The organism is Capnocytophaga canis, from assembly GCF_043187445.1.
Classification (GTDB): Bacteria; Bacteroidota; Bacteroidia; order Flavobacteriales; family Flavobacteriaceae; genus Capnocytophaga; species Capnocytophaga canis.
Genome location: NZ_CP171121.1, coordinates 344,147 through 459,489 on the forward strand (window position 1 = coordinate 344,147; position 115,343 = coordinate 459,489).

The 115,343-nt window shown below is 34.8% G+C and carries 105 protein-coding genes, 6 tRNA genes and 1 other RNA gene (2 of these 112 running past the window's edge); 47 read left to right on the plus strand and 65 right to left on the minus strand.

The genetic code is table 11. The features are described 5' to 3' along the window. The 11 genes from ACF3OB_RS01615 to ACF3OB_RS01665 all read right to left on the minus strand — a co-directional run. Positions 1 to 20: the 5' portion of a hydroxymethylglutaryl-CoA lyase gene (locus ACF3OB_RS01615; RefSeq protein WP_095912586.1), read on the minus strand. The gene continues 850 nt to the left of window position 1, outside the view; 20 of the gene's 870 nt are visible here — the first part of the coding sequence; the start codon lies at positions 18 to 20; its stop codon lies off the left edge, out of view. A 106-nt stretch (positions 21 to 126) separates the two neighbouring features. Beyond that, on the minus strand, positions 127 to 2,166 hold the full coding sequence (locus ACF3OB_RS01620; protein ID WP_392448081.1) for a ComEC/Rec2 family competence protein: 2,040 nt from the start codon (positions 2,164 to 2,166) through the stop codon (positions 127 to 129). Further along, positions 2,163 to 2,792: a C40 family peptidase gene (locus ACF3OB_RS01625; RefSeq protein WP_042005640.1), complete on the minus strand. Its 630-nt coding sequence runs from the start codon at positions 2,790 to 2,792 to the stop codon at positions 2,163 to 2,165. The genes ACF3OB_RS01620 and ACF3OB_RS01625 overlap by 4 nt, the downstream gene beginning before the upstream one ends. A gap of 185 nt (positions 2,793 to 2,977) precedes the next feature. Further along, positions 2,978 to 5,488 carry an ATP-dependent Clp protease ATP-binding subunit gene (locus tag ACF3OB_RS01630; RefSeq protein ID WP_042344391.1) on the minus strand — a complete coding sequence of 837 codons (2,511 nt, stop codon included), beginning with the start codon at positions 5,486 to 5,488 and terminating at the stop codon, positions 2,978 to 2,980. A gap of 105 nt (positions 5,489 to 5,593) precedes the next feature. Beyond that, positions 5,594 to 6,925, minus strand: coding sequence for a signal recognition particle protein (gene ffh, locus ACF3OB_RS01635; RefSeq protein ID WP_042005644.1), 1,332 nt, complete (start codon positions 6,923 to 6,925; stop codon positions 5,594 to 5,596). Between the two features lie 304 nt (positions 6,926 to 7,229). Continuing rightward, the gene (locus ACF3OB_RS01640) at positions 7,230 to 8,642 is read right to left on the minus strand and encodes a CCA tRNA nucleotidyltransferase (RefSeq protein WP_042344393.1); all 1,413 of its coding nucleotides are present in this window, start codon (positions 8,640 to 8,642) and stop codon (positions 7,230 to 7,232) included. Between the two features lie 113 nt (positions 8,643 to 8,755). Beyond that, a complete protein-coding gene (gene kdsA, locus ACF3OB_RS01645; protein WP_042346131.1) occupies positions 8,756 to 9,562 on the minus strand; it encodes a 3-deoxy-8-phosphooctulonate synthase in 807 nt (268 codons plus the stop codon). Between the two features lie 4 nt (positions 9,563 to 9,566). Then, entirely contained in the window at positions 9,567 to 9,752 is a 186-nt protein-coding gene (locus ACF3OB_RS01650; RefSeq protein WP_042005653.1) for a hypothetical protein, read from the minus strand. An 11-nt stretch (positions 9,753 to 9,763) separates the two neighbouring features. Then, positions 9,764 to 10,363, minus strand: coding sequence for a MarC family protein (locus ACF3OB_RS01655; protein ID WP_042005655.1), 600 nt, complete (start codon positions 10,361 to 10,363; stop codon positions 9,764 to 9,766). A 787-nt stretch (positions 10,364 to 11,150) separates the two neighbouring features. Then, positions 11,151 to 11,309, minus strand: a complete 159-nt coding sequence (locus tag ACF3OB_RS01660; protein WP_172914084.1) for a hypothetical protein — start codon at positions 11,307 to 11,309, stop codon at positions 11,151 to 11,153. An 11-nt stretch (positions 11,310 to 11,320) separates the two neighbouring features. After that, positions 11,321 to 12,001, minus strand: coding sequence for an ABC transporter ATP-binding protein (locus tag ACF3OB_RS01665; protein ID WP_392448085.1), 681 nt, complete (start codon positions 11,999 to 12,001; stop codon positions 11,321 to 11,323). Between the two features lie 64 nt (positions 12,002 to 12,065). Between ACF3OB_RS01665 and ACF3OB_RS01670 the strand changes: the two genes are divergently transcribed. Next, complete coding sequence (locus ACF3OB_RS01670; RefSeq protein WP_392448086.1) at positions 12,066 to 12,194, plus strand: hypothetical protein; 129 nt, start codon at positions 12,066 to 12,068, stop codon at positions 12,192 to 12,194. On the opposite strand, the gene ACF3OB_RS01675 is transcribed toward ACF3OB_RS01670, so the two are convergent. The 4 genes from ACF3OB_RS01675 to ACF3OB_RS01690 form a co-directional block, all read right to left on the minus strand. Beyond that, positions 12,189 to 13,025 (minus strand): outer membrane beta-barrel protein, encoded by an 837-nt coding sequence (locus tag ACF3OB_RS01675; protein WP_095894336.1) that lies wholly within the window; start codon positions 13,023 to 13,025, stop codon positions 12,189 to 12,191. The genes ACF3OB_RS01670 and ACF3OB_RS01675 overlap by 6 nt on opposite strands. Positions 13,026 to 13,119: 94 nt before the next feature. Beyond that, positions 13,120 to 13,941, minus strand: a complete 822-nt coding sequence (locus ACF3OB_RS01680; protein ID WP_042005661.1) for a Cof-type HAD-IIB family hydrolase — start codon at positions 13,939 to 13,941, stop codon at positions 13,120 to 13,122. A gap of 158 nt (positions 13,942 to 14,099) precedes the next feature. Beyond that, entirely contained in the window at positions 14,100 to 14,798 is a 699-nt protein-coding gene (gene dapB / locus ACF3OB_RS01685) for a 4-hydroxy-tetrahydrodipicolinate reductase (RefSeq protein WP_095894335.1), read from the minus strand. 84 nt (positions 14,799 to 14,882) lie between these two features. Further along, positions 14,883 to 17,606 (minus strand): WD40/YVTN/BNR-like repeat-containing protein, encoded by a 2,724-nt coding sequence (locus ACF3OB_RS01690; protein ID WP_392448088.1) that lies wholly within the window; start codon positions 17,604 to 17,606, stop codon positions 14,883 to 14,885. Between the two features lie 275 nt (positions 17,607 to 17,881). Here ACF3OB_RS01690 and ACF3OB_RS01695 point away from each other — a divergent pair, with 275 nt between their 5' ends. Together ACF3OB_RS01695 and ACF3OB_RS01700 are read left to right on the plus strand one after the other, a co-directional pair. Next, positions 17,882 to 18,265 (plus strand): START-like domain-containing protein, encoded by a 384-nt coding sequence (locus ACF3OB_RS01695; RefSeq protein WP_042005667.1) that lies wholly within the window; start codon positions 17,882 to 17,884, stop codon positions 18,263 to 18,265. Between the two features lie 16 nt (positions 18,266 to 18,281). Continuing rightward, positions 18,282 to 19,136, plus strand: a complete 855-nt coding sequence (locus tag ACF3OB_RS01700; protein ID WP_392448090.1) for an aminotransferase class IV — start codon at positions 18,282 to 18,284, stop codon at positions 19,134 to 19,136. A gap of 92 nt (positions 19,137 to 19,228) precedes the next feature. Here ACF3OB_RS01700 and ACF3OB_RS01705 read toward each other — a convergent pair whose 3' ends face one another. From ACF3OB_RS01705 to ACF3OB_RS01745, 9 genes are all read right to left on the minus strand, one after another. Next, positions 19,229 to 19,444 carry a hypothetical protein gene (locus ACF3OB_RS01705; RefSeq protein ID WP_042005672.1) on the minus strand — a complete coding sequence of 72 codons (216 nt, stop codon included), beginning with the start codon at positions 19,442 to 19,444 and terminating at the stop codon, positions 19,229 to 19,231. Positions 19,445 to 19,502: 58 nt separating this feature from the next. After that, positions 19,503 to 20,456: a transketolase family protein gene (locus ACF3OB_RS01710; protein WP_392448738.1), complete on the minus strand. Its 954-nt coding sequence runs from the start codon at positions 20,454 to 20,456 to the stop codon at positions 19,503 to 19,505. Positions 20,457 to 20,462: 6 nt separating this feature from the next. Next, on the minus strand, positions 20,463 to 20,804 hold the full coding sequence (locus tag ACF3OB_RS01715; protein WP_392448092.1) for a DUF86 domain-containing protein: 342 nt from the start codon (positions 20,802 to 20,804) through the stop codon (positions 20,463 to 20,465). Next, complete coding sequence (locus tag ACF3OB_RS01720) at positions 20,788 to 21,099, minus strand: nucleotidyltransferase family protein (protein WP_018279063.1); 312 nt, start codon at positions 21,097 to 21,099, stop codon at positions 20,788 to 20,790. Before ACF3OB_RS01720 ends, ACF3OB_RS01715 begins: the two co-directional genes overlap by 17 nt. An 82-nt stretch (positions 21,100 to 21,181) precedes the next feature. Next, on the minus strand, positions 21,182 to 21,346 hold the full coding sequence (locus ACF3OB_RS01725; RefSeq protein ID WP_172919842.1) for a hypothetical protein: 165 nt from the start codon (positions 21,344 to 21,346) through the stop codon (positions 21,182 to 21,184). Between the two features lie 212 nt (positions 21,347 to 21,558). Then, positions 21,559 to 21,948 (minus strand): HU family DNA-binding protein, encoded by a 390-nt coding sequence (locus ACF3OB_RS01730; protein ID WP_392448094.1) that lies wholly within the window; start codon positions 21,946 to 21,948, stop codon positions 21,559 to 21,561. Positions 21,949 to 22,085: 137 nt separating this feature from the next. Then, positions 22,086 to 23,339, minus strand: coding sequence for a pyridoxal phosphate-dependent aminotransferase (locus tag ACF3OB_RS01735; RefSeq protein WP_392448096.1), 1,254 nt, complete (start codon positions 23,337 to 23,339; stop codon positions 22,086 to 22,088). 78 nt (positions 23,340 to 23,417) lie between these two features. After that, a complete protein-coding gene (locus ACF3OB_RS01740) occupies positions 23,418 to 24,299 on the minus strand; it encodes a mechanosensitive ion channel family protein (RefSeq protein ID WP_119652637.1) in 882 nt (293 codons plus the stop codon). A gap of 35 nt (positions 24,300 to 24,334) precedes the next feature. Next, positions 24,335 to 25,180: a transketolase gene (locus ACF3OB_RS01745; protein WP_095894327.1), complete on the minus strand. Its 846-nt coding sequence runs from the start codon at positions 25,178 to 25,180 to the stop codon at positions 24,335 to 24,337. A gap of 428 nt (positions 25,181 to 25,608) precedes the next feature. On the opposite strand from ACF3OB_RS01745, the gene ACF3OB_RS01750 reads away from it, so the two are divergent. The 4 genes from ACF3OB_RS01750 to ACF3OB_RS01765 all read left to right on the plus strand — a co-directional run bounded on the left by ACF3OB_RS01750 (position 25,609) and on the right by ACF3OB_RS01765 (position 31,537). Next, complete coding sequence (locus tag ACF3OB_RS01750) at positions 25,609 to 27,378, plus strand: alpha-amylase family glycosyl hydrolase (protein ID WP_392448740.1); 1,770 nt, start codon at positions 25,609 to 25,611, stop codon at positions 27,376 to 27,378. Positions 27,379 to 27,496: 118 nt separating this feature from the next. Further along, positions 27,497 to 28,837, plus strand: a complete 1,341-nt coding sequence (locus tag ACF3OB_RS01755) for an MFS transporter (RefSeq protein WP_392448099.1) — start codon at positions 27,497 to 27,499, stop codon at positions 28,835 to 28,837. Positions 28,838 to 29,435: 598 nt separating this feature from the next. Further along, entirely contained in the window at positions 29,436 to 30,452 is a 1,017-nt protein-coding gene (locus ACF3OB_RS01760; RefSeq protein WP_392448101.1) for a BF3164 family lipoprotein, read from the plus strand. Between the two features lie 53 nt (positions 30,453 to 30,505). Beyond that, positions 30,506 to 31,537 carry a hypothetical protein gene (locus ACF3OB_RS01765; RefSeq protein ID WP_392448103.1) on the plus strand — a complete coding sequence of 344 codons (1,032 nt, stop codon included), beginning with the start codon at positions 30,506 to 30,508 and terminating at the stop codon, positions 31,535 to 31,537. A gap of 102 nt (positions 31,538 to 31,639) precedes the next feature. Here ACF3OB_RS01765 and ACF3OB_RS01770 read toward each other — a convergent pair. The 4 genes from ACF3OB_RS01770 to ACF3OB_RS01785 all read right to left on the minus strand — a co-directional run bounded on the left by ACF3OB_RS01770 (position 31,640) and on the right by ACF3OB_RS01785 (position 33,190). Next, positions 31,640 to 31,714: transfer RNA gene (locus ACF3OB_RS01770), tRNA-Val, on the minus strand. 29 nt (positions 31,715 to 31,743) lie between these two features. After that, positions 31,744 to 31,818: transfer RNA gene (locus ACF3OB_RS01775), tRNA-Val, on the minus strand. Positions 31,819 to 31,849: 31 nt separating this feature from the next. Beyond that, positions 31,850 to 31,924, minus strand: a tRNA-Val gene (locus ACF3OB_RS01780). Positions 31,925 to 32,002: 78 nt separating this feature from the next. Further along, entirely contained in the window at positions 32,003 to 33,190 is a 1,188-nt protein-coding gene (locus ACF3OB_RS01785; protein WP_042005698.1) for a pyridoxal phosphate-dependent aminotransferase, read from the minus strand. A gap of 111 nt (positions 33,191 to 33,301) precedes the next feature. Between ACF3OB_RS01785 and rsmG the strand changes: the two genes are divergently transcribed. The 5 genes from rsmG to cysS all read left to right on the plus strand — a co-directional run bounded on the left by rsmG (position 33,302) and on the right by cysS (position 38,282). After that, positions 33,302 to 33,922, plus strand: coding sequence for a 16S rRNA (guanine(527)-N(7))-methyltransferase RsmG (rsmG, locus tag ACF3OB_RS01790; protein ID WP_095894321.1), 621 nt, complete (start codon positions 33,302 to 33,304; stop codon positions 33,920 to 33,922). Between the two features lie 274 nt (positions 33,923 to 34,196). Beyond that, complete coding sequence (gene yiaA, locus ACF3OB_RS01795) at positions 34,197 to 34,655, plus strand: inner membrane protein YiaA (protein WP_042345092.1); 459 nt, start codon at positions 34,197 to 34,199, stop codon at positions 34,653 to 34,655. A 336-nt stretch (positions 34,656 to 34,991) separates the two neighbouring features. Further along, complete coding sequence (locus ACF3OB_RS01800) at positions 34,992 to 36,113, plus strand: ATP/GTP-binding protein (protein WP_392448105.1); 1,122 nt, start codon at positions 34,992 to 34,994, stop codon at positions 36,111 to 36,113. Beyond that, positions 36,091 to 36,813, plus strand: coding sequence for a hypothetical protein (locus ACF3OB_RS01805; protein WP_172919650.1), 723 nt, complete (start codon positions 36,091 to 36,093; stop codon positions 36,811 to 36,813). The genes ACF3OB_RS01800 and ACF3OB_RS01805 overlap by 23 nt, the downstream gene beginning before the upstream one ends. Continuing rightward, positions 36,810 to 38,282, plus strand: a complete 1,473-nt coding sequence (gene cysS, locus ACF3OB_RS01810; protein WP_095894318.1) for a cysteine--tRNA ligase — start codon at positions 36,810 to 36,812, stop codon at positions 38,280 to 38,282. Before ACF3OB_RS01805 ends, cysS begins: the two co-directional genes overlap by 4 nt. Positions 38,283 to 38,470: 188 nt before the next feature. Here cysS and ACF3OB_RS01815 read toward each other — a convergent pair whose 3' ends face one another. Next, positions 38,471 to 39,721: an IS4 family transposase gene (locus tag ACF3OB_RS01815; RefSeq protein WP_095894317.1), complete on the minus strand. Its 1,251-nt coding sequence runs from the start codon at positions 39,719 to 39,721 to the stop codon at positions 38,471 to 38,473. An 831-nt stretch (positions 39,722 to 40,552) separates the two neighbouring features. Here ACF3OB_RS01815 and ACF3OB_RS01820 point away from each other — a divergent pair. The 8 genes from ACF3OB_RS01820 (at position 40,553) to ACF3OB_RS01855 (ending at position 47,829) form a co-directional block, all read left to right on the plus strand. Next, positions 40,553 to 41,377: a purine-nucleoside phosphorylase gene (locus ACF3OB_RS01820; RefSeq protein WP_042007921.1), complete on the plus strand. Its 825-nt coding sequence runs from the start codon at positions 40,553 to 40,555 to the stop codon at positions 41,375 to 41,377. A gap of 128 nt (positions 41,378 to 41,505) precedes the next feature. Then, entirely contained in the window at positions 41,506 to 42,912 is a 1,407-nt protein-coding gene (locus ACF3OB_RS01825) for a TlpA family protein disulfide reductase (protein WP_392448106.1), read from the plus strand. Between the two features lie 63 nt (positions 42,913 to 42,975). Then, positions 42,976 to 43,404, plus strand: coding sequence for a DUF2147 domain-containing protein (locus ACF3OB_RS01830; protein ID WP_392448108.1), 429 nt, complete (start codon positions 42,976 to 42,978; stop codon positions 43,402 to 43,404). Between the two features lie 6 nt (positions 43,405 to 43,410). Then, positions 43,411 to 44,512, plus strand: a protein-coding gene (gene prfB / locus ACF3OB_RS01835) for a peptide chain release factor 2 (RefSeq protein ID WP_119652647.1) whose coding sequence is annotated in 2 segments (ribosomal slippage) — positions 43,411 to 43,473 and positions 43,475 to 44,512 — 1,101 coding nt in all. Because the reading frame shifts where the segments join, the coding sequence is not laid out codon by codon here. A 188-nt stretch (positions 44,513 to 44,700) separates the two neighbouring features. Then, positions 44,701 to 45,117 carry a DUF2750 domain-containing protein gene (locus ACF3OB_RS01840; RefSeq protein WP_042007927.1) on the plus strand — a complete coding sequence of 139 codons (417 nt, stop codon included), beginning with the start codon at positions 44,701 to 44,703 and terminating at the stop codon, positions 45,115 to 45,117. 151 nt (positions 45,118 to 45,268) lie between these two features. Then, the gene (gene folD, locus ACF3OB_RS01845; RefSeq protein ID WP_042007929.1) at positions 45,269 to 46,147 is read left to right on the plus strand and encodes a bifunctional methylenetetrahydrofolate dehydrogenase/methenyltetrahydrofolate cyclohydrolase FolD; all 879 of its coding nucleotides are present in this window, start codon (positions 45,269 to 45,271) and stop codon (positions 46,145 to 46,147) included. Positions 46,148 to 46,158: 11 nt separating this feature from the next. After that, positions 46,159 to 46,671 carry an IS1096 element passenger TnpR family protein gene (locus ACF3OB_RS01850; protein ID WP_042007930.1) on the plus strand — a complete coding sequence of 171 codons (513 nt, stop codon included), beginning with the start codon at positions 46,159 to 46,161 and terminating at the stop codon, positions 46,669 to 46,671. A 99-nt stretch (positions 46,672 to 46,770) separates the two neighbouring features. Then, positions 46,771 to 47,829, plus strand: a complete 1,059-nt coding sequence (locus tag ACF3OB_RS01855; protein WP_042007931.1) for a nucleoid-associated protein — start codon at positions 46,771 to 46,773, stop codon at positions 47,827 to 47,829. 62 nt (positions 47,830 to 47,891) lie between these two features. Here the strand turns inward: ACF3OB_RS01855 and ACF3OB_RS01860 are convergent, their stop codons facing one another. The 7 genes from ACF3OB_RS01860 to ACF3OB_RS01890 form a co-directional block, all read right to left on the minus strand. Then, positions 47,892 to 48,578, minus strand: a complete 687-nt coding sequence (locus ACF3OB_RS01860; protein WP_095912570.1) for a hypothetical protein — start codon at positions 48,576 to 48,578, stop codon at positions 47,892 to 47,894. Between the two features lie 80 nt (positions 48,579 to 48,658). Beyond that, positions 48,659 to 49,522 (minus strand): RNA polymerase sigma factor RpoD/SigA, encoded by an 864-nt coding sequence (locus ACF3OB_RS01865; RefSeq protein ID WP_042007932.1) that lies wholly within the window; start codon positions 49,520 to 49,522, stop codon positions 48,659 to 48,661. 102 nt (positions 49,523 to 49,624) lie between these two features. After that, positions 49,625 to 50,260 (minus strand): viroplasmin family protein, encoded by a 636-nt coding sequence (locus ACF3OB_RS01870; protein WP_042344712.1) that lies wholly within the window; start codon positions 50,258 to 50,260, stop codon positions 49,625 to 49,627. 31 nt (positions 50,261 to 50,291) lie between these two features. Then, a complete protein-coding gene (locus ACF3OB_RS01875) occupies positions 50,292 to 51,002 on the minus strand; it encodes a class I SAM-dependent methyltransferase (RefSeq protein ID WP_172918347.1) in 711 nt (236 codons plus the stop codon). 99 nt (positions 51,003 to 51,101) lie between these two features. After that, positions 51,102 to 51,770 carry a DUF2461 domain-containing protein gene (locus tag ACF3OB_RS01880; RefSeq protein ID WP_042346088.1) on the minus strand — a complete coding sequence of 223 codons (669 nt, stop codon included), beginning with the start codon at positions 51,768 to 51,770 and terminating at the stop codon, positions 51,102 to 51,104. 81 nt (positions 51,771 to 51,851) lie between these two features. Further along, a complete protein-coding gene (locus ACF3OB_RS01885) occupies positions 51,852 to 54,593 on the minus strand; it encodes a PD-(D/E)XK nuclease family protein (protein WP_392448110.1) in 2,742 nt (913 codons plus the stop codon). 52 nt (positions 54,594 to 54,645) lie between these two features. After that, a complete protein-coding gene (locus ACF3OB_RS01890; protein ID WP_042344724.1) occupies positions 54,646 to 55,608 on the minus strand; it encodes an SIS domain-containing protein in 963 nt (320 codons plus the stop codon). 86 nt (positions 55,609 to 55,694) lie between these two features. On the opposite strand from ACF3OB_RS01890, the gene recQ reads away from it, so the two are divergent. The 9 genes from recQ to guaB all read left to right on the plus strand — a co-directional run bounded on the left by recQ (position 55,695) and on the right by guaB (position 68,440). Further along, entirely contained in the window at positions 55,695 to 57,884 is a 2,190-nt protein-coding gene (gene recQ / locus ACF3OB_RS01895) for a DNA helicase RecQ (protein ID WP_042346086.1), read from the plus strand. A 180-nt stretch (positions 57,885 to 58,064) separates the two neighbouring features. Beyond that, the gene (locus ACF3OB_RS01900; RefSeq protein ID WP_392448112.1) at positions 58,065 to 58,814 is read left to right on the plus strand and encodes a glycosyltransferase family 2 protein; all 750 of its coding nucleotides are present in this window, start codon (positions 58,065 to 58,067) and stop codon (positions 58,812 to 58,814) included. After that, positions 58,789 to 60,189 (plus strand): O-antigen ligase family protein, encoded by a 1,401-nt coding sequence (locus tag ACF3OB_RS01905; protein WP_392448113.1) that lies wholly within the window; start codon positions 58,789 to 58,791, stop codon positions 60,187 to 60,189. The genes ACF3OB_RS01900 and ACF3OB_RS01905 overlap by 26 nt, the downstream gene beginning before the upstream one ends. Positions 60,190 to 60,195: 6 nt before the next feature. Then, positions 60,196 to 61,221, plus strand: a complete 1,026-nt coding sequence (locus ACF3OB_RS01910; RefSeq protein WP_392448115.1) for a hypothetical protein — start codon at positions 60,196 to 60,198, stop codon at positions 61,219 to 61,221. Positions 61,222 to 61,554: 333 nt separating this feature from the next. Further along, positions 61,555 to 62,553, plus strand: coding sequence for a pyruvate dehydrogenase (acetyl-transferring) E1 component subunit alpha (pdhA, locus tag ACF3OB_RS01915; RefSeq protein ID WP_042010435.1), 999 nt, complete (start codon positions 61,555 to 61,557; stop codon positions 62,551 to 62,553). 5 nt (positions 62,554 to 62,558) lie between these two features. Further along, positions 62,559 to 64,157 carry a pyruvate dehydrogenase complex dihydrolipoamide acetyltransferase gene (locus ACF3OB_RS01920; RefSeq protein ID WP_392448118.1) on the plus strand — a complete coding sequence of 533 codons (1,599 nt, stop codon included), beginning with the start codon at positions 62,559 to 62,561 and terminating at the stop codon, positions 64,155 to 64,157. A gap of 273 nt (positions 64,158 to 64,430) precedes the next feature. Beyond that, positions 64,431 to 66,035: an Ig-like domain-containing protein gene (locus ACF3OB_RS01925; RefSeq protein ID WP_119652658.1), complete on the plus strand. Its 1,605-nt coding sequence runs from the start codon at positions 64,431 to 64,433 to the stop codon at positions 66,033 to 66,035. Between the two features lie 25 nt (positions 66,036 to 66,060). Then, positions 66,061 to 66,834: a 5'/3'-nucleotidase SurE gene (surE, locus tag ACF3OB_RS01930; RefSeq protein ID WP_042010427.1), complete on the plus strand. Its 774-nt coding sequence runs from the start codon at positions 66,061 to 66,063 to the stop codon at positions 66,832 to 66,834. 136 nt (positions 66,835 to 66,970) lie between these two features. Beyond that, positions 66,971 to 68,440: an IMP dehydrogenase gene (gene guaB / locus ACF3OB_RS01935; RefSeq protein WP_095894306.1), complete on the plus strand. Its 1,470-nt coding sequence runs from the start codon at positions 66,971 to 66,973 to the stop codon at positions 68,438 to 68,440. Positions 68,441 to 68,867: 427 nt separating this feature from the next. Here the strand turns inward: guaB and ACF3OB_RS01940 are convergent, their stop codons facing one another. The 7 genes from ACF3OB_RS01940 to ACF3OB_RS01970 all read right to left on the minus strand — a co-directional run bounded on the left by ACF3OB_RS01940 (position 68,868) and on the right by ACF3OB_RS01970 (position 75,164). Further along, a complete protein-coding gene (locus ACF3OB_RS01940) occupies positions 68,868 to 69,755 on the minus strand; it encodes a DMT family transporter (RefSeq protein WP_095912561.1) in 888 nt (295 codons plus the stop codon). A gap of 102 nt (positions 69,756 to 69,857) precedes the next feature. Continuing rightward, the gene (locus tag ACF3OB_RS01945) at positions 69,858 to 70,616 is read right to left on the minus strand and encodes a response regulator transcription factor (RefSeq protein WP_231549989.1); all 759 of its coding nucleotides are present in this window, start codon (positions 70,614 to 70,616) and stop codon (positions 69,858 to 69,860) included. A 77-nt stretch (positions 70,617 to 70,693) separates the two neighbouring features. Beyond that, a complete protein-coding gene (locus tag ACF3OB_RS01950; RefSeq protein WP_042009412.1) occupies positions 70,694 to 72,274 on the minus strand; it encodes a sensor histidine kinase in 1,581 nt (526 codons plus the stop codon). Positions 72,275 to 72,342: 68 nt separating this feature from the next. Beyond that, positions 72,343 to 72,939: a dephospho-CoA kinase gene (coaE, locus tag ACF3OB_RS01955; protein WP_172914987.1), complete on the minus strand. Its 597-nt coding sequence runs from the start codon at positions 72,937 to 72,939 to the stop codon at positions 72,343 to 72,345. Further along, the gene (locus tag ACF3OB_RS01960) at positions 72,936 to 73,883 is read right to left on the minus strand and encodes a hypothetical protein (RefSeq protein ID WP_095894302.1); all 948 of its coding nucleotides are present in this window, start codon (positions 73,881 to 73,883) and stop codon (positions 72,936 to 72,938) included. The genes coaE and ACF3OB_RS01960 overlap by 4 nt, the downstream gene beginning before the upstream one ends. A gap of 272 nt (positions 73,884 to 74,155) precedes the next feature. Beyond that, positions 74,156 to 74,557, minus strand: a transfer-messenger RNA (tmRNA) gene (gene ssrA / locus ACF3OB_RS01965). 151 nt (positions 74,558 to 74,708) lie between these two features. After that, complete coding sequence (locus tag ACF3OB_RS01970; RefSeq protein WP_042343349.1) at positions 74,709 to 75,164, minus strand: type I restriction enzyme HsdR N-terminal domain-containing protein; 456 nt, start codon at positions 75,162 to 75,164, stop codon at positions 74,709 to 74,711. Positions 75,165 to 75,340: 176 nt separating this feature from the next. Here ACF3OB_RS01970 and hemL point away from each other — a divergent pair, with 176 nt between their 5' ends. The 10 genes from hemL to ACF3OB_RS02020 all read left to right on the plus strand — a co-directional run bounded on the left by hemL (position 75,341) and on the right by ACF3OB_RS02020 (position 84,618). After that, on the plus strand, positions 75,341 to 76,636 hold the full coding sequence (hemL, locus tag ACF3OB_RS01975) for a glutamate-1-semialdehyde 2,1-aminomutase (protein ID WP_392448121.1): 1,296 nt from the start codon (positions 75,341 to 75,343) through the stop codon (positions 76,634 to 76,636). 14 nt (positions 76,637 to 76,650) lie between these two features. Beyond that, a complete protein-coding gene (locus tag ACF3OB_RS01980; RefSeq protein WP_392448123.1) occupies positions 76,651 to 77,322 on the plus strand; it encodes an HAD family hydrolase in 672 nt (223 codons plus the stop codon). Between the two features lie 14 nt (positions 77,323 to 77,336). Beyond that, positions 77,337 to 78,479, plus strand: a complete 1,143-nt coding sequence (locus ACF3OB_RS01985) for an AAA family ATPase (protein ID WP_042343346.1) — start codon at positions 77,337 to 77,339, stop codon at positions 78,477 to 78,479. A gap of 60 nt (positions 78,480 to 78,539) precedes the next feature. Continuing rightward, positions 78,540 to 79,811, plus strand: coding sequence for an acetyl-CoA hydrolase/transferase family protein (locus ACF3OB_RS01990; RefSeq protein WP_172914651.1), 1,272 nt, complete (start codon positions 78,540 to 78,542; stop codon positions 79,809 to 79,811). A gap of 388 nt (positions 79,812 to 80,199) precedes the next feature. Then, entirely contained in the window at positions 80,200 to 81,780 is a 1,581-nt protein-coding gene (gene pckA, locus ACF3OB_RS01995; RefSeq protein ID WP_042343344.1) for a phosphoenolpyruvate carboxykinase (ATP), read from the plus strand. A 650-nt stretch (positions 81,781 to 82,430) separates the two neighbouring features. After that, a tRNA-Glu gene (locus tag ACF3OB_RS02000) sits at positions 82,431 to 82,502 on the plus strand. A gap of 29 nt (positions 82,503 to 82,531) precedes the next feature. After that, positions 82,532 to 82,603: transfer RNA gene (locus ACF3OB_RS02005), tRNA-Glu, on the plus strand. Positions 82,604 to 82,661: 58 nt separating this feature from the next. Continuing rightward, positions 82,662 to 82,919, plus strand: coding sequence for a 30S ribosomal protein S20 (gene rpsT, locus ACF3OB_RS02010; protein WP_042009424.1), 258 nt, complete (start codon positions 82,662 to 82,664; stop codon positions 82,917 to 82,919). An 86-nt stretch (positions 82,920 to 83,005) separates the two neighbouring features. Next, positions 83,006 to 84,217 carry a hypothetical protein gene (locus ACF3OB_RS02015; protein ID WP_392448126.1) on the plus strand — a complete coding sequence of 404 codons (1,212 nt, stop codon included), beginning with the start codon at positions 83,006 to 83,008 and terminating at the stop codon, positions 84,215 to 84,217. 128 nt (positions 84,218 to 84,345) lie between these two features. Then, positions 84,346 to 84,618 (plus strand): HU family DNA-binding protein, encoded by a 273-nt coding sequence (locus tag ACF3OB_RS02020; RefSeq protein WP_042009425.1) that lies wholly within the window; start codon positions 84,346 to 84,348, stop codon positions 84,616 to 84,618. A gap of 196 nt (positions 84,619 to 84,814) precedes the next feature. On the opposite strand, the gene ACF3OB_RS02025 is transcribed toward ACF3OB_RS02020, so the two are convergent. The 17 genes from ACF3OB_RS02025 to ACF3OB_RS02105 all read right to left on the minus strand — a co-directional run bounded on the left by ACF3OB_RS02025 (position 84,815) and on the right by ACF3OB_RS02105 (position 100,833). Then, on the minus strand, positions 84,815 to 85,555 hold the full coding sequence (locus tag ACF3OB_RS02025) for an epimerase (protein ID WP_392448129.1): 741 nt from the start codon (positions 85,553 to 85,555) through the stop codon (positions 84,815 to 84,817). 16 nt (positions 85,556 to 85,571) lie between these two features. After that, positions 85,572 to 86,966, minus strand: a complete 1,395-nt coding sequence (gene mnmE, locus ACF3OB_RS02030) for a tRNA uridine-5-carboxymethylaminomethyl(34) synthesis GTPase MnmE (RefSeq protein ID WP_392448131.1) — start codon at positions 86,964 to 86,966, stop codon at positions 85,572 to 85,574. Between the two features lie 356 nt (positions 86,967 to 87,322). Beyond that, positions 87,323 to 88,087, minus strand: a complete 765-nt coding sequence (locus ACF3OB_RS02035; RefSeq protein WP_042010454.1) for a DeoR/GlpR family DNA-binding transcription regulator — start codon at positions 88,085 to 88,087, stop codon at positions 87,323 to 87,325. A 153-nt stretch (positions 88,088 to 88,240) separates the two neighbouring features. Then, on the minus strand, positions 88,241 to 89,830 hold the full coding sequence (locus tag ACF3OB_RS02040; RefSeq protein WP_095912551.1) for a peptide chain release factor 3: 1,590 nt from the start codon (positions 89,828 to 89,830) through the stop codon (positions 88,241 to 88,243). 225 nt (positions 89,831 to 90,055) lie between these two features. Then, entirely contained in the window at positions 90,056 to 90,529 is a 474-nt protein-coding gene (locus tag ACF3OB_RS02045) for an ExbD/TolR family protein (protein WP_042006162.1), read from the minus strand. Positions 90,530 to 90,544: 15 nt separating this feature from the next. Then, entirely contained in the window at positions 90,545 to 91,159 is a 615-nt protein-coding gene (locus ACF3OB_RS02050) for an ExbD/TolR family protein (RefSeq protein WP_042345410.1), read from the minus strand. Between the two features lie 8 nt (positions 91,160 to 91,167). Then, positions 91,168 to 91,560 carry a hypothetical protein gene (locus tag ACF3OB_RS02055; RefSeq protein ID WP_042345413.1) on the minus strand — a complete coding sequence of 131 codons (393 nt, stop codon included), beginning with the start codon at positions 91,558 to 91,560 and terminating at the stop codon, positions 91,168 to 91,170. Positions 91,561 to 91,591: 31 nt separating this feature from the next. Then, a complete protein-coding gene (locus ACF3OB_RS02060; RefSeq protein ID WP_042345415.1) occupies positions 91,592 to 92,320 on the minus strand; it encodes a MotA/TolQ/ExbB proton channel family protein in 729 nt (242 codons plus the stop codon). 87 nt (positions 92,321 to 92,407) lie between these two features. After that, positions 92,408 to 92,495: transfer RNA gene (locus ACF3OB_RS02065), tRNA-Ser, on the minus strand. 59 nt (positions 92,496 to 92,554) lie between these two features. After that, positions 92,555 to 93,583, minus strand: a complete 1,029-nt coding sequence (locus ACF3OB_RS02070) for an asparaginase (RefSeq protein ID WP_042005953.1) — start codon at positions 93,581 to 93,583, stop codon at positions 92,555 to 92,557. 3 nt (positions 93,584 to 93,586) lie between these two features. Continuing rightward, the gene (locus ACF3OB_RS02075; protein ID WP_392448742.1) at positions 93,587 to 94,723 is read right to left on the minus strand and encodes a 1-acyl-sn-glycerol-3-phosphate acyltransferase; all 1,137 of its coding nucleotides are present in this window, start codon (positions 94,721 to 94,723) and stop codon (positions 93,587 to 93,589) included. A 56-nt stretch (positions 94,724 to 94,779) separates the two neighbouring features. Next, on the minus strand, positions 94,780 to 95,541 hold the full coding sequence (locus ACF3OB_RS02080) for a TatD family hydrolase (protein ID WP_212896256.1): 762 nt from the start codon (positions 95,539 to 95,541) through the stop codon (positions 94,780 to 94,782). A gap of 214 nt (positions 95,542 to 95,755) precedes the next feature. Next, a complete protein-coding gene (locus ACF3OB_RS02085; RefSeq protein ID WP_095894288.1) occupies positions 95,756 to 96,928 on the minus strand; it encodes a porin in 1,173 nt (390 codons plus the stop codon). Positions 96,929 to 97,009: 81 nt separating this feature from the next. After that, on the minus strand, positions 97,010 to 97,726 hold the full coding sequence (locus ACF3OB_RS02090) for a peptidylprolyl isomerase (RefSeq protein WP_392448134.1): 717 nt from the start codon (positions 97,724 to 97,726) through the stop codon (positions 97,010 to 97,012). Continuing rightward, positions 97,716 to 98,480, minus strand: coding sequence for an alpha/beta fold hydrolase (locus ACF3OB_RS02095; protein ID WP_042347335.1), 765 nt, complete (start codon positions 98,478 to 98,480; stop codon positions 97,716 to 97,718). The genes ACF3OB_RS02090 and ACF3OB_RS02095 overlap by 11 nt, the downstream gene beginning before the upstream one ends. A 142-nt stretch (positions 98,481 to 98,622) precedes the next feature. Continuing rightward, the gene (locus ACF3OB_RS02100; RefSeq protein ID WP_172919328.1) at positions 98,623 to 99,429 is read right to left on the minus strand and encodes an endonuclease I family protein; all 807 of its coding nucleotides are present in this window, start codon (positions 99,427 to 99,429) and stop codon (positions 98,623 to 98,625) included. Positions 99,430 to 99,675: 246 nt separating this feature from the next. After that, positions 99,676 to 100,833: an FtsX-like permease family protein gene (locus tag ACF3OB_RS02105; protein WP_042009528.1), complete on the minus strand. Its 1,158-nt coding sequence runs from the start codon at positions 100,831 to 100,833 to the stop codon at positions 99,676 to 99,678. Between ACF3OB_RS02105 and ACF3OB_RS02110 the strand changes: the two genes are divergently transcribed. From ACF3OB_RS02110 to eno, 4 genes are all read left to right on the plus strand, one after another. After that, a complete protein-coding gene (locus ACF3OB_RS02110; RefSeq protein WP_232751859.1) occupies positions 100,817 to 102,130 on the plus strand; it encodes an exo-beta-N-acetylmuramidase NamZ domain-containing protein in 1,314 nt (437 codons plus the stop codon). The two genes, ACF3OB_RS02105 and ACF3OB_RS02110, sit on opposite strands and share 17 nt — an antisense overlap. A gap of 87 nt (positions 102,131 to 102,217) precedes the next feature. Next, entirely contained in the window at positions 102,218 to 103,219 is a 1,002-nt protein-coding gene (locus ACF3OB_RS02115) for a glycosyltransferase (protein WP_392448137.1), read from the plus strand. A 280-nt stretch (positions 103,220 to 103,499) separates the two neighbouring features. Continuing rightward, the gene (gene carA / locus ACF3OB_RS02120; RefSeq protein ID WP_392448138.1) at positions 103,500 to 104,603 is read left to right on the plus strand and encodes a glutamine-hydrolyzing carbamoyl-phosphate synthase small subunit; all 1,104 of its coding nucleotides are present in this window, start codon (positions 103,500 to 103,502) and stop codon (positions 104,601 to 104,603) included. Positions 104,604 to 104,700: 97 nt separating this feature from the next. Beyond that, on the plus strand, positions 104,701 to 105,990 hold the full coding sequence (gene eno / locus ACF3OB_RS02125) for a phosphopyruvate hydratase (RefSeq protein ID WP_041994254.1): 1,290 nt from the start codon (positions 104,701 to 104,703) through the stop codon (positions 105,988 to 105,990). 619 nt (positions 105,991 to 106,609) lie between these two features. Here eno and ACF3OB_RS02130 read toward each other — a convergent pair. The 4 genes from ACF3OB_RS02130 to ACF3OB_RS02145 all read right to left on the minus strand — a co-directional run bounded on the left by ACF3OB_RS02130 (position 106,610) and on the right by ACF3OB_RS02145 (position 109,876). After that, complete coding sequence (locus ACF3OB_RS02130) at positions 106,610 to 107,359, minus strand: DUF3298 and DUF4163 domain-containing protein (protein ID WP_042343977.1); 750 nt, start codon at positions 107,357 to 107,359, stop codon at positions 106,610 to 106,612. Between the two features lie 18 nt (positions 107,360 to 107,377). After that, positions 107,378 to 108,034, minus strand: a complete 657-nt coding sequence (locus tag ACF3OB_RS02135; RefSeq protein WP_095912751.1) for a metal-dependent transcriptional regulator — start codon at positions 108,032 to 108,034, stop codon at positions 107,378 to 107,380. An 88-nt stretch (positions 108,035 to 108,122) separates the two neighbouring features. Continuing rightward, positions 108,123 to 108,647 (minus strand): acyl-CoA thioesterase, encoded by a 525-nt coding sequence (locus tag ACF3OB_RS02140; protein ID WP_042343976.1) that lies wholly within the window; start codon positions 108,645 to 108,647, stop codon positions 108,123 to 108,125. Between the two features lie 23 nt (positions 108,648 to 108,670). Next, positions 108,671 to 109,876 carry an SPOR domain-containing protein gene (locus ACF3OB_RS02145; RefSeq protein ID WP_392448140.1) on the minus strand — a complete coding sequence of 402 codons (1,206 nt, stop codon included), beginning with the start codon at positions 109,874 to 109,876 and terminating at the stop codon, positions 108,671 to 108,673. Between the two features lie 360 nt (positions 109,877 to 110,236). Between ACF3OB_RS02145 and bshC the strand changes: the two genes are divergently transcribed. Continuing rightward, entirely contained in the window at positions 110,237 to 111,835 is a 1,599-nt protein-coding gene (bshC, locus tag ACF3OB_RS02150; RefSeq protein ID WP_095894282.1) for a bacillithiol biosynthesis cysteine-adding enzyme BshC, read from the plus strand. Positions 111,836 to 111,904: 69 nt separating this feature from the next. Here bshC and ACF3OB_RS02155 read toward each other — a convergent pair whose 3' ends face one another. Continuing rightward, complete coding sequence (locus ACF3OB_RS02155) at positions 111,905 to 112,477, minus strand: DUF3109 family protein (RefSeq protein WP_042009493.1); 573 nt, start codon at positions 112,475 to 112,477, stop codon at positions 111,905 to 111,907. A gap of 153 nt (positions 112,478 to 112,630) precedes the next feature. Here ACF3OB_RS02155 and ACF3OB_RS02160 point away from each other — a divergent pair, with 153 nt between their 5' ends. From ACF3OB_RS02160 to ACF3OB_RS02170, 3 genes are all read left to right on the plus strand, one after another. Continuing rightward, positions 112,631 to 113,629 (plus strand): redoxin domain-containing protein, encoded by a 999-nt coding sequence (locus ACF3OB_RS02160; RefSeq protein WP_392448142.1) that lies wholly within the window; start codon positions 112,631 to 112,633, stop codon positions 113,627 to 113,629. 5 nt (positions 113,630 to 113,634) lie between these two features. After that, positions 113,635 to 114,342: a class I SAM-dependent methyltransferase gene (locus ACF3OB_RS02165; RefSeq protein WP_392448145.1), complete on the plus strand. Its 708-nt coding sequence runs from the start codon at positions 113,635 to 113,637 to the stop codon at positions 114,340 to 114,342. A gap of 131 nt (positions 114,343 to 114,473) precedes the next feature. After that, positions 114,474 to 115,343: the 5' portion of an ABC transporter ATP-binding protein gene (locus ACF3OB_RS02170; protein WP_042009496.1), read on the plus strand. Its footprint extends 84 nt past the window's final position; only the first 870 of its 954 coding nucleotides appear in the window; the start codon lies at positions 114,474 to 114,476; its stop codon lies off the right edge, out of view.

Consider the following 115,343-nt stretch of genomic DNA (forward strand, 5'->3'; position numbering starts at 1 on the left):
TGTTTTTTAGAATGATTCATTGAAGAAAATAACTTGTTTAGCAATGCAAATATAGTGTTTTTTTACAATCTTGAAACACTTTACTTATGTTGAAACATTTTGAAAATGCTGTTTTTTCAGTATATTCTATTTCCCATAAGAATTCAAAACAAAAGCTCCCTCTTCAGAGGTTGCATAAAATGGGATATTTTGTTTTTCACAAGTTTCCCGCCATTTCTTCAGTAAATAAGGAGGATTTGTTCCGTTAGAAATTACATTTTTAGGCTTAATTTCCAGTAACATACGCTCAAAATTCACCTTAGGAGCATCCATTAAAATCAGATTGTCTATTACCAATCCTAAGTCTTTTGGGTATATTCCTAAACTATCAACGAATAAAATATTTTTATGTTGAAAATCAGTAATAGAAGGAATTTCTTTTGTTTTCACATCGTTTATACCTTTAGCTTTTTGGTAGTTTTCAATTAAGCGGAATTTTTGAGTTGTATCAGGTTGATATACAGTAATTTTATTACCCTTTCGTTTTAAGAAAATATTTTGCTTGTATTTTTGAAAAACAATAAACTCCTCTGTAGTTTCAGATTGATATTTGCCGTAGAACAACACTCCTTGAAAAATTATTACAGAAATTAAAAACAGTATTATACGTTTGTACTGTACTTTATTTACTAAATATATTACAGTAATTAAAACTAAAACACTGGTAATTAGAATCTTATTATCAAAATAGATGTGCTTGATAACAAAATCCTCTTGATTAGCAATCAAACCTGCAAACGTATTTATACAGTTGATTAAAAACTCTGTGATTGAAACTAAAAACAGGGGTACTACGTTTAAATATCCACAAATTAAAGACAAAATCCCGAATATTAAGATTGGAGCTAACAAAGGAACAATCAGTAGATTAGATATAAAAAACAAAGTAGGGAACTGACGGAAATAGTACAGACTTATTGGTAGAACAATGATTTGTGCTGCAAATCCGATAAGCAATAATCCCCAAAAGTAACTGACGATTTTGTTTTTCGGTTGCCACCAGCGTTCCATTCGTGGGTAAAACACTAAAATAGAAAATACAGAAGCATAACTCAACTGAAATCCAACTTCATACAAAAAGTTTGGTCGAATAAGTAATAAGAACAACATAGAAAGCATGAGTGAATCAAAGCGTCCACGTCTGCGATTGAGCAACGAAGCGACTCCCATAAAGCTAAACATTGTAACAGCTCGTAATACGGATGGCGACAATCCTGCAATAAAAGCAAAACTCCATAAACTGACAAGTAATATTCCAAAACGTATTGATTTCCAATGTTTTTTGTCAGGTATTTTTTTTAGTAAGTACAACAAGATGATGGTTATAATCCCCACATGAAGCCCTGAGATAGCGAGAATATGTACAGCTCCTGCGTTGATGTAATTTTGATATACTTCTTCATCTAAATCAGATCGATTTCCTAAAAGAAGCGTTTTCAATAAGGAAGTAGTTTCTTTTGAAAAATACGTTTCCAATATAGTTTCGCTGTTACGGCGTATGTTTTCAGCTACTGAAATAATGGAAAAAGAAGATTTTTCACCAGAAATGAGTGTGTAATTTGATACGTTCGCAAGTCCGAATACATCTTGTCGTTCCATATATTGTTTGTAGTCAAACTGGTATGGGTTTTTAGGAATAGGAATGTCATTCAGTTTCGATGCAAAAATAATCACATCATTTCGTTGAAAATCAGTATTTTGAATAGCGTTTTCAGGAAAGAAGCATAAAATAGATCCGCTTGTAGGTTGATGGTCAGCTGAGAGTAAGTCTGCTTTATAGGTTGTTCCAAAATTTGATTTTGAAGTTTGTTCAATAATTTTAGCTTTTAGTAAATAAGGAGTTTGTTTTTTCAATGCATTTGTGTAATGTGTTGATTTTGTCGTAGGATCATGCAGTATACTAACAAATATTCCAACTGCGATTGAAGTTAAAAAAGTAGTGAAAACAAACCCTTTACTGAAAATTGATTTTTGAAGTGATAGAAACAGATGTACACCTAATATGAAAATTGCTATAGCTATGGATATTGAACTCGTCTGTAAAGACAATAAATCACCATTTGGAATTGCAATACCTATTACAATTCCGATAAGAATGGTTAGTATGGCTAAATTTGTAAATTTCACATAACTCGTTTTGCTTTTCTGTATGCTTTTGACCAATATCCCTCATTAAGAGATGATACGATAACTCCTCGTGATGTTGAAGAATGTATGAATTTGACTTCACTTCCCGTTTCTACTACAATGCCTACGTGCGAAATACGATTTGTTTTCCCCGTAGCAAAGAAAAGCAAATCCCCCACTCGAATATTATTAAGTTTCACACCATTTCCTTGATTTGCCATATCAGTGGAAGAACGACTAAGAGGTACGCCTACCGTTTTGTAAACCGTACAAACAAAGCCCGAACAATCCATTCCAGAACGGGTAGTTCCACCGTAGCGATACGGCGTTCCTAAATAAGAAAAAGCAGTGTCAATCACTTTTTTGGTAGTTCCTTTTGCGTTTGAGGATGCTGGAATCTCAGTGTTTGTATCTCGAATAGGATTTTCAGCTTTTGAAATATTGGTTCTCTGTTTCGTTTTTATAGGTTGTTTGGAAGTAACATATTTTGTAGTACTGTTTTTTGCTTTTTTATTTTTTTTTGTAGTTGATTTATAGGAAGTTGTAGTCCGCTTCCGTGTGCTATATCGTTCAGCACAGGAAGTTAATAACAATCCAAAAATTAGTAATAACAGTTTTATTTTCATCTTTCAAGTAGATAGAATAATCAGCAATTTCTCATCATTAAGTTTTTAACTTTTGTGCTATTTGACCTGTACGAGTTTCAATACCAATCCTTTAAGTTAATACTTACAATAGCAAAAACTTTGCCAAAGTTTTAACACCTCAGCAAAGTTAATTTGCATTTTCTGTTGAATAAATACTCTATAATTTAGTTTACAACAATTTTAAGATTTTCATTTTGCTCGTCCACATCAAAATATATCGTATTTCCTTCTTTGATATGTGAAGCTACTATTTCTTCCGCCAGTATATCTTCTACATATTTTTGAATGGCACGTTTCAGCGGTCGGGCACCATATTGTTTGTCATAGCCCTTTTCAGCAATGAACTCTTTCGCTTTTTCGCTCAATTCGATAGTGTAACCTAAATCCTTAATGCGTAAGTATAATTTTTTCAATTCAATATCAATGATTCGGAAAATATCCTCTTTACTCAACGGATTGAAGGTTATCACATCGTCAATGCGGTTTAGAAATTCAGGAGCGAATACCTTTTTCAGAGCATTTTCAACGATTGATTTTTCATGTGCATCTGATTGTGAGGTTTTTGCAGCGGTTCCGAACCCAATTCCTTGTCCAAATTCCTTGACCTGTCTTGCTCCAACATTTGAAGTCATAATGATGATACAGTTTCTGAAATCAATTTTTCGTCCAAGGCTGTCTGTCAAAAAACCGTCGTCAAGTACCTGTAATAACATATTAAACACATCAGGATGTGCTTTTTCAATTTCATCTAAAAGCACTACTGAATAAGGTTTGCGGCGTACCTTTTCCGTTAATTGTCCTCCTTCCTCATAGCCAACATAACCTGGAGGAGCTCCAATAAGTCGAGTGGTTGAGAATTTTTCCATGTACTCGCTCATATCAATGCGAATCATCGTGTCTTCTGAATCAAACAATTCCCGAGCTAACACTTTAGCTAACTGTGTTTTACCTACTCCTGTTTGCCCTAAAAATATAAACGAACCAATAGGCTTATTAGGATCCTTTAAACCTGTCCTGTTTCGTTTGATTGATTTGATAATCTTTTCAACAGCAACATCTTGCCCAATAATCTTTTCTTTGATAGTATCGGAAAGTGTTGAAAGTTTATTCATTTCTGTCTGAGCAATTCTACTTACAGGAATGCCACTCATCATAGATACCACATCGGCTATATGCTCTTCTGTTACAGTGTCGCGATTCAGTTTGGCATCTTCTTCCCACTTGCGATGTACCTCTTTTAATGTGGCTTCAATTCGTTTTTCGTCATCACGCAAACGAGCTGCTTCTTCAAATTGTTGACGAGCAACAGCATTATTTTTTGCTTTTACAACTTCTTCCAATTCTTCTTCCAATTCCAAAATCTTTTTAGGAACTTTCATTTGAGTAATGTGGATTCTTGCTCCAGCCTCATCCAAGGCATCTAAAGCCTTATCGGGTAAGAAACGATCAGTGAGGTATCTACTTGTTAGTTTAACACAGGCTTCAATAGCTTCATCTGTATAGATTACATTGTGGTGGTCTTCATATTTTTTCTTGATATTTTGTAATATCTGGATAGTTTCATCAATCGAAGTTGGCTCAACGATAACTTTTTGAAAACGTCTTTCCAATGCACCATCTTTTTCAATGGATTGTCGATATTCATCTAAGGTAGTTGCTCCAATACACTGTATTTCACCACGAGCTAATGCTGGTTTGAACATATTGGAAGCATCTAAACTTCCACCTGCTCCTCCTGCACCTACCATTGTGTGAATTTCATCGATGAATAAGATGATATCATCATTTTTTTCCAACTCATTCATGATAGCTTTCATACGTTCCTCAAACTGCCCACGATATTTTGTCCCTGCTACTAACGAAGCTATGTCAAGGGTAACGACGCGTTTGTTGTAAAGTACTCTTGAAACTTTCTTTTGTATGATTCGCAATGCAAGACCTTCGGCAATGGCACTTTTTCCAACGCCAGGCTCACCTATAAGTAAAGGATTATTTTTCTTACGTCGGCTCAGGATTTGAGAAACACGCTCAATTTCTTTGTCGCGTCCTACCACAGGATCCAATTGTCCTTGTTCAGCTAATAGAGTCAAATCTCTACCAAAGTTATCCAAAACAGTTAGCTTTTTGGCACCTCGTTGTGTTCCTGATTCTTGCTGTCCTTTTCCTTTGTCGGGGGTTGGTTTGTCACTTTTGTCAAACTCTTCAAATTCATTAGAAATATTTCCACGCAAAAAATGATCGCCTTGTGTAGGTTGGAATTTTGTTTTTACAATGTCATAACTAACTCCTAAACGATTGAAAATCTTTGTTGTAGGGTCGTTTTCGTTGCGTAATATACTCAGTAACAGATGCCCACTGTTCACAGTGTCGTCTTGTGAATTTCTGGCTTCTAAATGAGATGCATGCATAGCCCTTTCCGCCTGTTGGGTAAAATGCATGGTGTTATGACTACCAGGATTTAATCCTCGCATTGAAGTTAAACCATAAATTTGCTGACGTAGGCGTTCCAAATCAGTGTTTAAACTCAGTAGAACATCTATGGCTCTTCCTTCTCCCTCTTGTAATAAAGCTAAAATGAGGTGTTCCGTCCCGACTACGGATTGCCCTAATCGAATGGCTTCATCATTGCTATAGGCGAGAATTCTTTTTACTCTCGGCGAAAAATTATCATTCATATCAATTATAATCTATAAACTTGGTATCATATGACAAAAATCATTCCTTTCATTCAAGTACTGCCCTTTTGTCATTTATTTTGAAGGTATATACAAAAAAAGAAGTTATCTTCGCATTCCTTGCATCATTTGCATCATTTTCTTACCGCCTCCTCCTTGCATCATTTTCATCATTTTACTCATCTGGGAGAATTGTTTCATGAGTTGGTTAACCTCTTGAATGTCTCTTCCACTTCCTTTGGCAATACGACGTTTTCGATTGGTATCAATGATGGATGGGTTGCTACGTTCTTTTGGAGTCATTGAATAAATAATCGCTTCGATGTGTTTGAAGGCATCATCATTAATATCCAAATCTTTAACAGCTTTTCCAACACCAGGAAGCATCCCCAAAAGGTCTTTCATGCTTCCCATGCGTTTGATTTGTTGTATTTGTTCCAAGAAATCATCAAATCCGAATTGGTTTTTAGCGATTTTCTTTTGTAATTTTCGAGCTTGTTCTTCGTCAAATTGCTCTTGAGCTCTTTCTACCAGCGAGACCACATCACCCATTCCCAAAATACGATCGGCCATACGCTCAGGATAGAAAACATCAATAGCGTCCATTTTCTCTCCCGTACCGATAAATTTGATAGGTTTATCCACCACCGATTTGATAGAAATCGCAGCACCACCTCTTGTGTCACCATCCAATTTGGTAAGGATAACACCGTCAAAATTAAGCACATCGTTAAAAGCTTTGGCGGTGTTTACGGCATCTTGTCCTGTCATTGAATCCACAACGAAAAGAGTCTCTTGAGGATTTAATGCTTTATGGATGTTGGAGATTTCGTTCATCATTTGTTCATCCACAGCCAAGCGCCCTGCCGTATCGACGATTACAACGTTGTATCCGTTGGATTTGGCATACTGAACCCCTTTTTGAGCAATATCCACAGGATTGTTGTTTCCTCTATCCGAAAAAACTTCAACTCCCACTTGTTCTCCTACAATGTGAAGCTGGTCAATTGCCGCAGGACGATATACGTCACAGGCAACTAACAGCGGTTTTTTGTTTTTTTTCTTTTTAAGGAAGTTAGCTAATTTACCAGAGAAAGTCGTTTTTCCAGAACCTTGTAAACCTGACATCAAAATCACAGAAGGGTTACCTGATAGATTGATTCCCGTAGCGTCTCCCCCCATCAATTCGGTAAGTTCGTCCTTGACGATTTTCACCATTAGTTGACCAGGTTGTAGAGATGTTAGTACGCTTTGTCCTAATGCTTTTTCTTTTACTTTCGAAGTAAAATCTTTAGCTATTTTATAGTTGACATCGGCGTCCAATAAGGCTCTACGTACCTCTTTGAGCGTTTCAGCAACGTTGATTTCCGTTATTTTTCCGTGTCCTTTAAGATTGTGTAACGCCTTCTCTAACTTATCACTTAAATTATCAAACATAATTTCCTCATATTATATTAATATGCAAAGGTAGAAAAATAATTAGAAATGCCAAAAAATAGTTTTTGGCTCATAAAGCAACGGTAGGAGATTTCGTAATTGTTTACGAGAAAGAGTTCTATAGAGAAAACCTACCCAAATCACGAGTGAGTGAAATGGGAGAATTTACCTTTCATTATCTCTAAGGAATTGATCAACTTACAGTTTCGAGTGTAATGATATTTACGATAATGTAATTTGTAATTATACTCCTTGAATATGATTGAGTTAGAAGATGTATAAGTTTGTTGTTATACTTTATGATTTACTTTACTAAGTTCATTTTTTTTGCTTTTTCAAACATGAAATCTTTCGCCGCAGTGTAATCATTCGGGATTTTACCTTCCAAGATAGCTTCTTTGATAGCATCTTTAAGAATGCCTATTTCTCGTGAAGGTTTTAAGTTGAATACTTCCATGATTTCTTCCCCTGAAATAGGAGGTTGAAAGTTGCGAATGTGGTCTTTTTCCTCTACTTCTACCACTTTTTGGCGTACTATCTGGAAATTGTCGCGATATTTTTTGATTTTTTTAGGGTTTTTCGTGGTAATATCAGCCTCACAAAGCGTCATCAAATCTTCAAAATCATCACCTGCATCAAAAACCAAGCGACGTACTGCTGAATCTGTTACGATATCCTCTGCAATTATGATAGGTCGTGAACTCATACGGACTATTTTCTGTACGTATTTCATTTTTTCGTTCAGAGGCATCCGCAGTCGTTTGAAAATTTGGTAAACCATTTTACTACCCAAAAACTCGTGTCCGTGGAATGTCCAACCAATTTTCTTGTCGAAACGTTTTGTGGGAGCCTTCCCCACATCGTGTAGTAATGCTGACCAACGTAGCCACAAATTATCGGTATTTTCGGCAATATTGTCTACAACTTCGAGTGTATGCCAGAAATTGTCTTTATGGCGTTGCCCATCCTGTTCTTCAACCCCTTTTAAATCAATGAGTTCAGGAAGTATGTGATGTAGTAGCCCTGTTTCGTAAAGCAATTTCAGTCCTATGGAAGGTTTTGGTGAGGCTAGAATTTTGTTGAGTTCGTCTACGATACGCTCGTTGGAAATGATTCTCAAACGATCTTTGTTTCGAGCAATAGCTTGGAGAGATTCTTCTTCAATGGTGAAGCCTAATTGTGTTGCAAACCTAATAGCACGCATCATTCTGAGAGGGTCATCGGAATAGGTTATATCAGGGTCAAGTGGAGTTCGGATGATTTTATTCTCAAGATCAGAAAGACCATTGAAAGGATCAATAAGCTCACCAAAATTTGATTTTGAAAGTGATAATGCCATTGCATTAATGGTAAAGTCACGGCGATTTTGATCGTCTTTTAATGTACCACTTTCTACATAAGGTTTTCGAGAATTCGAGCTATAACTTTCTTTTCTTGCCCCTACAAATTCAATGTCTAGTCCGTCACATTTAATCATTGCTGTACCGAAATTTTTAAATATTGACACTTTTGGATTGTCAGGCAATTTTTCGGCTACTTTTTCCGCCAATGAAATCCCACTTCCAATAGAAACAATGTCAATATCTTTTGGAAGTTTGCGTTTGAGGATATAGTCCCTAACGAATCCACCAATGACATAACTTTCTAACGAAATTTCTTCAGAAATATCACTAATTAATGTAAAAATAGGATTTGAAAGAGCTTTTTCGTGATACATACTTATTCTTGTCGAGATTATCGACATATCTCATTTTATATTATTTTCTACTAAATTTTAGTTGCCAACTCAAGGACTTAATTGCAAACAGATACCAAGGCAGGTTAGTTTGACTACTCATTGAATGAATTGATTGTTTTTCGAATTGCTGTGAGCCTTGTTAAAAGTCCCTCAAGTAAGTCGAGGTGAAGCATATTTGCTCCGTCACTTTTAGCGTTGATAGGGTCGAAATGGGTTTCTATAAACAACCCATCAACGTTGTTTACAATAGCCGCACGAGCTATGGTTTCAATCATGTCAGGTCTGCCCCCAGTAACACCGCTCGTTTGATTGGGTTGTTGTAGTGAATGTGTAACATCCATAATAACAGGTGCATAGCTTCGCATAGTTGGAATGCCTCTGAAATCAACTATCAAATCTTGATAGCCAAACATGGTTCCTCGATCAGTGATTAGAGCGTTATTATTTCCGCTGTCTTTTACTTTTTGTACGGCATGTTTCATGCTTTCAGGACTCATAAACTGTCCTTTTTTCAGATTTACGACCTTACCTGTTTTAGCGGCAGCAACTACTAAATCGGTTTGTCGAACCAAAAACGCAGGTATTTGAAGCACGTCCACATATTGAGCGGCTAATTCCGCATCGCTCACTTCATGAATGTCCGTAACTGTTGGTATTCCAAAAGCTTTACCTACCTTTTCAAGGATTCTTAACGCTCTTTCATCACCAATACCCGTGAAAGAGTCAATTCTACTGCGATTAGCTTTCTTGAAACTACCTTTAAATACATATGGTATATGTAATTTTTCTGTAATAGACACTATCTTCTCGGCAATTTTCATCGCCATATCCTCTCCCTCAATAGCACAAGGTCCTGCAAAAAGGAAGAAATTATTTTCTTTACTATTTAACTGAGCCATTTTTTTATTTTCGAATACGTTTTGCTACCAAAAATATCAACAACAGCAAAAAAGCTATCAAAGCTATTCCTGCCGAAATCAATGCAATAAAACTACGCCCCTCCAACGAATTGGAAAAATCAATCAGATAAATATTAACCCCGATGCTGATCACCGAAAGGATTAGTAGTATATAAATTAATATCCTCATTTTGAATGTTTTTAAAATAATGAAGCTACTCCCTCTGTAGCAAAGAGCCCTTTTATGTTGGTTGCAAATAATTTAACAGCAATGGCTAATAATATTACACCAAATATTTTGTGAATCACGCTGATACCTTGCTTACCTAATATTTTTTCTATCTTTTTTGAAGATTTTAGAACAAAATATACGAAAATAATATTAATAAGAATTCCTGCAATTATGTTTTCCACTTGGAATTCAGCTCGTAAGGACAAAACAGTGGTGAGAGATCCAGCACCTGCAACTAAGGGAAACGCCAACGGAACGATTGAAGCTGTTTGAGGTTCCTCGTCACGGTAAAGTGTTATTCCCAAAATCATTTCCAAAGCCAGAAAGAATAAAATAAAAGCACCCGCCACGGCAAAGGACTCTACTGTTACTCCAAAAAGGTTCAGAATCTCCTTTCCTAAAAATAAAAACAAAATTAGTAACAGTCCTGCTACAATAGCTGTTTTTTCTGATTGAATATGCCCCACTTTTTGGCGTAAATTAATGATTATCGGAATACTACCAATGATGTCAATCACAGCAAAAAGTACCATTGTAGCAGATATAATTTCTTTAATATCAAAATTCATCGGTTAATTTTTTGGCAAAAGTAGTAAAAAAAACTCTGAAGTAGAAGTGTTGTTACGTAGGATTATGGGTAAAAATTAATTTAACACTTTTATTCTTAGTTTAATTTATTGATTTTCATACAAAAAATACTTTATGTAAAGTGTTTGGTAAGTTATTTATTTTTCTATTCCACGTATGGAGAAAAGTGTAGTAAATGTCATTTTGTAGTAGGAAGTTTTGTTTTTTCGTGAAAGTAACTAGTTACCTTTGCAATGTACCTGAAGTACTCGTTTATTGCAAAATAGGTTTAAGTTCATTTTCTAATTTAGTTTTTCAGTCGTTTAATTTATTTCTCATGAAAACGATAAAATACGCATATATTTTCCTGTTTTTTGTTTTTGTTTCTTGTCAGATACAAAATAGTGTAGATAAAATAGATGTTTTTTCTATTTTGTAAGAAAAAATCACGTCTATACAAGAAATAAAATCAGATTCTATTATCTTTCCTGCCGAGATTTATTCTTTCGGGTAGTGGATTGTCAGGATAAATCTTTCGAATTACTCTCAAAATATGTTTGATTTCATAAAAAATTATAAATTACAGATTATCAGTCGACACTTTCACTCAATCAAAGTCTTCTGAGATCTACTCCCATCGTAAAAAACGAAAAAACACTTTTTGACAGAGATTATTCCGCAGGATTTCAAGGATTGTCTTTTTAAATCAAATTAGTTACAAAAAGAAACATCTGAAAAGTCAAAGATTTTTGGGCGAGAATGACAAACACTATCAAAAATGAACTTTTACTAGCTCTTACTTTCTAACTTTTTCTTTTTTTGCTCGTAATTTTGTCTGAAATTCCTATTTTTTCGACTACTCAACTTTTTTCGGTTGTTTTTATTATTCCAAACAACCAATACAAAAGCGACAGCCAATCCGATGGTTACATAAATAAATAATTCCATGATTAATTACATTATTTTCTGGTGTCATTATCAATAAGTCCATCTCTCAAACGAATAATTCGATGTGCATGTTGAGCTATATCCTCTTCGTGAGTTACCAAAATGACGGTGTTTCCTTTGCTATGAATTTCGTCAAACAAGGCCATGATTTCATAGGAAGTCTTAGAATCTAAATTTCCAGTAGGCTCATCAGCTAAAATAATAGAAGGAGAATTTACCAAAGCTCTAGCTACAGCTACACGCTGTCGTTGCCCTCCGGAGAGTTCATTGGGCTTGTGCATCATGCGGTCACCAAGTCCAACAAGTTGAAGTACTTCTTTGGCTCTCTCACTACGTTTTTCTTTACCTACACCAGCATATACCATCGGTAAAGCAACATTATCCAAAGCCGTGGTTCGTGGCATTAAGTTAAATGTTTGAAATACAAAACCAATTTCTTTATTACGAATATCGGCAAGTTCCGCATCCGACATTTTACTCACATCCTTTCCATTGAGAATGTATTCTCCCGATGTAGGTGTATCCAAACAACCTAAAATATTCATCAACGTGGATTTTCCAGAACCTGAAGGCCCCATAAGAGCAACATATTCACCTTTTTCTATGATTAAATCAATCCCCTTTAGTACGTGAAGAACTTCACTACCCAATTTGAAATCACGTCTTATATCCTTTATTCTTAGTAAACTCATTAGTTAAAATTTGATATAATAAAGCTACAGGCAAATATACTACTTTTTTTAAAAACTTGCATAAATGAAAACAGCTTTAAAAATAAAAAAACTTCGGAAAGTTATCCAACTGAATGTTAGAAACTTCCCGAAATTGTTAATAGCTAAATCCTCTTCTGTATTCAAAAAATCAGCTAAAAAATATTTCTTATAACGTGTATGTCAATCCAAAATTAACTCCTATTGATGAGTAAGGCGCTGCAGGTGGATTTTTATCAGACCAATCGTATTCTTGTTCAATAAGTGGTAATAATGATTGGAAAGTAGCCCCAGCAGGAGTCTGAGCCATGGCTGTTGCCATTGTTTTAAATTGCTCATAAGAAATTGATTTGCCCGCAATAGTTGCTGAAAAATTATCCAATTTTGATGTTTTTCTACCTACATTGACCATTAGATATTCCCCTTCAACAAAAAGTGAAACATTATCACTGAGTTTAAGTCTGTATCCCAACCCTCCTATAAAACCAAAAGGAACTTTTCCGTGAAAATTAGTTTGGAAATCAACTTTTAAAGGGACCATAGGTATGAAAGAACTTGATGGAGTATGTGGTATTCCAGGAATTGTTGCATTTAAACTGGTAAAACTTTCTGTTTTTCCACCAATTTTGGTAACACCTCCTGCCCTTAGATATATATTTTCAGTCACATTAAATACTGCCGATAGCGAAGCTCCAAAAGCTCTTCCACGTGCTTTCATATCCACCAAAGGAGATTTGTTTGTTTTAACATCTTCTCCGTGTAGGTATCCTACAGATAACTCGACTCCTAAACGTTTTGTAAAAAAATAACCTCCTCGCAATTGTGTCTGAAGACCAGCTCCGTAGCTCCCTTTTAATTCGCTTACACCACTTGCCGTTACTTCACGTCCAACCACTTTTTTGTTGGCTTCAAATCCATAACCTCCGCTAACAGAAATGTACGCTTGTCCATAAACCGCTGTCATTCCGAAAAGTAAGGTTACTACTGTTAAAAAACTTTTTCTCATTTTTGTAATATATTTTTTGCAAACATATAAAAATAAATAATATCTGCAAAATTTATGTTACAACGAAACCTACTTTTTTGTGAAAAAATATCCATTAACTGTGAAAAAAAGAAGCTAAATACCGTGCAACTCCATCTTCTTTATGATGAAATGTAACTCCATAAGCTATTTTTTTCACCTCCTGACGTGCATTTCCTACGGCAATTCCATATTTTACCCCTTGAAGCATTTCCAAATCATTATAATTATCACCAAAAGCCATTGATTCATCCAACGTAAATGGATATTTATGTTCCAAAAGCACTCGAATACCTGTCAATTTTGACACTTTTAAGTCAGAAACTTCGATATACGTATCTTTAGCACGATAAATATGTAAATTTTGTCCAAATTGTGAGTTTAATATAGTGAACATCTCCTCAATCAGCATAGCATCCCCCATTAACATAATTTTATGAGCTCCTATATTTTGTTCCTTCCAATCGGTAATAACTTGAGAATTTGAACGTATTTCTGGAGTAGTTTTCGTATTGTTTTCCTCACGTTGAGCCCAAAAATCATAGTCAGGTACATACCATAAATCATTATGATACAAACTAATATGTATCTTGCCGTTAAACTGTTGTTCATTGAGTTGGACAATTTGCTCAACCAGAGTGATATCTATTTCAGTGGAATGAAGTACCTGACCATCATCGGACAATACCAAAGCTCCATTGTACGCTATCATAGGATAATCAATGGTTTTCAACAAATTTTGTAAATAACGCATCTGCCGAGGCATTCGTGAAGAAACCAATATAAAAGGTACCGTGTCTTTCAAGCGATTAACTTCATAAATAGTTGATTCAGAAATAGTTCTTTCACCATTAAGTAGCGTTCCATCAACATCTGAAAATATAATTTTGCAATCCATTTTAGTTGTTTAATTTTTTGTATATTCTTCTTTACTATGCGATTATCTACTGTGCTTATTTGTTGCACCTTTATGGTTCATCTTCTTAATTTATTCCTATATTTTTATGTATTATAGATAGATTCTATTTGAAATACACAAACCTAATTATTAACACATTACACTCCCAAAACATCACTCATAGAGAAAACTCCTTTTTTGTCTACGATCCATTCGGCAGCAAGTACGGCTCCAAGAGCAAATCCATTCCGATTATGGGCTGTGTGTTTTATTTCAATGGTATCAACTTCACTTTCATAGATTATTGTATGCGTTCCTGGTACGTTTTCAATACGTTTCGCCTTTATTGGGATCTCATTTTTTGGGGCAGCATCTAATTTCCATCCCGTTTTATCTGATTTTTCTATGATCCCTTCTGCCAGAGTAATTGCGGTACCACTGGGTGCGTCTAATTTTTGTGTATGGTGAATTTCTTCAATGGAAACAGCATACTCTTTACGTGAAGCCATCAACTTAGCCAAGGTTTTATTGAGAGCAAAGAACACGTTGACTCCCACACTAAAATTTGAAGCATATAAGAAAGTTCCTTGATTTTCAGCACACATTGCTACGGCTTTATCATAATCTTTCAACCAACCTGTGGTTCCTGCAACTACGGGAACTCGGTGCTTAATACAATTACTGATATTGTTAAATGCACTGTCAGGCGTACTAAATTCAATTGCTACATCAACAGTAGAAACATCGTAAACCGCATCCGCACTATCAATTTTCAAAACTATTTCGTGTCCTCTTTCTAAAGCTATTTTTTCAATGGTTTTTCCCATTTTACCGTATCCAAGAAGTGCTATTTTCATAATATGGTCATATTTTGGTCATTAAGATTCTGAACTACAAAAGTACACCTTTACAAATAATATCAAAAGTTTTAGAAATATATTTTAGTATATTTCCAAAATTCGCTCTTCGTCAAAGCCTCCTTCAACAGAAAAAACAATTGTATATTCTCCTTTTGGCAAATAAACCCTTCCATCAGAGGCTGTTTCTAAAGAAATACGTTTGGCAACTCGTTCAAACATCACCTTCCCTACCGATGAAATGGTCATGTCGTACGGAATGTAATTAAATCCTTTTGAGGTCTTGTAGGTAAATGATTGTAAAGTTACTTTTCCTTTCATAATTTTGATTTGCAACTTCATCTCTTTGGATGCAAAAACTTCAAAATGGGTTATTGGCAATTCAGGAGATTCCCAATCACTCCAAGTATTCCCCCAACGATTAGAATGTTCAACCCGAACTTTTTCTCGTAGCGGAAAGAAATCTTGTGCAACAATTGCAACACGAAGCGGTTGAATTACCTCAAGTGATGATTTGAATACCCCATATCCTGCCGTGGACACTAAAATCTCACTCGTACCATCGTTAATAAATATATCTAAGATACCTGTCGCTGGTAAACTTCCAAATGAGTGCCAACTCTCCCCTAAATTGAAAGAAACATATAACCCACTATCAGTCCCTAAATAAATAATTTGCTCATTTTTAGGATCTTCCTTAACGATATTAATACGTCCATCGGGCAAATTACTACGAAGTTCAGTCCACGTAACTCCCTGATCTTCACTCATAAATATCAGAGGCTCTGGATTCGTTTTGTCAGGGTGAGAAAAGGTTGCAAACACACGTTTTTGATGATGTTTAGACGCAACTAAATTATTAACTTTAAATGCATTAGAGTTAGAAGCATACATGCTCTGCCATGTAGTCCCTCCATTGCTGGTTATATGAATCGTACCGTCGTCGCTACCTACATAGAGCAATCCAACACTCAAAGGCGATTCGGCAATAGCTGAAATAGTAGCATAAATATCGTTCCCTTTTTTCGAACCAATAGTCAAATCTTCAGAAATAGTACGCCAATTTTGTCCTCTATCTGATGAAAAACGCATTTTATTACTTCCTACATATAGTACATCACTGTTGTGCTGAGAAACCAATAAAGGAGTCTGTTTACCAAAACGTAAAGGGGCTTTATTTTCTGAAGTATATAAAGACTTCAAGCGTAAAAAAGTATTCTTTTCTACATTATAACGATAAAAAATACCATTTCCACTGCCTACATATATATCGTTTTCAGAGCCAAAAAGCTGTCGCTGTGATGATATTTTTGTCCAAATATTATTTTTACTCATAAAAACACCTTGCTCACTGGCTAAAAACAGCGATTTTTGATGCTTATCATATCCTATCTTAGTGAATGAAACAGATTGAGGCACATTCCTAAAAATCCAATCTTTACCTTGAGTATATGAAATTGCTAAACCTTTTTTAGACGTCGCGTAAAGCGTATTATTTCGATAATAAATCTTTTCAAAACTATCGTCGAGAGAAACGTTATGTTTACTTTGCCACGACTTTCCCCCATCAAGAGATTCCAATAAAGGATAAGCCCCAATAAAAAGATGCTTATCATTATTAGGATCAACAGTAATAGCTCCAAACTGGTTTCCATTTTGATAAAAAACATCTTCCAAAGGTTGAGAATGTGTTTTTTGCCATGTTTTTCCACCATCGGAAGTTACATAAACCTCAGCTCCTATCACTTCCTGTTGACGAATTCCTAAAAAAATCATCAACCGAGCAGGTGAAGTTATTTCAGCCGAAATCATATCTTTCAGATTTTGAGCAGTATATTTTTTATCTTGCCCTATGGCATGTAAAAAAGCATTGAGTTTATTGTCATCTAAATTTAAAAAATCTGTTTTATTCATTGCTTCGAAATCGCGTTCCAATAAATGTATATTGGTTATTTTAGCAAGATTCCGAGTGGCTACAGACCTTGTTTTTGAACCTCTATTATCCACCACTGCATAGACCTTCTCATCACCATGAGCAGCTAATCCTATTTTACCGATAAAGTTGCCACTCAAAAATCCATCTGTAGACACCTTTGACCACGAAGTCCCAAAATCTTCACTCTTATAAACAGCACTCATACTTCCGTAAGGAATTGATTTCCAAGTGGTAGATTCGTCATGCCACACTGAAGCAAATAGTGTTTGCCCATTAGGAATGTCTATAATTTGGCTAACACCTGCTCTATTTCCAACAAACAAGCTATGTTGCCACGTTTTGCCTTCATCCGAAGTTTTGAAAACACCTCGTTTTTCATCTGCATCGAACGGATTTCCCAAAACTGCAACCACTACTTCATCCGTATTCCGAGGGTTTATGTGAACAGATTCAATGGTTTTAAATTCGGGCAATCCACCAAAAAACCACGAGTTACCTTTATCCTTTGAAGTAAAAAGTCCATAAGGAGTTGCCACCCAAATAATACCTTTACCCCAATGCACAGCAAAAGTTTTTATCTGTTGTGTAGGCTTATTTTGAAAGATATTTTCATAAGTAATCCCTGCATCTTTACTGAGCCATAATCCGCCCGAAGCAGGTGCCACCATCCATTCCAATGGATTATCCTTCCGAATATCAAAATGGTTGATTTGATTACCTATTTCAGGGGTATATATCCTTTCAAATGGGACATTTTTGACCCATGAATTCTGATCCAATTCATTTTTTTGTTGAACAGCCAAAGGAAGAGATTCTTGTGCTAAACTACACAATGAAACGCTCAGTAATCCTATTAAAAAATATTTTTTCATCCTATAAAATTAATCCAAGTTTTTGTTTGTTACTATAAAAATACGGAGTGACCTTCAACATCGGCTGAAAGTTTTATACCGCAGAATACCACTATTAGAGGTGTTGCAAAATTAAAAATTATTTTATTACGATAAAAAATAAATCGGTAAAAGATTGAAAGTGTGATTGAAATCACCGTGTCTACACAAAAATCACAAAATTAAATGTTAAAAAGTTGGTATATTAAATTAAAAGACATATATTGCCCTCATTAATATCTTATCACATAAACAACATGCAGAAAAAGGTAAAATATGAAATGGAATTTGTCATTCAGGTTTCTCCACAAATGCTGTATCAGTATATTTCCACACCTTCTGGACTTTCGGAATGGTATGCTGACGATGTAAATTCAAGAGGTGAGATTTATACTTTTATTTGGGATGACACTCAAGAAAAAGCCCGATTACTTCGCAAAAAAATGGATGAATCAATCAAATTCCGTTGGTTAGACTGCGGTGACGACTCTTATTTTGAACTAAAAATTATGGTCGATGAATTAACTCAAGATGTTTCATTAGTCGTGGTAGATTTTGCCGAACCCAATGATTTGGAAGAATCTAAAATGTTGTGGGAAAACCAAGTAACCGAACTTCGACACGCCTTAGGTACTGCTTAGAATTAATTATAACTATATGAAAATAAACTACAACGGGACATTTCTATCTTCCGAGGAACTTATTTTGTCATGTGAAAACAGAGGTTTCAAATATGGCGATGCTGTTTTCGATACTGTTAAATATACTAATCAAAAATTAGTCTTTTGGGAGGAACACTACCTACGATTAATGGCAGGTATGCGTATCCTACGAATGGAAATTCCTATGAATTTTACTTTAGAATTTCTTGAAAATGAAATTCTAAAAACATTAAATACCAATAAATTAAACAACACCCCCACACGAGTTAGGATGACCGTATCTCGAAAAAATGGCGGACTTTACACTCCCCATACAAATGATGTTGACTACCTCATCGAAGTACATCCTATCTCGTCTATTTTCTATGAATTGCATGAAACGCCCTACGAGGTAGAACTTTTTAAAGATTTTTACCTACAACCTGATTTATTAGCTAATGTAAAACACACGAATCGGATTATTAATATCATAGGAAGTGTTTTTGCTAAAGAAAACGACTATCAAAATTGCATCTTACTGAACAGTAACAAGAATGTTGCAGGAGCATTGAACGGTAACTTGTTTATGGTGGAAGGTAATAAACTCAAAACCCCTCCCCTAACCGACGGTTGCATCAATGGTATTACTCGGAAAGTACTTCTTAATTTGCTAAAAAAAATCCCTGAATTTGAAGTTATTGAAACATCAATTTCTCCTTTCGAACTACAAAAAGCGGATGAACTTTTTATCACAAATAGTATCATAGGAATTCAACCTATCACAAAATATCGAAAAAAAACATACACTAACTTAGTGGCTAAAAGCCTTATCGGAAAACTCAATACAGCCGCTCGATTTGGTGTAAGTTAATAAAATTCTTTCGCAAAATGTACCAATTTAAAATAAACGGGCTGAGGGTATTAACTCTCAGCCCGTTTATGACTTCAATAAATTAGTGATGTTTATTTTTTTCTTGATAAAAGAACTATACCTCCAACAAGAGCAGCTACACCAAGACCTAAATAAACGTACCCCATTGTTTTAGAGTCTTTGTCTTCAGCTTTAATTTCAAACCCTGCTAACTCTATTCCTTTTGAGCTATCATCAATTACTTGATAACCTTTATAACCGCCGAAAATACCGACAATCAATAATACAATTGCAAAAATCTTCTTCATAACATATTTTCTTACTTGTTCAGTCGCAAAGTTAAAAAGTATAAACTTAAAAAACAAACTATTTACGTTTTAATACTTTTTCTACAGCTTTTAGTACGCCATCTTTGTCGAGTCCGTATTTTTTCATTAGCTCGGAAGGTGTTCCTGATTCTCCGAATGTGTCATTCACCGCCACGAATTCTTGTGGAATAGGGAACCTTTGTGTAAGTACACGAGCTACGCTTTCGCCCAATCCTCCGTAGTAATTGTGTTCCTCACAAGTAACGATACAACCTGTTTTCTTTACGGAATTTAAAATAATTTCCTCGTCCAAAGGTTTGATAGTATGAATGTTAATTACTTCAGCGGAAATACCTTGCTTTTCCAATTCATCGGCAGCAAGTAAGGCTTCCCAAACCAAATGTCCTGTGGCAACAATAGTTACATCTTTCCCTTCTGTGAGAAGAATGCCTTTACCAATTTCGAATTTTTGGTCTTCCGGAGTAAAGTTTGCTACCGTCGGGCGACCGAAACGCAAGTAAACCGGACCTACATAATCGGCAATGGCAATGGTAGCCGCTTTGGTTTGATTATAGTCGCACGGATTGATAACTACCATTCCGGGGAGCATTTTCATCAGACCGATGTCTTCCAAAATTTGGTGCGTTGCTCCGTCTTCCCCTAAGGTAAGTCCTGCGTGTGAGGCACAAATCTTTACATTTTTGCCTGAATATGCAATCGACTGACGGATTTGGTCATACACCCTTCCCGTTGAAAACGCGGCAAATGTACCCGTAAACGGAATTTTTCCTCCGATGGTAAGTCCAGCCGCAATGCCCATCATATTGGCTTCGGCAATACCAATTTGGAAGAAACGCTCAGGGTTTTCTTCAATAAACTTCTCCATTTTGAGCGACCCGATAAGGTCAGCACAAAGTGCCACTACGTTAGGATTGGTACGCCCAAGCTCTGCCAATCCCGCCCCGAAACCGCTTCGAGTATCCTTCTTTCCTGTGTCTGTGTATTTCATAATTGTATTTTATTCACTTTTAATTAGTAATTCTATTTCTTGTTTCAGTAAAGGAATGTTTTTGATGACTATCCCCCAAATAATTTCGTCCTGAATATTATCGTAAGCGTGTATAATTTGGTTGCGTAATCCAACGATATTTCTTGCATTAGTAATTTCTGTATTTGGTGCTACTTTTAATATTCGGTTTACAGCTTCGCCTATAATTTCTAAGTCTCTTTCAATGGCACGTTTCAACATTCCATTACTTGAAAAGTAATCAAAATCCTTAGGATTTTCATCAAAATACGACTCAATTTCTTCTATAGCTGTAAGAATATCATAAAGCCATTTATTAACTTGCTTCGGCATAAATAAGTTGTTTTGTTTTATTTATTTCTTCTATAAAGTAAGGATTTTTCAAGGATTTTTCGGTAACTAAATCTACTTTCCGATTGAAAATACCTTGCAAAACAAACAATAAATCGAAATAATTATCGGCATAATCAAGTAAATCAATAGGCTGAAATACCACTAATAAATCAATATCACTTGACTGCTTAGAAAAATCCTCCCGAGTTACTGAACCAAAGGCATATAAAGAACTTACTTTGTATTTCTTACAAGCCGCTACAATATCCTCTTGATGTTTTTGTATTTCTTTCATTGTTATATTAAAAGACTTTATTTGTCCTTTATAATTATATATGTTATTTACAAAAAATCATTATACAAATGAGAACTAAAACTTAATATCCATTGGCAGAGTTTCTCCGTTTCCTTACTTTTGTTTTGCTCTTTTCTTTCAACCATTGTACTTGTTTCCGAGCTTCTTCTAAGGTAACAGGCGATTGTTTGGATAGATTCTCCATACTTAACCTTGCTCTTTCTTGAAAGGATATTTTGTAACTCATTTTTAATCATTTGTATTTATTATTGAACATAAAAAACAATCAAACTTACAACTTAAACATATAAGTTATATATTTTATATATAAAACTTAGTCAACTTGTATATATATTTTCAGAAACTTATATATACTTTTTTGATAAGATATATACATATAATTTTAATAATATATCTATCTGTATAACAACAAATCTATACTTCTTTCCGAAAAGAAAACTATTTTTTATATTTTTCGTACTTGATAACGCGTTGCATTTCCTTTAAATCTATTCCAGGTGTAAACTGAATTTTATTGCTTTTAATTAAAGCAGGATTGAATTTCTCTGCGGTTTCTGCTCCCTCGCTCGAAATAGTAATTCTAAAACTTCCAAAATCACCCAAACGAACAATACGTCCTTCTGAAAGATGTTTTACTAATACTTTGGTTAAATCATTGAGAACCGCCAAAACATCTGTGTCCGATACGGTTGATGAACCTGTCGCAATTTCTTTAGCAAGTGCACGGAAAGATATTTCGCCGTCTGCTTTTGCACTTGCATAAAATTTAGGTTTAGCTTCTTTGTCTAAAAGGTTTTTTCTTTCTACGATGTTGTATTTTACTGCCATAATAATAAGTTTTTTAAAGTTTATAATATATATAAGATGTGATGATTTTAGTTGAGATTTGAAACCAATAAGCGGAGCAAAGTCTGATTTTATGCTTTTTTTCGTTGAAAACTTTGCTCCGTTTGATTGTTGTTTTTCTATTTCAATTCGCTTAAGGCTTTCTCTAATCTTGGAAGAACGTCCTTAATATCTTGCAACGAACATCCGCCCGCCGAAGCTCTGAACCAAGGCATTGTTCGGCTATTTCCAAAGGCAGAAAACGGAACTAATGCCATTCCAGCTTCCTTAATCAGATAGAAAACCAAGTCGGTTGTATCGTTAAGTTTCTCGCCTTTCGGGGTGGTTTTTCCAACATAATCCAACTGAATGGTTAAGTACAAAGCTCCCATCGGACGAATGCTTTCCACAGCATATCCTTTTTGTTTCAATGCCTGAATGCCTTCGTGTAGGGTTTCCAAACTATGTTTAATCTTTCCTTTGAAATCATTTACGAACGCGTCAACCGCTTTTGTGTTGGTAAGGAACTGAGCCATCGCCTGTTGTTCGGGTTTCGGAGCCCACGCCCCAACGTGTGTAAGTAGAGCCGCCATCTTTCCGATGATTTCCGAAGGACCAAAAGCCCAGCCCACGCGAACGCCCGTAGCCGCAAAACATTTGGAAGAACCATCAATAAATATCGTATAAGGCTTCATATCAGGGACTAAACTTACCGGATTAAAGTGTTTTTCTCCGAAGGTAAGCATCGCATAAATTTGGTCATACATTAAGTAAAGAGGCTTTTCGTCGGCTCCACGTTTGCGGTTTTCTTCCACAATAAGTTCGCAAATTTCTCTGAGTTGATGCTCGGAAAACATCGTTCCTGTCGGATTAAGTGGCGAACAAAGTGCTAATAGAACGGCATCTTTCAGGTGCGGACGTAGCTCTTCCGCTGTAGGCAAAAAGTTGTTTTCGGGCTTAACTTCCAGTTCTATTTTCTGAGCAGAATTCAAATACGAATAGTGATTGTTATTCCACGAAGGTACAGGATAAATCACTTTATCGCCCTCATCTACAATAGTTTTAAAGGTTGCGTAAATCAACGGACGCGAACCTCCCGCGATAAGAATATCTTTCGCCGAGTACTCCAATGCGTAGCGTTGTTTGAGGTCTTTCGAAACATTTTCCCGAAGCGAAAGGATACCACTCGCAGGAGGATAGTTCGTAAGATTGTCGGCATACGCTTGTTGAATCCCCTCTTTAAGCTCATTGGGAATGGGATAAATATTCGAATCCAAATCCCCAATGGTTAAATTTGTGATTTTTTCGCCTTTTGCTTTGAGGTCGTTTACTTCGTTTCCAATCTTTACAATCTCAGAACCGATTAAATTTTGTGCTAATTTTGATACTTTCATAATGTTTTTACATTAAAATTTATTCAATGAAAACTAAGTTTTTTATATTTTTATGTTTCTGTTATAAACATCTAATGTTTAAAGTTGCTTTGAGTTTTCTAAGCCCGAACGGATATGAATGTCACGTTGCGGGAAAGGTATTTCGATGTCATGTTTAGCGAATTCCTCAAAAATAATGTAATACAATTCACTTTTGAGTACTACAGGTTTCTGTATGTAAGTAGATGTCCATACAACTAATTCAAAATTGAGGGAATTATCTCCATACTCTACAAACCAAAGAGCAGGAGCAGGTTCTTTAAGTACCCCATGGTGATTATTAGCTATTTTTAGAACGATATCTTTAACTTTTTGCGGATTTTCTTTATAAGAGACCCCAATCGGATAATGAAAACGAACCAATCTATCATTGTGCGACCAATTGGTTACATTGCCATTAATAAACTGAGAATTAGGCACAATTACCGAAATATTATCATTTGTGATGATTCTGGTGGAACGCATAGAAATAGCGACTACATCTCCTGAAATATCTCCCACTTGGATTCTATCACCTACCTTTATAGGTCGTTCAAACAAAATGATGATTCCTGAAATGAAATTATTAGTTATATTCTGTAAACCAAATCCCAAACCGACCCCTAAAGCTCCTAAAAGCCAACTAAATGCTCCTAATTCAAACCCTGCTGATTTAAAAATGAATAAGAATCCAAAGACTAAAATTAAGTATCTGATAATAGTAACAATAGCCGACCGATTTCCCCTCTCAGCAATACGAGTAGCAAAAAACCTGTATTCCAAAAAATGAGTCAGCCTTTTAGCCAGAAACACGAGTAGTACACTCGACACAATCAAATACACCAAAGTTAGTAACGTGAAAGTGCTACCTTTAATATCAAAGATAACAAAGTTCATTACTCCTTTCAGTTTTTCTAAAAAATCGAATGTTGTTTCTTTCATTTCAAATAGAAGTCATATAAATTATGGTGAGGTTTTTAGTAATCCCCTAATGTTTCAGGATTTTGTGCGAGAGCTTTCGCAAGTTGTTCATCATTCGGAGCTTTTCCGTGCCAAGCGTGAGTTCCCATCATAAAATCAACACCATTGCCCATTTCGGTATGTAAAAGCACACATACTGGTTTTCCCTTGCCTGTCAGGGACTTTGCTTTTTTCATTCCTTCCAAAACAGAAGTGATGTCGTTTCCTTTCTCAATATCAATTACTTGCCAACCAAAGGCTTCAAATTTAGCACGTAAATCACCTAAAGGCAGAACGTTATCCGTGCTTCCATCAATTTGCTTTTTGTTATAATCAACGGTAGCAATCAGGTTATCAACACCTTTTCCTCCAGCATACATTGCAGCTTCCCAGATTTGTCCTTCTTGCAATTCGCCATCACCATGAAGAGTGTACACCAAATGTGTATCGCCGTTGAGCTTTTTGGTCAGTGCTGCTCCAATCCCAACTGAAAGCCCTTGTCCTAAAGATCCTGAAGCAATACGAACGCCTTCCAATCCTTCGTGTGGCGTTGGGTGTCCTTGCAAACGAGAATTTAGCAAACGAAACGTGTTTAATTCGCTGATAGGAAAATAACCTCTTCGAGCTAAAACGCTGTAAAATACAGGGGAAATATGCCCGTTTGAAAGGAAAAAGAGATCTTCATTTTTGCCATCCATCTCAAAATTGGTGTTGATTTCCATCAATTCGTTATAGAGGCAAACTAAAAATTCAGTACAACCTAACGAACCGCCGGGGTGTCCTGAATTTACCTTGTGAACCATTCTTAAAATATCTCTACGCACCTGCGTAGTAAGGTCTGTTAACTGTTGAATATTTGACATTATTTATCGTTTTTGTATTTCTCGACAAATATAGTTTTTTTCATGGTTTATGCAAAAAGATTTAGAAAATATTTGACTTCAAAAATGGAGTCCAAACCACTGTATACAGGTATTATATTCGAACTTTGATACTTATCCTCTGTCAATGGATTAAATACTTTCTAATGTGTAGCGTGAGAAATTTGAGATTAAATCTCCAAGGTTTAATGATTAAAATAAAACATTGGGAGCATAGTTTAGTTGCCTCTTTAAATTTATTACAAGAAGAATCAAATCAACCTCAAAAACAAAAATTAAAATCCGTATCTTTGCCTACAAAAAATCTATTTATGAAAAAAAATACAACCGCAATTGTGTTTGCTACACTAATTTTTCTTTTTTTTGCAACCGCTTGTAAAAGCACAATAGAAGAAAAAGCAACAAAAGAGATGAAAAAAAACGAGAAAAAGGTAGTCTATCAGGTATTTACGCGTCTATTTGGAAACACTAATACCTCCAACAAACCTTGGGGAACAAAAGAAGAAAATGGAGTTGGGAAGTTTTCTGATTTTACTGACAAAGCCTTAGAGGAAATCAGGGATTTAGGAGTTACTCACATTTGGTTTACGGGCGTCCCACATCATGCCTTAGTAAATGATTACACGGCTTTTGGAATCAGCAATGACGATCCAGAAGTAGTAAAAGGACGTGCAGGTTCGCCCTATGCTGTTAAAGACTACTACAATGTAAATCCCGACTTGGCAGAAAATCCTGAAAATCGATTACAGGAATTTAAAGATTTGGTAGAACGCACCCACAAACACGGATTGAAAGTCATTATTGACATTGTTCCTAATCACGTAGCAAGAAAATATGAAAGCGTTTCAAAACCCAAAGGCGTAAAAGGATTCGGAGAAGATGATGACACTTCGGTAGCATATCACGTAAACAATAACTTTTACTACAATCCAAACGAAACTTTCGAACTTCCAAACTATGCAACTGGCTACGAGCCTCTTGGAGGAGAAAAACATCCGTTGATTGACGGAAAATTTCATGAATTTCCTGCCAAATGGACTGGCAACGGTTCTCGAAAATCAAAACCAGATTTCAACGATTGGTATGAAACAGTAAAACTCAATTTTGGAGTTAGACCTGATGGAATTAAGGATTTTCCAGAACTTTCGGACGATTTCAACGATAAAAATCACGAAGAACATTATCAATTTTGGAAAGATAAAACGGTTCCGAATACTTGGATAAAATTTAGAGACATAGCCTTATTCTGGTTAGATTTAGGAGTGGATGGGTTCCGTTTTGACATGGCTGAAATGGTTCCTGTAGAATTCTGGAGTTATCTCAATTCAAATATCAAAAATAAAAATCCGGAAGCTTTTTTATTAGCCGAAATCTACAATCCAAAAGCATATCGTGATTATATTCATAAGGGAAAAATGGACTATCTCTATGATAAAGTTCAATTGTATGACACCCTACGGGGTATCGTTTCCTATGGCCGATCCACTGATGCTATTGCTCCTATCCAACACGAATTGGCGGACATTGCTAAAAATATGCTTCACTTTTTGGAAAACCATGACGAACAACGCATCGCATCACCAGAGTTCGCAGGTTACCCTGAAAAGGCAAAACCAGCAATGACAGTTTCAACGCTCATCAGCGATGCTCCAATTATGATTTACTTCGGACAAGAAGTAGGTGAAAAAGGAGCTGAAAAAGGTGGTTTTGGCAGTCCTTCCAGAACTTCTATTTTTGACTACGTTGGCGTACCTGCTCACCAGCGATGGATGAACAACAAACAATTTGACGGAGGACAACTATCTGACAATGAAAAACATCTGCGTGATTTCTACAAACGACTATTGCACATTCCCGTTACAGGATTTTACGCCGACATTCATAAATATAACCGCGAAAACACTGAATTCTATAACGATAAGGTCTACGCCTTTGTACGTGGCGATGAAGAAAATCAATGGATTATCATCGTTAACTTCAATGAAAGCGATAGCTTTGGGTTCGATTTGCAAATTCCTCAGTTCATCATCGGAAGTTGGTTTTTAAATGACGGTAATTACTCCCTAACAGATGATTTATATCAAACAAAACAAACCACACTAAACGTGGCCAATGGCTTTGGAAAAATGCGGGTAGATATCGCTCCGCTGGAGTCACTTGTGTTTAAAGTGAAAAAATAGTGGTTAATCCTTTTGAAAATTACATACCACCACATGAAATCATTAAGAACTATCTCGACTTTTTACTGAAAAAGAACTCTTTCGAAAGTCGAGATGGTTCTTTAAATAGTAAAAAAATATGGAACAACATCCCAGAGGACACAAAAAGCTACTAAAAGCATGGATTTTTTACGATTGGGCAAACTCAGTATATAGTTTATCCATAGTATCGTCAATTTTCCCGATTTTCTACGGCTTACTATTCAAAATTGCCAATATAACTCACATTGATTTATTCGGATTTAGTGTTAAAAACACTGCAGCAATTACTTTTGTTACAGCTTTGGCTTTTTTGATAGTTGTAGTAATTTCACCCATTTTGAGTGGTATTGCCGACTACTTAGGGAAGAAAAAAACATTCATGAAATTTTTCTGCTATTTGGGGGCTATTTCTTGTATTGGTTTGTATTGGTTTTCATTAGAAAATATTTATTTTGGATTGCTATGCTATCTGTTCGGAGTCATTGGTTTCTGGGGAAGTATCGTCTTCTACAATTCCTACTTGCCAGATATTGCTTTGCCTGAACAGTACGACGAAGTCAGTGCAAAAGGCTTCATCATGGGTTATATAGGTTCGTGTATATTGCTGATATTCAACTTAGCGATGGTCATGTTTCCTTCTGTTTTTGGAATCGAAGGCTCTGAGGAAGAAGCCACCTTAACGGCAATGAAAATTTCGTTTGTAACGGTAGGCTTTTGGTGGATTATTTTCAGTCAGTATTCTTTCCGTCATTTACCTAATTTTGAAACTGACCGCAACAAATTCAGCAAACGATTTCTGTTGAATGGCTACAAAGAATTGCAAAACGTACAACAGCAACTCAAAGAAAACAAACTCCTAAAAACATTTCTTTTAGCATTTTTCGTATATAGCATGGGCGTACAAACTGTGATGCTTGTCGCTACCTACTTCGGAGAGCAAGAAATTCAATGGAAAGATACAGAAGAACGCACCATAGGATTGATAGTCAGTATTTTGATAATCCAACTAATAGCTATCGTAGGAGCTAAATTGACTGTTTGGAGTGTAAAAAAGATAGGGCAAATTCCTACACTAATAATACTGAACTGTATTTGGATTTGTATCTGTTTGATTGCATATTACATCTATTTACCTTGGCATTTTTACGCCACAGCCACCTTAGTAGGGTTGGTCATGGGAGGCATTCAAACACTTTCACGCTCCACCTATTCCACCTATTTGCCAAAAACAAAGGATACAACTTCTTTTTTCAGTTTTTACGACGTTTCAGAAAAGATTGGTATTGTTATCGGTATGGGAATTTACGGTATGATTGACCAAATGACCAACAATATGCGAAATTCGGTGGTATTTTTAGTCCTTTTCTTTGGAATTGGAGCCTTAATTTTATTCCAAATACACAAAAAGAAGTATTTTTCTAAAAAAAGCCAGTTTTAACATTTTAAATAGCATTTAAAAATTTGAATAACTAAAAAAAGAAGTAATCGAAAATCCATAGATGCAAAATTCATAACAACACTTTCGTTTGAAACACTTTTTAAACAAATATTTGTTAATTAAAAAATATTTTGTAACTTGTGAGCCATAAAATTAAAAATCAATTTCTCATAAAAAAATGTTTTGAAAAGCCTATTAGTTATTGGGATTGTAGCTACACTTGGATTTACATATTATGATTATTCTAATTGTACGATAAAAGTTTATGATGAAAAAGGTAGAGGAAGAGTTAGTAAATGTTTTTACTAACTTAGATAAGCAGGTGAATAATTAGAATTCTGTTTTTATTTTCAATTTATTTCGTCTATTTTATTTAGTTTGTAGCTTTAAACTTGAATAAAATAGACGAATTTATATGAGATAGAGTGTAAAAAAGAATGTTGTAAATTCAATAGAGTTTGTTTTTAGTTATTTTAAAATTGAAAACATCTATCAGCGTAAAAATTTTTTATGAATATTTGAGACTTTATGAGATAAAAACAGAATATAAAATTATCACAAATTGTTAAGTTTAAATACTATTTTTTTGAATTATTATATGATACTAAATAGCATAAAATACGGAGGTGTTATATCGTTACTTCTATTTCTTTCTTCGTGTAAAGAACAGACAAAAGGCAATTTGATCCGTTTAGAAGATTTTCCGAAGAGACTTTCTTTGGAAATAAACAAAATCATTGAAAATGAAACTATTGGAGTCACCGCTGTATATACAACTAATGATTATTTTTTGTTACTTAAACGTAAAAGTGATTATTTTTTCGAAGTTTATTCTAAAAAAGATACTCTGAAAAAAGTGGAATTGTGTTACAGAGGACAGGGTCCTATGGATTTTATAGCTCCACTTTATTCAGCACAATTTAAGGATAATGCTTTTTTTGTTTTCGACAGAGCGAAATCTGTTTTTTCAAAAATAAACATAGATAAAAGCATATTGGAAAACAAAATAGCAATAGACACTATGATTAACTTTTCTTCTGTATTGAATGTTCAAGCAAGAGATATGTTTGTTACAGAGGCAGGAAAATATCTATACGGTGAGGATTTTGAAGATTGTACTTACTATTTAATTGATGAAAACAAACAGAATAGAACAGAAATAGGCAATAATTATAAATTGGAATTATCAGCTGACAAACACCATCTATCACAGAAATTATCAACTTATAATAACAATAGATTTGCCTCTGTATATTTTTCTTTTCCAAAAATAGATTTTGCTTCGGTTGAATCAAAAAAAGTTTATAAGTCTGTCCATTTTCAAGATGAAATTGTAATTAAAGATGAAAAATTAGAAGAATATTTGCAAAATACATTCTTCGATGCCATTGACAGCACAGATGAGTATGTTTATTGTCTTTATAATGATTCAAGAAAAGAGCAAGATAATAGTATGATTCTCGTTTTTGATTGGGAAGCAAATCCTGTTTGCATATTTCACTTACCTAAATACTATACACACTTTTCTGTGGACAAACAAGGAAAATATATGTATTTAATAAATTGGGAAACAGAAGAAATTGCTGTATTTACCACAGATGAAGCTATTAATTGAATCCTCCTACTTTTGAAGAACTGAACTAAAAATGATTTTTTAAACTGTACACAATGAATAAATATTTTTTCTTACTCCTGTCACTGATTCTTTTTTCTTGCTCTAAAAAAGAGAGGGCTTCCGTCCTTCCTGAGGAAATTAAAGTTGAGAACGTTGAAAAAATTGAAAGAATCAAACTGAAGTCAAAAGTGTTGATTGATAGTATTTTAGGAGCTTTTAGCGTAGCTAATGACTCAAGGCATATTTTTTTGAGTACTCCTGAAAATACTGAATCCAAAAGCTTACTTCAAATTTTCAATAAAAAAGGAGTTTTAGAAGCCAGTGTATTAAACCGAGGTGGAGGCCCAAATGATGTAATCAATGCTCGAATCATTAAGCAAAGAAACGAAAAAAATAGTTTATGGATAAACGATGTAACTTCTCGAAAGTTGAAATTGTTAAATGTTTCGGAATCAATATCAAATCAATCTGCAAAGATAGATCAGGTAGTTCGTTTTAACGAGGCTTCTGCCTACGCTTTTTTTATAAAAGATTCCCTTTTCGTATTGGAAACGATGAAAAATAGTAACTATTGGCTTACGTTTTTTAACCCTATAACCCAAACTACTGTTTTTGACAAACCTATATATCCAAACTCATCGAAGCATTTTACAGTTTTATACCAAAGTATTTGGGCTGCTAAAAGTGATAAAACTTGGATAGTTGGGGCTATGGAAGCCTTAAATCAAGTAAATTTTGTTTCTTTGGTTGATGCCGAAAAATCGTTTTCAGTATCTTTGGGTTCAGCAACAGATGTTGAAAAGGCAATAGACAATGAAGGAGTAGTAAAACATGCCTATTATTGCGATGTTGCTACTACCTCCAAGTATGTATTTGCTTTGAAATTAGACCAAGTGGAGGAAGAATCTTATGAAATTGCTAAGCCTGTTACGGTCGAAGTTCTTGATTGGAACGGAAAACCACAGTATGTTTTAGAAATTGATGAATATCTTTTAGATATTTCAGTAGATGAAGAGTTTAAAAAAATATACGGACTTGGTATTGATGGTACTGTATATGAATATGAATTGAACGGTATTTTGTAACACCTAAAAAACTAAAAATCAAATAAATAGATAAAAACAACAAAATAATCTACGATTATAAACAAAAAAAATCTTCAAGCAAACTTGAAGATTTTTTTTCTGTGGGTCCTACTGGATTCGAACCAGTGACCCTCTGCTTGTAAGGCAGATGCTCTGAACCAGCTGAGCTAAGAACCCGATATAACGAACAAATTTTGAGATTTTAGTGGGTCCTACTGGATTCGAACCAGTGACCCTCTGCTTGTAAGGCAGATGCTCTGAACCAGCTGAGCTAAGAACCCTAAAATAACATTAAATAAATTTATGACTAAGTGGGTCCTACTGGATTCGAACCAGTGACCCTCTGCTTGTAAGGCAGATGCTCTGAACCAGCTGAGCTAAGAACCCTTAGTGCTTGAATGCGGATGCAAAAGTAGCACTTTTTCTCAAACTACCAAAAAATTATTCAACTTTTTTTTGAAAAAATTATTGTAATGATTCCTTAATTCGGCGAATCGCTTCCGTAAGTTCCTGTTCTGAAGCAGCATACGAAATACGAATACAACGTTCATCACCAAAGGCTTCACCCGTTACGGTGGCAACTCCTGCTTCTTCTAACAGGTATAACGAAAAATCAGATGCAGTTTTGATTTCTTTTCCTCGCAATGTCTTACCAAAGAAATACGAAATGTCCGGAAAAACATAAAACGCTCCTTCTGGAACATTCAATTTGAAACCTTCAATTTCGCCGAGCAAACGCAACACCAAATCTCTTCGATTTTTAAACTGATCAATCATATATTGAATATTGCTTACAGGAGCTTTCAATGCAGCAATTGTAGCTCGTTGAGCAATTGAGTTAGCTCCGCTGGTAATTTGTCCTTGCATTTTCGTACAGGCTTTAGTTATCCATTCTGGAGCTCCTATATATCCTATTCTCCATCCTGTCATAGCATACGCTTTTGACACTCCATTCACGGTGATAGTTCGCTCATACATACCTTCAATTTCAGCGAAACTGGTATGTTTACCAACAAAATTGATATATTCGTAAATTTCGTCGGACAAAATAAATATATTTGGATGTTTTCGCAACACCACAGCCAAAGCCTCCAACTCTTCACGGCTGTACACTGAACCACTTGGATTGCAAGGCGAGTTGAACCACACCATTTTAGTTTTTGGAGTAATCGCTGCCTCTAATTGCTCGGGAGTCATTTTGAAATCATTTTCAATCGTAGTATAAACCTCTACTGGCACTCCTTCTGCAATTTTCACGATGTCCTTGTAGCTTACCCAATAGGGAGCAGGGAAAATCACTTCGTCTCCCGAGTTAATCATAACCAAAGCTACATTGGCTAAACATTGTTTTGCACCCGTAGCTACAGAAATTTGCGAAGGCTTATAAATCAAATTATTATCACGCTTAAATTTTTGACAGATGGCTTCTTTTAAATCAGCATATCCATCTACAGGAGAGTATTTACTGTAATTTTGATGAATGGCTTCGATGGCGGCTTCCTTTATAAAATCAGGAATATTAAAATCAGGCTCTCCCAAACTGAGACCTATAATATCTTTGCCCTGTGCCTTCAGCTCACGCGTTTTAGCAGCCATTGCTAAAGTAGCTGAAGTTTCCATATTGATGATGCGTTCCGATAAAAATTGTTGCATAGAAATAAAATTGTTAATTACTGGCTACAAAAATACTAAAATATTTGGATGTATTAGATTAAAATCGGTCGTTTTTTCATACATTTGCCTCTGAATTTGTTATAAAAGTTTATGGAACATATTCTTACCTACTTTAAAGATTTAACTCTGCAACAGAAAGAACAATTTGCAGCACTAAAATCGGTTTACGGAAGCTGGAATACGAAAATTAATGTCATTTCACGCAAAGACATGGATTCTTTTTATGAACGTCACGTGCTGCATTCGTTAGCCATTGCTAAAGTTCAGGTCTTCAATCCCTCCTCTGACATAATGGATGTAGGCACAGGCGGTGGCTTCCCTGGAATTCCATTAGCTATTTTGTTTCCTGAAGTGAATTTTACGCTGGTAGACTCCATTGGAAAGAAAATAAAAGTGGTTAAAGAAGTTGCGAAAGAAATTGGATTAGAGAACGTTACTGCTATAAACTCTCGTGTAGAGCTGATTGATAAAAAATTCGACTTTATCGTAAGTCGAGCCGTGACCCAAATGCCTGAATTTGTAAAATGGATCAAGGGCAAAGTTAAAAAAGATGGCAAACATGAACTTCCAAACGGAATTTTATACCTAAAAGGAGGAGATTTGAGCGAAGAATTAGCTACATTCACAAACGTTCAACTGTACAACATATCCGACTTTTTTACCGAAGATTTTTTTGAAACTAAAAAGGTTGTATATTTGAGAATCAAATAAATCAAAAGATTTTGAGCATTTGCCAAAGTGTCATCTGATACAGTAAATCATTCCTTGTGCCATAATTTTGGAAGAGAAATGTTTTTCCTATCAAAAATCACGCTATCTAAATTCACTATCAAAACGAAAAAAAATAAAAAATAAAATATTAAATTTCAAACGGTTAATGTTTCAATTTATATTTTTAAAAAATTTCACGCCTTGCATTTTACAAAATAAGTTTGTTTAATTTGAGAAAAATTATACATTTGCCGTAATATAAAATGAATTTATTATGAATCAAAAACCTTCAAGTGCCTTCATTGGGGCATCGTGGATTGCATTAGGAATTGGTTTTTTAGGCTATATGATTGGTCTTTGGAGAGCCGAAATGCTTTTGAGTGAAAAGGGCTACTACTTTACGGTACTTATGTACGGACTATTTGCCGTAATTTCAGTACAAAAAAGTGTTCGCGACCGATTGGAAGGTATTCCTGTAACCGATATTTACTACGGAATAAGTTGGTTTTCAACCATTTTATCAATTGTTTTACTAGTTGTAGGGTTATGGAATGCCGACACATTATTGCCAAGCGAAAAAGGATTTTACGCATTTTCGTTTATATTGGCTATTTTTAGTGCAATTGCCGTTCAGAAAAACACTAGGGACAGTAAAAATTTTGACCTAGATTTCTCATCTCATTCCCCAAAGAAAGAGGATGATTTTCACATTAAAAACGAAAGTAATTCCTAACAATAAGAAAACACTTTCCCCTATTTGGAGAAAGTGTTTTTTAAACTTTATTTTCGATATGGTTAGTAGCTTTTCTATTCTGAATTTTTCGTTTTTGACAATCCGAAAAAACTGATTTTTCTTAAGGTATCGTACACTTTTGTACCAAATTTCAAAATAGATAAAAAAACGAACAAGAATTTACAAAAATGCAAAAACTTAACATATACAACTCCCTTACGGGCGAAAAATTATTCAAAGTGTGATTGAATTATCTTTTGCAATCAAAAAAATGCATTCCGTAATTTTTTTACGTTTTTTTTCCTATCTTTGTCGCTCAAACTAAAAGGAATAAAAATGTTAGCAAGGTTCAAAGTATCCAACTTTAAAAGTTTTGGAAAAAATTTTGAAATTGATTTTACTAAAGCTAAAAAATACGATTTCAATAAAGAATGTATCAACAATGAGTTAATAAATAACGCTATTATTTATGGAAAAAACGGTACAGGGAAATCCAACTTAGGCTTTGCTATTTTTGATATTGTTGGGCATCTGACAGATAAAGAGAAGTCTGAAATAGATTACAAACATTACATCAATGCAAATAGCGATAGCAGTTATGTAGAGTTCGGTTATGAATTTATATTTGATAGTAATATTGTAACTTATGAGTATAAGAAATCTGATTATGAAACTATTGAATATGAAAAATTTTCTATCAATGAAAAAGTATTAGCACTTATAGACAGAACAGAGACAAGGGAGAAGACTATATTGGCTTTCAAAGGCACTGAAAATCTGAAAACCGAGATTACTAATAAGAAATTATCTATTTTGAATTATGTAAGATATAATTCCGAATTAGAATCAAATGAAGAAAATGATATTCTTTATAGTTTTTTTGATTTTATAGAGAGAATGCTATTTTTTCGCTCTTTAGGAATGAATGAGTATATTGGTCTTGAAGTAGGAAGTACTAGTCTAGAAGAAGATATAATCAGTAAAAATCTTGTATCAGATTTTGAACGATTTCTAAATAAAGTAGGAATAGAATGTAAGTTAAAAGCCATTAGACTAGTGGGAAAAAGACAACTTTTTTTTGATTTTGGAAAAAAACAAATTCATTTTTCTGACATTGCCTCACAAGGCACCAAATCTCTTACTCTTTTTTACTTTTGGTTGCAAAAAATACGTGAAGTAAATAAAGTTTCGTTTGTCTTTATTGATGAATTTGATGCTTTTTATCATCACGAATTGTCGGAGCTTGTTGTGGAAGAATTGAAAAAAACGGGGGTTCAGTTTGTTTTAACCACGCATAACACCTCCGTTATGTCCAATGATTTGCTTCGCCCCGATTGTTATTTTATAATGAATAAAGAAAGAATTGCATCCCTACCATATCTTACGGATAAAGAATTAAGAGAGGGACATAATTTGGAAAAAATTTACAAAGCGAATGGGTTCACAATCAGAAAATAATATTTTGTTTGTTTTTGAAGGGAAGAAAACAGAACCTAATATCCACGAAAAGTTAAAGCAATATTTTTTTGATGAAAGAACAGTCATCACTTGTGTTTTCGGTACGGTTATTTATTCCATTTATAAAGATTTAGAAACCGATGGATACTTAGATACTTTTTCTCTACTTAAAAATAGAATTGAAGACTTAAAAAAATACAAGAAGAAGGATTTTTCTGAAATTTATCTGTTTTTTGATTGTGAATGTCATGCTACAAACTATAGTCCAGAGAAACTTAAGAAATTATTGAGTGTTTTTGATAATGAAACTGAAAGCGGTAAATTATACATCAGCTATCCAATGGTGGAAGCACTAAAACATTATCATTCAGATAAAGATTTTCAACAACTTACAGCTCATTGTTCGCAAGATTACAAAAGGGAAGTTAATCAATATTGTGAAGAAAAATATAAAGACTTTAATCAATACGATGAAAATATTTGGAAAGAGCTCATAAAATTTCATCTGTACAAGATGAATTATATTGTAACGAATGAATACTCTTATCCATCACAGATTTATTCTCAGATAGATATCTTTAATGAACAAAAGCAAAAATTTATCGACAAAGACGACAAAGTAAGTGTATTGAGTGCTTTCCCTATTTTTATACACGATTATTTTGGAAATGAAAAAACGAAGCAAAAAATAAAAATATGAACTATCAGCTCAAAATATACAACTCCCTTACGGGCGAAAAAGAAAACTTTGTTCCTTTGAAGGAAGGACACGTCGGGATGTACGTCTGCGGACCAACCGTTTACAGCAATGTACATTTGGGAAATTGCCGAACCTTTATGTCGTTCGACCTAATTTTCAGATACTTGAAACACATCGGATATAAGGTTCGATACGTTAGGAACATCACAGATGCTGGGCATCTTACCGACGATGGCAACGTTGAAAACGACCGCTTCGTAAAACAATCCCGATTGGAGAAGTTAGAACCAATGGAAATCGTACAAAAATATACGGTGGATTTCCATAAAGTATTGGAAATGTTCAACACATTGCCACCGACCATCGAGCCGACTGCCACGGGGCATATCCTCGAACAAATACAACTAACCGAAAAACTCATCAAGGACGGTTTCGCTTACGAAAGTAACGGTTCGGTGTATTTCGACGTGCAAGCCTACAACCAACGCGGACTAAATTACGGAGAGCTTTCACGCAGAAATATAGAGGAACTGTTCGCCAACACACGCGATTTGGACGGACAGAGTGAAAAACGCAACCCGCAGGACTTCGCCCTCTGGAAAAAAGCCTCGCCTGCTCATATTATGCGATGGGCTTCGCCTTGGGGAGATGGTTTTCCGGGCTGGCATTTGGAGTGTACCGCAATGAGCACTAAGTATTTAGGTGAGCGTTTTGACATTCACGGAGGCGGATTGGATTTGAAATTCCCACATCACGAGTGCGAAATTGCTCAGGGAAAAGCCGCCAACGGAGAAAGTCCGGTTCGTTATTGGATGCACGCCAATATGCTGACAATGAATGGGCAACGAATGAGCAAATCCACAGGAAATTACATATTGCCAATGCAGCTTGTTTCGGGAGAAAATGACTTTTTCGAAAAACCATTTAAACCATCGGTGGTGCGATTCTGCTTTATGCAAGCTCACTATCGAAGTGTTTTGGACATTTCCAACGAGGCAATGCTCGCCGCCGAAAAGGGCTTTACCCGACTTATGGAGGCGGTAAAAACACTTTCGTCCTTGCCTTCTGCTCAGAACTCTTCGTTCAATGTAAAAAGCTGGAAGAAGGAATGTTATCAAGCAATGAATGATGATTTCAATAGCCCTATTCTCATTGCACAACTTTTTGAGGGCGTTCGTGTTATTAACCTCGTAAAAGACGGGAAAGAGACGCTGACCGAAGCCGACCTTCGTGAGTTGGAAACTACTTTCAACGCCTTTGTTTTCGACGTATTAGGACTGAAAGACGAGCAACAATCCGCTGAGAATAACGATAAATTGGACGGTGTAATCCAAATGCTAATACAGATGCGTATGGAAGCTCGTGCGAATAAAGACTGGGCTTTGTCCGATAAAATCCGTGACGAACTGAAAGCCATCGGTATTCAACTCAAAGACGGAAAAGACGGAACGACGTATAGTTTGGAGTAAACAACATTGACAATAGGCTCAAAATAATCATTCCATCAGATGGTAAGTTTCAAAATGAGGCTACCTAATTACTAAAAAAGAAAACTACCTAAGGAAAAACCTTGTTCCTAGGTAGTTTTTATTTAGGAAATTACACAGCCGTCCGAAAGTTTTTTGAAAACTCATAAAATTCCTTGTCAACCCTTTATTTATAAGGGCAGACTTGTTTGTTGTGCGGAATTATCTCTGTCAAAGAGTGTGTTTTCAGGTGGTTTTTTCACTTTTTTTACGATAGGTTTCAGTTCGTTGCAAACATAATTCAGCGTCAGATAGTGCATAAGACACACCCTTATTTTCTCGCAAAAATTACTAAATGCCGTCTTTTTATCGCTATAAAATCGCTTTATCAACTCCAACAGAAGATAGCAAATCAAAGATACATAAATCTGTGATTTCACCGCATTTTCACTCGTGCCAAGAAAAGTTTTTATCTGTAAATTTTGCTTCATCGCCTTGAAAAACAACTCAATATCCCATCGTTTTTTGTACAAATCCGCAATGGTTCTCGCCGTCCAATCCATATTATTGGTGATGATTTCTATGGTTTTGTTGCCGTCTTGCTTATAAACCGTTACCAAACGTAATTTCTCTTGATCAATACCACTTTCTACCGCCTTTTTTGAGGTCAAAACGATGATTTCATCTTTGAGGATGTCGTGGTCTTTTTCATCAGGCAGGTCTCGTTCTTCAAAACTTTGGTAGAGCGTGTTGGACTTAATTCGCGTAACAAAAGTATTTTGGCAATGGATTCTGCCGAGCATCAAACTAAAATCAAAATAGCCTCTATCCTCAACAATGATGGTGTTTTTCGGATAGATATTTTGTTGTAATCCTTTGCTATCGTGTGTTTTAGCTTCGGTGATATTGACCATTTCAGGCAATCCAAGTTGATCGTCCCAAACGGTGTGAATTTTGAGTCCGCCTTTAGCTGTCCGAAATTTTGCCCAGTTGAAAAGACTTAAACACAGGCTAATGGTAGTACTGTCAATGATTTTTATTTTGTGGTTTTGGATTTCATCGATGATATGACTTTGATGTTTGGCTTTTAAAGAGTGTTTGTAATACTTTAAAAGACTAGAATACAAATCTTTAAATACTGCATAATGTCTTACTTTGTTTCCATCACTCATTGTTGATTTTGCGGGACTTTGTTTGAGTTGGAGATCGCTTAGGAAAGTGCTACTTACTGATAATCCGCAACTTATGTCGGATAGCGTATAGCATTTATTCAGCTGTCCGAAAGTTAGTGCCACCAATTGGTCGCGAGTTTTATAGGTAGACTTTCCCTTATCGGACTGATGTTTAGCGATTTCCGCTCTTAAAATATGCGCAGGAATGAGATCTAAAATTTGTCTGATTACGGGTTTATTTGTATTTTTGCTTCGCCTGAAGAGTGCCATAATTGAAAAAAAATGGGAATTTTTCAAATATACAACATTCTCAGGCAACTTTTATTTTAAAAGTTTCGGATAGTTGTGAGGAAATTACTAAAATTTTCGTGTTGGTTCTACGGAAAAGATACTGTATTTTTTGTACTCTTATCCTATTTTGAAGTATCGTAAAGAAAAACTCAAGATTTGGTATGCCTTACTAAAAATTCAATATTGTAGATTTCGCTAAAAAATAACTTTCATACAATCAAATTTGAAGAGAAACAACAAATAAAAATAGGCTGTCTTCCCGACTGCCTATTTCATTTAGAGAGATGATAAAGCCCTCATACAGAGGGATATTTTAACGGATATTTTAGGTATCGAAAAAAAACTGTAAAACTACCCTTTCTTCACCTAAACTTTATCCGGTCTATTACTATTTTGTATAACAGAATTTTCAGACTTTTTTACTGTCTATCCTCCTAACGGATAGCAAAATAAATGTTTTTTTTTGATATAAGCAAATTTTTTTCTTACTTTTATTTATTTGTTATAAAAAAAACAATTCGTGACACATAAAATATTGATTTACAAAGCATTAATTATTTTCAAAGAAAAAATACTTTCTTCACCATCTTATATTTCTAATAAAAATTTCACTCTTTTACTTTCCTGAATACTACAGCTTTATCCTTGTGGTACTTCTGTAGGAATGTGATGAAACACACAAAGAAACAAACAATATGACTGATACAATTCCTAGCGAATTTTCAAGCAAAAATTTGAGATAGTTGTATCAAATTTATTTGTTTAAATGCTTATTTTTTAGTATATTTGCCAATAAAAGATTAATTTACTATGGATATTTACGAAAAAATAAATGAAACGGCGCGTATCATTCAATCGTATATTTCGGAACATACGCCTGAGTTTGCGATTATTTTAGGATCTGGTCTGAGCCGTTTGGAAAACGAAGTGGAGGTGATTTCTGAAATCAAATATTCAAACATTCCGAATTTTCCAAAATCAACAGTAAGTGGGCATAAAGGTAAGCTCATTTACGGGAAAATAGAAGGACGCTATGTTTTGATGATGGCAGGCAGAGCTCACTACTACGAGGGCTATTCGATGCAAGAGGTAACTTTCCCTATTCGAATTTTTAAGCAGTTAGGAATTAATCGGCTTATTGTATCGAATGCATCGGGAGGGGTGAATCCTAATTTTGAGATTGGCGATGTGATGATTATTCGCGATCACATTAACATGTTCCCCGAACATCCGTTACGAGGCAAGAACTTGGATCAGTTTGGAACACGTTTCCCTGATATGAGTAAACCATACTCGTCCGCAATGATTACCGAATTAGAGAATATAGCCAAAGAAAACAACATCAAGGTTCAAAAAGGAGTGTATGTTGGTTTGCAAGGTCCTTCTTTTGAAACACCTGCTGAATACGGTATGGTACGTATCTTAGGAGGCGACGCCGTTGGAATGAGTACGGTACCTGAAGTTATTGTAGCTCGACATCAGAACATGGAAGTGTGTGCACTTTCTGTAATCACTGATTTGGGAGGGCCAGAAATAGCTCCAAACGTGTCGCATGAGGAAGTTCTAAATGCTGCAAACAAAGCAATGCCAAACGTAATTTTATTGGTGAAAAACCTTATAAAACGATACCGATAATCAGAGAACTTGCCTGAGAAAGCTGTCTGAATAATGTTTTCAGACAGCTTTTTTGTTTTAACTACTTCTTAACAGAGTTCTATTTTATTTTTCTTACCTTTGCCTCAGAGATGATGATAAATGTGGTGATGAATCGAATAATATACTTTCTTTTTTTGATACTTTTGGTATCTTGTCATAACACTGAAGAACAACAACTAACCTACATAAAAGGCTTCTTACCTAACACTAAAGAAAAGGTGGTTATTCTCTATGAAAATGACAAAGCTATTGACTCCATAACGCTTGATGAAAACAAAAAGTTTTTACTTGAAATGGATATTAAGGAAGAAACTTTGTACAATATTGAGATAGATCATCAGTATGTTTATGTCTACGTAGAGCCTAAAGATAGCTTAGTTTTTACGGGAAATATTTCTAACCTATCTGAAAGCTTATCCTTTTCAGGAAAAGGTGCTAATATCAATAATTTTATGCTTTCTCAATGGATTGAGAATGAAAAGGTAACTGCTTTTATCAAAAGAAATAATGCTCTTGAACCAATCGAATTTAAGAAAAAAATAGATTCTATCTACGAACAAAAACTGCAACATTATCAACTTTTTGTAGAAGAAAACCCTTCATTGTCTGAAAATGCAAAAAAAATTGCATTGGTAAGTGCTACTTATCCTTTATTTCGTGAGGTAGAGTCCTATCCATTTATTTATCAACGAAATAGCAATAACTCGGTAGCAAACTCATTGCCCAAAGATTTTTACAATCACCGCGATTTTATTGAGTTTGACAACAGCTCATTGGAATATTACCGTCCCTATTACAGCTACATGGTGATGTTAATCAACAATTTAACTTTTAAAAAATACAATCTAACACATAACGCTCCCGATATTAACAAAGACGAAGAGTTTCACTTGAAAAAAATACAAATCATAGACAGTCTTTTCCCTTCAGGAATGATGCGCGATAATCTGTACAGAAATGCCGCGTATGCTTATATTTTTAACATACAGAATAAACAGGATTGTCAATGCTATATGGAGGAATTTTACAAATACAATGAAAAAAACATTCATAAAGCAGAGTTAGAACAAGTGTTCATCCGAACAATTGATCTACAAAAAGGACGCACTCCACCTGAATTTGAAATCATCGACTTGGACGGAAATTACTACAAATTATCAAATATTGTTCGACCTAAAGTGACCGTCGTTTATTTCTGGTCTGTAAACCAAAGAGAAATGTCAAACCTTATTTTCAACAGAATTTTACAATTGAAGGAATTATTCCCCAATGTGGAATTTATCGGCATTGATGTTGGACAAAATGTTTCTGAATGGTGTAATACGGTATTCACATCTTCAAATCGATTAGTAGGACAGCAATTCCATTCTACAAACTTCGATGATTTATCTCGAAAATTATTAATAAACAATATTAGTAAAACACTGATAATTAGTGAGGATTACAGCATCATATCTGCTTTCGAAAACATATTCAGTCCAAACGTGGAGCGATTTTTAGTCTTAGGAGAGTAAATCTATTCCGTAAATACTATTTTTTTCATATATTTGTCCCAACAACTAAAAACACAATTGTATATGAAACGAATAGTATTTTCTTTTGTAGTTGTTTTATTAAATACGGTAATGCTTCAAGCGCAAAGCATTATGGGCAAGTGGAAAACAATTGATGATGAAACAGGAAATGAAAAGTCAATTGTTGAAATATTCGAGGAAAACGGAAAAGTTTACGGAAAAATTATTGAACTTTTCGAAGAAAAAAACAAAAATGCAATTTGTTCCAACTGTTCAGGTATCAATAAAAATAAACCTTATTTGGGATTGATTATTATCAATGACCTAAAAAAAGATGGTAATGAGTGGAATGGAGGAACTATTCTGGATCCAAAAACAGGTAAAGAATATAAATGCTTAATTGCATTAGAAAGTACTAACAAACTGAAAGTTAGGGGATATGTTGGCTTTTCCCTAATAGGAAGAACTCAATATTGGCAACGTATAAAATAAAGAATAATGACAAATACAGAACAAGTTAAGGATTTAGTGAATCGCCTGGGTGCGTTAAGGAGGTATCTTTGACGTAGATGGTAAACGCATCGAAATTGCGAATGAAGAAGAGAAAACATTCGCCCCCAATTTTTGGGACAACCCAAAGGAAGCTGAAAAAATAATCAAAGAACTTCGATCTAAAAAAAAATGGGTAGAGGATTATGAGGAGTCAGAATCATTAACCTCCGAGTTGGAGATTCTCTTAGAATTTCAAAAAGAAGGAATTGCCTCTGCTGATGAAGTAGATGAGCAGTACGCTAAAGCGCTACATCATATTGAAAATTTGGAATTCCGGAATATGCTTTCTGATGAAGGTGACTCCATGAGTGCGGTTTTGCAAATCACTGCAGGAGCTGGAGGTACAGAGAGTTGTGACTGGGCTTCAATGCTATTGCGCATGTACACAATGTGGTGTAACAATCAGAAATACAGTGTAAAAACTTTAAACTTTCAAGAAGGGGATGTCGCTGGAATTAAAACAGTTACCATTGAAATTGAGGGAGAGTATGCTTTTGGATATTTAAAAGGAGAAAATGGTGTACATCGATTGGTGCGTATTTCCCCTTTTGATAGCAATGCAAAACGACACACTTCGTTTGCTTCGGTATATGTGTATCCATTGGCAGATGATACTATCGAAATAGAAATAAACCCTTCGGATATCAGTTTTGAGACAATGCGTTCGAGTGGAGCGGGTGGACAAAATGTGAACAAAGTAGAAACCGCTGTTCGATTGCGACACCATCCCACTGGAATTATCATTGAAAATTCTGAAACGCGCAGTCAATTGGACAATAAAAACAAAGCTTTACAACTCTTAAAATCACAGCTTTACGAAATTGAATTAAAAAAACGCCAAGCAAAACGTGATGAAATCGAAGCTGGAAAAATGAAAATCGAATGGGGATCACAAATACGAAACTATGTGATGCACCCTTACAAATTGGTGAAAGACGTACGCACTGCTCACGAGTCTACGGATGTTGATAGTGTCATGAATGGAGAAATAGACGCTTTTTTAAAAGCTTATTTGATGTTGATGGGACAATCGGAGGAATCTAATTAGTTAGCGACGGAGTTAATTTGTATGTATTCTGAAAATATCAAAGAGTTTTATTAAAAGAGAACTCTTGTAAATACAAACTACAGGAGAAGAAATAGAACTGAAAATGAGGTTACATTCTGTAATTTATCTAAAAAATCAATTGTAAAAAGTTTTATAACTTGAAAGTTTTTAAAAATTAGAACGAAAGAATGTATAAAAATTTTATAGAACAAATCGTTAAAAATCAAGTCGTTTTCGCCTTAAAGAACAAAAAAGAGGTTGCTGTATGTCCCTCTGCGGAGTTTTTTGTTGAGGAAACGGGTGAGGCGATTGCTGTTTTCCCATTTTGGTCAGAAGAAACGATGGCTAAAAGTTGTCAAGAAGACGAATGGAGCGATTATCAAATAGAAAAAATTAAACTATCCGAATTCATGGAATTTTGGTGTTTGGGAATGTATGAAGATAGCGTTGCTGTAGGGATTAATTTTGACGCTAATTTGTCTGGAGCCGAAGAAACCCCAGACCAATTATTAAAGGACATTATCAAAGAGATAGAAAGAACGAATACACAAATAAAATTTCAAAATTTTGTATCGTTAAACCAATTACGAAATTTTTTCTTATAGTACAAAAAATAGCGATTTATATCAATATAAAAACAAAAAGGTTGTACGAAAAGTTGAATACTTATTAGTTTGAACCTACAAAAATCTTGAAGTAATTCATAGATTTACACATGTTCCTTTCGTACACTTACTATACCAAATATACAATGTTATGAAATTATTAGACGGAAAAAAAACATCAGAACAAATCAAGCAAGAAATTGCTGAAGAAGTAAAACAAATCAAAGCTAAAGGTGGTAAAGTTCCTCATTTAGCAGCGATTTTGGTAGGCAACGATGGTGCGAGTTTAACGTATGTTGGGAGCAAAGTTAAAGCTTGTGAGCAAGTCGGTTTTGAATCTACTCTAATAACCCTTCCTGCAGAAATCACTGAGGTGGAGTTATTACAAAAAATCAACGAATTAAACAAAAATCCTGAAATTGACGGATATATCGTTCAGTTACCATTACCGAAACACATCGACAGTCAAAAAATATTGTTAGCCGTTGACCCTGAGAAAGATGTTGATGGATTTCACCCTGCAAACTTCGGAAAAATAGCTTTAGATATGGAGGCTTTCATCCCTGCGACACCTTTTGGAATTATGGAACTACTCAAACGCTACAACGTAGAAACCAAAGGAAAGCATGTGGTAGTGGTTGGACGTTCACACATTGTTGGTCGTCCAATGAGTATTTTGCTTAGTCAAAAAGGAAATCCAGGAAATGCAACTGTTACTCTAACGCATAGTTATACTCCTAATATCAAGGAAATTACAAAACAAGCTGACATTATTGTAATGGCATTAGGCATTCCTGAATTTTTAAAAGGAGATATGGTTAAAGAGGGCGTAACTGTTATTGATGTAGGAATTACTCGCCTTGAAGATGCAAACGCTCCAAAAGGGTATCGTATTGTAGGAGATGTTGATTTTGAACAAGTTAAAGACAAGGCGGACTACATTACCCCAGTTCCAGGAGGTGTAGGCCCAATGACAATTGCTATGTTATTGAAAAACACGCTTTTAGCAAGAAAATGGAAGGATAAATAATTAATAAACGAATGATATATAAATTTAGAATTATACTTGATGTAAAAGAAGATGTTTTTCGAGACATCGCCATTGAAGGAGATGCCACACTGGAGGATCTTCACAACATTATCGTGCAGTCTTTTGGATTTGCAGGAGATGAGATGGCTTCGTTTTACTTGACTGATGAGGACTGGAATCAAGGTGAAGAAATTACTCTTTTTGACCTTTCAGAAAGCGGAGAAATTCGTCTGATGGAGGAAACCTCTATTGATTCTGTAGTGAGCGAAGAAGAACCTAAATTACTCTATGTATATGACTTTTTCTCAATGTGGACATTCTTCGTAGAACTGGTTGAAATTGCGGATGAGTATGAAAATGGAGTGTCATATCCTGCATTGCTTTTCTCGCATGGAACAATTCCTGCAGAAGCTCCTGAAAAATTATTTGAAGCTGAGAATTTTAATGAATTCGATGATGAATTCAACGATTTTGATATGGATGAGGAGGATTATGAAAACTTCAGAGAGGAAGATTATTATTGATCATTGCTTCTAAACTAAAAAATAAAGCAATATTTAGCTATTTTATAACCAAATATTAATCAAAAAATCTGTTTTGTTTCAGAAAAGTATTAAAAATTTATGCTAAATCTTTACACCACTCACATTGACAGCCTTTCTATACATCGCGTTGGAAATCAAAGCAAAAATGAACCGCTATTTTTATCGGAGCAACCTTATTCATTGAATGACGAAATCATCGGGTTATTAAAGGAATATTTTTTCAAGCCTTTCCGTGAGAAAGAGGAAAATTACTTCCGATTTTCACATGAAGCGGACGTGGAATTTAATGAATTGTTCCAACTTGTATCCAAAATTTTTGACAATGAAAATACAATACACCAAGTATCTAAAGAGATAGCTCAGCATTTATACAGACAATCAAGTCATCCGCATATTAAAAGCGGTGAGTTGTATGTATCTTTACTACATGACATCTATCTGGATAACCAAAAGGTAACCGCTGTTGGGATTTTCAAATCGGAGATGAAACATAGCTTTTTACAGTTTGAAGAAAATCAGAACCAATTGGATATTATTATCCAAGAGGGGGTAAATATCCACAAGTTGGATAAAGGTTGTATCATTTTCAACGTCAACAAAGAGGAAGGATATAAGGTACTTTCGGTGGATAGCAATCGTTATGACACCAAGTATTGGCTGGAAAATTTCTTAGGAGTAGATGCTCTTATCGATGAAAATTTTTACACCAAAAAATATTTGAAATTCAGCCAAGATTTTGCTAAAGATGTAATACTACCTGCCGAAGACAAGCAACAAGAGGTACTTTTCATGAATAGAGCCATCAACTATTTCGCAAAAAATGACGAGTTTGAAGAATCTGCTTTTATGAACGAAGTTCTTGACAATCCTGAGTTTATACCCGAATTTAAACATTATAAGGTGGAAAAAGGACCAAAATACAATATCGAAGACGTATCCAACTTTCCTATTGCGAATAAAGCCGTTACAGAAGCACGGAAAAAAATTAAAAACGTAATTGATCTGGATACCAACATTCAAATTCGTATGGATTTTGTGAATCCTGAATCGGCTGAAAGGTTTATCGAAAAGGGCTGGGACGAGGAAAAACAGATGTATTACTATTTGGTTTATTTTAATAAGGAGCAGAAAAATTAATTACAAACAAAGGTTATACGAGAATTCTGTATAACCTTTGTTTAATTTCATAAAATATTTTTTCAATCTGTTGATGAAGCAACAATGCCTATATAGATATTTTGAATTGGGTTGTAAACGGTATAAAAAAACGTTCCCCACCATTCTTTTCCTGCATCAAAAAAATTGGAAGTATCATCACTCCATTGATAAATTTCCAGTCTTTCTATATCTGTGAACAAAGTTTGACAGAAATCTAAAAAGTAACTTCCTTTCTCAAAAATATTTTTCCCTACTTGAAGAGAATGTGGCGGATTCAAAACCGCATAAGCAAAACCATCAGGTAAGTGAGTAAAAGTTTTAACGATATTTTCACTCGATTCTATAGTGTCATGAAAAAAATAATTATTTAAGAAATACTTTTGACCTCTTACAAGTAATTTTTGCGTGGTTATGTCATATTGCCATCCCATGAACTCAGCTGGAGTTATTGGGTTCCCTGAATGCTCAAGTCGTTGTAAATCAAGCGTAATTTCAAAAAAATCAGAGCGTTGCCCTCCTTTTTCTAAAGCCTTTTTTTCGTAATACACATCTGATTCTTTCTTAACTTCCAAAAGAGTATGCCGAGCTACTTCCAAATGTTTTTTGTATTTCGAATAAGTATGCATATCCACCAAAAAGATCTTGCAGATCACTACCCCAACAGTTTGTAAGTGTTTTGTTTTCTGAGTCAAAATAGAATCCGTTATAAGTTGAATATCTGCATCCATTATTTTCTTTTTTATTAATTTTGAGGAAAATAAAAAACCAAGTAGATATGTATTTCATTACTTGGCTTTCTATTGTTTTATTATCCTAAATATGTTTTTAATATTTTACTTCTTGAAGTATGTTTGAGTCGCCGTATAGCTTTTTCTTTAATTTGTCGTACACGTTCTCGGGTAAGTTCAAAGGTTTCACCAATTTCTTCCAAAGTCATTGCATGTTGGTCTCCCAAACCAAAATAAAGACGAATAACATCTGCCTCACGAGGTGTCAATGTTTCCAATGCGCGTTCAATTTCGGTACGTAAAGAATCCAAAATAAGCTCTCTATCCGGATTTGGTGACTCATTGCTTCGCAATACATCGTACAAATTTGAGTCCTCCCCTTCAACCAAAGGAGCATCCATAGAAATGTGGCGACCTGCATTTTTCATTGATTCTTTCACATCATTCACCGACATATCCAATTCTTTGGCAATTTCCTCAGCCGATGGCACTCGCTCATGAGCTTGTTCCAAATAGGCATACATCTTATTGATTTTATTTATAGACCCTATCTTGTTCAACGGTAATCGAACGATTCTGGACTGCTCTGCCAAGGCTTGTAATATAGATTGACGAATCCACCAAACGGCATAGGAAATAAATTTAAAACCACGTGTTTCATCAAAACGTTGTGCCGCTTTAATGAGTCCCAAATTTCCCTCGTTAATCAAATCGGGAAGTGTAAGCCCTTGATTTTGATATTGTTTAGCCACAGAAACAACAAAACGCAAGTTTGCTTTGGTCAGTTTCTCCAAAGCAATTGTATCGCCTGCTTTAATGCGCTGTGCCAACTCTACTTCTTCATCGGCTGTAATCAAATCTACTTTTCCAATTTCTTGAAGATATTTATCAAGAGAGGCTGTCTCTCTATTGGTTACCTGCTTGGTGATTTTTAACTGTCTCATTCTGATTAAGGTTTAAAAAACATATCCATTTACTTCGTTATACGTAACTTCTTTTCAATAAGTTACAACTTTAACTAACTTTAACTTTCGTATACTCCTACCCTAGCCTTTTCTTCCAAAATCAGCAGGAATTTCTCCCCAAAATTTAGTTTCCCATTTCAGGATAGGATTTAGATAGGTATTTTGTTCCAACCAACATTCGGCTCGATCAATAAGTTCAAAAATCTTTTCATTTTTTGGAGTTTCTTTGAGTTTTGTTTTACATTTTTTTTGGTGAATCCATTTAATTGCTATCTGACTATCAGTGTAGATAGGCATTGTTTGATTATTTTTCTTCATCAATGCCAATGCGTGAACTATAGCGAGGAATTCTCCAATATTGTTAGTTCCGTCTTCCATTGGTGGCAATCTAAAAATTTCTTCTTTTGTAGCTGTATGAACTCCTCGGTATTCCATCACTCCTGGATTGCCACTACAGGCAGCATCCACTGAAATGGAAGGAAGTTTCGGCTTTCCAACATTTGCCATCGCTACTTGGGATACAGTTGATTTTGCCAATGTACTTTTCTTATACACTTGATACCCCATAAGAAAGGCTTGTTGAGCTAACTCTTTGGTTACAAATCCTTTATATTTAGCTTTTGGATAGTTCTCTACCGCTTTTTTACATTTATCCCATGAAGAAAAAATACCCTTCTCTCTACCTTCCCAAACTACATAAAATTTATTTTTCGACATATTACTTCTCTCTTAAATCTCAGTGTATGAATCATAATTTCCTACAAATTGGTAATATTTCATCTTTCACAATGCGATATTTTTCAATTTCGGACATACTCAATCGTTGGGCGTATCTATTTTCCTCAACCTGAAAACCAATTTTTCGCAACGTATCAAAATAATCTATGCCATAGACTCGAACATGGTCATACTGCCCAAAAATACGTGTACGTTCAACAGGATCCGTAATGCTATCATCCTGAAATGTAAGAGTTCTGTTTACATCCAACGGAATCTGAAAAATTCCCATTCCCCCTTTTTTCATTATTCTAAACAATTCATTCATAGCCTTTATGTCATCAGGAATATGCTCCAAAACATGATTACACAAAACCAAATCAAACGAATTGTCTTCAAAAGGTAAATTGCATAAATCTGCTTTCACATCAGCAAGAGGCGAGTACAAATCAGTAGTTACATAATCCCAATGTGGATTTTTTTTAAATCGTCTATAAAAAGCTTGTTCAGGAGCTACATGCAAAACTCTGATTTTCTGCTCTAAAAGATTTGTTTCATTGGTCAAATAGAGCCACAACAACCGATGTCGCTCCAATGAAAGTGTTGATGGCGAGAGCACATTAGGTCGCTGAATGCCGTAACCATAAGGTAAAAATTTACGAAATCCTTTACCGTCGATAGGATCTTTGTATCGATTGCCTCGATACCATAAACTCAAAAAAGGACGTACCAAATAACTCATTTTGATGAGCCACGGACGAGGAATTGTATTTAATATCCAAGAAATCAAAATAGTAGTTTTTTAAATCTCTAACAAAATTATAAAAGACATTGGTTTTCACTATAAGATACTTTCTCCATTCAAATCAGTGGTTAACACCTCACTCATATAGTCAAACCACGGACGCATTGCCAAAAAAGTATCTATTACTTCGTTTAAAAAATATTCATTTTCAACATCTTCATCTGAAAAATTTCGTTTTACCACCCAATGTTTCATCCTAATAAGATCAATTGCTGGGAGGTCTTTCTCAAAACCTTTGGGAGCTGTTTTTAGAGTGTCAAAAGCTTGAATATTACCAAAATATTTTTGAAACTTCATGTCTGCTATTATTTCACGAATGGGTTGGTCATCCATCTCAAATTCCTTACGAATGCGAAAAGTATCTTCTTTATTCGGATTCCAAAATCCACCTCCTACAAATGAGTTATTAGGCTCTATATGAATATAATAACCACCTCTAAGTTCAGGCTTTCTTCGAGTAAATGAAGCTCCAAAATTAGTTTTATAAGGTGATTTATCTTTTGAAAAACGTACATCTTTGTAAATTCGGAAAATATGCATATCCGTAATGTCATCATGCTGTCGCAATCGTTGTAAAATCTCTTGAAAAAAGATTTTATTATCCTTAGCAATAGCATCGTATTCCGATTTATGTTCAGCAAACCACTCTCGATTGTTATTCCTTGATAAATCTTTTAAAAATTGTATTTTAACATTTTCATTCATTTAATTTTCAGTTTTTTATATTCTAATTTCATATGACCTACGATTGTATTTGCTACCAAACTGTAAAATTCAGCTTTTGCCCTACTCTTTTTCTGTAAAAGGAATTGATATATCGAAAATCTCAGCTAATAAAGCTTCTGTATATTCTTTGTAACTGTCTAATATAAAAGAGTTTATATTATAATCTTTCACATATGTTCTTCCTACTTTTTCTTTAGTATGGAACTTTATCAACCCCATATTGAGCCTCTTAAAAGAGATATTTCCTACAATCATACATTCCTGATAGCCAAAACGTTGCTGATACATGTATGCATAACTCAATAACTGAAATGCTTTGCTATACTTGAAATCAGTTACTAGCAAATTCCAATCGGCTATTCCTACAGCGTTTTCTTCTACTATACCTGTCTTATAATCAATAATATGCAACACGCCATCACGCATATCAATACGGTCAATAATTCCTTTTATATAAACAGGGAAAGGTAATTTATCACTCACAAAAGGCACTCTGATTTTTTCTTCCAAATGCAAAACAACCAATTCGGTACCTTTCTCAACTTCTTGCTGTTCAAGATCTAAAAACCGTTTCAAATAACTATGTATTACATTGAAAATCAATAAGTTTTTACCTAATTTAAAATCTTCATTTTTGTAATATTTAACGAATTTCTCTTCGATTAGAGCCTCCAATTTCGATTGCATTTCAATATAATGATGCTGTTTAAGAGGTATATTTAAAAAAGGGTTGTACAGCGTTTCTAAAACTTCGTGAACAATATCCCCAAAAGTTCGAGCTTCAATAGTTTCTTCCACATCACGCTCTTCATAAACTTGCAGTACATTTTGTTGGTAAAATACTCGTGGGTTTAATATATAATTTGTTATAGCTGAAGGAGATAACCCTTTATCAGCCATTTCCCTCAACCGCTGAAAAACAGCTTCAGTTTTCGGTATCTGTAACATAGAACCTTTTGCGGGATACACCTCAGGAGCCTTCACCTGATATTGAATCCTGTGGTTAGGATTCCTTTCTGACAACAATTGCAGGATAAATCGGCTTTTTTCTTTACTTTTCAAACTACCATTTTCAGTGTCATAAATTAAATATATGTTTTTGGCACTCTGTAACATACGATAAAAATTATAACTATAAATAGCATCCTTATCTTTGTAGGTAGGCATCTCTAAATGAAATTTTACGTCATAAGGAATTAAGGAATTCCCACTCTTTCCCATTGGCATAACCCCTTCATTTACAGATGTTATTATAATATTATCGAAATCCAAACTACGACTTTCCAATACCCCCATCACTTGTAAACCTTCCAATGGTTCTCCTTCAAAATTTAAGGAACTTTTTTGCAATATGTCTAAATAGAAATGATACAAGGTTTTTACAGAATCTATATAGCCATATTTCCCTTGTAAAGTCTGTAACTGATTGAATAACTGATAAAAACGATAAGCGTATTCCAAACCAAGTATATTCTCATTCTTATCAGATTCTACAGCGTTCTTAATTCTGTATATTATATTTAAAGCACTGTTTATCAAATCAGTAACATAATCATCGGTTTTCTCTGGAAAAAGAACTTCCATAATTTCCTTGTCTTCATCAGGAGTGATTTCCATTAATTTTGCTTTCGACAAATATGTCAGATTTTTTTCCTTGATATGTTGAATAATTTTAGAAATTCCTTTGCCTGAAAACACTTCTTGAAGAAATGGTTGTGTAAGTAGATGTAATACATCTTTGTAACGGTAACTTTTCGATAGGTGTAGCCTGAAAAAAGCGACAAACAAATCATTCAACGGTGTTTGTTGCAAGGGGTATCCCATCGTTACGTTCACTGGAATATCCGAACTAATAGACTGTAGTACAGGGATTAATAAATGTTCATCTCCAATGACTAAAGCTGTTCGTTCCATATTACTGTGAGGTATTTCTCGTAGCAATCCAGCTACCGTATGAGCCTGATTAACACTCTTAGGAACTCCTATAATTTCAATATTTTTAGACTCTTCATAACTGCTAGTGAGCCATTTAAACTCTTTCTTTCTTTGATTATAATACCTCCAGTTGTTCTTATATTTACGAATGAAATATCCTGCATCATGGTGAACATTATCCATGAAGTACTTGTCTATGTCCCAATATATCTCAGATTCGGTATCCATTAAAATGGATTGGACTACTTGCTGTTCTGCTTTTGAAAGAGCATTAAATCCAACGAAAATATGTATTTTATGGCTGTTTTCTTGTATGTATTTAGGTAATTTTTCGACTGCTTTTTTTGCAACAAAACCTGCATATCCGTGATTTCTATCGTTTAATTTTTCATTAAAAGCGAAATAATAATCGCCAAGTGTATTCCAAAAATCCAAATATTTTTGTTGCATTTCGGTTTGTTTTTCAAAACCAGACCAATGTTCTGCTTCTTTCAAAGCGTGAATATATGGGAAAATTTTCTCGGATTGTACCAAATAATGGTCAATATCACTAAAATCTTTCAATAGTGTTTGTCCCCACCCTATAAAGGTTTCAAAATCATCGGGAGTTGTTTGACAGGTATTTCGGTATGTTTCATAAAGCTCGAACAAAAGTTGCTGATTACCAACCTCTTGAACTCCTGAAATTTGCTGTAACAATTCAGCAATACTGATAAATTCTGGAGCTATTGAGACCTTTGTGGTTTGTTCAGCAAAATATTTTTTTAGAAATAATGCCGGACGCTTACCAGATGTGACGAAAATAATTCGCTCTGTCACAGTTGCATATTGCTCCAAAACATCAGTAATTACATTTTTTAAAAACATAGTTCCGTTGTAGTTAATTAAAATACATCAAAATAGTTCGAATTTATCAAACCTAAATGATTCCCTCTTGAATCAGATTATGTAAATGCACTACACCTATATATATATTACCTTCCGTAACTAACAATTGTGTGATTTTATTGGACTCCATAATCTCAAGAGCATCAATGGCTAAAGTATCAGCTTGAATTGTTTTTGGATTCAAAGTCATGACATCCTGAGCTGTAAGTCCGCTTACCGTATCAGTTTTGCTGAGCATTCGGCGTATATCCCCATCTGTAACTATTCCCATAATTCGCTCATTTTCAACAACTGCAGTCACTCCTAACATTTTTTCGGATATTTCAACAATCACTTTTTTGATGTCAGTAGTTGGTGACACCTGCGGTTTTTGATTGTTAACCACAATATCGGACACTTTCAAATAGAGTCGTTTGCCTAAAGCTCCACCAGGATGATATTTAGCAAAATCACTACTACCAAAGTTTTTCATTTTTAATAAACATACAGCCAAAGCATCTCCTAAAACCAATTGAGCAGTGGTACTAGTTGTAGGAGCCAAATTGTTCGGACACGCCTCTTTTTCAACATGAGCATACAAAATAGCATCTGCTTGTTGAGCTAAAATGGAAGTTTTATTTGAAGTAATCGCTATGAGTTTATTTTTCCCTCGCTTAAGCAAAGGTACAAGCACTTTGATTTCGGGTGTATTTCCACTTTTTGAAATACATATAACCACGTCATCCTCCTGAATGATTCCCAGGTCACCATGAATGGCATCGGCAGCATGCATGAATATGGCGGGAGTTCCTGTTGAGTTCATTGTTGCTACAATTTTACTGGCAATAATAGCACTTTTACCTATTCCTGTAACAACAACTCGTCCCTTTGATTTTAATATATAATCGACCGATTTTACAAAATTTTCATCTACAAAATCATATAATTTTAGAATAGATTTCGCTTCTTCTTCAATTGTTACTCGAGCGATTTCAATAATTTTATCTGTATCCATTAATTTTTTTCGTTTTTTTATTGTCAATTAAAAAAAAAGTTGTACTTTTATGTTTGCAAAGTTAGATAAAATATAGATACGATTAAATGGAATTAGCTAAAAATGATTTACAGAGTGCTCTAAAGCATTATTTTGGGTTTGATAGTTTTAAAGGACATCAACAAGAAATAATACAAAGTGTCATCAACAAAGAAAATACTTTCGTTATTATGCCCACCGGTGGTGGGAAATCTTTGTGTTATCAACTTCCTGCCTTGGTTTTAGAAGGTACAGCTATCGTAATTTCTCCTTTGATTGCATTGATGAAAAACCAAGTAGATGCCATTCGCGGAGTTTCGTCGACCGATAGTGTGGCTCACGTTCTAAATTCATCTTTAACAAAAGGCGAAATCCGAGAAGTTATGGACGACATCAGTAGCAAAAAAACTAAATTACTTTATGTTGCTCCAGAATCATTAATCAAAGACGAATATGCTAACTTCTTAAAAACCATACCAATATCTTTTGTTGCCGTGGACGAGGCTCATTGTATCTCAGAATGGGGACATGATTTCAGACCTGAATATAGAAACATACGAACCATCATTGACCGTTTAGGAAATGGCATCCCTGTAGTAGCTCTGACAGCCACCGCAACACCTAAAGTTCAGGAAGACATCTTGAAAAACTTGGGTATGTCCGAGGCAAATGTATTTAAATCATCGTTCAACCGACCTAATTTATATTACGAAGTACGTCCAAAAACCAAAAATGTGGACACTGACATTATCCGCTTTGTGAAACAAAACAGCAAAAAATCGGGAATTATTTACTGTTTGAGTAGAAAAAAAGTGGAAGAATTGGCTCAAATGCTACAAGTGAATGGTATCACCGCCGTTCCGTATCACGCAGGATTAGATGCCAAAACACGTGCCAAACATCAGGATATGTTTTTGATGGAAGAAGTGGAAGTGGTTGTCGCAACCATCGCTTTCGGTATGGGAATCGATAAACCTGATGTTCGTTTTGTGATTCACCATGACATTCCAAAAAGCATCGAAAGTTACTACCAAGAAACGGGACGTGCTGGACGTGATGGAGGCGAAGGACATTGCTTGGCTTTCTATTCCTATAAGGATGTTGAAAAATTAGAGAAATTCATGGTCGGCAAACCCATCGCTGAACAAGAAATTGGACAGGCTCTGCTACAAGATATTGTTGCTTACGCCGAAACATCAAGTTCAAGACGCAAATTCATACTCCACTATTTTGGGGAAGAATTCGACGAAGTAAATGGTGAAGGTGCTAATATGGATGATAACGTCCGCTATCCAAAGACTAAAATTGAGGCCAAAGATGATGTGGTTAAATTACTAAATGTTATCCTTTCTACCAAACAAAAATTCAAGGCTAAAGAATTGGTTAATGTCCTAGTTGGGAAAGTAAGCGCATTGATTAAATCTCATAAAATTGATGAACAGCCATTCTTTGGTATTGGAAAAGAAAAAGATGATCTCTACTGGATGGCTTTATTGCGACAGGTTATGGTTAATGGACTTATATACAAGGATATAGAAAGCTATGGAGTCATGTTTGTCACTGAAAAAGGAAAAGATTTTTTAAAAAACGTTCCTTCATTTATGATGACAGAAGACCATGTTTATGAGGAAGAACCTGAGGAAAATAACAATTCGAGTAGCGGAGTAGCTGACGAAGTGCTTCTGGGTATGCTCAAAGATTTGCGCAAGAAAGTAGCTAAGAAGAAAGGAGTACCTCCTTTTGTAGTATTCCAAGATCCTTCGTTAGAGGATATGGCGTTGAAATACCCTATCACAATTTCAGAACTTACTAACGTTCACGGTGTTGGAGATGGAAAAGCCAAAAAATACGGTGCTGAATTTGTAGAACTTATCGCCAGATATGTCGAAGATAACGACATCTTACGAGCTGATGACCTGATCGTTCGTACAACAGGATCCAATTCATCACTAAAACTGTATATCATCCAAAATGTTGACCGAAAACTACCATTACCCGACATTGCAAAGGCAAAGGGCTTGGAGATGGACGAATTCCTGAAAGAATTAGAACAAATCGTTTACAGTGGCACGAAACTGGACATCAACTATTGGGTTGACGAAATCTTTGATGAAGAACAACAAGAAGAGTTGCACGACTATTTCATGGAGGCGGAATCGGATAAAATTTCGATCGCATCGAAAGAATTTGACGGTGATTATGAAGATGACGAACTACGAATCTATCGAATTAAATTTATTAGTGAAGTAGCCAATTAGTTTAGGCATGTGATTAACCCTCAATGTCGAATTACAAAAGCTATCATAAAGTTTTTTTGATGTAATTTTGCTAAAAGTTCCTGAAACTCGATATTTTTAAATTCAAATACAAAATATTTCACGGAACTTTTTACTTTTTAAAAAGATTACACAAATCCAATTTATAAAACTAAAAGCTGAATGAAAATATCAGTAGTTATTAACACATACAATGCTGAAAAACACTTACAAGCAGTTCTTGAAACTGTAAAAGATTTTGATGAAATTGTAGTTTGTGATATGTATAGTACGGACAAAACTATCGATATCGCAACAAAGTATAATTGTAAAATTGTTTATCACCAAAACACAGGTTATGCTGAACCTGCTCGGAATTTTGCTATTAGTCAAGCTAAAAACGAATGGATTTTGGTAATTGATGCTGATGAAACTGTTCCTCCTAAATTAAAGGAATATTTATACAATATCATTGAAATGCCAGATTTAGGAGGGGTTTATATTCCGTTTAAAAATTATTTCATAAACAAATGGATGCGATCGGCTTATCCTGACTATAAGTTACGTTTCTTTCGCAAAGGAGGTGCTTTTTGGCCACCTGAAGTTCATTCAACCGTAAAGGTACAAGGAAAAATTATAAAAGTACCAAAAAACCAAACCAATTTAGCTTCAGAACATTTAGCAAATGATTCGATAACAACCATTTTACAAAAAAACAACACATATAGTACAGCCGAGATAGTACGCAAAAAAGATAAAAAAATAACTTGGTTTTTACTAATATGTTCTCCTTTATTTTGGTTTATTAAATTTTATTTTATTAAAAAAGGATTTTTAGACGGAAAAAGAGGATTTATATTTGCCATACTAAAATCACAATATAAATTTTCATGCTTAGCAAAAGTATATGAATATCAAAAAAATAACGAGTAAAGTAACATCAAACAACTTTGCTCTTTACACAAATGTTTTTCTGCTGTTAGGAGCTTTTATTTATTATTTTATTCCTTCAGAATTTAATTTATATGCATCAGAAAAGACGTTAAATATTTTTTTCAAAATAGCTTTGGTAGGCATTATGCTTATTACTTTTGCAGATATTTGGCTCAAAAGAAAGGTTTTATTTAAAAATATTGATAAAATAAGAGTTTTTTTCTTGCTGTTTGCTTCGACTATTGTAATGATTTACCCTTACAAACACAAAATGGTCTTAGGTTTGAGCATTGTTCTTTTCTCATTAATGTTACTATACGGACTCCACAAAAGACAATACATTGGATTTCACATTATTATGAAATCGTTGCTTATTTTTATTTTTTTTGTCTTTGCAAGTATTTTTTGGGCGACCAACACATCTGAAGCTTTTAAACACATTGATTATTTTGTGCTATTTTTAGCTGTTCCATTATTAAGTTGTTTTTACCGATGGAAAAAAGAAGAGATTTATATATTCATTTATCCTGTATTCACAGCCTTCCTAAGTCTACTTTCTTTAAATGTAATAGCTTATGTGTGTTTAGTGAAATATCACCAAAAACCTCTTTTTTCTTTTTTATCTTTTTCAAAAAGCTACTTAGCTCCTGGCACAAATCACTATGAAATTCTCAGATGGAGCGAGACCTTCCATCAAAGCATCATCGGTTGGGGGCTTTTCATTGTAGGAGTTTTAGGCTATTGGCTGTACAAAGAAAAAAAACAAAAACTCATTTCTATAGAACACATTAGCTTGTACGCTGTTTTACTCGCTTGTGTTTCTTTTATGATACAAGCACGTGTAGCAATGATTAGTATTGTCTTTTTTACAGGATTATTCATTTGGGTTGAATTAATGAAAAAAATTAATTCCCGAGGACGAATTTTTATTTACACAACCATAATCACCATTTTAGGAATATTGGGTTGTTATTGGATTTTTACTGAAACTCCTTATTTTAACGATGAGATAAGGCATACTATGAACAATGCTGCTATACAATTCTTCCCACAACATTTTTGGATAGGGGGTGGTGCTAACTATGAAATTGAAGTAATACAAAGCGTCAATTATGAATTTAATAAACTCCATAATATATTTTTGTCAGCAATGGTAAATCAAGGAATCATTGGCTTAATTTTGTTGTTATTATTTCATTTTTATGCAATATACACAGGGATTAAGTACGAGCATTTACTCGGAATATACGTCTTTCTAGCCTTTCTAATTTTTAATTTAACCGAAGACGTTTTAGGGTATCCCATCTGCGGGTTATTCTTCTTATTTACTTTAATCCCATTTGAAAAGGAACAAATAAATCAAATTCAAAAATAGATAAATATGACAAACAAAACCATCATTTTCGGAGCTCCTGCTGATTTCTTTAATCAGAAAATCATCGATAATTTTAAGTTTTTAGGTTTTGAGGTTATAGATGTATCTATTTCTCTAAACTATAAATACAGTTCATTAAAAGATAAATTAAAAAATACTTTTAGAAAGGCATTTTTTAATGACAATTCTCACAAAAAAAGAGTCCGTTTTGCTTTAGTTGAACAAGAAATAAATGAAAAAATAAACGCTTTACATAAAAAAGCCGATTATGTGCTTTTGATTCGTCCCGATATCTACCCAGAACATTTTTTGCAAAATCTGAAAACCAGATCTAAAAAAATGGTTGCTTATCAATGGGACGGATTAAATGTTTTTCCCGATGTAAGAAAAGTGGTAAAATATTTTGATCGATTTTTTGTTTTTGACCCTAAGGACGTCGCAGAATCTTTTTTACCTACAACTAATTTCTATTTTGATATTCCAGAACAATTGGAAAAAATAGAAAAAAGAAGTGTCTTTTTCGTGGGCGTTTGGAAAAGAAATCGTATAAAACCAATTGGAAAACTAATTTCCAAAATCAATGAAACAAATTACATCGCTGACATTTCATTATTTACGACTAAAAAATATATTTTAAAAAAATATGAAAAATCAGTTATAAATGTAACAAATAAGAGAATTCCACTAATGGAGAATCATCAAAAAGTTTGCCAATCAGCTGTTTTAGTTGATATACTAAACACGGTGCATAATGGCTTATCATTCCGAGTGTTTGAGGCGATAAAGTATAAAAAAAAGCTTATCACGAATAATTCGCATATAAAGAAGTATGATTTCTTTAATAAAAACAACATACTTGTTATAGAAAAAGATTCTGATTATGAGTTCATCCCTTCATTTTTAGAATTACCATATCTTGATTTACCACAAGTCATATATGAAAAATATGCTTTTACAAATTGGATAAAATATGTCTTAGATATACCTACATATCAGCCTATTGAATTGCCCAAAGCAAATAAATTACCTTAAAAACCTGCTTTTTATAAAAAAACAACCCTATCTATAACAAAAATTTGCACTAATAATCACAAAATTCACCTACATTGATTGATGTAATATAAAAAATCAGATTTGCTAATAAGTAATAACTTTTAAATTTAAAGATTTTTAGGTTTCTATTTAATCCTTTCGGTACATAAAAATGCATCTAGTAATGGAGGCAGCAATACTTTTTTTATGTTTTATTTTGAAACAAAATAGATTTTTCTCATCTTTGCAAATGTTTTCGATTAGTGGGATTTTATTATCTCTTTTTGAGAGAAAACATTTGGAAAAATAACATCACATTTTAATAAATAACAAATGAAAAAAATTGACAAAGATGTGTACCTGAAATGGTATGAAGAGATGCTTTTTTGGAGAAAATTTGAGGACAAACTTGCCGCTGTTTATATCCAACAAAAAGTAAGAGGTTTTTTACATTTATACAATGGACAAGAGGCAATTGTTGCAGGGTGTATGCACGTGATTGACCCAACGAAAGATAAAATGATTACCACGTACAGAAATCACATCCAACCAATTGCTTTAGGGGTTGATCCACGTCGTGTTATGGCGGAGCTTTTTGGAAAGGCTACTGGAACCTCGCAAGGGTTGGGTGGCTCAATGCACATTTTTTCAAAAGAACACCGTTTCTACGGTGGACATGGAATCGTTGGAGGACAAATTCCTTTAGGAGCAGGTTTAGCTTTCGCCGATAAGTACTTCAACAGAGATGCCGTTACCTTAACTTTTATGGGAGACGGAGCGGTACGTCAAGGTGCTTTGCACGAGACTTTCAATTTAGCAATGCTTTGGAAACTTCCTGTGGTATTTATCGTTGAAAACAACCAATATGCGATGGGAACATCAGTAGAAAGAACTGCTAACCACACAGACATCTGGAAACTTGGATTAGGCTATGAGATGCCATGTGCTCCAGTTGACGGAATGGATCCCGTGAAGGTTGCGGAGGCTGTTTACGAAGCAGTAGAAAGAGCCAGAAGAGGCGATGGACCTACACTACTCGACATTAGAACATACCGCTATAGAGGTCACTCTATGTCCGATGCTCAGTTATATCGCACTAAGGATGAAGTGGAAGAATACAAAAAATTGGATCCGATTACGCAGGTCTTAAACGTCATCAAAGAAAATAATTATGCAACGGAGGCTGAAATTGAGGCTATCAACGAGCGTGTTGCTAAATTAGTGGCTGAATGCGAAAAATTTGCAGATGAATCACCATTCCCTGAGAAAGAAGTTCTATATGACGTGGTGTACGAACAAGAAAACTATCCTTTTTTACCTCATAAATTATAAAAAAAATGGCAGAAATCATTAACATGCCACGTTTGAGCGACACTATGGAAGAAGGTGTTGTTGCAAAATGGCTTAAAAAAGTTGGCGATAAAGTACAAGAAGGTGATATTTTAGCTGAAATCGAAACTGATAAGGCTACTATGGAGTTTGAATCGTTCCATGCAGGTACGTTGCTTTACATAGGACTACAAGAAGGTGAAACCGCTAAAGTAGACACACTTCTGGCTGTTATTGGAAAAGAGGGCGAAGACATTTCAGCTCTAATTTCACAAGGTGCAGCACCTGTACAATCCGTAGAGGAAAACAAACCTGAACCTACGGAAACATCAGAATCTACGGTTTCGATTCCTGCGGGAGTTGAAATGGTCACTATGCCTCGCTTGAGCGACACTATGACTGAAGGAACGGTAGCTACATGGTTGAAAAAAGTTGGAGACAAAATACAAGAAGGTGATATTTTAGCTGAAATTGAAACCGACAAAGCTACAATGGAGTTTGAGTCGTTCTATTCAGGAACGCTTCTACATATAGGCATAAAAGAAGGTGAATCAGCTTCTGTTGATGCTCTCTTAGCGATTATTGGGCCAGCTGGCACCGATGTAAGTGCTGTGATTGCGGGAGGAGGCTCTGCCAAACCAGCTTCAACACCTACAAAATCTGAAGTAAAAAAAGAGCAAGAAAAACCAGTGGTCAGCACCCCTGTTGTTACAACTGCTGATAATAATAGCGATCGTGTATTCGCTTCTCCTTTAGCCAAGAAAATTGCACAGGATAAAGGTATAAATCTTTCGCAAGTGAAGGGTTCAGGCGAAAACGGACGTATTGTAAAGAAAGATGTAGAAAACTTCACTCCATCAGTTCAATCACAAAATGCAGAAAAACCAACTGCTACATCGGTAACTTCGTTCGTACCTGCAGGTGTGGAAAATGTTGAAGAAGTGAAAAATTCACAAATGCGTAAAACAATTGCTAAACGTTTATCCGAATCGAAATTCACAGCTCCACATTACTACCTGACTATCGAAATTGATATGGAAAGTGCTATAAACTCACGCTCAGAAATTAACAAATTGCCTGACACCAAAGTATCGTTTAACGATATGGTTGTGAAAGCGTGTGCAATGGCATTGAAAAAACATCCACAGGTAAACACATCATGGAAAGGCGATGTAACGGTTTACAACCAACACGTACATATAGGAGTTGCCGTAGCTGTAGAAGACGGTTTAGTCGTTCCTGTATTAAAATTCACAGATAGTCTGTCGCTTACTCAAATAGGCGGACAGGTAAAAGATTTGGCAGGACGCGCCAGAAATAAAAAATTGACTCCTGCTGAGATGGAAGGAAGTACCTTCACGGTATCAAACTTAGGTATGTTCGGCATTGAAGAATTTACTTCAATTATCAATCAACCGAACTCAGCAATTCTGTCAGTAGGAGCTATTGTGGAAAAACCTGTGGTGAAAAACGGACAAATTGTTGTGGGTAACACAATGAAAGTAACCTTAGCTTGTGACCACCGTACTATCGACGGAGCTACGGGAGCTCAGTTTTTGCAAACATTGAAAACTTATATCGAAAATCCTGTTACGATGTTAGCGTAAGACGAGGACTTTAGGTAAACGATCTTTTTTTTAAAATGCAAATCTCTATCTATGGAGGTTTGCATTTTCTTTTTTTGTCAAACTAATAATTCTATTTGCAATTTAATCAATGATAAGAATTAATAATAAAGTTAGTAAATCCAAAAAATGAATGGTTTTTATCGGAAAACTACGAAATTCTTGGTATTTACCCTGTTTTTTGATGTTGCGAAGTGAAAAAAAAATAGTACATTTGTGGGTTGTAATTTGTCAAAAGAAGATAATTTTAGGAATATGCTAAAAAAATACGGATATTTCATTGTTTTAATCATCTCATTATCAATATTTTTACGTTGTGCTAGACGAGGTTCACCTACAGGAGGCCCAAAAGATGAAACACCTCCAGTTTTATTACAGGTAACGCCACCCTCTGCAACAACTGGATTTGATAAGAAAAAAATACGTCTGGTTTTTGATGAGCTTGTTACAATAAAGGATTTGCGTAAACAGCTCATAGTTTCTCCTCCTATGGAAAATTTTCCCATAGTCAGTCCTATGAACGCTTCAAGAAATTTGGAAATCAGTATTTTAGATACACTTAAACCAAACACAACCTATGTTTTTAATTTTGGAAATAGTATTCAAGATTATAACGAAGGAAATGTTTATAAAGATTTTAAATATGTATTCTCAACAGGAAAATTTATTGATTCATTAAAAGTCACAGGAAAAATAAAAGATGCTTTAAAATCAAAACCTGATAAATCAATTGTGGTGATGCTTTATGAATATAATGAGTCCTATAAAGATTCCGTAGTTTATAAAAATAAGCCTTTATATATCGGATACGCGAACGACAGTCTTAACACTTTCGAAATCAACCATATAAGAGAAGGAAAATATATGCTGATGGCAATGCAAGATAAGAATAACAACTATCTTTTCAATCAAAAAGAAGATAAAATTGCATTTCTTGAGCAACCTATTTTTGTGAAAGGAGATACTGTTATTTCATATGAACTTACGCTTTTTAAAGAGAAGTGGAACTACAAAGCGGCTCGTCCAATACAAGCGTCTGAAAATCGATTCATATTCGGATTTGAAGGAGATACGGATAATGTAAAAATCGAACCTATATCAAAACAAACTAATGATTTTAAGTATGTTATATCCAAAGAACCTAAAAAGGACACTCTTAATTTTTGGTTTTCTCCCAAACAAGATTCTTTAAGATTTACAATTACAAAAGGTGAAAAGATAGACACTTTCACCACACGTTTGCGAAAAATGAAGCCCGATAGTTTGCAAATTTCAAATCTATTTTCAGGAGATCTTCCAAAAGGAAAATATTTCGGATGGAAGTCAAATATCCCAATAATGAAAACGGACACTACAAAGGTACAAGTATTTGAAAAGGACTCTATTAGAATTCCCTTCAAAACAAAATTAAGTGAGGATAGATTGGAATATTTGATTGTTTTCGACGCGAAATACGGTGAATCATACCGAGTAAAAGCATTTCCCGATGCGATGATTGATTTTTTTGGAAAAACAAATGATACTCTGGAAGTGAAACTAAGAACCAAAAAACAGGACGAGTATTCCGTATTGAAACTTACGCTGAAAGGCGAAGTGGATTATCCTATACTAATTCAACTTACAGATGAGAAAGGAGATGTTCATCGTGAACTATACACTGAAAAACCTGAAAATCAATATATTTTTGAAGCTGTGCCTCCTAAAAAATATCGTTTGCGTATCATAGAAGACAAGAATGGTAATAAAAAATGGGATACTGGTAACTTTCTAAAACGCCAACAAGCTGAAAAAATTATTCATCATCCAAAAGAAATTGAGCTACGAGCCAATTGGGACATTGAAGAAACATTTAGTTGGTAGATTTAAAACACACATTCAGATAATTATGACTAAAAAACCATTGATTTTAATCACAAATGATGACGGAATTACAGCTCCAGGAATACGCTGCTTAATAAAAATAATGAACGAAATCGGAGATGTGGTGGTGGTTGCTCCTGATTCTCCACAAAGTGGTATGGGACACGCCGTTACACTCAATTCAACCCTGTACTGCGAACCAATACACATCGATGATGGAGTCCAAAAAGAATACACATGTAGTGGTACACCTGCAGATTGTGTAAAAATAGCCAAGTACGAAGTATTAAAACGTAAACCTGACTTATGTGTTAGTGGTATCAACCATGGCTCAAATTCATCCATAAATGTAATTTATTCAGGAACGATGAGTGCTGCAGTTGAAGCGGGTATTGAAGGGATTCCTGCCATAGGTTTTTCATTACTTGATTTCAGTTGGGACGCAAACTTTGAGGAAGCTCGCGATTTTGTTAAGCAAATAGCAATCAATGTATTAAAAAATGGATTACCAAAAGGAGTAGTCCTAAATGTAAATATTCCTAAATTGAAAAAGGAAGCCATCAAAGGTATCAAAATATGTAGACAAGCCCAAGCTCGTTGGATTGAAGAATTTGACAAACGAACAAATCCACAAGGACGGAATTACTATTGGATGACTGGTAAGTTCGTGAATGAAGACGGAGGAGACGATTCGGACGAATGGGCATTAGCAAACGGATATATCTCCGTAGTTCCTATTCAATTTGATTTGACTGCATATCACGTCATTCCTCATTTAGAGAAGTGGAAAATGAAGTAAATTCTGTTAGGACGGAGAAAATATCTTGTCTAATGTACACCAGTATGGTCAGCGAAATCATATAGTAGTGAGGGAACTCTTTTTTATTTCAAAAAAAAGTAGTACATTTGCACGCAACAAAATTTCAAGTTGCTTTATGAATTTTCAAGAAAAAATAGTAGGAGAAGGATTGACCTACGATGATGTACTACTCATTCCGAACTATTCCGAAGTACTTCCGCGAGAAGTGGTTATCTCAACCAAATTCACAAAAAATATTACGCTAAACGTTCCTATCATTTCGGCTGCGATGGATACAGTTACAGAAGCTGCGATGGCTATTGCAATGGCTCGTGAAGGTGGCATTGGTGTACTTCATAAGAATATGACGATTGAAGAACAAGCTAAGCAAATTCGCAAAGTGAAAAGAGCGGAAAGCGGAATGATTATCGACCCTGTAACGCTTAATTTAGAAGCAAAAGTATCTGATGCTCAAAGGAGTATGAAAGAAAACAGCATTGGAGGAATCCCGATTGTTGATGCGGATGGTACGCTCAAAGGTATTGTTACAAATCGTGATTTACGCTTTGAACAAAACGGCAATCGCCCCATTGTAGAAGTAATGACTTCTGAAAATCTTATTACAGCAGCGGAAGGTACTTCAATGAAAGAAGCCGAAAAGATATTACAAAAACATAAAATTGAAAAACTTCCTGTTGTAGACAAAAACAACAAACTTGTAGGACTTATCACTTTCCGTGACATCGCTAACCTGCAAGAAAAATCCATATCAAACAAAGATCTATTTGGTAGATTACGTGTGGCTGCCGCATTAGGAGTTACTTCGGATGCCGTAGAACGTGCTGAAGCATTGGTCTATGCAGGAGTAGACGCAGTTATCATCGACACGGCTCATGGGCATACCCGAGGTGTGGTGTCTGTTTTGAAAGCTGTAAAAGAAAAATTCCCCGAATTGGACGTAGTTGTAGGAAATATTGCTACGGCTGAAGCTGCTCTTTATCTGGCTGAAAACGGAGCTGATGCGGTGAAGGTAGGTATTGGGCCAGGCTCTATTTGCACTACTCGTGTGGTAGCCGGTGTAGGCTATCCACAATTGTCAGCAGTTATGAACGTTGCTAATGCACTTAAAGGTACAGGAGTACCAGTGATTGCAGATGGTGGAATTCGTTACACAGGCGATATTGTCAAAGCGATTGCTGCAGGTGCTGACTGTGTAATGTTAGGTTCTCTATTGGCAGGAACCAAAGAATCTCCTGGGGAAACCATTATTTTTGAGGGAAGAAAATACAAATCATACCGAGGTATGGGATCGGTCGAAGCTATGAAACAAGGAAGTAAAGACCGTTATTTCCAAGATGTGGAAGATGATATCAAAAAATTAGTTCCTGAAGGAATTGTGGGACGTGTAGCTTACAAAGGTGAACTTCAAGAGAGTATGCACCAATTTATAGGAGGATTGCGCGCAGGTATGGGCTATTGTGGCGCAAAAGACATTAAAACTCTGAAAGAAACGGCTCGTTTTGTACGTATTACAGCAAGTGGAATCGCAGAAAGCCACCCACATAACATTACTATTACCAAAGAAGCTCCAAATTATTCAAGATAATTGGAGTGATGCATAAATAAATTATCAATTAGGAAAAAGAGACTGTCAGGAAAGACGGTCTCTTTTATTTATGGGTTTCCTGTTTTTTTTTGTAAATTCAGGTATAATGGACAAAAATTAAGTTGTGATTTTTATTTTGCCAATCCGTATTGTTCTTGGGAGCGAGGATTGAGTGAAAACACCAACAAACTTGTACGACAATATATCCGTAAAGGTACTTATTTTGAGGAAATTAGCAAAGAAAAAATAAAAGAAACTCAACATAAAATTAACCGAAGACCGAGAACTGCGAAGCACATCACTAACACCTTAACTTTAAAAACTATAAAAAGTGAGTAATAACATTAGATTTTGAAGAACCTAAGAATTTATTTTATAAATTCGTGGCATAAAAAATTGCACTTGGGAGTTGAATCTAAGTGCATAGTTATTTACTTTTTCCTTTTTTTCGTTCAAAAAGAATACTAATAAGCACTCCTGTGATGATAAGTAACACACCGAAAATCAAATTTTTTGTGAGTAATTCTCCAAAAAGAAATACACTAATACCCACTGCTACAATCGGTTCCACAGCTCCTATAATGGCTGTGGGAGTAGAACCAATATAGTAAATCGCATAGACTAAAGTCAAAATTGAAAGCACTGTTGTAATGAGTGAAAAAGCGGTCAAGTGTATTCCCATATCAACTGTCGGAATCTCTACAAAACCATTAATAATCATAGATTTAACTAAAAAATAAATACTCGAAAACAACATCGAATAGAACGTAATTTTAATTCCTGATGCTGTTAACTTTGATTTATTGACTACTACCATATATATTCCATAAATAACAGCCCCCATCAAACCGATGAACAGTCCAAAGAAGTTAATGGAAAAAGAATCAGTGTCCTTTACGCTCAGAAATCCGACTCCTAAAACCACAATCAACAAGGAAATAACGGTAGCTAATGTGATTTTTTCCTTGAAAAATAGTCCTAAAATCAATGCTACCACAATCGGATACATGAAAAATATGGTTGAGGCTATGCCTGGCGTAAGATAGTCATACGCTGCAAATAAAAACTCGGATGACAAAGCGTATAACAAACCTAATATTTTAAAAATCAATAATTCACGAAAATTAACCTGCAATCGTTCCTTACGATATATCAAAAAACCTAAAATAAAAACACTCCCGATGGCAAACCTATAAAACAGAGCATCGTCTAACGATAAGGTACTCTGTTTTATTGGAATCATGTATAGTGGAATCATTCCATATGTAATAGCTGAAACAAGTGCTAAAATGTATCCTTTGAGTTTTAATGACATAAATATTTATATGAAAATAAAAAGAAGAAACTGTCCAAAAAGCACACCTTGAGCTAATGACTTTTTGGACAGCTCCTATAAAAATATTACAATTACATTTTTTTAAATAAAGGATTCTTCCTCACGATTAGTTAATAATCGGAAACCTTCCCCATGGATGTTCAACACCTCTACTTTTTCATCTTTTTTCAAATATTTTCTCAACTTGGCGATATAAACGTCCATACTTCTTGAGGTGAAATAATTGTCGTCCTTCCAAATTTTAGCCAATGCCAACTCTCGGGGCATCAAATCATTTTCATGTAACGCTAACAAACGAAGCAATTCGTTCTCTTTTGGTGATAATTTTTCAGGTTCTTCATCTTTATATTTGAGGAATCTCAACTTTGAGTTAAAGAAGAAATCGCCAATTTCAAATTCAAATTTCTTGCTATCAGCCACCGTTTCCACTGCTTTTCTTTGTAACATGGAACGAATTTTCATCAACAGAATTTCAGAATCGAACGGCTTATTCAAATAATCATCACCTCCAACTTTGTATCCTTTAATGATGTCCTCACGCATCGTTCTTGCTGTCAAGAATATGATTGGAATTTTCTCGTTTTTCTCGCGTATTTCTTTGGCTAAGGTAAATCCGTCTTTATAAGGCATCATAACATCCAAAATGCAAAGATCAAACATCTCCTTTCTGAATTTTTCAAAACCTTCCATACCATTTTTAGCCAATGACACATCAAAACCACTCATTACTAAGTAGTCTCTCAACACTGTTCCAAAGTTAGGGTCATCTTCCACCAAAAGGATTCTTTTGTTTGCTCCCATGGATTTGATGTCGTACCCTCTTTCTGTTTCATCTGTCATAATATTCTATTTTTAAAGGTTATACTGATTAATTTAGCTTTCTTCGTTATGTAGTTTATATATTTGTTAGAAATGAATCAAATTGTAGGCATTTTAATAAAAAAAGTACTACCCTTGCCTTTTTCACTTTCCACGTAGACGGTTCCACCATGGTGGTTAACAATACGTTTCACATAAGCAAGTCCCAATCCATGTCCTTTTACATTATGCAAATCGCCTGTGTGTTCACGATAAAACTTATGAAAAACCTGTTTCACAGCTTGTTTACTCATTCCTTGCCCTCGGTCTTTAACTTTTATAAGTATCTTATTTTTTATATTTTCAGTATAAATATCAATATCAGGTGGATTTGGTGAATACTTAATTGCATTTTCGATAATATTAATCAAAACATTGGTAAAATGCGACTCATTGGCTGAAATATCGCTATTTTCGGCTTCAAAATGAGTACGAATCATTCCGCTACGCTCGTGTAACATCATTTGTACGTGTCCTATTGCAATTTCCAATAACAGATGTACATCCAAAGGTTCTTTTGAAAGGTCAAGTTCGCCTTTATCAATCCGTGAAATTTGCAAAATATTCTCTACCTGAGAGTGCATTCGTTTATTCTCCTCCCGAAGCATATTGATATAGGTCAATATTTTCTCAGGATTATTGATAGTCATCGGATTTTTTATGGCATCTAACACCAAATTGGTGGTCGCAATGGGAGTTTTAAATTCATGCGTAATATTGTTTATAAAATCCGTCTTGATCTGAGAAATTCTCCTATGAGTCAACATTTGATTCAACGTTATGGTAAAAACTCCAATTATGATTATCATAAAAACCATTGATAATGAAGAAATCACAATAACAGATGAAAACATATAGTGTTCTCGTTGCGGAAAGGTCAATGCCAGCTCATAACGAGAATCCCCTGAGCTTGTGTTAAAAAGAGGCATTCGATATTCCTGACCTTTGGTGGAATCAAAATATTTGGATCGTATGCTGGATAATATATTTCGATTGTAGATCGCAAAATCAAACTCCATATTTAAATTTCGCTTATCTAATTCCTGTTGCACTGCATTTTGAATCTGCTCTGCAGAAACTCTATCCACCACGGATAATTTTTGAGAAATATTTTTTATGGATTCCTCCAACATCAGTTTCTCAATTTGAGGCAATCGACTCAATTTTTGGTAGGTTTCAATACTGGGTGCAATCTGATTGTCCAGCTCAGTAGCATACGTTATTTTCTGTTCCGTCTGCTGACTGATGTAGTTTTTGAATAAAACCGTATCGTTGGATGAAATACCATTAAACCCATTGGTCGGAAGATTATAATCCTCTTGTAAAATTCCATGTTTGTAAATGAACGTTTCTTTGGTATTTTTATTCTCCTGAACATACATAAACTCTCTCAAATGTGAATCCTTCAAAATTAACGTGCTGTCTTTTTCACGTAATTCAATAATTTGAGCTATATATTTATTCACTTCTTGGCTCTCCAAACTGGCAGTTACTGAACTGAGCACCTGTTGAATAGAGTGAGAAAAAGCCTCCTGTTGTTTATCAATTGCTGACTTTATCCAATACCCCTGAATAAGGATGATTCCTATCAGCGAAATGGTCATCAAAACAACGGTTATTATGTTCAATCTCTTATTCATTGTACAAAACTAATACATTTTTTTCTGCACCTCTAATTTTTAACATATATTTAACTACAAAATTTGGTTTATTGACGATTTCGCAACTTTTTTATTAATTTAGAATGTATTTCTTTGACTTTTAACAAAGATACTTGAATGTTTATGTTATCGACCACTTCATCAGACAATTTTATACGTTCTTCGTCCGTCCATTGATTTCGCATTCGCTCCCTCACCAATTTCTCTGTAACTTGGTCTCTTTCAACCACTCGGCGTATTCTTTCCTGCTCGGGAGCCGTTACCGTAATGATATAATCACATTGCTTATAGGCCCCACTTTCAAAAAGAATTGCAGCTTCTTTAATAATATATAGAGATTTTTGCATATCTTTCCATCTCTGAAAATGTAGCGCTAATGCAGGATGTACAATATTGTTTAACTTTTGTAATTTATGTTTATCATTAAACACAATATCTGCTATATATCTGCGATTGTACTTTCCATCAATATACGCCAACTCGCCAAATTCTTTAATAATTCTTCGCTTGACCACAGGGTCAGTTTCAATAACTTTTTGTGCCTCAATATCAGAAATATAGACCGGAATTCCTAAATCTTGAAACATTCTTGCAATGGTAGTTTTTCCACTGCCTATACCTCCCGTTAGTCCTACAACCATCATATTTTTTTAATCAGATATTCTACTTTATTTTCGCCTAAAAACGTAATCTTGACACGCCTCAATGTTGTTTGTATGGTTAATGGTATCCTGCTATCATCCTGAACATCAAGGTAATCAGCAATTATTTGTATATCATCTTGCTTGATGTTTTTCAATAAATTCAAATCACCCGAACATAACACATCAACCTCTGACGGAAAGGTTTTCACTTGACTCCCCTCTGGAATATTCGTTACTTGTATGGGTAGCTTTATAATTTGTTCACTGACCTTATCCACCATCGCTTTAACCGTAATTTTATCCGTGTTGTATTGCAAAAAATCTGATTTTTTCAGAAAATGAACTGCTTCAAAAGACTCTTTGACTTCTTTTCTTCCATCCAAAATGACCACCACCTCTTGAAGGGTATCTATAGCTGTTTTAAATCCCATAACTTCGACTGAATCAGGCATTATTTCTAAATCGGTCAACTGATATTCTCGATGATAGGAAGCGTTTAAGTTAACTTTCAAGGGTAATCTTTTGGTGTATTTCTTTTCTAAATCTACATATATGGTGTCGGAGTACGTGTTTTGTATTCTGAAGTTGTTCTTCGAAATTACATTCAATTTATTGGAAATATTTTTAGAAAGTTTGTATCGTTTGTTTCCGATATACTCCAAATCATTAAAATCCACACTAAGCACCTGTCCCTGAGAATAATACTTTAACAAAGCATATCCATTACCTTCGGCTCGTATTTTAATTTTATATTTTTGAGAAGTATTCAGAAACATGTCCTCAGGGATATTAGTAATTGCCACATCAACACTGAACTCACGATGTAGGGTTTTGGATAACCGAATTAGAGACCACAAAACTATTGATACTAACAAACAAATGACGAATGTTACTGTTCGTCGGTCAACTAAAATGAGTTGTATTTTCTTTTTTGTTGATGCCATTGATAGTGAATTTATTTTTATATTATGGACATCAAAGATACGTATAATTTGTTAAATTAGCAATTAAAAAAGGATTTTTTTCTCTATTGGATAACTTGCGGATATAATTCTTCGGGTGATAAGGGTTGTGGTAAAACTTACAGAATTTAATTTTTTACATCTGAAAAAAAGCCCAAAAAATAGATGTTTGGTTTTTGGTTGTACAACGGTTGTACAAATTGGTAAACAAAAAAAGGACAACTACCTTTTTTACAAATAGTTATCCTTTTTTATTGTGGAGTCGGAGAGAATCGAACTCTCGTCCAAATAAGCAATTCAAAGGCTTTCTACATACTTAGTTTTTGTTTGATTTTCGTCGCGTTGCTGACCAAAAACCGCCCACAACACGCTTAGTTCCCTAAAATCCGAATCTTCAGCGGAAACCATCATCCGATTCAATGTTGACTTTTATGGTGCCTCTGTACGAACCGCCGTCAACAAGGGCTTTTCAGAGACATCTCGCTTCCCTACCTTGTAGAGACTTAGCCAGAAATCCTACTAAACTTCAGATTAGGCAGCAAGAGCGTAGTTATTCTCGCCATTTAAAAGTTTGAAATAGAGATTAACGAGCATTAATTTCATAGCTCGGTATGCTTACATTTCAATTCGACTTACTGTCAAAACCGATCGACCCCATTGGGGTTCTTTGTATGAACTTGGGGCAAAGGTACTGAAAATTTACTCTCTAACAAAATTTTTAACTTTTTTAATCTACTCTCAAAAAGTCACCTCTGTAATTTGAAGTAGCATATGACATTTCCATTAAATTTGAAAATTGGTCTGAATTTATCCTTTTATTTCAGAATATGCTGGTAAATCTTTGAGGAAGATATACTTTTTTTGAACGTAATCCACCGTACAGAAATAGTGATTCAAACCGTTAGTAATCATCAGAAAATCAGACTTTAAAACCAAATTATAACGTGCTATTTGATCAAAAGTCTTTTGTGTAATCTGAACTTGTGGAGCCTTGCATTCTACCGTAAGAAGAATATCTCCGTTTTTTGAAAAAACAACTATATCGTAGCGTTTGGATATATCATTTATTTTTAATTCTTTCTCCACATTTATAAGTGATATGGGATAGCCTTTTTCCTGAATCAGATAGCGAATAACATGCTGACGCACCCACTCTTCGGGTTGTAACACCACAAATTTTCTACGGATTTCATCAAAGATAAAACGCTTAGAATCAACTTCTTTAATCCGAAATGAATAATCATTAAAATTCAGTTTTTCCATTGTACAAAGATAGTATTTTTATGATAGATAACATTTTTATGAAAATATATTTTTTATAAATCTCAAAAAATAGTAACTTTGTAGCTTAGGTTTGGAAAACTATAATGCGCGAAAAAGAAATGACGTATGTAGTAACCTATGAACAATAAACTATTAAAAATCAATATATTAACACAATGATATATAAAAGAAGTAGTGAGCTTTTTGCTCAAGCGAAAAAGGTGCTACCAGGTGGTGTGAACTCACCTGTTCGGGCGTTTAATGCAGTGGGCGGAGAGCCTATTTTTATTAAAGAAGGTAAAGGAGCTTATTTGTATGATGAGGACGGACGTAAATTGATTGACTACATAGCTTCGTGGGGTCCTCTGATTTTAGGACATGCTTATCCTCCTGTGGTTGAAGCTGTTGTCGAAAAAGCTAAAAAAGGAACTTCGTTTGGAATCCCAACAGAAATTGAAATACAAATTGCTGAATTGGCGGTGTCAATGGTGCCTAACATTGATAAGATTCGTTTTGTGAACAGCGGAACAGAGGCTTGTATGAGTGCCATTCGCTTGGCGAGAGGATATACTAAACGTGAAAAAATCATCAAATTCTCAGGTTGTTACCACGGGCATTCGGATTCGTTTTTGATCCAAGCAGGAAGCGGGGCTACAACCTTTGGAAGCCCAAATAGCCCAGGGGTAACACAAGGAACCGCCAAGGATACGCTTTTGGCAAGATATAATGATATCGAGTCGGTTAAATCCCTTTTTGAAACGAATAAAGATGAAATTGCAGGGGTAATCATTGAACCTGTTGCAGGAAATATGGGGTGTGTACCTCCAAAAGCAGGATTTATGGAAGCCTTGCGAAAACTGTGTACGGAAAATGGAGCATTACTCATTTTCGATGAGGTGATGACAGGTTTCCGTTTAGCGAAAGGAGGAGCGCAAGAAGTGCTTGATATTCAAGCTGATATTGTAACCTTTGGAAAAGTTATTGGAGGAGGGCTACCTGTGGGTGCTTTTGCTTCTCGGAATGAAATTATGAATCATTTAGCCCCTGAAGGACTTGTCTATCAAGCAGGTACACTGAGTGGGAATCCGTTGGCTATGAGTGCAGGTCTGGCTATGCTTACGGAATTAAATGACAATCCACAGGTGTTCAAAAGTTTGGAAGAAAAAACCGCATATCTACACCGCGGATTTGAAGAAGTGATGTCCAAAAGCGACATTCCTTTCCAAATAAATCGCTTTGGTTCAATGATTTCACTACATTTCAACGAAAATCCTGTTGTTGACTTTGAATCTTCGGCCAAAGGAAACATTGATCGTTTCAAAAAATATTTCCACGGAATGCTTGCTGAAGGAATTTATCTACCTCCAAGTGCTTTCGAAAGTTATTTCCTTAACGACGCTCTGAGCTATGAAGATTTAGATGTTACCATCGAAGCTCTGAACAAGTTGGTAATTAACAAAAAATTGGATTAGTTTATTTTTCACTAATGACAAAACATTTTATTTTTGACATGGATGGTGTTTTGGTGGATAGCGAACCCATGCACCAACAAATTATTTACGAAGTTTTTGAACAATTAGGCATTCCTTTTTCAAAAGAATATATCGAAAGAGACTTAACAGGAATGTCTGCTGTTCCCATGTGGGAAAAGGTAAAACAAGATGCGAAACGTACTGAATCGGCAAATGAATTGTTAACTTTTCACCGTGAGTACTTCTATAAACGGTTTGAACAAATCGAAGTCAATGAAATTGAAGGAGTTAAATATGTTCTACAAAAACTAAAAGACAGAGGTTTTTTACTTTCCTTAGCATCCTCCTCATCACGAAAACTAATTGATTATTTCATAAAAAAAGTTGAGATAGCACATTTTTTTGATGTAATAATGAGTGGGGACGATGTACAATACAGCAAACCTTTTCCTGATATCTTTTTGAAAGTAGCTGAAGCGTATAACATTGATCCTCAATATTTTTGGGTATTGGAAGATAGCAAAAACGGTGTTCAAGCTGCCAAAAGTGCAGGAATGCATTGTATTGGTTTTAAAAATCCTAATTCGGGAGTACAAGACCTTTCAAAGTCGGACATTGTCATCGAAAAAATGAGTGACTTTACGGATGATTTTATTACAAAAATAAGTAGTATTTACCGTAAATAGAATCTATGTAGTATATGAAAATAACAGAATCCAAATATTATCGACCTATAAAAATCCTACAATTGGATAGTGACGAACGTATCGAACTTTTTGATAAACACAACATACTATCGTTTAACAATCCATTTCGAACCTTGCTCAACAGTTTGATGGTATCGATTTATCTTGCGGATGAAGATTTGGTCATTCATCGTGAAAAATTGAAGCATTTTCAAAAATGTACAGACTACTACACGGTGGAGTACGCTTCCAAACAAAATGAACTTTTTGAATCGGAACAGTGTTATTTTCACCCTGATTTAGAAGCTTTTATATTGATTGATAAAAACTTATCAAATGAATATGACAACCAAATTTTTGAAGAGGGATTGTTCAAAGTAAGCCATGTTTATTACCAAAATACAAATCCAAAGGCAAAGCAAAATTTAGATACTCTTTTTTCTGAATATATTGAAAAACATATTTCAAAGGAATCAAAAGTTTCAATACTTTTGATGACCAAATTTGGTTTTGAAATCAGAACCCACATCATAAAACCATATCGCATTGATTTTGAAACTATGTACAACGATGATTTTATGGAGGTACATCATCGTGTAAAAAATAGTTTAACCAATGAGAACAAAGGCATTATACTATTCCACGGCATTGCAGGATCAGGCAAAACCAACTATATCAAATGGTTAACAAGTCAAATTCCAAATAAGAAGTTTATCTTCGTACCTACCACAATGATAGGAAAACTCACTGACCCTTCATTCATAGGTTTACTAATGGAAAATAACAATTCGGTGTTGGTATTGGAGGATTGTGAGAACTACATCGCTGAACGAACCACATTCAATAGTAATACGGACGTTGTTTCGTCAATTTTAAACATCGCTGATGGCATATTGTCCGATGTGCTGGAGTGTCAATTGATTGGCACGTTTAATTCCGATATTTCAAAAATAGATCCTGCTCTTTTGCGAAAAGGGAGACTTATTGCTGAATATAAATTTAAGGAATTATCGGTTGAAAAGTGTAACAAATATTTAGAATCTAATGATAAAAATATCAAAGTAAATAGACCATACTCCTTAGCCGAATTGACTAATATTGATGTGAAAGAATTAAAAGAAGACTCGAACCCCACTAAAATAGGTTTTGCTAAATAAAAAACTTGTATTTTTAGGAAAAAGTTGTACCTTTGGAAGAAAATAACACCATATAAGTATATGACTAAATACACAACCGCTGAGGAGGCTTTGAAAATCGTTAAAAGTAATGATTTTATTTATATTCAGGGAGGAGCCGCCGTTCCAAATCGACTGGTCGATGCCTTAGTACAACGGGCTTCCGAACTGAGAAATGTAACCATTGGACATATCCATGTGGAGGGCGATGCTCCGTATGCAGACCCAAAATATAAGGATAGTTTCTTTGTAAACTCTTTCTTTTTATCAAAGAACGTACGCCACACGCTCGAAGCAGGTAATGGTTCTTACACACCTGTTTTTTTGAGTGATTTACCCTTGTTATTTGACCGAAAACACATTCCTGTAGACGTAGCCTTAATTCAAGTTTCACCTCCCGATATACACGGACATTGTTCCATTGGAGTTTCCGTAGAGGCTTGTAAAGCTGCTATGCGAAACGCTAAGCGAGTTGTTGCTCAAGTCAATAAATACATGCCTCGTGTTTTTGGAGATGCCTTTGTACACATTGACAATATTGATTATTTAGTGCAACACGACGAACCAATTTTTGCAGTGTCGCCAACCACACCCGACGAAATTGAGGATCAGATAGGAAATCATATTATCGACTTAATTGAGAATGGAAGTACACTCCAATTAGGCATAGGAAACATCCCCAACGCAGTATTGTCAAAAATGGGACATCTGAAAAATTTGGGAGTCCATACAGAACTACTTACTGAGGGAATGCTCAACCTCATCAAACAAGGTGTGGTAGATGGTTCAAAAAAGAAATCGGAACGAGGCAAAGTAGTAGCTTCGTTTATGATGGGTTCACGAGATTTTTATGATTTTGTCAATGACAACCCTTCTGTAGAATTGTTAGAAGCTTCCTACACCAACAATCCTGCAGTGATTCGTCAGCAACCTAAAATGATTTCCATAAATTCTGCTATTGAAGTGGATTTAACCGGACAAGTGTGTGCCGATTCGATTGGTACAAGACTTTACTCTGGTGTCGGAGGACAAATTGATTTTGTACGAGGAGCATCACTCAGCGAAGGAGGAAAATCAATAATAGCTTTGCCTTCGATGACCAAAAAAGGAGTTAGTCGCATCACTCCATTTTTGAAGCAAGGTGCTGGAGTAGTCACCACACGTTCGCATGTACAATACGTAGTTACAGAATATGGAGTAGCTCATCTATTTGGAAAAAATATTCACGAGCGAATCAAAGCAATGATAAACATCGCCCACCCCGACCATAGAGAAACTTTGGAAAGACAATATTTTGAAGTATTTAAAAAATAGAAAATGGACATTCAACAAATTATCGCTTATACATTAGTTATAATAGCCGTTTTTTTCTTGATACGTACTTTTTTCTATAAGAAAAAAAGAAAAAAAGGTTGCGGAAACGATGAGACTAATTGCAAATGCGGATAATTTAAAGAAAAAGTGATTACTATTAGGGTAATTGGAATGAAAAATATGAAAACATATGTATCAGTATTTCAGATAGTTTCAAACGTTTTAAGTAAAAAAATACGAAATTCGTATTTTTCGTTCAAAAAAAATATCAAATTCATTTTATATTTCAAAAAAAATTAGTACCTTTACCTTCCGAAAAAAGGACATAAAAATCGTAATATAAACATAAAGAAATTAATTATAAACAATTTTACAAAATTCAAGAGTTATGAGTAAACCAAACACAATCTCTGTTGAAAATTACGGAATTAAAAATGCAAACGTGCGCTACCAACTTTCAGCTGACGAGTTGCACAAGGAAGCCATTGCAAAAGGTGTAGCTGAAGAGGCTAACTCTGGTGCATTGTCTATCAAAACAGGAAAATTTACAGGTCGTTCACCACAAGACCGTTTCATCGTAAAAGATGACATTACAAAAGACCGCGTATGGTGGGGAAAAGTGAATATTCCTTTTGATTCAGCTAAGTTTGATGCTCTTTACGACAAAGTAATGGCGTATCTTTCAGGAAAAGAACTATTTGTTCACGATGGATACGTTTGTGCTGACCCTAACTATCGTACAAATGTTCGTACTATTGCTGAACTTCCTTGGAGTGCACAATTCGTTTACAATATGTTCCTTCGTTTGGAAGACAGCGAAGTAGAAAACTTCAAAGAAGAGTGGTTGGTAATCAACGCACCAGGATTCTTGGCTGACCCAGCTGTTGATGGAACTCGTCAATCAAACTTTGCTATTTTGAACTTCACCAGAAAAATCGCTTTAATCGGTGGAACAGGATATCCAGGAGAAATGAAAAAAGGTATTTTCTCTGCACTTAACTTCGTACTTCCTGTATTCAAAAACACAATGCCAATGCACTGTTCTGCAAACGTTGGTAAAGATGGCGATACAGCGATTTTCTTCGGACTTTCAGGAACTGGTAAAACAACGCTTTCAGCTGACCCTAACCGTCACCTAATCGGAGATGATGAACACGGATGGACTCCTGAAAACACTGTATTTAACTTTGAAGGTGGTTGCTATGCAAAAGTAGTAGATTTGACACCTGAAAAAGAGCCTGAAATTTTCGCGGCTATCAAAAAAGGAGCGATCCTTGAAAACGTTATTATGCATAACGGAGAGGTTGATTTTGCAGATACTTCAATCACTGAAAATACACGTGTTTCGTATCCAATTCACCACATAGCTAATATTCAACCTGGTTCAATAGGTAAAAATCCTAAAAATATATTCTTCTTAACTTTTGATGCTTACGGAGTATTGCCTCCAATCTCTAAATTGACTCCAGAACAAGCTGCTTATCAGTTCGTTTCAGGATATACTTCAAAAGTTGCAGGAACAGAGGTAGGAATTACTACACCACAAAAAACGTTCTCAGCTTGTTTCGGAGCAGCATTTATGCCACTTCACCCAGCTGAATACGGAAAAATGTTGGCTGAAAAAATTGAGAAATCAGGCGTAAACGTATGGTTAGTAAACACAGGTTACAACGGAAAAATGAAACGTTGCAGCTTGAAAGATACTCGTGCTTTGATTACTGCAGCTCTTACAGGAGCTTTGGACAAAGTTGAGTACAAAGAGTTACCAATCTTCGGGTTTGGAGTGCCACAATCTTGCGAAGGTGTTTCTGACCAAGCTATCTTGAATCCTGAAAATACTTGGGACGATAAAGCTCAATTCGCAGCTAAATCAAAAGAATTAGCGGAAGCATTCTTACAAAACTTCAAAGATAAAGGATTTGAAGAAGGAGCTGATGCACAAGTACTTAAAGGAGCGCCAAAATTGTAATTATTAAAAAAAATAATAAAATCCAAAAGGCTACTTTTGAAAGTAGCCTTTTTTGATTAGACACTTTTGGAAGTTAAAATAGCATCTCAAACCTCACTGAAATCTACATTCAACCGATTTCTAAGTTTCTCTCTTTTACATCATTTTCAGCAATATCAAGACTCTGTTTTTATCACTTAGCACAAATCCCAAAGTCAATCGTTCTAGGGGTAAAATAACTGTAAATATTTGTTTTAACTTTGAGCCAAGTAAAATTAATTCATTACTAAGCACTTTGAGTTAAAAACATATTCTTCTCCCTGTATTTTTATTTACTTCTACAAAAGGTTTCTAACTAAGAAAAGGATAATTTACTATTTTCAAAAAAAATAAAATGTTTGCTTGAAAAACAATAGTTTTGACCTCCTCCCCCATCCTTTAATAAATCATAACTTCATTTTTTCGGAGAAAGGAAATAATAGAACTAAAAAATAGATTATAAAATAAATTTATCAGTTTAATAAAACACTGATTATAAACACCTTAAAAATAAACTATAAAAAAAATACAAAAAAAATATTTTTTTTCTTTCAAAAATATTGCAGGATTAAAAAATTGTTGTACCTTTGCAACCGCAATGAAGAAATAAGTTCACCTGCAAAAAAAATATTGGCCCGTTCGTCTAGGGGTTAGGACGCCAGGTTTTCATCCTGGTAACAGGGGTTCGATTCCCCTACGGGCTACTTATTCTTAGAAATACTTATAATTTATTGGCCCGTTCGTCTAGGGGTTAGGACGCCAGGTTTTCATCCTGGTAACAGGGGTTCGATTCCCCTACGGGCTACAAAATATGATGGTTAAAAAAGTTATATCATATAACAACTAATTAAGAAAATTATAATATGGCAAACCATAAATCAGCATTAAAAAGAATCAGAAGAAATGAAGCAGCTCGATTACGCAATCGCTACCAACACAAAACAGCTCGTAATGCGGTTAGAAAGTTGCGCGCAATGGAGAATCTTGAAGAAGCAAAAGAAGCTCTTCCTAAAGTTGTTTCTATGATTGATAAGTTAGCTAAGAAAAATATAATTCACGCTAACAAAGCTTCTAATTTGAAAAGTAGCTTATCAAAACATATTAATAAGTTAGCTAAATAGTCATTTAGGTTTTAGATTTATCACTAAAAGCCAGACTTATATCCATAAGTCTGGCTTTGGTGTTTTCTTTTATATTTTACATGATTATGAAAATATTCTCATTTACCTTTGCAAAGACTACTTTGAAATCCTTATTTTTGAAAGGAATCAAAATATATGCTATAGGATTTGTTCTTTTAATCTCATGTGATAATAGCACTGAAAAAGAGCAACTTCCGAAAGAATATCAAGTGAAAACAGTTAATTTTGAAGAATTTCGTGTAACTGATATTTCTCCGAAATCTACTCATGACCTGCAAAATTGGCAGTCATTTCAGTCTCTGATACAAGTTATCGTTAGTATGGCTCCTACAAAAATTAAAAATACCGAGAATTTAGTTTCAACAACACCTGATTCACTGCGGATTTATCAGCGACTTTATCCGAAAAATACAAATGTAATTTTAAAAAACGCTTTTGTGGAACGGGATTGGCGAAGCTTGGAAAATAATACCATAGATACTATTTATCGTTTTGAAAAAGATAGTGAAAGTGAGTTTTCTTTTGTTCAATGGGATATGTTTTTGGTTAAAAATGTACCATATACTCTCTCTGTCTTTGTAAAAGGAATAAACCAAAATGAAATAGCATTACTTTTTTTAGATGAGCAAAAGGAATTACAAAAATCTAATTTTGAGCTTAATACAGAAACTCACAACAAAGCAGGACGAAAACTAAACTTATCGGATGATTGGAAAGAATTACAGTTACAATTTACCCCTGAACAAGGAGCTACGTACAGCATACAAATTCTTTTCAATGAAGAAGCTAAAAAAGGAGAGAATATCATTTTTTACAGACCTACCTTGCAAGTTCCTCCTGAATATTTTTCAAAAATACATCAATTTTCTGACAAAATCGTAAATCAACAAACAAATGTAAAAAGCTCTTATTTTTCATTGTATTTGTGGTTAACGCAATTAGATGGGGAGCTAAACCAACTTTTGGCTGAAGATAAATTCCCTGAACCGATCAATTCTCTTGCCATCAAATCAAGATTTAGGTTATTTCAAACTCAGATCAAGGAACTGGCTGATAATGTAAAAAACAATTCTGATTTTGAAGAAACTGCAATCAATCAGCATATTGATAAAATTAAAAATACGTTTAACGGACTTATTACACGAATCAATAGTATCTATGAGAGTGATTTAGATGACCAAATGAAGTATATTCATTCTCAAATTGACACAATGGAATCTTTATTCCCAATGAAAGATTCATTAAGATTTGAGCATTTTACACCAATAAAAGAATGATTTTAGCGGAAAATAGGAATTAAATTGTTAAACTTCACATAAAATTACGGTTTTTGAGTCTGAAACATTGTTTACGTTAAATATATTATTACCTTTGTGCTGTTAACTGTATATAAAAAAAGATACTTATGAACAAAACAGAATTAATTGATGTAATCGCTGCTGATGCGGACATCACAAAAGCGGCTGCTAAAAAAGCTTTAGAGTCTTTTTTCTCAAATGTAGAAAAAGCCTTAAAAAAAGGAGATAAAGTGGCTATCGTAGGTTTTGGTTCTTGGTCGATTGCTAAAAAGGAAGCAAGAGAAGCGAGAAATCCAAGAACTGGGGAGATGATTAAGGTTGCTGCTAAAAATGTAGTAAAATTTAAAGCAGGTTCTGAACTTTCTGATGCGGTAAACTAAATAAAGTTTTATGCACAAAACAAAAAGGATTTCTAAATTTTGGAAATCCTTTTTGTTTAGATATAAGACTGTACTAAAATAATAAAACAAAAAATACTTTAGAGCTATCATAATCGCCTTAGCGTGTCAAGTTTATAGAAATAAGTCCTACAAAGCTCATTCTACAGTCACAATAGGTACACTGACTATCCTTTGGTCAAAAATACAGTGGATTTGGATATAAAAAATCGTAATCCAATTCTCGAATGACTTTTTCAGAAGTAACTATCTTACCATAAGCGGATTCAAGTGGTAAGTGAATGCCTGTTTGATGATTCATAATTTCTTGTTTTGTAGGATGTTTGGGAGCTACAATATTGTATGTTTTAAAATGCAACCCAAATGTCATTATTCGCTCAATAACTCGACAAACATCCTGATAGTGAATGTGATTTACCTTTTGATGAGGTTCCGAAACGACATATTTACTTAAATATCTATCATCCCCCATCAATCCTCCTAAACGAAGAATATTTATCTTTGGAAATTTATCTTTCAGATACTTCTCTACAAAATATAATTCGGGTTGCAGGTCTGGAATTGGAAAATTCTCATCAATAGTTCCATTGACTGATGGATATATCCCCACAGAACTTGTAAAAAACAACTGTTTATTGAATCCTTCAATAAAATTGCAAATATTTTTAAGTCGATTTTGCAATATTTCGACAGATAATCTACGTCCAAAAGGTATTGCTATGATAATACTATCTAAATCGGACAAAACTTGCCACTTGCCTGGAATAAAATTATCAAAATCGACTTCTAAACAATGGTAATAGTTGTCTGTAGATAGATTTCTTTTCGTCCTGATTGTCACATACATACGATGCTTGTCTGACAAGTGACTCAACAACCGCTCCCCTAACCAACCACAACCAATGATTCCTACATTCATAACTTTTATTTTATCCTTATTTCCCGATACAAAAATTAGCAAAGATATTCCCGAGTACTTCGTCATTGGTGACTTCGCCGGAGATAGTACCAAGGTGGTAGAGAGCCTCACGAATGTCGATAGCAAGGAGGTCGCCCGAAAGATTCGTTTCCAAACCTTCCTGGACTTTTATAATTTCGGAAAGGGCATTGGAAAGCGCTTCGTAATGACGTGAATTACTAATAATTACATTATTTGTAGAAGACGTAAAACTTTCAGCATACATCGAAAGTTCTGACTTCAATATGTCAATATTTATATTCTCCTTAGCGGAAATTCCCAAAATGATATCTGTATATTTAGGAACAAGTTCCGTCTTCAATTTTCCGTCGAAATCGCCAAATTCACCACCAGATACATCTACTTTGTTATGCAAAAGAATTATCTTTAAGTCGTCTCGATATACTTCTTTCACAAAATCAATAACTTCCTCAGGTTGATTATCCAATTCATCATAGAGGTATAATAAAACATTGGCTTGTGTAATCTTTTCTTTCGCTTTTTTAACACCAATCTCTTCTATTTTATCAGAAGTTTCACGAATTCCTGCTGTATCGATGAATCGGAAAGCTGTTCCGCCGATGTGTAACACTTCCTCGATGGTATCGCGTGTTGTTCCCGCAATGTCCGAAACGATAGCTCGTTCTTCATTCAAAAGAACATTCAAAAGCGTTGATTTCCCAGCATTAGGTTTGCCTACAATCGCCACTGGAACTCCATTTTTGATGACATTTCCCGTTGCAAATGAATCCATCAATCGTTTAATTGTAGTCTGAATCGTTGAAAGAAGTGAACGAAATTGGTTTCTGTCGGCAAATTCTACATCTTCTTCCGAAAAATCAAGTTCTAATTCAATTAAAGATGCAAAATTCAGTAGTTCAGTACGTAGTTCCTCAATTTCAGAAGTAAAACCGCCTCGCATTTGTTTCATAGCGATAGCGTGAGCGGCTTCGCTGTCGGAGGCAATAAGGTCAGCAACAGCTTCAGCTTGTGACAAATCCATTTTTCCATTTAGAAATGCCCTCAAAGTAAATTCCCCCGCCTTTGCTAATCGACATCCTTTGGAAAGACAAACTTTTATCACCTGCTGAATGATGTAACTACTTCCGTGACAAGAAAACTCCACAGTAGGTTCACCTGTATATGACTTATTTCCTTTAAAAATCGTTGCAAGACATTCATCTATTATCGTCTTATTATCAAAAAAATAGCCCAAATGTACAGTATGCGAATCAGAATTATCTAAACTTCTTCCGTGATGTGCTTTAAACACGCTATCAGCAATTGAAATAGCATCTTTTCCTGATATTCTAATGATAGCAATAGCTCCACTCCCCGAAGCTGTTGCTAATGCTATGATAGTTTCATTCATTTCTTTTTAGTTTGTTTTTACAGATTACGAATTTTTAGAAGTTTTATAACGTTTTCTGGTACCTGATTTTGAAATTTCATTATTGATAAATGAAAGAAAATCTACTTTAAGTACTTGGTTTACAATTTTTATGCGAACGGGCATTACTTCGAGTGAAATAACGCCCGTGTTGCACAGTTTAATTATTACGCCTGGTTAATAATATACGTACCATTCCATAACGTAATTTTCCACGTAGGGAAACAAAGTTTATTATTCTTTACTTTTGATGTTACACAACATTTTTGTTCTTTCGTTTTTCATAAAATTCCATATATGAATCTGAAAAAAGAAACAATTACCAAATTTCCGACTTATCAAGCAATCACAACTTCTACACCTCGTTTTTCTAGCTCTTCAACAAATTCAGGGTCTATTTTATTGTCGGTGATTAAAATATCTATTTTTTCAAGATAACAAATAAAACCAAAACCTCGTTTGTGCATCTTAGAAGAATCTGCTAACACAATCAACTTGTCCGCATGATCTACCATTTTACGGTTCAGATGAGCCTCTCCTGCATTGGTAGTACTAATTCCAAAATCTAAATCAAGTCCTTCTACACTCAAAAACAAGGTTGTACACAAAAAGTTGCTAAGAGTCTCTTCTGCGAAAGCCCCCACAGTAGAAGTCGAATTCTTACGAACTTCTCCTCCTAAATGTATCGTATTAATATTCTGATGTTTACAAACATCTAAAGCCACACGTAATGAAGGTGTTAAAACAGTTAAATTCTTATAATCAGGTAACTTTTGGGCTAACAAATGTATAGTTGTTCCTGACGAAAGAATAATGAAATCCCCTTCCTTGATATATTCTAAAGCCTTGGTCGTAATTCTTATTTTTTCATCGACATGTAAAGTCTCCTTTTCAGATATGGTTTGATCAAAAACGTATCGCATTTGCTTACTCGCTCCCCCGTGTGTACGATGCAAATACCCCTCCTGCTCTAAAAGAGTCAAATCCTTACGGATAGTTACCACTGAAACATTAAGCCTTTCGCTTAGGTCATTAACACTGATATGTCTTGCAGCATCTAAATACTCTACAATCTTAATTTGACGTTCATTAAGTACTTTCATAATTATATATTTTTCTCCGCCTAACCTCTCATACTCATTCGAAAAAAGGAAATTCGGTAGTTAATGTGATTTTATTTTGTTTTTTCTTCCTAAAACACTTTTTTATGAGATTCAATCATCTTAGTCAAGTGTGAATCAAATCGAAAATGAATTTTAAAACTCCGATGTAAAATGTAGCTTCACGCTCGGATATTTTTGTTTCACCATCTCAATGGAGAAAGCCGAATCGGCAAGGAAAACTCTATTCCCCTGTTTGTCACGCGCCATATATTTTTGTTTGACACGCAAGAAATCCTGAAACTCGGTATCTTTCGGATTTTCAGGTTCTTCGACCCAACAAGCCTTATGTATCGGGAAGCTCTCATAACTACATTTTGCTCCGTATTCGTGCTCCAATCGATACTGGATAACCTCGTATTGTAATGCTCCCACCGTTCCGATAACTTTTCGTCCATTAAAATCAAGTCTAAAAAGCTGTGCCACACCCTCATCCATCAGCTGGTCGATACCTTTTTCCAATTGCTTGGATTTTAGAGGATCCGCATTATTAATATAGCGGAAATGTTCAGGAGAAAAACTCGGAATTCCTTTGAATTGCAAGGTTTCGCCTTCTGTAAGTGTATCTCCAATTTTAAAATTTCCAGTATCGTGTAGTCCAACAATATCACCCGCATACGAGATATCAATCACTTCTTTTTTCTCCGCAAAAAAAGCATTCGGACTTGAAAACTTCAATTTTTTACCATGACGAACATGTAAATAGGGTTTGTTTCTCTCAAAAGTTCCCGAAACAATTTTCACAAACGCCAAACGATTACGATGATTCGGATCCATATTAGCGTGAATTTTAAATACAAATCCGCTAAACGTATTTTCATCAGGATTTACAATGCGCTCATCACTAGCCTTGGTACGAGGAGATGGTGCTATTTCTACAAAACAATCCAACAACTCTCTCACCCCAAAATTGTTCAATGCCGAACCAAAAAACACAGGCTGTTGCGTCCCATTAAGGTAAGCTTCACGATCAAATGGTGGATATACCTCATATACCAATTCCAACTCGCTACGCAAGTTTTCAGCCGATTTCTCACCAATGATTTTATCCAAATCAGGGTCGTTTACATTATCAAAAGCAATGGTTTCCTCGATATTTCTTCGACTATCACCTGAAAATAAATTGATGTTTTTTTCCCAAATATTGTAAATTCCTTTAAAATCATACCCCATTCCAATTGGGAAACTGAGTGGAGTTACCGAAAGTCCAAGTTTTTGTTCAACCTCGTCTAAAAGGTCAAAAGCATCCTTACCTTCCCTATCCAATTTATTAATAAACACAATCATCGGGATGTTTCTCATGCGACAAACTTCAACTAGCTTTTCGGTTTGTTCCTCAACCCCTTTGGCAACATCAATCACTACGATAACGCTGTCTACTGCGGTTAGAGTTCGGAAAGTATCTTCAGCAAAATCCTTGTGCCCTGGAGTATCTAATATATTGATTTTGTAATTCTTATAGTTAAAAGCTAAAACCGAAGTAGCCACAGAAATTCCTCGTTGTCGTTCAATTTCCATAAAGTCGGAGGTAGCTCCTTTTTTTATTTTATTACTCTTAACGGCTCCCGCCTCTTGAATAGCACCTCCAAAAAGTAGTAATTTTTCGGTGAGAGTGGTTTTCCCAGCATCGGGATGGGCGATAACACCAAAGGTTCTGCGCTTTTGTATTTCTTGAAGTATAGACATAACTCCCTCTAATTTACCTAATATTTTATAATGCAAAAGTAACGTATTTGATTTAGTTATACAAATGTTTTTTTTGATATAATTACTTCAGAAAATATGTCTTCCTATGATAAGTTATAACAATAAAACAATCATTTTTCTTAGTTTTAAAAATATTAAAAAACAAAGAGGCTGCCCTTTTTGGACAGCCCCTTTTATTTTATTAGTCAGATAAATTTGTTTTACCTATTTCAATACAGAACCTTCTTTAGTAATATAATTAATCTTCAAAGCGTTAATGTCCTGAAGCTTTTCTCTTATATCACTCACAACACCCATGTTGGTTTCCTCATCTACCTTAAGAGCTGTAATAAACATCTCTCTTAATTCTTCACGAATCCCATCCTTGTACTGCAAGATAAAAGGAGCTATTTCCGAAACATCTGCAAATTTATCATTTATTTGGATCTTTGCATTTACACCAAATTTTTCCTGATACTTAGGAAGAGGTTTTCCTGCATAGATGTACACAACCGGATCTTTCTTATCAAGTTTTTGAACTTGATCAGCCATAGGCACCTTATTCTGAACCATCAAATCACTGTTTTTCATCTCTGTTACTGTCATAAAGAAGAACAATAGCATGAACACGATGTCTGGCAAAGATGCAGTCGAAACTGGTGGTAATTCTCCACTTTTTTTCTTTGTAAATTTAGACATTTTAATTCTGTTTTTTTAGTTTTTCTTAGGAGCCGATTCAATTAACTTTCTTGGAAACAACTCTTGAAGCTTTTTAATTTTAACTTCCAAATCGTCTTTACGTTTTTTAGGAGTTCTTGCAGCGTTGTACTCTGCATCCATCTCAGTATACGAAACCTCATTTGGAAACAAACGCTGACGCTCACGTTCACGCAGATCATTATAAGCTGCTATGAGTTCGTTTTGAACTGAAATATACGTTTTATAAGACGTTTCACGGTCGTTTCGCAATGAGATAATAGCTTTTTCGGGATTGTCAGACGACGCTTGGTTTTTAGCTCCTCGACAATGAGTGCAAGAACCATCACCCCCATTATCTAAGAAATCGACAGCCGCTTTTCTGACATCCTTCAATTCCATTACCTGATTGTTCACCAACAGCTGGTTGTTTTTGTTCACAACCACCACTAGAACGTTTTTCTCTTTTACAGCAGGTGGCTCAGGAGCATCTACCGGCTGTTTTGGAGGTAGTTTTGTGGTAATACCCGCATTGGTTTCAATCGTTGTCGTTACTAAGAAAAATATCAACAACAAGAACGCAATGTCGGCCATCGACCCAGCATTTACCTCTGGTATTCCTCTTTTTGCCATACTTCATTTTATTTTGTTAAAGCTCCTTTTACTCCTGAAATAATAAGCAAACCAACTGCTACTATCGTAAGAATATAGAACGAAATTAAACCTGCACTAACCCAAGTTTCGGTGGTTGTTTTTTCCGTAACAAACAAGAAAGGAAGAAACATAATTACAACAAAAACTCCTGTGTAGATAAGTGTCTTTTTCAAAGCCTTTGGATTGGATAAGATATTCTTTGCTCCTGAAAAAACAGCTGCCACAAGAGCAAGTCCTAAAAGGATATAAGAAATTATAAACATCCACTCCATAGGTGCATTATCAACATTTTGTGTATCAGCTGTGGTTATAAGCATTATCCAAAGAATAGCTCCTAAAACTCCCAACACCAAAACACCTATTTTTGATATTTTATACATAATTTAAAATTCTTTTAATTAGAAAATCATTTTATCTTTTTTGTCTTGCTACTAACATATCTATCAATGAAATAGATGCATCTTCCATATCATTAATTAGAGCATCAATTTTTGAAATGATGTAGTTATAGAACACTTGAAGGATAATCGCAACGATAAGTCCGAATACTGTAGTCAATAACGCTACTTTAATGTCACCTGCAATCAAAGATGCATCCAAACCTCCTGCTGCACTAATTTTGTCGAATGCTTGAATCATCCCGATTACCGTTCCCATAAACCCTAACATCGGTGCAATAGCGATAAACAAAGAAACCCAAGATACGTTTTTCTCTAACTGACCCATTTGAACTCCTCCGTAGGCAACTACTGATTTCTCAACCATTTCGATTCCCTCGTTTGAACGCTCTAATCCTTGATAGAAAATAGAAGCAACAGGCCCTTTTGTGTTACGACAAACCTCTTTTGCAGCCTCAACTCCACCTTTGTCAAGTGCATTTTCTACTTCTGCTACTAATTTCTTAGTGTTTGTAGTTGCCATATTCAAGTAAATGATTCTCTCAATAGCAACCGCCAAACCTAAAATCAAACAGAGCAAAACAACTCCCATGAACTCAGGACCTCCTTCAATGAAACGCTCTTTCAACACTTGATGAAACCCTTTTGAAGCACCTGCATTTTCTACTTCTTGTGCGCTAACAGTAGCGACATTTAAAATTAACATAGCTACGAAAAATAGCTTCGATGACATTTTTTTCATTGTTTAATCTTTTTTAATTTGTTAGTTAATAATTTTAATGATTTTAGTACTCAATTTTTTTGTTTCTACACTATAATTATTGTAAAGCAGAGAGGAAGGGATTCGAACCCTCGATACGCTTTTGGCGTATACACACTTTCCAGGCGTGCTCCTTCGACCACTCGGACACCTCTCTTTCAGAATGCCAAATAACGAATTTTTTTTCTACTTAGAAAGAAAAATGTAAACTTTTTATTAAATTTCACCACAAATATTTTCTTCAAATCTGATTTTCAAAGAGTTATCAGAAACTATTTTTTTTAGCAAAATCATCATTTTTGTTACAGCAGCCTCCGTTGTGATATCTTTTCCATTGATTATCCCCATCCTTCTGAGGTGTTCACTTGCCTCATATTTTCCTAAAATGACGCTTCCTCCAGAACATTGTGTTACGTTGACTATGTGTATTCCTTTCTGAATAGCTTTCTCTATACTATTTAAAAACCATTTCTCAGTAGGTGCATTCCCTGAACCATAGGTTTCTAAAATAACTGCTTTTAAATCAGGAATATCAAAAAATCCGTTTAATATCTTCTCTGTAATACCTGGGAACAACTTTACAACAGCTACATTTTGGTCAAACTCTTTCCACACTTTCAAAGACTGGCGACCTTCGCTTCTTAACAAATGTTGCTTGTTCACTTTCAAATGCACTCCACTTTCTGCCAAAGTTGGATAATTCATTGAAACAAAAGCTTGAAAATTTTCAGCATTTATTTTAGTTGTTCGATTTCCTCGATAGAGCTTATATTCAAAATACAATCCCACCTCTTGAATCACTGACTTTCCGTTTTCCTTTAGGGCAGCTAACTGGATGGATGTTATCAAATTTTCCTTCGCATCGGTACGTAAATCACCTATGGGAAGTTGAGACCCTGTAAAAATAACAGGCTTCGCTAAATTCTCTAACATAAAACTAAGTGCTGACGCTGAATAACTCATCGTATCGCTCCCATGTAAAACAACGAAACCATCATAAACATCATAGTTATTTTCAATAGTTTCTGCAATATTGATCCAATGTCTCGGATTCATATCCGATGAATCTATTGCTTTTTCAAAGGACACGGAGTCTATCACACAATCTAAATGTGACAACTCTGGAATACGATGATAAATATTCTCAAACTCAAAGGCTCTAAGCACTCCTGTCTCATAATCCTTTATCATTCCGATAGTACCTCCCGTATAAATGAGTAATATTTTTGAATTTTGTGTGTTCATAAATCAAACATGTTGGCTCATTTTATTTTTAACGGGATTGGCGTACATCTCCAAAAATTTTTCTTGAGAAAGAACATCATCAGATTTGCTACGATTGTGTATTCTTCGTTCAAATTGACGCAGCTCCTTTTCGGTATAAAAATCCTTGTAAGTATCTGTACTATTCAATAAGTCATAGGCAATATAATTAGCAGGAAACAGTTTGTACTGCAAATGAATGGATCTATCCAAAGTTTCTGCCATTGCCTGTAACTGCTTATTAACATGAGCATGTTCTTTTTCTATTTTGTCAAGTTCTCCGTTGAGTGGCTTTCCTACCGAAATATGCACACGTCCTTTCTGTCCTATCAATCCTTGTAATATGTTCTCAAAATCTTCTTTCTTTGATTTAACATATTCAACACCATAATGTTGCGCCATTAGAGCGGGGATTTTCATCATATCCGTAGGGTCAAATTCGTACGAAATGGACATCGGAACTATGTTGAGTGTCTTTAAATACTGTACCTGCGACATTCCCTCGGGGGTTGCTAATGAAAGCATTTTCAGCACTCCCTGCTGAGTACGGTCGTCTCCGTTTTTAGTGCGTCCTTCACGTTGAGCAATCCAAACAGAACGATTGTCCTTCGTTATACAATAATGTATGTATTCCGAAACGACTTTTGAATGTTCCAAGGATTCCCTTGGAGGCAAATTCCTGTAAATTATAAAATTACGATTCAGCATAGAGAGGATTTTCAAAAATTTCTTTTGAATTAAATTATTCCCTATAGCCGAAGCCGTCATTTTTAAATTATGATCATGTAACGTAACGTTAAGCAACGAAGTGTCCAAAATAATATCCCTATGATTTGAAATAAAAAGGTACGACTTTTCCTTTGTAAGTTTATCAAATCCTTCATAGGTGAACTGAGCAATACTTTTCTCCATTGCTTTCTTGACAACTCCATACATGATTTTATTCTGAAAATCAAAAATCGACTCACACGACAAAAGTTTTCCTACTCTTTCTTCAACAGAAAGATCTGGAAAACCGTAGGCTAACATAGCCTGTACTTTGGAGTGGTCTTTGACTTTTTGCAAAACCTCCGAGACCTCCTTATCGTAGTAGGGTCGTATTGATTTAAAATAATCCACTATCGTATTTTGTTGCATATCGAAAAGCAAAGTAACGAAAAAAAAATCATAAAACAATGCTAAAAACCAAAAACTTTTATAGAATTTTTTGTGGTGATATCAGCTACTTCGTTCTCAGACATCCCGTAAATACTTGAAATTTTTTTCAAAACTTCTGTAATATAAGCACTTTCGTTTCGTTTCCCTCGATAGGGAACAGGTGCTAAATAAGGAGAATCCGTTTCTAAAACGATATGCTCCAAATCTATATTTTTGAGAAAAGTATCTATTTTTCCGTTTTTAAAAGTTACTACGCCTCCTATTCCGAGTTTTAGATTGTAGCTTATGGCTTGTTTTGCCTGTTGCTCATTACCCGAAAAACAGTGAAATATTCCGAACAAACGGTCGTCTTTTTCTGAATCCAAAATTTCGAAAATTTCGTCAAATGCCTCACGACAATGAATAACAATCGGCAATTTATGCTTTTTAGCCAAGCCTATTTGCCTACGAAAGGCTTCTTGCTGTTCCTTAAAAAAAGTCTTGTCCCAATAGAGGTCGATACCCGTTTCACCTATGGCACAGAAAGAGTGTTCTGTCATCAGTTTCTCAACATGATCCAGCTCTTCCAAGTAGTTTTCTTTCACATCACAAGGATGTAAGCCATTCATTAAGAATACATTATCAGGGTACGCTCGTTTCAAAGCAAACATACTCTCGGTGTGTGAAGAATCAATAGCTGGGATAAAAAATCGCGTCACACCCAATGCCATGGCTCGTTGCATCATTTGATCTCTATCCTCATCAAAGACTTTGCTATAAAGGTGTGTGTGAGTATCAGTTATGATAGGAAGTGGTTGTTTCATCAGATAGTAATAAGGTTATTTTATCACTTGTGTTTTAGTTTCACTCAGATTCAAAATTTAGCACTTAACAAGCGAAAGTATTCGAAATTTTAGGAACAAAACGAGTATAAGCCCGTAAACTTATACTCGTATCATTTTGTATCCATTGAAATATTTTTGGGATAATTTTGTGTTGTATATCTGATTTTTTTGGTTATATACCAATCTCTATTTGGAAACGAGCATACCAATCATCTTTTTTAGGTGATTGAATATAATCATTTTTACTGATTTCAAATTGCATTTTGAAAGCATGTTCCCAAATATACTTTGTAATTCCTAAAGAAAACTGATTTTGTTTAGGAACGAAAGCATACAGATCACTGTGAGAATTATTACGAGAAAAACGCCCTATAATTTCCCATTTCTGAGGAAATACGTAACTCAATTGGGTGTCATACCCGTTACCTACTTGCACAAAATTGGCCTTTGCAGCATCAACTATAGGATTGTCAGCCGTACGGCTCATATAGGCCGAGGTGAACGACCAACCGTTATATTTGCATACAAAATCTAAGAAAAAAGACTGTAAATCACGTTGTTGTAACAACTTGGTACCGTGCTGCCCTCGACTAAGTGTCGCCTTCTCATTATAGTGATAGGTACCTCCAAAATATAGCTTAGGCTTTTCTTCTCGCTGCAAATCACCCTCAAAAAACTCTCCTCCTTTTTTAAATTTCCCCAAAGGATAAAATTCGATACGTCCTGTGTAAGCCAATCCTTTGGTTTTTGTTGTGGAATTACGACCTTCTCCAGTTGTTAGCGCTGCTTTAATATTATACCCAAAGGCGTTTTCTTTCTGCTTTGAATATACTGCCTGTAGTCCGAAATCACGATCGATATTGTACGCCTGATTATTAATAGAACGGTCTGTTAAATTCAACGCTCCTGACGAGTTAATGCGCTGTCTATTTCCCGGAAGCTTGGTTTGCCCAAAACCGAACGACCACTGATCATTGGGTTTATAAAACACAATCGCATCACGGATAATATTTAAATTTTCACCATCTCGGGTTGTTCCAATATCTTCGGGAGCAAATGCCAATTGAATAGCATACGTAAATTTAGGATCTCCAACATAACCATCAAAACGCAAACGTAAACGACGCACTTTCGCTGAATAGGTATCCTCCGTAACCTCTAATCTGTTTTTCATACGAAAACGGATATTCAATTGAAAAATGCTATCGGGTGCCGTAATTCCTAATCCTTTTCCAAAATTATAGTAAGGTAAAAAATCTGTATAGATGTTTTTTTCGTCTTTATGCTTTTGTGCAAAGACTCCTGTTCCGACCAATAGTGCTAAAAAAAGGATTATTTTTTTCATTATCATGTTTTTTTTAAAAAAAGTTGTGCAAAGGTACAAAATCAACCAAACTATGTGTTAAGATATTGTTATGAAATTTAATTACTTCAAAATTTCGACTTTCATTTTAACATCTCGTTTTGGCCATTCGCTCTGATCATCGGTTTCGACTTGACTTATTTTATCGACTACGTCCATCCCCTGAATGACTTTACCAAAAGCTGTGTACCCACCATCCAAATGGTAAGCACCTGGATCTTGAACCACAATAAAAAATTCATAAGGCGACGCGAATTTGTGCGGATTTTCAATGTCACTGCTTGGCATCGAAACCACTCCTCTGTGATGTTTAAAACCTTTTTTAGTGTCGGGAGGCAATAAATACTGTCCTATCCGATGTCGTTTTTTATGGATAGCCCAACTATCCGAATTCCCTCCTTGAATCACAAAATTTTTTACCACGCGATGGAAAACTGAACCATCGAAATATTTTTCCTTGGTCAACAAAATGAAATTTGCTCGGTGATATGGTGTTTCTACAAACAACTCAATATCAATATTCCCGTAGTCAGTAATAATACGAACGTAACGCTCTTTGTGTTTCTTTTCATATTCGAACAAAAAAGGAATTGCACTTTGGGTGGTCAACGGTTCAAATATTTCTTGTTCCTTTTCTGATTTGTCCTCTTTAACTAAGTTCTCTTCCGTGACCTCTTTATTATTTTCAACACTCTCCAACGAATTATTTGCCTTTTGAGGTCTGTCGTTACACCCCAAAACAATAAAAATGCAGAGCATACTCAGAAAACTATATCTCATAGCCTATTCTTTTGATAATATCCACAGTTTCAGTTTCATTCTCAATGTACGACATATGTCCCCCAATCAAACGACTATATGACGCTTTTGTTTTTTGAGCCAGTTCTACTAAATTCTCTGCGGGAATCAGTTCGTCATTTTCACCAATTATGATATGTTTAGGCACCTGTAATCCTTCAAAAATATGTGTTCGGTCGGGTCTATCTTTCATTCCCAAAGAAGCTGCTTTGATTCCCTCGTTAGGAATTTCCATCGCAATTTTGATAACCTTGTCCACTTTTTGCTTCATCTTGATACGATTTTCTGAACTAAACAAGTTATTTACCGCCGTACGTATGAAAAACGATTTATCTTTATCAATAACTTCCAAGACTCGAAGTCGGTTTGCTTTTTTTTCTTCCGAATCAGCGACCGTTGTTGAGTTCATCAAAATTAATCCATTAACTTTCTCGGGATATTTCTCTGCAAAAGCGAGTGATACATATCCTCCCATGGAATGCCCTACAAACAAACAAGTATCTATTTTTTCGATTTCTAGAATACGATTTACAGCCTCTGCCATCATTTCCATAGTGTGAATTTCTGCTTCGACAGGAGTTTTCCCATGTCCTAACAAATCAGTGGTAATGACACAAAAATCGGACTGTAGGATTTCTGCAAAATGTTCCCAAATTTCACTACTTTCTAAAAATCCGTGGAGTAACATCAATGGTTTTCCTGAGCCTTTTTTGGTGTAAAACGGAATATTTTTCATGTTTATTTTTATACTAGAATTTACAAAATTGTTTTTTCAGAATCATCTGTATTTTCATCAATGAAAGATTTAACAAGGGGTAACTCTGAACAGAGCCGAAATTTTATGGCAAGAGCTGTATGCAAAAAAGTAAACCCTTGAATTATTTCCATCTATTTTCAGCCTTGTATTTTCCCCATAATAGGGTAGCTAAAAAAGGATTGTCTATGAAAGGATTACGATTTCCTTGAGCTTGTTCAATAACGTTATTGCGATTCTTTTCAATGGTTGAAACGGGGTCTTCAGCATTCCATTTCAGTAGTAAATCAACCCCTCCAGTTGAAATATCCTTGCCAAGACTTTCGTTATATCGCAAATTAAGGTACAGAATCATTCGAGCTACATCACCTTTCCATTCATCTCCTGGATACCAACTGCCATTGATTAATCTTGCTGAGCCACTACCTTCCGTAAATGGATAATTGCCCCGAAGTGTGTTCACTCGCGAGTCGCACACCCGTAAGTGATGTAAATCGGCGATGGCCACCAATCCTAATTTTGAACGTGGATAAACGTGTTCAGTATTGAACGTCTGAGGTTTGTATCCTTTATTTCCTTCATATTCTTTCCAAAAACGAATTTCTCCTGTGTAAAGCAACACCACTTTTTGAGGGTCATTTTCCGACTTATCGGCTTGGTATAAATATTTATGTCTGTCGTAATACTGTAAAATATTTTCGTGCTTTTCAATGGTCAAAGTAGCCAAATCGTTGTATAAATCTGAGCTTTTTTTTGAAAAATCAATATTCTTATAGTACGCCTGTAATTCCTTAGGAATATTGAATTTAACATTTTGAAAATTTGGGTCTTCTTCAGGAATCTCTGTATTTTCCTCTTTTTCAGGTAAAGGTACATTTTGTGTACTACAAGCTACGAAAAATGATACAAGTAAAAATAATATATATTTCATAATTTTGTTTTTATTTATTGTTTTTCAATCACTTACACTGACATGAAAAAAATTTCTGCTTGTTGCTTAAAAACAGAACATATAAATCTCAGCCGTGAAATATGGCTCTTTTGCCCAAATGCTTCACTAAATATCCATCAAATTTCAATTTGAAAAAAAATTGCATGATATCCATATTGTGAGCTATATGAATTATTTAGTTTATTATATTCAGAACTTTAACCTTCTGCAAATATACAAAACTTTTTACGAAAACTTCATCGATTTGGTTGGTGATATTTTTGTAACGACATAAGTAGGCACTAAAAGCATCAATAGACACAGTATCAATACCCCAATATTAAGGAAAATAACAGAGAAAACATCAATGTGAATAGGCACTTCAGTAACGTAATAAGTAGCTGGATCTAATTTGATAATACTGTATTTTTGTTGTAAAAACAGTAATAAAAACCCGAGAATATTTCCCCAAAACAATCCTTGTGTGATGATGTAGGCTGCATTATACAAAAATATACTGCGTATACTACGGTCGGAAGTGCCTAAACTTTTTAATATGCCAATCATGGGAGTTTTCTCCAAAATAAGCACTAAAATGGCAGTAATCATATTAAAACCTCCCACGACTATCATAATTCCTATGATGAGATAAATATTAAAATCAAACATCCCCAACCATTCAAAAATAAATGGATATTTCTGCATAATAGTCTGCGAATCAAGTGTCGCCATAGTTTTATCATACACCTGATCACCGACTGACTCTATCTTATCAAAGTCATCAACAAAAACTTCAAACATCCCAACTTCATCCTTTTTCCATTGATTGATGCGTTGAATTTGGCGAATATCAACAAAAACATAAGAAGCATCAAACTCCTGAAAACCACTATTATAGATACCTACAATTTTAAAGTTTCGTTGATTTGGGACTTGTGAGGTTTCGTCTTTAAGAAAAATAGTATGGCAATGGTCTCCCAAACGAAGTTGCAAACGATTAGCCAAATATTCCGAAATAAGAATCTCGTTACTGATTTCATCCGTCGTGAAATCGGGAATACGCCCCTCTTTGAGGAACTCATACATAACCTCCCAATGGTAATCCTCCCCTACTCCTTTTGCTAAAATAGCTTCATAAGTGGTTTCCGTTCGGATAATTCCTCCTTTTGTAGCTACTGCTTGTAAATGCACAATTGAGGGTATTTCGGTAAATTGAGGATAAAAGTCTTGATGGATTGAAATTGGTTTTATTGATACTTCTGAAGCATTATTGTCATAATTATAAATTTGGATATGCCCTTGAAAAGTAACAATTTTTTCACGTATTTTTCGTTGCAACCCACCTCCTGTGGCAATAGCAATCAACATCATAACCATTCCTAAGGCAATTGCCGTAATCGCCATTTTGATAATTGGAGAAGAAATCGTACTTTTACCCGATTTTGAAAATATAATTCGTTTCGCTATGAAAAAGGGAAAATTCAATGGTCTGTTTATTTTAAGAATGGTCAAAAATACGTTTTTTTTGCTATTTTTAATCACTTCTTGTAAAAATTATAGCCAAAAAAACACAAGTAACGGAATTTCTGAAAAAGAAATTGTATTGGCAAGTAACCGTATATGGCTATATATAAACGACTTACAAAATAAAAAAATTGGTATTGTAACGAACCAAACAGGAATCATCAAAAACAAAAAAGGAGAATACACTCACCTGGTCGATTCGCTAATCAGTCGCAAAATAGACATCCACAAAATATATGTCCCTGAACACGGATTTCGTGGTGAAGCCGATGCCGGAGAAATCGTCAAAGATGGTAAAGACTCAAAAACGGGTATTCCCATCATTTCACTCTACGGAAAAAATAAAAAACCTTCTCCTGAACACCTGAAAAATATTGATGTAATTTTATTTGATTTGCAAGATGTAGGTGTCCGATTCTACACGTATATTTCAACTCTACACTACGTGATGGAGGCTTGTGCCGAACTAAATATTCCTGTAATCGTACTGGATCGACCAAACCCTAACGCACACTATATTGATGGGCCTGTTCTAGAAATGGAACAACATAGTTTTGTAGGTATGCACCCAGTTCCTGTAGTCTACGGAATGACCATTGGAGAATATGCACAAATGATAAATGGAGAAAAATGGCTTAAAAATCAAATAGTTGCAAATTTAAAAGTAATTCCTTTATCTAATTATACACACCAAACCCCATATAGTTTACCCGTAAGACCTTCGCCAAATCTACCTAACGATGTTGCCATAAATTTATATCCAAGTTTGTGTTTCTTCGAAGGTACAAATGTAAGCATGGGACGAGGAACTTCATCTCAATTTCAAATTTATGGATCTCCTTATTTAGAGAAAACTAACTTTCAGTTTACACCACAACCAAATCTGGGAGATAAAAATCCTAAATTCAAAGGAAAAGTGTGTTATGGGGAAAATTTAACCAATCATCCACGAATGTCAGCCTTGAATTTGTCTTGGTTACAAAAAGCGTTTGAGCAATCGAAAGGCGTGAAAATAGATTTTTTTAATAACTTTTTCAACAAACTCGCAGGAAATAAGAAACTTAAGGAACAAATTATCCAAGGAAAAAGCGAAACCGAAATTCGTGAAACATGGCAAAAGGATTTGGCTAAATTCAAAGAAACAAGAAATAAATATCTGATTTACAGAGATAAATAAAATAATATAATCTACATCAACCACCGAAAAGCACATCATTTGGATAGTAGAGTCTACCCCATGAGTATTTAAAAAAAGTGTCAGAACATGAGTTATTCATTTATAATACCTGTTTACAATCGCCCTATTGAAGTCGATGAATTATTAGAAACTATTGCAAATCAATCTTTTGAAGGGGATTTCGAGGTCGTAGTCATCGAAGATGGTTCAACCCTTCAATCCAAGGAGATTTGTGATAAATATGCAGATAGGCTGCATATTACCTACTTGTATAAGCCCAATTCTGGCCCTGGAGATTCTCGTAACTATGGTATGCAAAAAGCTCATTATGACTATTTTATAATTTTAGATTCCGATTGCCTACTACCCGAACATTATTTAGAATCCGTAGATGATTTTCTGAAAAGACAGTATGTAGATTGCTTTGGTGGCGCCGATGCTGCTGGTGAAAGCTTTACGGACATTCAAAAAGCAATCAATTATGCCATGACCTCTTTACTCACCACGGGAGGCATTCGTGGCAATAAAAATGGAATAGGGAAATTCCAACCCCGAAGTTTCAATATGGGGCTTTCACGCAAGGCTTTTGAAAGTAGTGGGGGTTTTGGAAGAATACATCCTGGAGAAGATCCTGATTTAGTAATTCGATTATGGCAAAAAGGGTATCAAACGGCATTTATTGAAGAAGCGTTTGTCTATCACAAACGTCGTATTTCGTGGAAAAAATTCAAAGAGCAAGTCTGCAAATTCGGACAAACACGAGCTATTTTAAATCATTGGTATCCACAAACGAAGAAAATAACTTTTTGGTTACCTTTTCTATTTTCAACAGGATTAATCTTCTCTTTATCAGTTGCTTTCATAGGCAGATTGGAAGGATTATACATCTACTGTAGTTATTTCATCATAGTTCTGCTTCACAGTTCAAGGGAAAACAAAAGCACAAAAATTGGATTTTTGACTATATGGGCGATTTTAGTACAGTTTTTTAGCTATGGATTTGGGTTTTTCAGAGCTACTACAAAATTATTTTTGCACAAAAAAGAACCTGAAAAATTATTTCCTCATTTATTTTTTCGCCGAAAATAAACTTTGTTAAAAGAAAGAGTTTATTTATCCCAAATACTACGGATGAAATTGCAAAATATCCGAAACAGGTACACTTTGATTACAGAATTTTAGTTTAAAATTTGTTATATCTTCTTTTAATTATCAGCCAATTTGGTTTGATAATAACTTGATTTATCCTAGTTTGTCTCAATCAATTTTTCTTTTTTTTAACACAGAATATGGCCATAAAAAATTTGTTTCTTTCTTCTGGTTTTTGTACCTTTGTCCTTTGGAAATTAAAACCAAAAAAGAACTTTTAATGAAATATCAAGAAAAGAAAAAAGCGGTTATTTTACTTGCTGATGGCACCGCTTTCTACGGAAAAAGCGTAGGAAACGACGGTACTGTTTTTGGAGAAGTATGCTTCAACACGGGAATGACAGGCTATCAAGAAATTTTTACAGATCCCTCCTACTTTGGGCAGATCATGGTAACAGCCAACGCCCATATTGGAAACTACGGAATTAATGAGGACGAAAATGAGTCCGATGGCATCAAAATTACGGGCTTGGTTTGTCGTAATTTTAGCTATGATCACTCCAGACCAAGTGCTTCTGGTTCATTGAAAGATTTTTTCGATAAAACCAACTTAGTAGCCATTTGCGATGTAGACACTCGTGCATTAGTAGCTCACATTCGTGATAATGGTTCAATGAACGCCGTTATTTCAACTCAAACCGATGATTTAGAGTTTCTTAAAGAAAAATTAAAACAAATTCCTGATATGAAAGGTTTAGAATTGGCTTCGAAAGTGTCAGTTACTGAACCTTATTTTTTTGGCAATGAGAACGCTACGTACAAGGTTGCCGCTCTTGACTTTGGAATCAAGAAAAATATTTTGAGAAATATGGCAAAACGCGATATGTACATAAAGGTTTTTCCGTATGACACTCCTCTGGAAGAGTTAAAGAAATGGAATCCTGATGGATATTTTCTATCAAACGGACCAGGAGACCCTGAACCACTAACAGAAGTTATTGCAAAAGTGAAGCAAATGATAGCAGAGGATTTGCCTTTGTTCGGGATTTGCTTAGGACATCAAATCATTGCTTTGGCAAATGACGTTCCCACATTCAAAATGCATAACGGACACAGAGGAATTAATCACCCTGTAAAAAACTTACTTACAGGAAAAGGGGAAATAACCTCTCAAAATCATGGTTTTGCGGTAGACAGAAAACAAGCAGAAGCTAATAAAAATATTGAAATTACGCACGTTCACCTCAACGATGATACCATTATGGGAATTCGTATTAAAGGTAAAAAATGTTTCAGTGTTCAGTATCACCCTGAAGCTGGACCAGGACCAAACGATGCTACTTATCTGTTTGATCAATTTGCGGAAATGATGAAAAATAATTAGCGGATAAGTATTTTGCAATGAACGATTTTAGTTAAATCGTTCTTGGTTTAAAATTGTTAATTGATAAAAAGAAATTTTAATTAAAATAATAGAAAATATGAGTATTATTGTAGGCGTACACGCACGACAAATTTTGGATTCAAGAGGAAATCCAACAGTAGAAGTTGATGTTATAACAGAAAACGGACATCTTGGAAGAGCAGCTGTTCCTTCAGGAGCTTCAACTGGTGAATATGAAGCAGTTGAGCTTCGTGACGGAGGGAAAGATTATATGGGTAAAGGTGTATTAAAAGCCGTTGCCAACGTTAACGAAATCATTGCTGAGGAAATTATTGGAATGAGTGTTTTCGAGCAAAATCTTATCGACAGAACAATGATTGAACTTGATGGAACACCAAACAAATCAAAATTAGGTGCTAATGCAATCTTAGGTGTTTCTTTGGCTGTTGCAAAAGCTGCTGCTGCTGAATTGGATTTGCCTTTGTATCGTTATGTAGGTGGAGTTAGTGCACACACATTGCCTGTTCCTATGATGAACATCATCAATGGAGGTTCTCACTCTGATGCTCCGATTGCTTTCCAAGAGTTTATGATTATGCCTGTAAAAGCAAAAAACTTCTCTCAAGCTATCCAAATGGGAGCAGAAGTTTTCCATAACTTGAAAAAAGTATTGCACGACAGAGGATTAAGCACTGCTGTGGGTGACGAAGGAGGTTTTGCTCCAACTTTCGAAGGAACAGAAGACGCGTTAGATTCTATCAAAAAAGCAGTAGAAAATGCAGGTTACAAATGGGGCGAAGAAATTAAAATCGCTTTGGATTGTGCTTCATCAGAGTTCTACGCTGACGGAAAATACGATTATTCTAAATTTGAAGGAGCTTCTGGAAAAGTTCGTACAAGACAAGAACAAGTTGATTACTTAGCTGAATTGGTTGAAAAATATCCAATTATCTCAATCGAAGATGGTATGGACCAAAACGACTGGGAAGGTTGGAAAATGCTTACCGAAAAAATCGGACACAAAGTACAATTAGTTGGAGATGATTTGTTTGTAACAAACGTTTCTATCCTTGAGAGAGGTATTGAAAAAGGTGTTGCTAACTCTATTCTTATCAAAGTAAACCAAATTGGTACACTTTCTGAAACGATTGCAGCTGTGGAAATGGCTCACAGAGCAGGTTACACTTCGGTAATGTCACACCGTTCAGGAGAAACTGAAGACAATACTATCGCCGATTTGGCTGTTGCATTGAATACAGGACAAATCAAAACAGGCTCAGCTTCACGTTCTGACCGTATGGCAAAATACAACCAATTGATTCGTATTGAAGAAGAATTAGGATTGGTAGCGTATTTCCCACAAGAAAAAGCTTTTAATGTGAAGTAATTCTTTATTTTAGCTTTATTGAACTATCCAAAAATGTTTTACGAATTGATTTTGAGTGTTTTATAAATATTCTTATCAAAAGTAAAAAGCATTTTGGATAGTTTTTTATTGGATAAAATTTAGATGATACATAAAACTGAAATACCCAAATTACTACTGAAAATCAAATAAATACTTCTCTACTTTAACTACTCAATCAATCTCTCCAAAACAAAAAAGTCTGCCAATTATGACAGACTTTCCGCTTAAAACTAACTATTCACTTATGAAAGAAATAATTTGCAAACTTCTTTACATAATTTGAACTGCAAATGAAATATAAAAAACACTACTAAATTAATTCCCTTTGCAAATAACAACTACTAACAACGAGGCAAATATAATAGTTTTTTTTGAGATTGCAAAATTTATTTAGATTTATTTTAAATTATTAAAGTGTATTTTTATACTTGACAAATAGATGAAGTTTATAGGAATATAGACCTTGAACTGCAAAAGGTTGCTCATACACTTTTCTTATTAAACTTTTATGAACAACAAATCCAAGCTACACTCTTCACAGTAGGAAAAAATGAAACTTGGATGTATGATCTATACCGATTTTTTAGACTCAAACAAACTATAAATCTCCAATATTAAGATAAGGTTTAACCTCCTCTATTGGTATTTTGACCTGAAATGCTCCATTAACGTACGAAGCTATTTCATAGGGATTATAAAGCAAAATTAAATATTCTTTCGTAAAGCCAATATTCTCGGGAAAAGTAAATTTATTATCATCAAACCAAAAATCATTTTCAGTTGGATTGGTGGCAGAAACGATTTTTCGCTGTTCATTGAAGTGTATTTCAGCAATTTCAGATACTTTTTCAATATCTGAAAATAAATTTTCATTGGCAATAAGTGTTTTTGTTTCGATATCAAAATTCAAAAAAATAGTTGTCAAAAGCTCATGAGCTCCTCCAGTATAGGCATATCTATCCGAAACCAAAGAAATGATTTTTTTATTCTGAAAGGAAATACTATCGCTCAAGTTCAATTCAAAAGCAGGAATATCAGGAAAATGTTCATGTAATTTATTATAGTCATCGACAAAAAGCTTTACAGCTTCAGAAACTGACGAAACATTAGTCGCCAAAGAATCTATCTGATTGCTCAATAGAAAGTTAATTACCTGTTCCTCAATTTCACGGTTGAAAAAGTCAGCAAAGGCTGTTGGTTTCTTACAAACTAAATAATTTATAGTAACAGAAAGGCAATTATCCATACAATTTTCATTAGTATGCTCAATTACTTTCTCTGTAAATTTAGGTTCAGATGAACAAGCCGTCAAAAGAATTCCTAAAATGATAGCAATATATTTTTTCATACCCGTGTAATATTGAATTTATTTTTCTTTCTGCACATACAAGTTCCTACAAACCATAGCAGAAAGGTTGATCTCTTTATTATGAATTGAAACAATCATAGAATTATCAAACTTTTCTTTACTTTTCACAACAATTTCATCGCCTAAAGTAATCGAAACTTTACTCAAATAGCGAAGAAAATCTTTAGAAGTATTTTTCACTGCTATACAGATTCCTTTTTCATTTTTATCAAGTTCACTAAGCAGTGTTTTTGTTGTTTTTTCATAGAAACCGTGTTTGTTAGGAATTGGGTCACCATGCGGATCTTTTTCTGGAAATCCTAAAAAAGCATCTAAGCGTTCTATAAGTTTTTCAGATTCAATATGCTCTAATTCTTCGGCAATTTCATGAACTTCATCCCAAGAAAAATCTAATTTTTCGACCAAAAAGACTTCCCACAAACGATGCTTTCTCACTATGTAGATGGCTTTATTTCTCCCCTCTGTAGTCAAAGTAACTCCTTGGTATTTTTTATAGTTAATCAGCTTTTTATCAGCCAATTTTTTCAACATATCAGTCACAGAAGAAGCCTTTGTATTCATTACCTCGGCTATGGCATTAGTGCTCACTTCTTCTTCCTCTTCATTAAAAAGGTGGAAAATTGTTTTTAAGTAATTTTCTTCGGATAGGGTCATTGATTTTGATTTTTTATAAAAAATCCGTCCATAGCGGTTTTTAAAATATAAAAAAACCAACATGGACGGTTTAATTCTTTAAATCGATTTATTCGTTTTCTAATTCCATAAACAAAGCTTTCAATTCTGTAGCATCATGAGGCTTGATTTTTCCTGCAAGCACCAAACTGAGCTGTCTTCGACGTAAAGCCCCTTCATAACGAACCTTCTCAAGTTCTGTCTCTGGCTGAATTTCAGGAACCTTGGTAGGTCTTCCTTCATCGTCAATAGCTACAAATGTGTAAATAGCTTCATTGGCTTTGAGACGTGTTCCATTGTCAAAATCCTCAACCCAAACATCAATATAGACCTCCATAGAGGTGGAAAAAGCTCTTGAAATAGACGCTTCAACCGTAACAACACTACCTAATTGAATGCTGTGATTAAAAGCCACGTGGTTCACCGAAGCTGTCACCGTCGGACGAAGTGAATGCCGTTGAGCTGCAATACTCGCTGCCCTGTCCATTCGTGCTAAAAGCTCTCCTCCAAACATATGATTCAAGTGGTTAGTTTCCCCTGTGAGAACTAAATCCGTTAATATTGTACGCGATTGAGAAGGTGTTTTTTTCTGCATGTAGTTATTATGTGATGTGAAAATTATTCGTTTGTTAAAATCCAGCCTCCTTCCAATTTCTTAGTGTCTTTTTCTGCTTTGATTTGTTGTTTCAAAGCCTCTGCCTCTGCCATGCTGTCAAATCCAGCATAACTCACTTGATATAATCCTTTGGCATTGATTCCAATAACAGCAGCATTTTTAAAACCTAATTTTTTTAATTGAGCAACTTTGGTATTTGCGTTTTTCTCTTCTTTAAAAGCACCAGCTATCACTTGATATTTTTTTACTTTGGCTGATGAGTTAGCATTCGTTTTTTTAGTCGTCTCCTTAGGTGTAGTTGTTGCCACAGGAGTAGTCTCTTTCTTATTCGTTTTTACTTCTGTCTTATTCTGGTTTGTCGGCTTTGAAGTTGCAACATTTTGAGAAGCAGAAGACTGAGAAACATCATTATCTTTTGGTTTTAAAGCATCTACTTTTGTTACTTCCACAGGAATAGCTGAAAAACTCATCGGAATATTTAAAGTAGCTTCACTCAATTTTTGTTGTACTTTTTCTTCAATCTGATTTTCAGCAAGCATCATCTCTTCATTGTTTTCCAAAGGCTCTCCAAAGAAAGTGATTACACCAACAGTCAACAAAATAAGACCAACAACTGCAACTGCGGTATATTTAACGAACGAACGTTTTTTCCCTTTTTTAACAGGTTGCTGCCCTGAATCTTCAGCTTCATCTCTGTTCTCTGGCACTGTAGGTTCAATACTCGGTTTGGGCACCACAGGGTCTATCGTAGAAGATACCTGATTTTCAGCGATTTTTTTATTGGACATTTCATTAATTTCGTGCGGAACAAAAGGCGACATACCAAATGAATCCGTGAGATAATTTACATCTTCAAATGCCTCAAAGGAAACTTTTCCCTCCGGGGTTTGCCTAAAAAGACCTATATTTTTTAACGAAAGATTCTCACCACGGGTCAAAGCCTTTTTCCAAGACTCCACTGTGGAATTTACATATTCTTCAACCAATTTATAATCAACTCCTGATGTTTCTGAAATATGTTTAAGCAATAACCCATCGTTAGAGTTCAAACTTGCATTAAAAGTGAGCTCTCTTTTTGGGGGTGAAAATGTTTTATCTTCAAACAACTTTGCGGACTTTCTGTTAGAAATAAAAGCCCCAAATTTAGGAATTATAACACAAGGATGCTTGTAAAGCAATTCCTCCACGTAAATGTTAAGATCTTTCATACAAATAATATTTTAAGTGTTGAAAATAAAATAATTAGCCATGTTAGAGTCCCAAAGATAAGCAAAAAAAATATTATATACAAATATAATTTTCTTTGAAAAGATTAACGTGTTTATTTTCAAATATTTAAGTGTTTTATTTTAAGTGAAAATTGTGTGATTTTTATCCAAATTCAAATTGAGAAAGGCGTCTCCAAACACCTAACCTCATCCTATTCAATCCCATGAAAAAGGGAACAAAGTTGCAAAAATACGAATTATTTTGGCATATACAACACCTATACCTAGGTAAAAAACAACACAAAAATGATTATGATACCGATTATATTTTTTACTTTTGCATTCATATACGTTTTTATTATGATAGTTGATTGTATCCCATTTGACCAAATCCGTTTTTTTTCTTCATTCATAAGTGACTACGTAAGTGAAAAAGAAACCTTACGTACATTGTACCACCGTTTTCCATCAGTGGAAAACTTCGAAAAACAGATTCTTGAGAAACAGCAACAATTTTCAGATGAAGCTCGAGTGCTATTGGTAAACTCCTTAAGGGAACAGTATGCTTCTCTCAAAACATCGGATAAAGTACAAAAAAACATCGCTAAATTAGGGGATAGAAACACGTTCACTATCACAACTGGACATCAATTGAGTTTATTTACAGGTCCTTTGTATTTCATTTATAAAATCATTTCCGTCATCAACACATGTGAAATACTATCAAAAAAATACCCTGACTATCATTTTGTTCCCATCTATTGGATGGCTACCGAAGACCATGATTTTGAGGAAATTAATCACTTTCATTTTAAACAGCAAACCTTTCGTTGGAATAGTTCACAAACAGGGATGACAGGAAATTTTGATACAACAACATTAGACGCTGTATTTTCATCCTTTATTTCGAATCTGGGAGTGGGTAAAAACGCTGAGTTTCTAAAACAACTTTTTGAGAATAGTTACCTAAAAAACAAGGATTTAGCATCTGCTACTCGATCTTTAGTGAATACTCTTTTTGAAAACTACGGCTTGGTGATTATCGATGGAAATGATTCAAAGTTAAAGAAATCGTTCGCTTCTTTTATGCGAAATGACATACTAAAAAACACTGCATATCAAGAAGTTAAAAAAACAATAATACAAATTCAGGAATTAGATAAAATATATCCAACACAGGTAAATCCTCGTGAAATCAATTTATTTTACCTAACAGAAAAAGGCCGTAATAGAATTGTAATAACCGAAAATGGTTATGGAGTCCACGAAACAGAAATGTACTTCACTGAAAAAGAATTACTTAATGAACTCGAAAATCATCCTGAGCGTTTTTCTCCTAATGTGATCATGCGTCCTCTGTACCAAGAGGTTATATTGCCAAATTTGGCTTATATTGGAGGAGGTGGCGAAATTGCTTACTGGTTGGAATTAAAAAGCTTTTTTGATAGTGAAAAAATTGTTTTTCCTATACTGATGTTACGAAATTCAGCTGTTTTTATAACTGATAAACAACACAATAGAATAAAAAAAGCAGAAATGAAAATTGCTGATTTATTCCTTAAATCAGAGAATCTTAAGAACATATATGTTCAAAAATTAAGCGAATTTCCAATTGATTTCTCAGAACAAAGAAAAGCACTACAAAACCAATTTGCAAATTTGTATGTACTGGCAGAAAAAACAGATAAAACTTTTTTAAACGCTGTCAAATCACAAGAAATTAAGCAATTGAAAGGATTAAATAATCTGGAAAAACGCTTGTTAAAAGCTCAAAAAAGACAACTTTCCGAAAAATTAGAGCGTTTGACAACGTTGCAAAGTGAATTGTTTCCAAATGGGTCGTTACAGGAACGTTTTACTAACTTTTCGGAACTATACTTAGAATATGGCGAATCATTTTTTGAAGTTTTAAAAAATGATTTTAATCCTTTTCATTTCGAATTTTTAGCTGTGAAATAATGTCTTCCTCTTGACTTAAACTATTCAAGAAAACTAACTTTCTTTGCGAGGTCTGCTTTTTTGTAGATTTTATTTTCTTTTCAAATGAGCTACGACCAGTTCCAATTCTTCGTACCATGCTTCTCCGAATTTACGGATGAGTGCATTTTTAACAAACTTATATACAGGAACTTGTAACTCCTTTCCTAAACTACAAGCGTCACTACAGATATGCCAACGATTGTAGTTTACCGCCGTAAACGAAGTGTATTTTTGTAATCGAATTGGATACAAATGACACGAAATTGGTTTTTTCCAGTCAATTTTACCATCGTTGTACGCCTGTTCAATGGCACATAATGCCCAGCCTTTTTCATTGCGAACCACATAAGCACAATCGGCATTGTCAATAAGAGGAGTTTCCCATTCTCCATCTTCACCTTTGATGTATACACCTTGATTCTCAATAGATTCTCGTCCCTTTTCCGTTAGATAAGGAGCTACTTCTGGGTAGATACGCTCTAAAATTTTCAATTCTTCATCCTCTATTGGAGCTCCTGCATCCCCCTCAATACAACAAGCCCCTTTACAAGCGTTCAAGTTGCAAACAAACTCATTTTCAATTATATCCTCTGATATAATGGTTTCCCCTATTTGTATCATACGTCCGAATTTTATAAAGATACTGCTTCTCAGTCGGCAAAAATAGAGAAAAGTTTTTAACTCTCGCTCTTTTAAAGTTAGTTTAGAACGTTCCCAAATTTGTCATTTATGAATTAATAATATATCTTTGTAGCTATCTAAAAAACATTCTGTATGAACAACAAACATAAAATACTGTTAGTAAGTATATTAGGAAGTATTTTTTCTTGTAATAATACTATGAAGCAAGAATCCGATTCGTTTACGCTAAACGGAAAGTTACCTACAAACGTAAATGAAAAAGTATATTTATTGGAGTATAAAAACCGTGAATATACCGTTGTAGACTCGGTAGAAGCGAAAAATCAAACCTTTACGTTTAAAGGAAAGTTACAAGAACCTTTAGTACACGCTATTCGATTAGGAAATTCAGGAAAAAGGGCTAATTTTTTCTTAGAAAACGCTGATATCTCCATAACTCTCAACGATAATTGGCAAATTTCAGAAGCCTTTGGCAGTGAAAATACTGAATTATTCAAGAAGTATGATGATTTGAATGCGACAAAACGTATAAATTTGGACAGTTTACTCCAAAAAGACAACAGTTCGCCTGTTATAGCCTATTTTTTAGCAAGAAATGCCTATTTATATGACTACGAATCTTTAATTTTACTTCGAAAAAGGATAAATCAAAATTTATCAAGAAACACTTATATTGAAGAACTTGATGGAGCTATCGCTCAATTGGAAAAAATACAACCTGGACAAGTTGCTCCTGAGATTGTGATGGAAGACTTAGAAGGAAACACCATTTGCTTGAGTGATTTGAGGGGGAAAGTGGTACTTATCGATTTCTGGGCTTCGTGGTGTCCCGACTGTCGTAAGGAAAACCCTGAACTGGTGAAACTCTACAATCAATATAAGGACAAAAATTTTACCATATTAGGCGTGTCGTTTGACCGAAAAAAAGACGATTGGAAAACCGCGATTGCGACCGACGGACTAACTTGGACACACGGATTCGTTGAAGGTGCGTGGAAAGCAGAACCGATAAAGACATACGCTATCCGTTGGTTGCCGACAGCTATGTTAATTGACAAAAACGGAATTATCGTAGCTCGAAATATTGACCACAAAAAACTTATTCCAAATCTCGAAAATCTACTAAAATAAGCATAATGAAGGACTTATTTGGACAAGCATTATTAGACTATCAACAAGGAAATTATACGGAAGACATCAAAACAGAAACTTCTATTTCAGAGGAAGATGTATTGCCTTTGCCCTATCTATTTCGTTCTTTTTCAGAGATGCCTCCGTTAGAGAAGAAAGCTCTACAATTAGCGAAAGGAAAAGTGCTGGATATAGGATGTGGTGCAGGAACTCATGGACTCTATCTGCAAAATGAACGAGGATTGGAAGTTCATTCGGTTGATATATCACCCAAAGCCATTGAAGTATGTAAATTACGAGGTCTACAAAATACTTATGTTGGAGATATAATGACCTTTGAAGGGCAATTTGATACCATCTTACTACTGATGAATGGAGCAGGGATGTGTGGACGACTTCGCAAAATGGGAACTTTTTTTGCTAAAATCAAAAGCCTTTTAGCTCCAAAAGGACAAATATTAACTGATTCCTCTGACATCATATATATGTTCGACCAAAATGCGGATGGCTCCTACGACGTACCTTTAGAATTTGATTACTACGGGGAACTAATGTATTTAGTAAAATATAAAGGCGAGAAAGAACCTCCTTTTCCGTGGTTATATGTGGATTACAACACCCTACAAAACGTTGCTCATTCTGTTGGATTGAATTGCGAACTCATTGCAAAAGGAGAAAATTTTGATTATTTAGCTCGTTTGGAGCATCATTAATCTCAAAATGTCTGTATTTATGTCATTTGTTTAATTGTATCTGATACTACACTGAAATTCTTCAAACAAAATTTGAAAGACAACTTAAACTCATAAAACACTAAAAAAAATACTGAAAATAGCCGATATATATGATTATTACAGAAAATATTTGTAAAACCTACGGTTCACACATAGCATTAAATGATGTTTCACTACATGTTCCAAAAGGGAGCATTTTTGGATTATTAGGCCCAAATGGGGCAGGTAAAACATCCTTGATTCGAATCCTTAATCAAATTACATTCCCGGATTCGGGAAAAGTTTTTTTCGATGGTGAACCGCTACAAAATAAACACATATACCAAATTGGATATTTACCCGAAGAACGAGGGCTTTACAAAACAATGAAAGTAGGCGAACAAGTGATGTATTTAGCTCAACTTAAAGGTTTATCAAAAATAGAAGCTAAGCAGAGACTTAAATTTTGGTTTGATCGGCTAAATATCGGTGATTGGTGGAATAAAAAAGTACAAGAACTCTCTAAAGGAATGGCTCAGAAAATACAATTTATGGTTACCGTACTTCACGAGCCAAAATTACTGATTTTTGACGAGCCTTTCAGTGGATTCGACCCTATCAATGCAAATATTATCAAAGACGAAATCCTATATCTACGTGAAAAAGGAGCAACTATCATTTTTTCCACTCATCGTATGGAGTCTGTAGAAGAAATATGTGATCACATCGCATTGATTAATAAATCAGAAAAGATTTTGGAAGGAAAATTAATTGATGTAAAGCGAAAATTCAAAAATAACACGTATGAAGTTGGTTTAAAAATCGATGAAAATCGAAAAAAAGCCATTTTAGAAGACTTAAAACAACATTTTTCCGTTTCAGAAGCTAATTTTAAGAGCTTATACGACGACTTGAAAATCAATATACACAAAAAGGACGAACAATCCACAGGAGAGTTACTACATTTTTTACAAACAAAGGCTGAAGTAACTCATTTTGTT

Coding starts and splice junctions, on each gene's coding strand:
- ACF3OB_RS01880 (WP_042346088.1), bottom strand. CDS start 51,770: ATGAATGAAAATGTTAAAATACAATTTTTAAAAGATTTATCAAGGAAT.
- ACF3OB_RS02060 (WP_042345415.1), bottom strand. CDS start 92,320: ATGAAAAAAATGTCATCGAAGCTATTTTTCGTAGCTATGTTAATTTTA.
- ACF3OB_RS02165 (WP_392448145.1), top strand. CDS start 113,635: ATGAAGGACTTATTTGGACAAGCATTATTAGACTATCAACAAGGAAAT.
- surE (WP_042010427.1), top strand. CDS start 66,061: ATGACTAAAAAACCATTGATTTTAATCACAAATGATGACGGAATTACA.
- ACF3OB_RS01840 (WP_042007927.1), top strand. CDS start 44,701: ATGTATAAAAATTTTATAGAACAAATCGTTAAAAATCAAGTCGTTTTC.
- ACF3OB_RS02135 (WP_095912751.1), bottom strand. CDS start 108,034: ATGACCCTATCCGAAGAAAATTACTTAAAAACAATTTTCCACCTTTTT.
- ACF3OB_RS01745 (WP_095894327.1), bottom strand. CDS start 25,180: ATGTCAAATATTCAACAGTTAACAGACCTTACTACGCAGGTGCGTAGA.
- ACF3OB_RS02045 (WP_042006162.1), bottom strand. CDS start 90,529: ATGTCTAAATTTACAAAGAAAAAAAGTGGAGAATTACCACCAGTTTCG.
- ACF3OB_RS01725 (WP_172919842.1), bottom strand. CDS start 21,346: ATGAGTTACAAAATATCCTTTCAAGAAAGAGCAAGGTTAAGTATGGAG.
- ACF3OB_RS01800 (WP_392448105.1), top strand. CDS start 34,992: ATGTTAGCAAGGTTCAAAGTATCCAACTTTAAAAGTTTTGGAAAAAAT.
- ffh (WP_042005644.1), bottom strand. CDS start 6,925: ATGTTTGATAATTTAAGTGATAAGTTAGAGAAGGCGTTACACAATCTT.
- ACF3OB_RS01815 (WP_095894317.1), bottom strand. CDS start 39,721: ATGGCACTCTTCAGGCGAAGCAAAAATACAAATAAACCCGTAATCAGA.
- ACF3OB_RS01820 (WP_042007921.1), top strand. CDS start 40,553: ATGGATATTTACGAAAAAATAAATGAAACGGCGCGTATCATTCAATCG.
- ACF3OB_RS01860 (WP_095912570.1), bottom strand. CDS start 48,578: ATGGATGCAGATATTCAACTTATAACGGATTCTATTTTGACTCAGAAA.
- ACF3OB_RS02100 (WP_172919328.1), bottom strand. CDS start 99,429: ATGAAATATATATTATTTTTACTTGTATCATTTTTCGTAGCTTGTAGT.
- dapB (WP_095894335.1), bottom strand. CDS start 14,798: ATGAAAATAGCACTTCTTGGATACGGTAAAATGGGAAAAACCATTGAA.
- rpsT (WP_042009424.1), top strand. CDS start 82,662: ATGGCAAACCATAAATCAGCATTAAAAAGAATCAGAAGAAATGAAGCA.
- ACF3OB_RS01640 (WP_042344393.1), bottom strand. CDS start 8,642: ATGTATCACGAAAAAGCTCTTTCAAATCCTATTTTTACATTAATTAGT.
- guaB (WP_095894306.1), top strand. CDS start 66,971: ATGAATTTTCAAGAAAAAATAGTAGGAGAAGGATTGACCTACGATGAT.
- ACF3OB_RS01730 (WP_392448094.1), bottom strand. CDS start 21,948: ATGGCAGTAAAATACAACATCGTAGAAAGAAAAAACCTTTTAGACAAA.
- ACF3OB_RS01700 (WP_392448090.1), top strand. CDS start 18,282: ATGAAAATAAACTACAACGGGACATTTCTATCTTCCGAGGAACTTATT.
- ACF3OB_RS01675 (WP_095894336.1), bottom strand. CDS start 13,025: ATGAGAAAAAGTTTTTTAACAGTAGTAACCTTACTTTTCGGAATGACA.
- ACF3OB_RS01900 (WP_392448112.1), top strand. CDS start 58,065: ATGAAAATATCAGTAGTTATTAACACATACAATGCTGAAAAACACTTA.
- ACF3OB_RS01910 (WP_392448115.1), top strand. CDS start 60,196: ATGACAAACAAAACCATCATTTTCGGAGCTCCTGCTGATTTCTTTAAT.
- rsmG (WP_095894321.1), top strand. CDS start 33,302: ATGGAACATATTCTTACCTACTTTAAAGATTTAACTCTGCAACAGAAA.
- ACF3OB_RS01655 (WP_042005655.1), bottom strand. CDS start 10,363: ATGAATTTTGATATTAAAGAAATTATATCTGCTACAATGGTACTTTTT.
- ACF3OB_RS01680 (WP_042005661.1), bottom strand. CDS start 13,941: ATGGATTGCAAAATTATATTTTCAGATGTTGATGGAACGCTACTTAAT.
- ACF3OB_RS01855 (WP_042007931.1), top strand. CDS start 46,771: ATGCTAAATCTTTACACCACTCACATTGACAGCCTTTCTATACATCGC.
- ACF3OB_RS01960 (WP_095894302.1), bottom strand. CDS start 73,883: ATGGCATCAACAAAAAAGAAAATACAACTCATTTTAGTTGACCGACGA.
- ACF3OB_RS02050 (WP_042345410.1), bottom strand. CDS start 91,159: ATGGCAAAAAGAGGAATACCAGAGGTAAATGCTGGGTCGATGGCCGAC.
- cysS (WP_095894318.1), top strand. CDS start 36,810: ATGAACTATCAGCTCAAAATATACAACTCCCTTACGGGCGAAAAAGAA.
- ACF3OB_RS01850 (WP_042007930.1), top strand. CDS start 46,159: ATGATATATAAATTTAGAATTATACTTGATGTAAAAGAAGATGTTTTT.
- ACF3OB_RS02115 (WP_392448137.1), top strand. CDS start 102,218: ATGAGTTATTCATTTATAATACCTGTTTACAATCGCCCTATTGAAGTC.
- ACF3OB_RS02020 (WP_042009425.1), top strand. CDS start 84,346: ATGAACAAAACAGAATTAATTGATGTAATCGCTGCTGATGCGGACATC.
- ACF3OB_RS01690 (WP_392448088.1), bottom strand. CDS start 17,606: ATGAAAAAATATTTTTTAATAGGATTACTGAGCGTTTCATTGTGTAGT.
- ACF3OB_RS01990 (WP_172914651.1), top strand. CDS start 78,540: ATGACTAAATACACAACCGCTGAGGAGGCTTTGAAAATCGTTAAAAGT.
- ACF3OB_RS01870 (WP_042344712.1), bottom strand. CDS start 50,260: ATGTCGAAAAATAAATTTTATGTAGTTTGGGAAGGTAGAGAGAAGGGT.
- ACF3OB_RS01805 (WP_172919650.1), top strand. CDS start 36,091: ATGGGTTCACAATCAGAAAATAATATTTTGTTTGTTTTTGAAGGGAAG.
- ACF3OB_RS01715 (WP_392448092.1), bottom strand. CDS start 20,804: ATGCCGAAGCAAGTTAATAAATGGCTTTATGATATTCTTACAGCTATA.
- ACF3OB_RS01650 (WP_042005653.1), bottom strand. CDS start 9,752: ATGAGGATATTAATTTATATACTACTAATCCTTTCGGTGATCAGCATC.
- recQ (WP_042346086.1), top strand. CDS start 55,695: ATGGAATTAGCTAAAAATGATTTACAGAGTGCTCTAAAGCATTATTTT.
- hemL (WP_392448121.1), top strand. CDS start 75,341: ATGATATATAAAAGAAGTAGTGAGCTTTTTGCTCAAGCGAAAAAGGTG.
- ACF3OB_RS01905 (WP_392448113.1), top strand. CDS start 58,789: ATGAATATCAAAAAAATAACGAGTAAAGTAACATCAAACAACTTTGCT.
- ACF3OB_RS01760 (WP_392448101.1), top strand. CDS start 29,436: ATGATACTAAATAGCATAAAATACGGAGGTGTTATATCGTTACTTCTA.
- ACF3OB_RS01765 (WP_392448103.1), top strand. CDS start 30,506: ATGAATAAATATTTTTTCTTACTCCTGTCACTGATTCTTTTTTCTTGC.
- ACF3OB_RS01740 (WP_119652637.1), bottom strand. CDS start 24,299: ATGAAAGAAACAACATTCGATTTTTTAGAAAAACTGAAAGGAGTAATG.
- carA (WP_392448138.1), top strand. CDS start 103,500: ATGAAATATCAAGAAAAGAAAAAAGCGGTTATTTTACTTGCTGATGGC.
- ACF3OB_RS02095 (WP_042347335.1), bottom strand. CDS start 98,480: ATGAAAAATATTCCGTTTTACACCAAAAAAGGCTCAGGAAAACCATTG.
- ACF3OB_RS01660 (WP_172914084.1), bottom strand. CDS start 11,309: ATGGAATTATTTATTTATGTAACCATCGGATTGGCTGTCGCTTTTGTA.
- ACF3OB_RS02035 (WP_042010454.1), bottom strand. CDS start 88,087: ATGAAAGTACTTAATGAACGTCAAATTAAGATTGTAGAGTATTTAGAT.
- ACF3OB_RS01985 (WP_042343346.1), top strand. CDS start 77,337: ATGAAAATAACAGAATCCAAATATTATCGACCTATAAAAATCCTACAA.
- ACF3OB_RS01945 (WP_231549989.1), bottom strand. CDS start 70,616: ATGACAGATGAAACAGAAAGAGGGTACGACATCAAATCCATGGGAGCA.
- ACF3OB_RS02090 (WP_392448134.1), bottom strand. CDS start 97,726: ATGAGATATAGTTTTCTGAGTATGCTCTGCATTTTTATTGTTTTGGGG.
- ACF3OB_RS01925 (WP_119652658.1), top strand. CDS start 64,431: ATGCTAAAAAAATACGGATATTTCATTGTTTTAATCATCTCATTATCA.
- ACF3OB_RS01825 (WP_392448106.1), top strand. CDS start 41,506: ATGAATCGAATAATATACTTTCTTTTTTTGATACTTTTGGTATCTTGT.
- ACF3OB_RS01980 (WP_392448123.1), top strand. CDS start 76,651: ATGACAAAACATTTTATTTTTGACATGGATGGTGTTTTGGTGGATAGC.
- ACF3OB_RS02155 (WP_042009493.1), bottom strand. CDS start 112,477: ATGATACAAATAGGGGAAACCATTATATCAGAGGATATAATTGAAAAT.
- folD (WP_042007929.1), top strand. CDS start 45,269: ATGAAATTATTAGACGGAAAAAAAACATCAGAACAAATCAAGCAAGAA.
- yiaA (WP_042345092.1), top strand. CDS start 34,197: ATGAATCAAAAACCTTCAAGTGCCTTCATTGGGGCATCGTGGATTGCA.
- ACF3OB_RS02140 (WP_042343976.1), bottom strand. CDS start 108,647: ATGCAGAAAAAAACACCTTCTCAATCGCGTACAATATTAACGGATTTA.
- ACF3OB_RS01735 (WP_392448096.1), bottom strand. CDS start 23,339: ATGAAAGTATCAAAATTAGCACAAAATTTAATCGGTTCTGAGATTGTA.
- mnmE (WP_392448131.1), bottom strand. CDS start 86,966: ATGAATGAAACTATCATAGCATTAGCAACAGCTTCGGGGAGTGGAGCT.
- pdhA (WP_042010435.1), top strand. CDS start 61,555: ATGAAAAAAATTGACAAAGATGTGTACCTGAAATGGTATGAAGAGATG.
- ACF3OB_RS01785 (WP_042005698.1), bottom strand. CDS start 33,190: ATGCAACAATTTTTATCGGAACGCATCATCAATATGGAAACTTCAGCT.
- ACF3OB_RS02025 (WP_392448129.1), bottom strand. CDS start 85,555: ATGAATGTAGGAATCATTGGTTGTGGTTGGTTAGGGGAGCGGTTGTTG.
- coaE (WP_172914987.1), bottom strand. CDS start 72,939: ATGATGGTTGTAGGACTAACGGGAGGTATAGGCAGTGGAAAAACTACC.
- ACF3OB_RS01665 (WP_392448085.1), bottom strand. CDS start 12,001: ATGAGTTTACTAAGAATAAAGGATATAAGACGTGATTTCAAATTGGGT.
- ACF3OB_RS01875 (WP_172918347.1), bottom strand. CDS start 51,002: ATGAGTTATTTGGTACGTCCTTTTTTGAGTTTATGGTATCGAGGCAAT.
- eno (WP_041994254.1), top strand. CDS start 104,701: ATGAGTATTATTGTAGGCGTACACGCACGACAAATTTTGGATTCAAGA.
- ACF3OB_RS01885 (WP_392448110.1), bottom strand. CDS start 54,593: ATGTTTTTAAAAAATGTAATTACTGATGTTTTGGAGCAATATGCAACT.
- ACF3OB_RS01940 (WP_095912561.1), bottom strand. CDS start 69,755: ATGTCATTAAAACTCAAAGGATACATTTTAGCACTTGTTTCAGCTATT.
- ACF3OB_RS01625 (WP_042005640.1), bottom strand. CDS start 2,792: ATGAAAATAAAACTGTTATTACTAATTTTTGGATTGTTATTAACTTCC.
- ACF3OB_RS02015 (WP_392448126.1), top strand. CDS start 83,006: ATGAAAATATTCTCATTTACCTTTGCAAAGACTACTTTGAAATCCTTA.
- bshC (WP_095894282.1), top strand. CDS start 110,237: ATGATAGTTGATTGTATCCCATTTGACCAAATCCGTTTTTTTTCTTCA.
- ACF3OB_RS02160 (WP_392448142.1), top strand. CDS start 112,631: ATGAACAACAAACATAAAATACTGTTAGTAAGTATATTAGGAAGTATT.
- ACF3OB_RS02130 (WP_042343977.1), bottom strand. CDS start 107,359: ATGAAAAAATATATTGCTATCATTTTAGGAATTCTTTTGACGGCTTGT.
- ACF3OB_RS02085 (WP_095894288.1), bottom strand. CDS start 96,928: ATGAAAAAAATAATCCTTTTTTTAGCACTATTGGTCGGAACAGGAGTC.
- ACF3OB_RS01865 (WP_042007932.1), bottom strand. CDS start 49,522: ATGAGACAGTTAAAAATCACCAAGCAGGTAACCAATAGAGAGACAGCC.
- ACF3OB_RS01720 (WP_018279063.1), bottom strand. CDS start 21,099: ATGAAAGAAATACAAAAACATCAAGAGGATATTGTAGCGGCTTGTAAG.
- ACF3OB_RS01830 (WP_392448108.1), top strand. CDS start 42,976: ATGAAACGAATAGTATTTTCTTTTGTAGTTGTTTTATTAAATACGGTA.
- ACF3OB_RS01970 (WP_042343349.1), bottom strand. CDS start 75,164: ATGGAAAAACTGAATTTTAATGATTATTCATTTCGGATTAAAGAAGTT.
- ACF3OB_RS02040 (WP_095912551.1), bottom strand. CDS start 89,830: ATGTCTATACTTCAAGAAATACAAAAGCGCAGAACCTTTGGTGTTATC.
- ACF3OB_RS02070 (WP_042005953.1), bottom strand. CDS start 93,583: ATGAACACACAAAATTCAAAAATATTACTCATTTATACGGGAGGTACT.
- ACF3OB_RS02055 (WP_042345413.1), bottom strand. CDS start 91,560: ATGTATAAAATATCAAAAATAGGTGTTTTGGTGTTGGGAGTTTTAGGA.
- ACF3OB_RS01630 (WP_042344391.1), bottom strand. CDS start 5,488: ATGAATGATAATTTTTCGCCGAGAGTAAAAAGAATTCTCGCCTATAGC.
- ACF3OB_RS01920 (WP_392448118.1), top strand. CDS start 62,559: ATGGCAGAAATCATTAACATGCCACGTTTGAGCGACACTATGGAAGAA.
- ACF3OB_RS01755 (WP_392448099.1), top strand. CDS start 27,497: ATGGAACAACATCCCAGAGGACACAAAAAGCTACTAAAAGCATGGATT.
- ACF3OB_RS01670 (WP_392448086.1), top strand. CDS start 12,066: ATGAAAACAGCTTTAAAAATAAAAAAACTTCGGAAAGTTATCCAACTG.
- ACF3OB_RS02105 (WP_042009528.1), bottom strand. CDS start 100,833: ATGGCGATTACGGCAATTGCCTTAGGAATGGTTATGATGTTGATTGCT.
- ACF3OB_RS01890 (WP_042344724.1), bottom strand. CDS start 55,608: ATGGATACAGATAAAATTATTGAAATCGCTCGAGTAACAATTGAAGAA.
- ACF3OB_RS01695 (WP_042005667.1), top strand. CDS start 17,882: ATGCAGAAAAAGGTAAAATATGAAATGGAATTTGTCATTCAGGTTTCT.
- ACF3OB_RS01950 (WP_042009412.1), bottom strand. CDS start 72,274: ATGAATAAGAGATTGAACATAATAACCGTTGTTTTGATGACCATTTCG.
- ACF3OB_RS01750 (WP_392448740.1), top strand. CDS start 25,609: ATGAAAAAAAACGAGAAAAAGGTAGTCTATCAGGTATTTACGCGTCTA.
- pckA (WP_042343344.1), top strand. CDS start 80,200: ATGAGTAAACCAAACACAATCTCTGTTGAAAATTACGGAATTAAAAAT.
- kdsA (WP_042346131.1), bottom strand. CDS start 9,562: ATGGCTCAGTTAAATAGTAAAGAAAATAATTTCTTCCTTTTTGCAGGA.
- ACF3OB_RS01705 (WP_042005672.1), bottom strand. CDS start 19,444: ATGAAGAAGATTTTTGCAATTGTATTATTGATTGTCGGTATTTTCGGC.
- ACF3OB_RS02145 (WP_392448140.1), bottom strand. CDS start 109,876: ATGAAAGATCTTAACATTTACGTGGAGGAATTGCTTTACAAGCATCCT.